The sequence below is a fragment of the Nocardia sp. NPDC087230 genome (genome assembly GCF_044744725.1).
In the GTDB taxonomy this organism is placed as follows: domain Bacteria; phylum Actinomycetota; class Actinomycetes; order Mycobacteriales; family Mycobacteriaceae; genus Nocardia; species Nocardia canadensis.
In genome coordinates, this window is record NZ_JBIUYV010000005.1 from 451,321 (window position 1) to 539,064 (window position 87,744).

The following is an 87,744-nucleotide window of genomic DNA, read 5'->3' on the forward strand; positions in this document are numbered from 1 at the left end:
CGGCTCGAGACGATCCTGCGAGTCGCCGACGACCACCAGGTCGCGCGGCTGTGCCTGGTGACCGGGCTCGATCATCCCGCCGCGGACTTCGACCGCTGCGTCCGCACGATCGCGGGCACCCACGGAGCGGTGCCGTTGACGCTGCAGATCCCCCACGGCATCGGCGCCGGGTTCGCCGGCGTCATCGATCTGGTCCGGATGGGGGACCTGGCACCGATGGGCGCCGAGTTCTACGGCAGCCATTGGCAGGTCGCCGAACAGTGGTATCGCAGGCTCGTGACGGCGGTGACCGACCACCGGGACAACGACCCCGGCCCGCCGGAGGTCTCCCCCGAACAGGTCTCCGACCGCGTCCGGCGCCTCACCCATGTCGGCGACGCCGCGCCGGTCCTGTGCGATCCGGCGCCGTGGAGCGATGTCGCCCCGCTCCTGGACGCCGTGATCCGCTACCTGCCGTCCCCCCTGCACGTCTGCCAGCCGGAACACGTCCTCGACTGGTGACCGGCGACCTCCGGCGTGCTGCCGGGTCGTGGACTATCCGACGAGCTTGCCGAGGATGCCCCGCAACGTGGCACGTTCGTCGTCGGTGAGCCCGGCGAAGAAGTCGTCGGATTCCTTCGTCCGAGCCTCCGACAGGGTGCCGAGTGTCCGCGCCCCCAGGGCCGTCACCGCCACGAGAGTCGCGCGACGGTCCGTCGGATCGGGCGCGCGGGTGACCAGACCGGCCTGCTCGAGCACGTCCACCACCTCTGTCGCCGATCGGGGGCTGATCCGCAACGCCTCGGCGAGAGCCGAGAGCCGCAGTCCTTCGTGCTCGCCCGCCACCCGCAGCGCGCGGGCCTGATGCGGGGTCAGTCCCATCGGCGCGTACGCCGCGGCCCAGCGTCGGCGCAGCGTCCTGGCGACCTGCATCAGGAGCTCGCTGTCGTTGTCGGGCATAAATCCGGCCTCTCCAGTTGTTTACACTGCCAGATAGTGAGGGAACCTCAGCATACGTCCATTCCCCCGAAGGGGGTTGCCTGTGAAAGACCAAGACTCTTCCCGCGGCGGCCGCACCCGCCGCCCCGACCCGGCCGACCGCGCACAGCTGCGCGAGTCCCCCGTGTCCGTGCGCCGGATCGCCGCGCTCTTCGCGCCCTACCGGCTTCGGCTCACCGTGCTGATCGTCCTGATCGTGGCGGGCTCGACGATCAGCCTCGTCTCGCCGTTCCTGCTGCGCCTGGTGATCGACGACGCGCTCCCCCAGCAGAACATCTCGCTGCTGCTGTGGGCGGTGGGCGGCATGCTCGCCGTCACCGTCCTCACCGCCGTGCTCGGCGTCGGCCAGACACTCATCTCCACCACCGTCGGGCAGCAGGTCATGCACACGCTGCGCACCGACGTGTTCCGCCATCTACAGCGCCAATCGCTGGGATTCTTCACCCGCACCCGCGGCGGCGAGGTCCAGTCGCGCCTGATCAACGATGTCGGCGGCATGCAGTCCGTGGTCACCAGCACCGCGACCGCGATCGCGGGCAATGTCACCACCGTGGTCGGCACCTCGATCGCGATGGCGGTGCTGTCGTGGCGGCTGTCACTGCTGTCGCTGGTGGTGCTGCCCCCGGCGATCTGGCTGACCCGCCGCGTCGCCCTGCTGCGCCGCGACATCACCGCCCGGCGTCAACGCCACCTCGCCGACCTGCACGGTCAGGTCGAGGAAGGACTCTCGGTGAGCGGTGTACTGCTGGGCAAGACGCTCGGCACCGGGCCCGTGGCCTCCGCGCATTTCGAACAGACCTCCCACGACCTGGTCGACCTCGAAGTGCGTTCCCAGCTCGCCGGCCGCTGGCGGATGGCCACGATGAACATCGTCTTCGCGGCGATCCCTGCCGTCCTCTACCTCGCCGCCGGTTTCCCCGCGACCAGCGGCGCCATGACGATCGGCACCCTGGTCGCCTTCACCACCTTGCAGTCCGCGCTCTTCCGCCCCCTGATGAGCCTGCTCAACGTGGGTGTCGAAGTCACCAGCTCGATGGCGTTGTTCAGCCGGATCTTCGGCTACCTCGATCTTCCGGTCGAGATCGACGAGCCCGCTCGGCCGATCGACCTGGACCCGCGCGATGTCGTGGGCGAGGTCCGGTTCGACGACGTCAGCTTCCGCTACGACGCCCACGGCCCCGAGGTGCTCGACGGTGTCTCGCTCGTCGTGCCGCCCGGGTCGACGCTCGCCCTGGTCGGCGAGACCGGTTCCGGCAAGACCACGCTCGCCTCGCTCGTCGCCCGCCTGCACGACGCGACCGGCGGCCGGGTGAGCATCGACGGCGTCGACGTGCGCCAACTCGAATTGGGCACCCTCGCCCGCATCGTCGGCGTCGTCTCGCAGGAGTCCTACCTGCTGCACACGACCATCCGCGAGAACCTCCGCTACGCCGCGCCCGAGGCCACCGACGCCGAGATCGAGCGCGCCGCCCGCGCCGCTCAGATCCACGAGCTGATCACCTCGCTTCCCGAGGGTTACGACACCGTGGTCGGCGCGCGCGGGCACCGGTTCTCCGGTGGTGAGAAGCAGCGCATCGCCCTGGCCCGCACCCTGTTGCGCGACCCGCGCGTGCTGGTGCTCGACGAGGCCACCAGCGCCCTGGACAACGAGACCGAGCGCGCGGTGCAGGCCGCCATCGATGTGGTGGCCCAGGGCCGCACGGTCATCACGATCGCGCACCGGCTCAGTACGATCCGCGACGCCGACCAGATCGCCGTCCTCGATCACGGCCGGGTCGTCGAGCTCGGCGACCACACGACGCTGCTCGACGACGCGGGACGCTACGCCCGGCTCAACGGCGCCGCCGAGGCCGCGGCGGCCTGAAGTCCGCGGCGGCCGATCGGCAGATCGGCAACGCAGCGCGCCCGACGTCGGGCAGATTCCAACGCCCCGGCCGCCGGGCGCTCGCACTGTCAGCATGCGACCGTGCGCATCCGGGTGTTTTCCGACGGTCGTGATGGCGATGCTGGGTGCGTTGCTCGCCACGATGTATCACCGCGCTACGTCGGTGTGCTCGCGACGTTCGAACCGATGCATCAGGTGTACACGGCGGTGCGAGCGATCCCGTTCTTCGACGCCGACCTGGGCGCGGGACCGGCGCACGGCTTCTGGATGACCCTGCTCGGCCTCGCCGTCGGGCTGACGCTCGGCGCGCTGGTCAGCCGGCTCTACGACCGCGCCGGCCTGCACCGCAAGCCTCCCGGCACACTCCCGATTCCCCGCCCTGTGAGCCCTCACAGCGGCGATTGCACAAGATCGTGAGCACCCCAGGCAGCGTGACTGGACTCTGAGCCAGCGCTCGCGCGCTGGCTATGTTGCCATTCACACAGGACACGATGGAGTGAACGCGATGACTTCTTCCGCTATCGATCGGGCGCCCGATCCGATCACCACCACCGACGGCCGTGCTGTGTCGAGCTTCTTGGGCAACGTCGACGATCTGGTCTCGCAGCTGGTCACCTACTTCGCCGAGAACGTCATGCCCTGTCAGGCCCTGCCGAGTGAAGCGATGCGCAGCGACGTCACCGAGTTCACCCGACGCTGCCTGATGCTGGCGATGGAGATGCTCGACAAGCGCACGACGCCCTCCGAGGCGCAGCTGGTGGCGCTGCGCGCGGCCTCCGCCCAGCACGCGCGCGAAGGGGTGCCCGTCGAGACCCTGTTGCGGGCCTACGCCGAGGGTTTCCGCATCGGCTTCGAGTTGGTCATCGGCAATGTCACCGCCGCCGATCTCGCCGAGGTCATCGCGGGCACCCGACTGCTTCTGCAGACGCTGGAGGTGATCAACGCGACGGTGACCGGCGCCTACCTCGACGAGCAGCGCCAGGTGGCCAAGGAGCATCAGACCGGGGCCCAGACGATGGTGTCGGCGCTGCTGAGCGGGCACGGTGTCGGCGCCCTGACCCGGCAGACCGGCATCCGGGTGGCCGCGTCGTATCAGGTGGTGGCGCTGATGATTCCGGTGATCGCGGACGAGCTCGATCCCCGGGTCGACGCCCAGGTCGTCGCCCGGCGCAAGCTGCGCCGGGTACAGGCGGCGTTGGCCGATGCCTTCGCCTCGCGCTCGCTGGCGCTGCTGAGCACCTACGGCGGCACCCTGCTGATCCCGAACGACCAACCCGACGAGCCGGTGATGACCGAGGCCGTCCTCACCGAGATCAGCAAGCTGGCCGGGGTCGGGCTCACCGCGACGCTGGTGCCCGCGCCGACCCACCTGATCCCGACGGCGGCCGAGCAGGCGCACGAACTGCTGGATCTGGTGCGTGGCATCGCCAAACCCGCAGGGCTGTATCAGCTGTCGGATGTGGCGATCGAGTATCAGCTCACCCGGCCGGGGCCCGCGCGGCATCATCTCGCCGCGGTGATCGCCCCGCTCGCCGACCATCCGGATCTGCTGGAAACGCTGCGGACCTACATGGACACCGGACTCAATCGCAAAGCGACCGGCAGCCGGCTGCACGTCCACCCCAATACGGTCGACTACCGGCTGCGGCGGGTGGGTGGTCTGACCGATCTCGATCTCACCACGGCGGAAGGCATCCTGCGTGCCCGGATCGCCTTGCTCGCCGACGATCTGGAGAACACCACCGGCGCCGCGTGACGCGGGCGGTCGTCGAGCACGACACCGACGACCGCACCGCATCGGCGCTACCGCGTGATCGCGCGCGCCGCGGCGATGCCGGACCGGAAGCACGCTTCGAGCTGCGCGCCCAGCAGATAGTCCCCGGCGAGTTCCAGTCCGGCCAGGGCATCGGACTGTTCGCGCACCTTCCCCAGGAACGCGGCGTGATCGGGCAGATACGCGCAGTGCGCCGCGGCCCAGCTGCGCGATTCGGTGCGAACGCGGGCCGGCATGAACCCGCCGAGGTGGCCGCGCACCGTCGCTTCGGCTTCGTCGATCCAGCGGCTCAGCTGCACGGTGTCGGGTCGTGGGCGGGCCGCGCGGCCGCTGAAGGTGTAGCGGACGATGTCGCGGTCGTGCACGCCGTAGACGCCGGCGGCGCTGCACGGACCCGAGTCGAACGCGATCGAGCGAACAGTGCTGCCGAAGAACGGCTTCGCGTACTGCACCACCGCCACCGTGGACGGGTGATAGGTCACCTCGCCCAGCAGCTTGGCCAGCGCGGGTGCCACCGGCTCCAGCAGGACCGCGGCCGCGTGCGCCGGAATCGCGAGCACCACCCCGTCGTAGCCGGTGGAGCTCGCCGCGCCGCCGCTGTCGGACACGTCCAGTCCGGTGATCCGCCCGTCGCGGACGACGAGGCGATCCACCCGGGTGTTCAGCCGCACCCGCACCTGCCCGGCGAACCAGTCCAGGACGGGCTGCATTCCGTCGACGAGCTGGTCGTAGCGATCCTGCACCATGCCCAGGCTCACCCCGAACGCGCCGAGGAAGACCTCGTCCGGCTCGGCGGCGTTGAGCCGAACGGTCAACGGCCGCAACACGGTGCGCGCGAAGTCCGGGCCGAAGTGCGCGCTCAGCGCGGCGGCGTCGTTGCGGGCGCCCACGGCACCGAAGAAGTCCGAGCCCAGGTACCGATGGCGCTCGTCGAAACGCACCCGCGCGCCGTAGTAGAGCATCCGCGCCGCGTCCACCGGCGATCCGGTGCGCAGGAGATGACGCAGGAATCCGGCGATGCCGGGGTTGTCGAGGGTCACCATCTCGCCGTCGACGATCTGCGAGCTGTTGATGCCGAACGGCTCGTAGGCCCGGTCTCCCGACGCGGCGATGAACCGGCGCAGCTCGTGATATCGCCGTCCGATGTTCTTGCCGCCCATCATGATCGGGCGGCCGCCGAGCGTGTCGAAGCCGCAGCGGCCGCCGAGCACGGCGTCTTGTTCGAGCACCTCGACGTCGTGTCCGGCCTGATGGAGCTGGTAGGCGGCGCCGATACCGGACAGACCGCCGCCGATGACGGCGAACCGCTTGCCCGATCCTGTCGCTGGGGTGGTCATGATCCGGTGTGCTCCTGTCGTTCCCGGGACGCGGGATAGTGCGCCAGCTCGAGGCGAGCGACGGCGATGGTGTTGCCGAACTGGTGCAGGTCGACCTGGACGGCGATCTCGCCCATCGCGAGGTCGCCCACGATCGTGGTGGCGCAGGTGATCTCGCTGTCGAGTTCGGCGAAGTCGCTGAACCGGGCCGTCACGTCCAACACCGCCGCGACCGGCGAGTCGAGCGCACCGGCCTCGGTCGCGGCGAGGACCGCCGCCTGCCGGAACGCCTCGAGCAGCAGCGGGCCGGGGACATGGTCGTACTGGTGGTCGAAGAAGCTCGGGTGGCCGCGATCCACGACCAGGACCAGCCTGCCCGCGGCATCGCGGGCGAGCACGACATTGCGTGGGTCGCGCCGTCCGACCAGGGCGGGATCCAGCGGTCGGGGTGCGTCGGCGCCGCTCGGGGCGCGCGCGGATCGACCGCGCCGCTGGAGTTCGCGGAATTCGTCGTAGGCCTCGCGCGGGAACGCGATCCCGCTGCCGCGCACCGACAACGCCGACGCGCCGTGCACGGTCAGCACGGCCTCGAAGGAGACATCCTGGTAGTAGCCGCGGCCTGATCCCGCTGCCCCCGGGCGGAGTCGCACGATCCCCTCGAAGGGTTCGCGTTCGGTGTCGCGGAAGGTGCTGAGGTCTTCGACCTGGAACGACATCGTCTGCAGGCTCGCCGGCGCGTCGGCGGGCACCCCGAGGTGCCGCTGGCCGACGACCAGCAGCGACTGTCGTACGGCCTCCAGCGCGGCGAAGGGATCGTGATAGGCGACCAGCCGGTCGAACCACAGCGAGTGCGCTCGCGGAACCTGTACCGCGACAAGGAATTCGCTCTCACCCACGACGGCGGTGTCGGCGACGTAGACCTCGGCCAGACCGCGCCGGTGCGCCAGGACGGCCGGTACCAGCTGCTCGAAGGCGACGGTGCCGCGAGGCACGGAGGACAGCGTCATGCGGGCACCGCCTCGGGGGTCGTCGTGTCGGCCCAGATCCGAGCGACGAGCAGATCCGCGAGCGCTCGGGGCGTCGGATGGGTGAACAGATCCTCGAGCGAGACGTGGGTACCCGCGGCTCTGGTGATCCGGCCGCGCAGTTCCAGCGCGCTGAGCGAGGTCAGCCCGATCTGCAGGAGGGTGGCGTCGAGGTCGATGTCGTCGTCGGTGCGGTCGATGAGGATTTCCCGGATCTGGGCCAGCACCAAGCGCGTCGCGACCTCGGCACGCTGCTCGTCCGGGATCTCCGCCAGGTCCGCTCGCTCGCGGGCCTGCGCCGGTTCCCGCAGCGTCGACGGTCCGGCGGACGGCGTCACCTCGCCGACGATGCCGTTGCCCGCCGCGCCGATCAGGTTCTCGACCACGGCGCTGTCGGTGTGTACCCAGTAGCGCCTGCGCTGGAACGGGTAGGTCGGCAGGTCGACGAGCCCGGGCGCCCGGTCGCCGTGGAGCGCCCGCCAGTCCACCTCGGCGCCGCCGACCCATGCGCTCGCCAGGGCCTGCACCGCCGACATCGCCTCGTCGACACCGGGTCGCAGCAGCGGGACGGTGACGCTGCCGCTGGCGGCGAGCGTCTCGTAGACCAGGGCGGAGAGCGTGTCGCCCGCGCCGAGCTCGAGATAGGTACCCACCTCGGCTTCGTGCATCCAGCGCACGCTGTCGTGGAAGAGCACCGGTTCACGGGCCTGGCGAACCCAGTGGCCGACCGAGGTCAGCAGGCCCGGGGTCGCTTCGGCGCCGGTCAGTGTGGACACGACCGGGAGCCGGGGCTCGTCGAGCCGGATCGACGCCAGGACCCCGCGCAACTCCTCGACGATCGCCGCCACGTGGGGGGAGTGGAAGGCGCGATCGACACCGAGCCGCGTGACCCGGCGCCCGCGGCCCCGCCAGTACCGGGCGATCTCACCGATCGCGGTGGGATCGCCCGCGATCACCGTGGCGTTCGGGCCGTTGACCGCGGCCACCGAGACCGTCGGGCGCCCCGCGATCGAGGCGAGCGCCTCGTCGGCGCCTGCCCGCACCGCGATCATCGCGCCCTGTTCCATGCGCTGCATCAACCGGCCGCGGGCGGCCACCACCGCGATCGCGTCGGGGAGCGAGAACACCCCGGCCACATACGCGGCGGTGAGTTCACCGAGGGAATGCCCGACCAGGTAATCCGGTGTCACTCCACAGGATTCGAGCAGTCGGTACAGCGCCACCTGGAGGGCGAATACGGCGGGTTGGGCGTAGTCGGTCCGCGCGAGCAGCTCGGTGTCGGCGTCGAACACCGCCCCGCGCAGCGAGTGCTCGAGGTGGGCGTCGAAGCCGGCGGCGGTCTCGTCGAAGGCCCGCGCGAAGACCGGGTAGGCGTCGTAGAGTCCGCGGCCGATACCGGCGAGCTGCCCGCCCTGACCGGGAAACATCATCGCCAGCTTGCCGCCGCGAGGCGACGCCACGGCCGAGGGTGCGCCGAGCGCGGCGAGCCCGTCGAGGAGTTCGGCGCCGGTCCGGCCCACGACGACCGCACGGTGGTCGAATCGCGTGCGCGTGGTGGCCAGCGAATACCCGATCCCGGCGGGGTCGTCGGCGGAGTCCGCCACCGCGGCGTACAGCCGAGCCGCCTGGGCGCGCAGACCGGCGGCATCGCGCGCCGACAGCGGCCACGCGACGGGCGCCGTGGGGCGCCGATCCGGCTCTGTCACCAGGCTTTCGGGCTCCGGCGCCTGCTCCACGATCACATGCGCGTTGGTTCCGCTGATGCCGAACGACGACACCCCGGCCCGGCGCGGGTGCTCGGTTTCCGGCCAGACCTGGGGACGCCGCGCGAGCCGGATCCGGTCGGCGGACCAGTCGGCGTGCGGGGTCGGTGCGTCGACGTGCAGGGTCGGCGGGACCATCGCGCGCCGGAGCGACTCGACGACCTTGATGACGCCGGCGACCCCGGCGGCCGACTGGGTATGTCCCATATTGGATTTGACCGAGCCGAGCACCAGCGGCGGCGCACCGTCGCGCTGCCCATAGGTGGCCAGCAAGGCCTGCGCCTCCACCGGGTCACCGAGCACGGTGCCGGTGCCGTGGCCTTCCACCACGTCCACCTCGCCGGCCCGCAGCCCGGCGTTGGCCAGGGCCGACTGGATCACCCGCTGCTGGGCGATGCCGCGCGGCGCGGTGAGCCCGTTCGACGCGCCGTCACTGTTCACCGCGGACCCGCGCACGACCGCGAGCACCCGGTGCCCGTGCCGCCGGGCATCCGAGAGACGCTCCAGCAGCAGCATTCCGGCGCCCTCACCCCAGGCCGTGCCGTCGGCGCCGGCGGCGTAGGACTTGCACCGCCCGTCCGCCGCCAGCGCGCGCTGGCGGGAGAACAGGGCGAACGGCATCGGGGTCGACATCACGGTGACACCCCCGGCCAGGGCCGTCGTGCACTCCCCCAGCCGCAGCGACTGCACGGCCTGGTGGATCGCGACCAGCGAGGACGAGCACGCGGTGTCGACGGTCACCGCGGGCCCCTCCAACCCCAGCAGATAGGCGACGCGACCGGCCGCCATGGAGGCGTGGTTACCGGTGAAGTAGTAGGTCTCGGCGCCGTCCCAGGACCGGGTGGCGCCGAAGCCGTAGCCCTGATCGCTGAAGCCGACGAACACCCCGGTCGCGCTGCCGCGCAGGGCCGTCGGGTCCAGCCGGGCGTGCTCGACCGATTCCCAGGCGATCTCGAGCAGCAACCGCTGCTGCGGGTCCATCGCCTCGGCTTCGAGCGGGCTGATGCCGAAGAAGCCGGCGTCGAACTCGCCCGCGTTGTCGAGGAAACCTCCTTCGCGCACATACGATTTGGCGAACTTGTCGGGGTCGGGGTCGTAGAACCCGTCGATGTCCCAGCCGCGATCGGCGGGGAATTCGGTGATCAGGTCGCGCCCGTCGATCAGGGCCTGCCACAGCTCGTCGGGAGTGGTGATCGCGCCGGGGAAACGGCACGACATGCCGATGATCGCGATCGGTTCCCTGGCGCGTTCCTGCTCCTCGCTCAGGCGCTGCCTGGTTTCCTGCAACTGTCGGGTGGCGCGCTTGAGATAGGCGCGCAGTTCGGCTTCGTCGGCCATTCGAGTCTCGCTTTCTGGTCGGCTCAGACCGAACGGACCTGGTCGATCAGGTCGAAGAGCGCGTCGTCGTCGGCGACGTCGATGTTGTCGACGAAGTCCTCGGCCCCGCCGCCGCGCAGGGCGCGCGCGAGGTCGTTGATCCGGCCGAGCAGCTCCTCGATCCGTTCCGGCGGCAGGTCCACCCCGGCGCACCCGGCGGCGAGCGCGTCGAGCTGGGCGGCGATGCGCGCCGCGGGATCGTCGACCGGGGCGATCTCGGTGCGCAGGTACTGGGCCAGCGCGGCGGCGTTGGGGTAGTCGAACACGATGGTGGTGCGCAGCTTGGCCCCCGTGGCGGCTTCGAGCCGATTGCGGAATTCCACCGCGCCCAGCGAGTCGAAGCCCAGGTCGGTGAAGGCGGTCTCGGCGGGCACCGCCTCGGCGGAGGCATGCCCGAGTACCGCCGCCGCGTGCGACCGGATCACGCCCAGGATGATCCGCTCCTGCTCGGCGGGCTCGACGCCGGCCAGCGCGGCCAGCAGCTTCGCCGATTCGTCGGAGCCGCCACCGGCGACCCGGCGCGGACCGCGCAGCAGCGACCGCAGAATCGCGGGCATCTCGTCCACGTCGCCGAGTGACTGCAACGCGGTGAGATCGAGTCGGGCGGGGACCGCCAGCGACCTGCCGGTCGACAGCGCGGTGTCGAACAGGGCCATGCCGTCCGCGTCGCCGAGCGGGATGAGACCTTCGCGGCGCATCCGCTGCCGGTCACGCTCGGTGAGATGACCGGTGATGCCGGTGCCGCGCTCCCACAGCCCCCAGGCCAGGGCGGTCGCGGGCAGGCCGTGCTGCCTGCGGTGCTGGGCCAGTGCGTCGAGGAAGCCGTTGGCCGCGGCATAGTTCGCCTGACCGGGATTGCCGAGCAGACCCGCGATCGAGGAGTACAGGACGAACTGGGCCCGCGGGTGGTGGCGTGTCGCCTCGTGCAGGTGCCAGGCGGCTTCGGCCTTGGCGTGGAATACCTTCGCGACGTGGTCGGGGGTGTGCTCGGCGAACAGCGCGTCCGCGACCAGGCCCGCGGTGTGCACCACCGCGGTGAGCGGGCGCTCGGGTGGGATCGCGGCGACCAGCGCGGTCACCGCGTCCCGGTCACCGACATCGCAGGCGGCAATGTCGACCCGAGCGCCGAGCGCGGCCAGTTCGGCGGCGAGCTCGGCGGCGCCGTCGGCAGCGGGTCCGCGCCGGCTGGCCAGCAGCAGATGCCGCACGCCGTGGGCGGTGACCAGGTGCCGGGCGGCGAGCGCGCCCAGGCCGCCGGTGCCGCCGGTCACCAGGACGGTGCCGTCGGGGTCCAGCGGGGCCGGGACCGTCAGCACGTACTTGCCGACGTGGTGGGCCTGACTCAGCTGCCGGAACGCCTCCGGCGCCCGACGCACATCCCAGCGCGTCACCGGAAGGGGGCGCAGGACACCGGATTCGAACAGGCCGCGCAGGTCGGTCAGGATCTCGTGCAACCGGTCGGGGCCCGCCTCCATCAGCAGGAAGTTCTGGTAGCCGACCCCCGGGTACCGCGCCGCGATCTCGTCGGGGTCGCGCAGATCGGTCAGGCCCATCTCGATGAAGCGGCCCCCGCGCGGCAGCAGGCGCAGCGACGCGTCGACCTTCTCGCCCGCCAGCGAGTCGAGCACGATGTCGACACCGCGGCCCCCGGTGACCGCCAGGAACTTGCCCTCGAACTCGGTGGTGCGGGTGTTGCCGATACGCTCGTCGCCGAAACCGTTCGCCCGCAGCGCATCCCATTTCCCGGGGCTGGCCGTGACGAACAGGTCGAGCCCGAGATGACGGGCCAGCTGCACCGCGGCCATCCCGACACCGCCGGTCGCGGCGTGGATGAGCAGCGACTCCCCTGCCCGCGCCCCGGCCAGGTCGACCAGAGCGTAGTAGGCGGTGGCGAACACGATCGGCGCGGCGGCGGCGTCCTCGAACGACCAGCCCGTCGGGATCGGGATCACCGTCCGCCGGTCGGCCACCACCGTGGCGCTCACGCCGGTGAAGATGCCCATCACGCGGTCGCCGGGCGCGAAGTCCACCACGTCGGGTGCGACCTCGATGACGACACCGGCGCCTTCGCCGCCGATGGCGGTGTTCGGGATCGGGTACATCCCGAGCACGATCAGGACGTCACGGAAGTTCACGCCCGCCGCGCGGACCGCGATGCGGACCTGCCCCGGTGCCAGCGGTGTGGGCGCGGACTGTTCGGCGAGGAACATGTTGTCCCCGTTGAGGGTGCCGCGACCGCGATCGACGAGCTGCCAGTCGCCGCCGTCGAGCGCGTCGGCCGATCCGACCGTATCCGCGCCGGCGCGAACCAGGCGGGGCGCGTGGGATTCGCCGTGCCGGATCGCCAGCTGGGGTTCGGTGGTGAGCGCCACGGCGGCACGGACCGCCTCGCGATAGTCGGTCCGCCCGTCGAGATCGAGCAGGGTGATCCGGCCGGGGTGCTCGTTCTGCGCGGTCCGCAGCAGACCCCACACCGCCGCGCCCGCGAGATCGCCGATGTCCTCGGCGCTGTGCACGGCGACCGCGCCGGTGCTCACGAACACGATCCGGGCCCGGGTGAACCGATCATCGGCGAGCAGGTCCTGGACGACGGCCTGGACCGCGATCACCTGCTCGTGCGCGGTCGCCGGGTCGGGGGCGGCACCGGGCACCCGCACGACGACGAGGTCGCCCGCGCCGCGTGCGCACTGCTCCACCACGACCGCGCCCTCGGCGAGGGTGTGCCATTCGCCGTCGTCGCCGATCCCGTCGGGTGCGGGGACTGTCACCCAGTTCAGTTCGAACAGGCCGCCGTCGGTCGCCGACGGCCGCTGTTCCAGGAGGTCGAGCGAGATCTCGCGCAGCGCCAGCGATTCCGCGCGGGCGACCGGCCTGCCCGTCGTATCGGTCAGTTCGAGCGCGATCCGGTCCGTTCCGGCGGGGGTCAGCCGGACCCGGAGTTCGGCCGCGCCTACCGCGAACAGCGACACGCCTTCCCAGGCGAACGGGAGCCGCACCGTGCCGGACTCGGTCGGTCCGACGGTGCCGGTCGCGATCATCGCGTGCAGCGCCGCGTCCAGCAGCGCGGGGTGCAGACCGAACTGTCCGGCCGCGCCGGCGTCGGCCTCGGGCAGGGCCACCTCGGCCAGCACCTCGGCACCGTGACGCCAGATCCGGCCGAGCCCGCGGAAGGCGGAGCCGTAGTCGTATCCCGCCGCCGCCATCGCCTCGTACGGGTCACCGAGAGCCACCGCGACGGCTCCCGGCGGCGGCCACGCACCGGTGACGGCCGCGGCCGGATCGGTCGCGGCCCGCACGGTGCCCGTGGCGTGACAGGTCCACGGCAGGTCGGACCCGGTCGATGTCTGCGGGCGGGAGTACACCCCCAGGGTGCGCTCCCCCGACTCCCGCGCCGCGCCGACGAGCACCTGGATCTCCACCGCGCCCGGCTCGGGCAGCACCAGCGGCGCTTCGAGCACGAGTTCACCGACCTCGGGGCAGTCCACCCGTTGTCCCGCGTGCCAGGCGAGTTCGACGAAGGCCGTCCCGGGCAGCAGAATCGCGCCGCCGATCCGGTGACCCGCCAGCCAGGGGTGGGTGTGCGGCGACAGCCGCCCGGTCAGCAGCAGCCCGCCGTCCTGGGCGAGATCGACCTTGGCGCCGAGCAGCGGATGGTCCGCGGCGGCGAGTCCGGCGCCGCGCACATTGCTGCCCTCGGTCACCTCGAGCCAGTACCGGTCGCGCTGAAAGGCGTAGGTGGGCAAGTCGATCCGGCGGGCCCCGGAACCGTCGAACACCGAGACCGGATCCAGCGACGTCCCTGCCGAATACAACGCCGACAGTCCCAGGGCGAACGCGAGGTCACCGGCCAGGCCGGGCCGTTGCAGCGCGACGGCGGTCACTGCCTCACCATCGTCGACGATCTCGTGCACCATCGCCGTCAGGGCGGCGCCCGGCCCCATTTCCGCGAAGCAGTCGACACCGCCCTGCTCGCGCGCCCACCGCACCGCGTCCAGGTAGCGGACCGGTTCGCGCAGATGGTTGACCCAGTAGTCCGGGGAGCACAGTTCGGTCACCTCGGCGACCTTGCCGGTGAGCGCCGAGATCACCGGCACCGTCGGCGGATGATAGGTCAGGCCGCGACATACCTGGTCGAATTCCGCGAGGACCGCGTCCATGTGGGCCGAATGGAACGCGTGACTCACCAGCAGCCGGGTGGTGCGCACGTCCTCGGCCGTCAGCTGACCGGCGAGCGCGTCGATCGACGCGCTCGCGCCCGACAGGACCACCGACGCGGGCCCGTTGACGGCGGCGATGCTCACGTCGTCGTATTCGCGGACCAGCTCGGCGGCGGTCGCGGCGTCCGTGGCGACCGCGATCATCGCCCCGCCCGCCGGTCCGGACTGCATGAGCCGTCCTCGGGCCGCCACCAGCGCGCACGCGTCCGGCAGCGACCAGACGCCGGCCACCTGCGCCGCGACGATCTCCCCGATCGAATGGCCCAGCACGAATGCCGGTCGCAGGCCCCAGGATTCGGCCAGCCGGTAGATCGCCACCTCGGTGGCGAAGAGCGCGACCTGGGTGATCTCGGTGCGGTCCAGCAGGGCGGCCCGCTCGGTGCCCGGCGCGGCGAAGACCACGTCGAGCAACGAGAGCTCGAGGTGCTTGTCCAGCTCCTCGCAGACCTCGTCGAAGGCCGTCCGGTACACGGGATAGCTGTCGTAGAGCTCGCGCCCCATGCCGACGCGCTGCGCGCCCTGCCCGGGGAACATCGCCGCCGTCACCGCCGCACCGGCCGTGCCGCGCACGACGTTGTGCGCGGACCGATCCTCGGCGACCGATCGCAGTCCCGCGGCCAACTCGTCGAGATCGTGTCCCACGATCACGGCGCGATGGTCGAACCGCGCCCGGGTATCCAGCAGCGAGAAGCCGATGTCGACGGCGTCGGTGGCGACGCCGGACTCGACCGCGCCGAGCAACGCCGCCGCCTGCGCCACGACGCCGTCGGCCGAGCGGGCGCTCAGCACCCACGGAATCACCGGCGGCACAAGGGCATCGGCGGGCCGGGCCACGTCCTGCTCGAGGTCGCCGCGCTCGACGATCACATGCGCGTTGGTGCCGCTGATACCGAAGGACGACACCGCCGCACGCGGCGGACGACCGGTCGCGGGCCACGCCTGGGTCTCGGTCGCCAGCCGCACCGCGCCCGCGGACCAATCCACGTGCGGCGTCGGCTCGTCGACATTGATCGTCGGCGGCACGAGCCCGTGCCGCATCGCCATGACCATCTTGATCAACCCGCCGACACCGGCCGCGGCCTGGGTATGGCCCATGTTCGATTTGAGCGACCCGAGCAACAGCGGCTCCGCCCCGTCGCGCTCGGCGCCGTAGGTCGCCAGCAGCGCCTCGGCCTCGATGGGATCGCCCAGCCGGGTCCCGGTGCCGTGCGCCTCGACGACGTCGACCTCGTGCGAGGCCAGCCCCGCGTCGGCCAGCGCCGAGCGGATCACCCGCTGCTGGGATCGTCCGTTCGGCGCGGTCAGGCCGTTGGACGCGCCGTCGGAGTTCACCGCCGTGCCGCGCACCAGGCCCAGGATTCGATGGCCGTTACGCCGGGCCTCGGAGACCCGCTCGAGCAACAGCATGCCGACGCCCTCACCCCACGCGGTACCGTCGGCGCCCGCGGCGAAGGACTTGCACCGGCCGTCGGCGGCGAGGGCGCGCTGGGTGGAGAACGCGACGAACGCGGCGGGTGTCGCCATCACCGTGACACCGCCGGCCAGCGCCAGCGTCGACTCGCCGGAACGCAGCGATCGCACCGCCTGGTGGATCGCGACCAGCGACGACGAGCAGGCGGTGTCCACGGTGACCGAGGGCCCCTCCAGCCCGAGCACATAGGACACCCGGCCGGAAGCGATGCTGGAGGCCTGCCCGGTCATCAGGAAGTGCTCGATCGTCTCGCGCACCCGTTCGTCGATATCGCGCGAGGACGGGCCCTGCATATCCGGCATCAGGCCGACGAACACACCGGTGGCGCTGCCGCGCACCGTGGTCGGATCGATCCCGGCCCGCTCGAACGTCTCCCACGCGGTCTCGAGCACCAGCCGCTGCTGCGGGTCCATCGCCAGGGCCTCGCGCGGACTGATGCCGAAGAAGTTCGCGTCGAACGCGGTGGCGCCGTCGAGGAAGCCGCCCGTGCGGACGTACGACTTGCCTGGCAGCCCGGGTTCGGGATCGAACAGTCCCTCGACGTCCCAGCCCCGATCGGCGGGCCACTCCCCCACCAGGCTGCGCCCCTCGACGGCCGCCTGCCACAGCTGCTCCGGCGAGGTGACCCCGCCCGGGTAACGGCACGCCATTCCGACGATGGCGATCGGCTCGGTGGCTCGCGCTTCCACGTCGTCGAGACGCTGCCGGGTGACCTGCAATTCCCGGACGGCCTTCTTCATATACGTGCGTAGTTCGTCTTCGCGAGCCATACGGCAAACATCTCCTAGCTAATCGACAGCTGCTCGGGCACTGACGGCGTCACGCTATGTCAGCCGATGACCGAATTCCGGACGCGCAGGCCGTCTTTGGGAAACGACCAGCCCGCGCCGCGCCGCGTTTGACGTTTTCCAAACGCATTGCCATCGGGATTCCGCAATTCGTAATGTCGGGCGCCATGGCAAGGACTCCCGATCCGATACCGGATCAGCACGGCCGGCGATTCGTCATCACCGGGGCCAACGGTGGCCTCGGCGCGGAGGTGACCCGCGTTCTCGTCGCCCACGGCGCCTCGGTGGTCATGGCCTGCCGTGATCCGCGGCGCGGCAGCGATATCGCGGCACGCGTGGGGGGCGATGTCACGGTGGCCGAACTGGATCTGGCCGACCTGACCGCCGTCGCGCGATTCGCCCGGCAATGCGGCGAATTCGACGTGCTGATCAACAACGCGGGCCTGATGAATGTGCCGTTCGCGCGCACGGCCGATGGTTTCGAGACCCAATTCGGGGTCAATCATCTCGGCCATTTCGCCTTGACCGGGCTCCTGCTGGACCGAGTCCGCGACCGGGTCGTCTCGCTGTCGAGCATTTCGCACGGTTGGACGCGTTCCCTGCCGCTCGACGACCTGCGTTTCGAACGCCGCCGGTACTCGCGCTCGACGGCCTACGCCGAATCGAAACTGTCCACGTTGATGTTCGGCCGGGAACTGCAGCGCAGGCTCGACGAGCACGGGTCGCGTCTGCGGTCGTATGTGGTGCATCCGGGCGTCTCCCCGACCGGCCTCGTCGCCCACACCGAGACCCCGCTCGACTACGTCGCCGAGCCGTTCATCCGCCTCGTCGGTCAATCACGCGCCGCCGCGGCACAATCCATTCTGTACGCCGCGACCTCGCCCGACGCGGACCCGCACACCTATTGGGGGCCGACCAAGCTGTTCAACACGCGGGGCGCGATCGGCGCGTGCCCGTCGAGCGCGCTCTCGCGCGAGCGCTCCCGCTGGCAGCAGCTGTGGGAGGTCTCCGAGCGGGCCACCGGTATCGGTTTCCGGATTCCCGCGCCGGGGGTGAGCCATGAGGATCGCTGACGCCCGCGCACTGGCCTGCGCCGTCTTGGCCGGCCTGCTCGTCGCCGGCGCTCAGCCCGCGACCGCCGCGGTGCCGCTGTATCCGACGCCGGACCCCGACCCGTTCTATTCCGCGCCCGCCGACCTCGCGAGCCGGGATCCCGGGGCGGTCCTCGCGGTCCGCACGCAAGATCCGCTGCCGTATTTCCCCACGGCCACGGTCACGCTGATCAAGTTCCGGTCCACCGATTCCCAGGGCAGGCCGATCGCGGCGACCACCACGATCCTCACCCCGAACGACCACCGCCCCGGCGGGCCGCTGCTGTCCTACCAGCACATCATCAACGGTCTCGGCACGCAGTGCGCGGTCTCGCGCGCCCTCTACGCCTACGACCCGAACCTGCTCTACCGGGCCGTTCCGCTGCTGAACACGATGCTGCTGCGAGGCTGGAGCATCGCGCTGCCCGATCACCTCGGACCGAACGCCGCCTACGGCGCGGCCCGGCTCGGCGGCCAGATCACCCTCGACGGCATCCGCGCCGCGCTCCGGGTGCCCGAACTCGGCCTCGCCGACAGCCCGGCGGCCATGCTCGGCTATTCCGGCGGCGGAATGGCGACCGGCTGGGCCGCGGCCCTCGCGCCCCGGTACGCCCCGGAACTCCGGCTGGTCGGGGCCGCGCAGGGTGGTGTGCCGATGAACATCACCACGATGGCCCGCGCCCTGGGCTTGGCTCCGCACCCCATGTTCGGGCTGGCCATGGCCGCGGCGCTCGGGCTGGAACGCGAATACCCGGACCGGCTGCCGATCAGCGGACAGCTCAACGACACCGGCCTGGCGGTGCGCGAGGCGATGTCCAACGGCTGCACGGTCGAACTCATCGCCGCGGGCGCCATGCACAGCGCGAGCGACCTGGCCTCGACCGTGTCCCTGATCGACGACCCGAGGGCGTGGGCGGTAGGCGACGAGAACAGCCTCGAACTCTTCGACGGGGTGCCGACGATGCCGATCTTCGAATGGCACACCCCGGTCGATCCGCTGATCCCCGTCGACGCGGTCGTGCACACCAACCAGCGCTACTGCCGGGCCGGAACCCCGGTCCTGTCCGAGCTCTACCCCAGTCCCGACCACCTCGCCACCGCGGTCATGGGATTCCCCTCCGCCGTGGCGTGGCTCGACGCGCGGTTCCGCGGCGAACCCGCGCCGACCAACTGCTGACCACCCGCCCGCTCCACCGATGACAAGGATCCACCATGCGCCGGATCTGGACGGCCGCCCTGACGGTGCTGTTCTGCGCTCTGACCGCCGGACTGTTCGCCCCCGCGGCGACCGCCGAACCCCTCTATCCCACACCGAACCCGGACCCGTTCTTCACGGCACCCGACACCCTCGGCGACCTCGCCCCCGGTGACGTGGTCCGTACGCGCAAGCTCGACACCGGGCTCTACGCGGGCACCGACATCTGGCACGTCGCCTTCCGCTCCACCAATTCCGCGGGCCACCCCATCATGGGCGTGACCACCGTGCTGATCCCGGTCGGCGTCCACAACCCACCGCTGGTGTCCTACCAGGCCCTGATCAACTCCCTCGGCACCAAGTGCAACCCCTCGTACTCGTTGCTCAACGAGGAAACCCTCGACGCCTTCGGCGCGGTGCTGCCGCTGAGCCGGGGCTGGGCGGTCGCGCTGCCGGACTACCTCGGCCCGACCGTCGCCTACGGCGCCGCCAAGCTCAGTGGCATGGTCACCCTCGACAGCGTGCAAGCCCTGCAACGCGCGACCGAACTCGGCCTGGGTCAGTCACCGATCGCACTGGCCGGGTACTCCGGTGGTGGCATGGCCACGGCGTGGGCCGCCGCTCTGCAACCCACCTACGCGCCCGATCTGACACTCGCCGGCGTCGCCGCGGGCGGTATTCCGGCCGACCTCGAACAGATGGCCCTGGGCATCGGCTTCGGCCCGCACCCCGGGTTCGGTCTCGCGTGGGCGGCCGCCATGGGCCTGGAACGCGAATACCCCGAGCGACTGCCGATCTCGGACCAGCTCAACGCCGAGGGCCTGTGGTTCCGGGACTTCACCCACGACGAATGTCGCCGCTTCCTGCTCCTGCACGGCGCACTGCGCAACGCCGAACAGCTCGCCGCCACCAAGAGCCTGATGGACAATCCCGACGCCCGCGCCGTGCTGCGCGAGAACAGCTTGCGCGACTACCCCGGCATCCCCGAAACCCCCACCTTCTTCTGGCAAGGAGTCTTCGACGAACTGACCCCGTTCGACGCCGTCGCCGACGTCGCGGACCGGTACTGCCGCGCGGGGGCATCGATCACCTTCTCCCGCTACGAGATAGCCGAACACATGACCACCGCCGTCGCGGGCCTGCCCGAAGCCTGGAACTTTCTGGAGGCGCGCTTCCGGAACGAACCCGCGCCCGCGCGCTGCTGAGCGCGACATGGCCGACGTAATCCATTGTGTTCGACCGGACAGTGACGGGAAGACGACATGACGACCGACTGTGAACTGTCCCTGAGACTCGGCGCTTCGAGCCCGAGCGCCCCGAATCCGCCTAACGTCTGCGCCAGCACAGTAGTAGCTGAAAGGTGGCGGTAGGCGTGGCGAGTACGCAGGCGAAGCTCGAGCAACTGGTCGACATCCTGGCGATCGCGGCAGAGCCCGCCGGCGAGGCCGGCGTCGCCAAGCGCGCGAAGAAGGGCATTCCCAGCGTCCGCGAGCGTCTGCGCATGCTCCTGGACCCGGGCACCTTCGTCGAGATCGGCGCGTTCGCCCGCCAGCCCGACCAGCCCGACGCCCTCTACGGCGACGGCCTGGTCACCGGTCGGGGACTCATCCACGGGCGGCCGGTCGTGGTGATCGCCCACGACCAGACCGTCTACGGCGGGTCGGTCGGCGTCACCGCGGCGCGCAAGTTCATGCGCGCGTTGAAAATCGCCTTCGACAATGCCTGCCCGGTGGTCACGATCAACGACTCCGGCGGAGCGCGGATCCAGGACGCGGTCGGCTCGATCGCCTCCTTCGGCGACATCTCCCGCGTGCTGGAAAAACTGTCCGGCTATGTGCCGCAGGTGTCGATCATCCTCGGCAAGTGCGCGGCGGGGTCGGTCTACGGGCCGATCAACACCGATGTGCTCATCGGCACCAAGGATTCCTACATGTTCGTCACCGGGCCGGAGGTGATCAAGGCGGTCAACGGTGAGGACATCTCCGCCGAGGACCTCGGTGGCGCCGAGGTCCAGGCCAAGCGCGGCACCCTGCATCACATCGCCGACACCGAGCAGCAGGCTTACGACTGGGCCCGCAACTACCTGAGCTACATGCCGACGAGCTGCCTCGAACAGCCACCGATCGTCAATCCCGGGCTGGAGTCGGAGATCACCGCCCACGACCTGGAACTCGACGCGATCATCCCGGATTCCGACCGCGCAGGCTACGACATGCACGACATCTTGCTGCGCATCTTCGACGACGGTGAATTCCACGAGATCCGGGCCCTGTTCGCCCCGAACCTGATCACCGGCTTCGCCCGGGTCGACGGCCACCCGGTGGGGGTGATCGCCAATCAGCCACTGGTGCTGGGCGGTTCGATCGATGCCGCCTGCTCGGACAAGTCCACCTACTTCATCCGGCTCTGCGACGCGTTCAACATCCCGCTGGTCTTCGTCGTCGACACCCCCGGCGTGCTGCCCGGCCTCGAACAGGAAGCCGCCGGTGTGATCATCCGCGGCGGTCGGGTCCCCCGCGCGATCATCGAGGCGACGGTGCCGATCATCAATCTGGTGGTGCGCAAGTCCTATGGTGGCGCCTACGGCATGATGGCCGCCCGGCAGGTCGGCGCCGACATCAGCTTCGCGTGGCCGACCGCCCGGATCGCGGTGATCGGCGCCGAGAGCGCTGTCGACCTCATCGGCAAGCGCCAGCTGGCCGCCGTGCCCGAGGAACATCGCGCCGCCGCCCGCGATTTCATGATCAACCAGTACAACGAGACGGTCGCCACCCCGTGGATCGCGGCCGAACGCGGCTACATCGACGCCGTCATCGAGCCGTCCCGCACCCGCCTCGAGATCCGCCACGCCCTGCGCCTGCTGCGCGACAAACCTCCGGTCACCCCCGAATTCAACCCGCGCAAGCACGGGATCTACCCGATGTGAGCCCGCCGTCCCCCGGTCGCGGAGGAAGCGCTGTCCACCGCCGACATCGGCGGTCGGGCTAGCTGTCGCGGACGTCGACCGAGGGCCGGGCGGAGTCCAGGGCTCTGGTGGTCGTCACCATCGCGGCGGCCAGCCCGATCGAGCCGGCGAACGCGAGCGGCAGCGAGGACGTCAGTGTCACCAGCCCGAAGAGGAAGAACACGCAGGTGGCCAACATGATGATGGTGCTGGTCAGATCCATGCTCGGCGTACTCGTTGTCCGATTACGTGAGTTGGTCATACACCCAGGGTTGACCACGGCGCCCGTTGCCAAACCGTGATCATCGAATCGACAACTACCCGGCTCGAATTCACGACGGCTCCGACGCGTCCTTCCATCTCGTCCAGGCGGCGGTTCCGCACATGCGGCCGGGGTCGTCGATCATCGGCAGTTCGTCGGTGAATTCCGACATGCCCAATCCGACGCCGGCACCGTATGCCGCGACCGAAGCCGCGATCGCGAATCTGTCCGCGAGCCTGGCGCAATTGCTGGGCGACAAGGGCATCCGGGTGAACAGTGTGGCGCCCGGCCCGATCTGGATGCCGCTGATTCCGTCCACCATGCCACCGGAGAAGGTCGCGAAGTTCGGGGACGACACCCCGCTGGGCAGGGCGGGACAGCCCGCCGAGCTCGCGCCCGCCTATGTCCTGCTCGCCGCCGACGACGGTAGCTACCTCTCCGGCGCCAGGCTCGCGGTCACCGGCGGCCGTCCGATCCTTTGATTCGCGGCGCGTTCCCGTTTCGCGCGGCGGGACGCGGGCATCGCGGGGACATGGCGATCATCCGCCGTTCACCACCGTCGAGGAGGCGATCATGACCCCGGTCGAACCGACCCCCCAACCCCCGCCGCCGGCCCCCTTCCCGCCCGGTCCCGCGCCGGACCCCATCCCGCCCACTCCCGGCGACCCGGTGCCGCCCCTACCTCGTCCGGGCGAACCGATTCCCCGATCCCCACTCCGGAGCCCACCCTCCCCGATCCGTCCGCGCGGCGGTAGACGCGGGTACTCCGAGGGCCGCCATCACGACCGTTGCACCGCATCGACCTCACCGGCGATTCGGTCGACCGGATCCGGCACGGCGACCCGCACGACGGATAACGCACGCGCGGGGCCGATTCAACCCCGGCAGGCTCGGCCCCGCGCCGACGATCGGGTCCGGCGGGTGTCGACGTGAATCTCTGCGGCTGTCACGTGATGCGGGTCTGGCCGGCCTGAGGGTGGACCACACTCTCCGCGGTCGCGTTCGCTGGGTCGCGATCGAACGGCCAAGCGGATCGCCGGTCGCCAGCGGCGCCCGCGCATCGGTCGCCGCACCGGCAAGGGGAGAAATGCTCGTTGTCGCCCGGGCAGCTGACGGGCCGGTCACACCCCGGCGACCCCACTCAGCACGGGTTCGGGGTCCCCAGTTCCGCCCAGACCGTCTTGCCGGCCTCCCGATACTCGACGCCCCAGCGGGCGGACAGCTGGGTGACCAGCCGTAACCCGGTGCCGCCGGTGCCGTCCGGGCGGCGGATGCGGGGTCGGGTGGCCGAACTGTCGTCGACTTCCACCCGGAATCGGGCCGGACCTGCCACGATCAACCGGCAGGATCGCTCCGGCGCGCTGTGGCGAACAGCATTGCTGGCCAACTCGTCACACACCTGCACCGCGTCCTCGACTCCGACGCCGGCACACTGCGTCAGCAGCCGGCGAACCGTATGGCGGACCTGACCCAGCGACACGGTCTCGAGGTCGAGCTCCACCGTCGTCGTCCTCGCGCGGTGTTCGGCGCGTGTTCGGTTCGGTGTCACATCGTTCACCGGAATCCTCCTCGCGCTCATCATGCTGTCCGACCGGACATACCCGGAGCCGCTCGGCGGAAACGGCAGCGGCGGAGATGGCGCGAGCGGCCGGGAGCGCCTCAGGCGCGGGTGCGCGCCCGCTCGAACACCACGGTGACCGAACGTCCGCCGGTGTCGGGGTCGAGCGGACCCGTCTCCACGGCGAGGCGATCGGTGCTCGCCTCGAGCACCTGCCAGCCCAGGCCGGTCTCGTCGATGGGGTCGGCCACCATCGACACCGCGCCCACCTCCATACGCATGCCGCGCTTATCGGCGGAGAACTCACACCGGATCCGGGTTTCGGGCACGGCGTGCACCATCAGGCAAGTGGCGATCTCGTCCAACGCCACACGCAGGTCGGTGATCTCATCGATCAGGAATCCGGCGACCATGGCGGCGGTCTCGGCGACGGCGCGCAGCATCAGCAACTGGCTGATCTCGGCCTGCACATCCCATCCGAGCCGCGTGTTCCGGACCTGCCGTTCGGCCAGCGCTCTGTCGAGCGGGTTCGTCATCGTGGCTCCCCTCGTGGCGTTGACGTGGCCCGAGCGGGGCCGCCACGGGCCACAGGGTACGCGGGCCTCCGACAGCTCGGGCAGCCGGGCGAACGCCGGCCGAACCCGGCTGTCCCGCTTCGCATCCCTGCCCGGCGCATCGACCGGCTCGCCGGGACCGACGATCGGCAACGAGGTTTGGGAACGACACGAAACGGTAACTCTTCGATCAACAAGGTCCATACCTTCCGACTTGCCAGCCTGCCAGTCGACCGGTACTCACAGTTGAAGGCCAGGAGCTGACCCGATGAGCCAGACCGTCACCTACGACAAGCCAGAACCGCTGTTCGTCCAGTTGTCGCTGACCGACCCACGTTCAGCCGAGCACGAAGCGCTGCGGGATCGGATCATCGATACCTGCCTGCCGTTGGCCGAGAACATCGCCCGCCGGTTCGCCGGTCGCGGCGAGACCTTCGAGGACCTGCTGCAGACCGCGCGGGTCGGGTTGGTGATCGCGGTCGATCGCTACGACGTCACCCACGGCGCGCCGTTCCTCGGCTTCGCGGTTCCGACGGTGATGGGCGAGGTCCGGCGGCATTTCCGCGACCGCACCTGGGCGCTGCACGTGCCGCGCCGCGACAAGGAGCTCTACGGGCGGCTCCGGCCCGCCACCGAGAAGCTCACCCGTGAGCTCGACCGGTCCCCCACCGCCTACGAGCTGGCCGACGAACTGGGCGTCGACATCACCGATGTCACCCGAGCGATGACCGCCTCCGAGGCCCACCACACCCGCAGTCTCGATCTCCCGGTGCCCGACGCCGACGGCGGCCCCGGCATGTCCATCGCCGACAGCATCGGTGACGAGGACCCGTTCTACGCGCTCACCGAGGACGCGCTCACGGTGGGACCGCTGCTGGCGCAGCTGTCGGACGAGGACAGGCAGCTGCTGTCGTGGCGCTACTACGACTCGCTGACCCAGTCCGACATCGCCGAACGAGTCGGCCTGTCGCAGATGAGCGTCTCGCGCAAACTCACCAGGATCCTGACTCGACTGCGTGCCCAGGCAGGCGATATCGAGGCGGCCTGACCGGCCCATATCGCCTGTTGGGCGACCCGCCAGCGGAATGTGTGGTGCAATGGGAGGTCCTCCCGACCTTCAACATGCAGGGTGTGGGCGGGCGGCCGTAGGCCGCTGGTGCCGACGAATCGAGCACACCGATGTCTCTGCCCTTCCCCGACCGGCGCCGCGACGGCCCGTTCCCGACCGCCGTCGACAGCCCTTTTCCGGCTTTCCTCGATGAGCCTCGCGATGCCTGCCTACGGCTGAGCGCCGAGTTCGAGCATCGCGGCCGATCGACGCGATTGCGAGCGCGCGGCGAGGTCGACGCCTTCACGATGCCGCGCTGGCGGCGAATGCTCGACCACGGCGCCGACACGGTGGTCCCGGGCGGGCAGTTCGTCGTCGACCTGCGCGGACTGGGTTTCGTCTCGTGCCGGGGCTTCGGGGAACTGGTGCGGACCGCGACCCGGTGTCGCGCGCACGGATCCTCCTTGTTCGTGGTCGAGGACGGTGGGTGGTCGCGGCGCGTCCTCGAGGTGGTCGACCCGGCCGGCGAGCTGGTGACCTATCCGCACCAGGTCCACCACCCGGTGGGGGCGGAGCCGGTCGCCACGGAGGAACCGGCATGACCCAGCGCGAGCGCGGCCGGACGACACCGCCCGACCCGGACGACAACGAGGTCGCCGGCGAAACCATCAGCTGGCCCGAACCGAGCCCATTGCAGTCCTGGTGGGAGTCGATCATGGACCACCTCGACGCCCCCGACGACACCGCGCGCAGAGGACCGGGCCGATTCCGCACGGCGTGACGGCGCGGGCCCGCCGGACCCGGCCGAGCGGGCGGCCGACGATCCCGACGACGGTAGTGTCATGGTGATGTCATCCGATTTTCCCGGTGTGGACGACGCGGTCGACGAGGCACATGCCCCGTCGGCGGTCGGCGCGTTCACGTTCTGGTTCACCACGCAGCGCTGGGAGTGGTCGGCCGAGGTCTACCGCATGCACGGCTACACTCCGGGCCAGGTCGAACCCACCACCGAGCTGCTGCTGTCGCACAAGCATCCCGACGACCGTGACGTCGTCGCCGACCTCATCGCCCGGACCATCGAGCGCGGCGAGCCGTTCTCGAGCAGGCACCGCTTCCTCGATACCGGCGGCCGGACGCACACGGCGATGGTCGTCGCCGACCGCATCCTCGACGACGACGACGTGCCCGTCGGCACCACCGGCTACTACCTGGACCTGACCGAGACGGTCGACGCCGCGACTAAAGCCGCGGTGAACGCCGCGATCTCGAGCGCGGTGGAATCGCGCGCGGTCATCGAGCAGGCCAAGGGCGTGCTCATGCACATGTACGGGATCAGCGCCGAGCAGGCGTTCAAGGTCCTGGTCTGGCGTTCGCAGGAGACCAACACCAAGTTGCGTGACATCGCCACCTGTGTGATCTCGGACCTGAAATCGGTGCCGCGACCGGCGCCACAGGTCGTGAGCGCCTTCGACCATCTGCTGCTGACCTGCCACGAACGGACCGGACGATGCGACACCTGATCCGGTCGAGCCGCCCGTCGCCCGCGGCGGCCGAATACGGCGCGTGGGCGGCGTTTACCGCCGAGCGGATAGGGTAGGTTGCCTACGCGAGAATCGGCTCGCAGGACTCGTCGACCCGGCGAAGCCAGAGGCAAGGGGTACACAGTGGCCAAGCGCAACCAGGGAGACTTCCGGTGACCGTCGAAGACAGATTCCGTGAGCTCGATGTCCAGAGCCGCGCGCAGGACGGATTCGAAATCCTCAGTGTCCGCGGTGAAGTGGACATGGCATCGGCTCCCCAGCTGCAAGCCGCGCTGGAGCAGGCGCGGCAGCGCGGGAAGACCCTCGTCGTGGACATGACCCAGGTCGGGTTCCTCGGCTCGGCGGGGCTCAGCGCACTGCTGATCGTGTCCAAGTCCGCACCCGACCAGCTGCGTGTCGTCGCCTCCCGCGAGGTGGCCCGGCCGATCGAGCTGACCGGGCTGGACAAGCTGCTCGCCGTCTACGACACCCTCGCGTCGGCGATCGCCGACGAACCGCGCAGCTCCGCGGGCTAGGTCCGTACACGCGGCTCCCGCACGCGCGGGAGCCGCACGACCTGCACGAAGAATTCGTCGATCTGCCGGATGGCGGCGATGAACTGATCGAGATCCACCGGCTTGGTGACATAGGCGTTCGCGTGCAGTTTGTAGCTGCGCAGAATGTCTTCCTCGGCCGCGGAGGTGGTGAGCACGACCACCGGGATGTGCGAGAGCTCCGGGTCGGCCTTGATCTTCTCCAGCACCTGCCTGCCGTCGTACTTGGGCAGATTCAGATCGAGCAGAATCAGATCCGGTCGCGGAGCCTCGGCGTAGGCGCCACCACGGTAGAGGAAGTCCAGCGCTTCCTCACCGTCGCGGACCACGTGCAAGGTGTTGCCGATCTTGTTGTCCTCGAACGCTTCCCGTGTCATCAACTCGTCGCCGGGATCGTCCTCGACGAGCAGGATGTCGATCGGCTGGCCGGGATCGGTCATGCGGAGACCTCTTTCTCGATGGGCGGTGCGGTCAGGGCGGGCGCGTCGGCCCGGAGGGTGAAACACAGCCGGGTGCCGTCGCGGTAGTCGGTGTCGATCCAGATCCGGCCGCCGTGGAACTCCACGATCTTCTTGCACACGGCCAGGCCGATACCCGTCCCGCCGTACGCGTCGCGCGGATGCAGGCGCTGGAAGATCACGAAGACCTTCTCGACGAACTCGGGGGCGACGCCGATTCCGTTGTCCGACACCGAGAACTGCCATTCCTGGGGGTCGTCGGCCGCCGGCTCGTAGGAGACGCGGACCACCGGCGTGAGGCCGGCGGTGCGGAATTTGACAGCGTTGCCGATGAGGTTCTGCCACAACATGATCAGCAATGTCGGTTCGCCGACGAGCCGGGGCAACGCCGCCGGGCGCTCGATCACGGCGCCGGATTCCTCGATGATGGCCGACAACGCCGACAGCGCCTCGTCCAGCGTCGCGTCGAGCTCGACCGGCTCGGTGCCCTCCGACACCCGGCCGACCCGGGAGAAGGTGAGCAGGTCGTTGATCAGGATTTGCATGCGCTTGGCGCCGTCGACCGCGAAATCGATGTACTGCTTACCGCGCTCGTCGAGCTGATCGCCGTAGCGCTTGTCGAGCAGCTGGCAGAACGAGGCCACCTTGCGCAGCGGTTCCTGCAGGTCGTGGGAGGCGACGTACGCGAACTGCTCGAGTTCGGCATTGGAGCGGCGCAGTTCCTCGGCCTGGACCCCGAGGTCCTGCTTCTGCTGCTGCAGAGTCGCCTCCTGGACCCGCGAGGAGTCGAGTTCGGCGACGATGTGGTGCCGCATGTTCTCCACCGCCTCGCAGACCAGCGCGATGTCGGACGGTCCGACCGCCTCGATCCGCGAACCGAAGTCCCCCGCCGCCACCCGGCGCGAGGAATCGGTGAGATAGCCCAGCGGCCGCACGACCAGTCGCCGCACCAGCACGACGAGCAGCACGCCGGTCAGGACGAACACCGCGACCACCGCCGACAACACGACATCACGCTGGGTACGCGCGGCGTCCAGCTCGGCGTTGTCGACGGCGACGGCGGCCAGCAGGTTGTCGGTCTGGGTGACGAAGCGAGCGCGCAGTCCGTCGAAGAGGGTCTTGCCGCGCACCGCCGTCGCGGTGTCGATCCCCCGCGTACCCGCGGCGACCGCCGCGGCGAGGGGGTCGGTGTAATCGGTACGCCACCGATCCGCCGCGGCCTCCACCACATCGAGGTCGGCGAGCAGTTCCGGACGCCCGGCGAGCAGCTCGCGCAGGCGCGTCGCGGCGGCCGTCTCCTCCCGCCTGCCCACGTCGTAGGGCTCGAGGAACTGCGGGTCACCGGTGACCGCGTAGCCGCGGATACCGGTCTCCTGGTTCACCAGGGCGCCCTGCAAGCGGTAGACCTCGGCGGTGGCAGGCACGGTCTGCTCCAGCAGGCGATCGGTGACCCGGGTCGTGTTCGCGATGATCTGCGCGCCCACCGCCGCACCGGCGATCACCACCAAGATCATCAGGGCCAGCACCAGCTGGAACCACGCCTGCGCGGTCAGGGTGGAATCGATACGGGGACGCCCGCTGGTTCGCGGCATGGCCAGGCCTGCTCTCTCGTCGGTCGTCACGGCAGGGTCCGCCGCATCGTTGCACGCCACCGCACGTACAGGATGGCCACATCGTCGTCCAAACCGCCTGCCGCCGAGGACAAGTCCTCCACGCGCGCGATCACCGCGTCGACGAAGGCCTCGGGCTGCTCGCCGCGCAGGGCGTGAGCCAACTCCAGCAGGCCGGTCTCGCCGAGCCGCTCGCTCCCGTCGCCGACACGTCCCTCGAACAGTCCGTCGGTGAACAGCATCAGCCCCGCGTCCGCCGACAGCGCGACTTCCTGCGCGGGCCACTGCGCGACGCCCGGGACGAAGCCCAGCGCCGGTCCGCCCGGCACCTCCACCCAGTGCAGGCCGGCCGCGCTGTGCCGGAGCATGCCGGGGTGTCCGGCCCGGCGCACGAGCACGGTCTCGGTCGCGGGATCGAGCACCAGGCTGGTCGCGGTCGCGAAGGTCTGCTGATCGGCGCGCTCGGCGAGCAACACCTCCTCGAGCAGGCCCAGTTGCCGGGCGCCGGTCACCCCGCTGAGCACGAGCGTGCGCCAGGCCAGCCGCAACGCCACCCCGGTGGCGGCGGCGTCGGGACCGTGGCCGGAGACGTCACCGATGATCGCGTGCACGATCCCGTCGGGAGCCTGGACGACGTCGTAGAAGTCGCCGCCGAGCAACGAGTGATCGCGACCGGGCCGGTAGCGCGACACCACATCGACCGCCCGGTCGATGCCGAGCAGCGGGGTGGGCAGCAGGCCACGTTCGAGCCGGGAGTTCTCCTGGGCCCGCATCTGGCTGGCCTGGAGCGCGGCGCTGGTGCGTTCGGCCTGTTTACGCTGAATGGCGTAGCGCACGGCCCGCCCGAACAGTTCCGGGTCGACCCGGCCCTTCACCAAATAGTCCTGCGCGCCGGAGGCCAGCGCGTCCAGTCCGGTGTGTTCCTGGTCGAGACCGGTCATCACCACCACGGGGACGTGGTCGTTGTGGCCCCTGATCCGGGCCAGTGCCTCGAGCCCGTGCGCGTCGGGCAGATGGAGGTCGAGCAGCACGCAGTCCGGGACATCGGTGCGCAGCCGGTCACCGACCTCGGCGAGGGTGCGGACCCAGTCCAGGCGGGGCCGCGGGGAGAGGTCGGCGACCATCTCCTCCACCAGCAGCGCGTCACCGGGATCGTCCTCGACGAGCAGCAGCGAGACCGGCCGTCGCGGCTGCAACGTGGCCTCCAAGGCCAGCGAATCCATGCTCACCGCGCGACTTCTTCCGGACAGCACAAAATCACGGTGTGCACGCAGCCTCCGATCCCGAGCGCCAGAGCGCAAACTCACTCTGCCGGCCGGTTTCTGGACCGAGAGGGTGCAGTGATGTTATCCGATCCGGCGGGCGGGGATGACCTCGTATGGTTCGGACGCGCGCTACGGGGTATCGCGGGCGCGCACAGAGAAGAATGTCACCTGCACGCCGGGGCGTGGTGGATCGCGTTGCCCACCGCCGCGGCCGAGCCGACGATGCCGATCTCACCGATTCCCTCGGTGGCGCTGCGTGTCGCGGTGCGTGCGCGCCTCAGCGTGACGAAAGTGGCTGTGTCGCGGGTCCTTCCAGCACGGAACCGTCCGGGGCGAAGCGGGATCCGTGGAGCGGGCAATCCCAGGTCCGCTCCGCGTCGTTCCACTCCACGATGCCCCGCAGATGCGGGCAGACCGCGGAGACCGCCGTGGTCTCACCGTCGACCGTGGACACCGCGGTCGGGTGCAGCCCCCGGCGTTCGACCCGGCCGCAACCCTCCCGGGGAACGGGGCCCGCGACGGTCCCGAACAGGTTCAGCCACCCGGTCGACAGGTACCGCGCCACGGCGAGATTGGCCTGCACGCCGGCGGGCAGCGCCGTCACCTCGCCCGGCCGCCAGGCATCGTAGACACCGGCCCAGCGCGGCGATCGTCCGGTGAGCCGCCCCGCCGAGACCAGCGCCGCCGCGACGCCGTTGGTCATGCCCCATTTCGCGAAGCCGGTCGCCACGGACACCTCGTTCATCCCGGGCAGCAGCGGCCCGACATAGGGCAATTCGCCGATCGGGTGGTAATCCTGGGCCGACCAGCGATCGAGCAACCGCGCACCCGGGAACCACCGGTTCACCCAGTCGAGCAGTTCCTCGGCGTGACCGGCCTCGGACCCGGCACGCCCCACCTCGTGGCCGCTGCCACCGACGAGCAGCACTCCGCCGGTCTCCGTCGGATACCGTCGCAGCGACCTGGTCGGTCCCCCGGCGCTGAGATACATCTGCTCGGGTACCGGCCCTGTCAGCTCGAACGCCGCCGCGTAGGACCGCTCGGCGACCAGCCGCGCGAAGTAGCCGCCCCGATCGAAAATCGGGGTGCCGGTCGCGACGACGACGTGCGCCGCCGAGACCTCCGCCTGACCCGTGCCGATCACCACCCCACCGCGACGACGGCGCAACCGCCGCGCCCGCGTCGACTCGAACACCGGCACGCCGTGCGCCTCGACGTCGGCCGCCAGCGCGGCGAGGACCGCGACCGGATCGACCTGTGCCTGCTCCCGCAGGCGCACCGCGCCGTGCGCGGGGAACGGCACCTCGAGGTCGTCGACCAGCTCGGTCGGCAGGCCGGCCGCGCGGGTCGCTTCGTACTCGGCGCGCACCGCGTCACGCTCCTCGGTGTTCTGCGCGTAGGTGAGCGCGGGAACCCGCTGTACGGCGATGTCGTGGGTGGCGCAGAACTCCAGCAACCAGTCGAAGCCCGCCCGATTCGCGGCGAGGTACCGCTCCAGCACGGCGGTCCCGTGCCGATGCGCGATCGTTTGTGCCCTGGTCCCCTGCAGCAGCGAGATCTTCGCGGTCGACGCGCCGGTGGTGCCCGCACCGACCTGCCTGGCTTCGAGCACGGCCACCTCCCGGCCGCTCTCGGCGAGCAGCAGCGCGGTGGTGAGGCCGACGATGCCGGCGCCGAGGACGACCGTGTCGACTTCGAGATCACCGGCCAGCGGCAATCGGGTGGGCAGAACTGCATCGGTCAACCAGAACGACGTCATGTTCGGGGCATACCCACGCCTGCCGAACGAAACGGCCACGGCCGTCAGCGCACGCGCACTTCCGGCCGTTCGGGCTCCTCCGCCGCCGCACCGTCACCGGCGGAGATGATCGAGGCGGGGATCTTGGGCAGGGCGTTCGGGTGGCGCCTGCCGAGCCAGTCCAGCAGTTCCTCCCGCACCGCGCACCGCAGCGTCCACGCGTCGTCGGCGTTCGAGGTCGACATCGCCGCCCGCACCACGATGTTCGTCGGCGTGCTGTCGGTGACCAGCAGATTCCAGCTGCGCCCGTCCCACTCCGGGCAGCCACGCAGGTAGTCGTGCAGGTGCTCCCGCAGCAGCGGCACCGGGGTGCTGTGGTCCAGGTGCAGCAGCACCGTGCCGGTGACCTCGGGCCCGCCTCGCGACCAGTTCTCGTACGGCTTGCTGTTGAAGTAGGAGACCGGCATGGTCAGCCTGCGGTCGTCCCAGATCCGCACCGTCAGGAAGGCCAGGGTGATCTCCTCCACGGTCCCCCATTCACCTTCCACCACCACGGTGTCACCGATCTTCACCGAGTCACCGAAGGCGATCTGCAATCCCGCCATGAGATTGCTCAGCGTCGACTGCGCCGCGACGCCCGCGATGATGCCGATGACCCCGGCCGAGGCCAGCAGCGACGTACCCAGCGTGCGCAGGCTCGGGAACAGCAACAGGATGGCCACTGCCGCGGTCGTCACCACCAGGATCGACGTGACGACCCGGCGCACGAGCCCCAGTTGCGTGCGCAACTGCCGCACCCGCGAGATCTCGCTGGTGCGCGCGGCGTAGCGGCGCAACAGATTCTCCGCGACGGCGTCGGCGACCCGGACCACCAGCCACGTCACGGCCAGGATCGCCGCGGCGGCAAGGATATTGCCGATCACGGCGTCGTGGCGCGAGTCCAGCTCCGCCAAGGGATAGGCGGCGCGCAGGACCACCACGCCGAGCAACACCTGCAGCGGTAGCCGGGTGCGGCGCAGCAGCAGCGGCAGATGGGTGCCGGGCCGGCGACGCGCGCTGTAGCGCAGCAGCCGGTCGATCACCAGCCCCGCCGACACCGTGATCGCCACCGTCACCACGACGACGATCATCGGCCGAACAATGTCCTCCACGAGATCGAACTCCTCTCGATGTCAACGCGATCTGCCGCCCGCATACCCATTCCCCCGCACGGCCGACATGACGATCCCGTTGCCCGAACTGATTGGCGGCGGCGATCGCGGGCATGCGACTCGATGACACAGCTGCCGAGCTGTCGATCGGAGGAAGTCCATGACCCGCCATCGCCGCACCGACCACCGCCCGATCAGCGTCGGAGTGCTCACCGCCCTGGCCGCGGCGAGCCTGCTGGGGTGCGCCACCACGACCGAACCCCGCGGCCCCGGGCAGGATCCCGGCCCCACCGAGGCGCCGATGATCGGGGCGGAGGCGAGCACCCAGTTGTGTGACGCCCTGCGCGCCGATGTCGGGAACTGGCAGTCCGAGGGCACCGCCGTGGCCCGCACGAGCTTCAACGGTGCCGTGCACAACTGGGCGTTGCGCAACGGCGCGATCAACATCTCGCTGGCCCGCCACCGCGAGGTCCTCGACACGGTGACCCTCGAGCAGTGCCCGGACGTGCGCGATCAGGTGATCGACACGCTCGACGTCCCCGACCTCGCCTCCGGTCTCGCCGGATTCTGACCGAGTTCCCCACTCCTGTTTGCCCTTTCGGACCCAGGGTATGGCCCGCACTGTACGAGTCGACGAGCCTGCGACGGCTCGTCGGCAGTGACCGAAGCCGGTCCGTGGCGGTGACGCCGACGAACCGGGGAAGGAGTACCTGTGAGCACGGTAGCCGCGACTGTCGATGTCGATGTCCCGATCCGCACCGCCTACAACCAGTGGACACAGTTCGAGACATTCCCGTATTTCATGGAGGGCGTCGAGCAGGTCAGCCAGCTCGACGACCGGCACACCCACTGGCGCATCCACGTCGGTCCGTCGACGCGCGAATTCGACGCCACCATCACCGAACAGCACCCCGACGAACGCGTCGCGTGGAAATCCGACAGCGGACCCGACCACGCCGGGGTCATCACCTTCCATCGCCTCGACGACACCCACACCCGGATCACCGCGCAGATGGAGGTCGACCCGGAGGGCTTCGTCGAAACCGCCGCCGACAAACTCGGTGTGCTGAAGCATCGCGTGAACGGTGATATGAAGCGCTTCAAGCAGTTCATCGAGAGCGAGGGCCGCGAAACCGGGGCCTGGCGGGGCGACATCCCGCGTCCCGACGCCGGGATCTGAGTCGGCGCCGAACTCCCTCGTCCGAACAACGAACGCCCCGTACTCGTTTCGAGTACGGGGCGTTCCGGCGGCGGGCGGTCACGCCGAAGTGAAGCGCTGCTTTTCGAATCCTCCCGCGCCGACGTTGTCCGGCGCGGCCCTGAGGCATACGCCGAGAGCACGCGAAGCCTGTCAGCGGCCTGCGGCCGAGAGCCGCAGAAGGCTCCGCCGGGCGGTGAGCGCCTTCGACCGATGTGTCGGTGGCGTCGTCTATCGTCGGCGGCGTGTCTGAGACCATCGCCTTCGGTGGCGTAACCATCGACAGCACCGACCCTGCCGAGCTCGCCGCGTTCTGGACGTCGGCCCTCGGTTATTCGGTCCTGGCCGACGCCGGGGACTACATCATGATCGCGCCGCCGGGTGTGGGTTTCGGGGAGGGCCGCTACCTGGCGTTCCAGCTGGTCCCGGAATCGAAAGCGACCAAGAACCGGGTGCACGTCGATTTCCAGACCTCCGCCCGGGAGAGCGAAGTCGATCGGTTGACGGCGCTGGGCGCCACTGTCCTCGGTGAACATTCCCTGCCCGGCTTCGCCTGGACCGTTCTGCAGGACCCCCAGGGCAACGAGTTCTGCGTCGTCTCGGGGACCAGCTGATACCGGGGCTTGTAGCGAAGCCGTCATTTCGCGAGGACACTGTGGCGTAGCGCCCCACTCAGGCAGAGTCGTCCCGCGAGGAGAATATGCGATGGCAAATTTCGGGCCTTTCGATATCGATCCCGAGGAATTCGAACGCGTGCTCCGGGATACCGGCGACGAACTTCGCGACCTGCTCGGCAAAGCCGGTGACTATCTGGGTCGGGTAGATCAGGGCGGGCTCGGCGCGCTGACGTCGCTGTTCGGCCAATTCACGCAACAACCTCGCCCCGCCGCGCCCGAGGGGGCGACGACCGGTGAGACCGGCAGCGGCGTGTGGGCGGCCTACACCATCGACGACGACGGGCAGGCCAGGGTCGACCAGGTCTTTCCGAACGAGCTCGAGGCCCTGCGGGCGCATCGCGACAACACCGACGCACGCCGTCGCGTGCGATTCCTCCCCTATGGAGTTCCGGTGAGCGTGCTGGATATGCCCTGATCCGCGCCTGCGCGGTCCGTCCGGCAGGAATTGCCCTAAGGGAGTGTTAGGAACCGTCCCCACTGCTTCCGCTCGTCCTGTGACAGGCGACACAGTGGTCTCCGACGGCGCAGGGCCGCGCCGATGGAGGAGGGTTCAAGGTGACGACAACACAGGCCGGCGGTGAACGGCGAGTCGTGGCGAACGTGCTGCGTGGCTCGATCGGCAACCTCGTCGAATGGTACGACTGGTACGTCTACGCCGCGTTCAGCGTCTACTTCGCGAAGGCTTTCTTCCCCGACGGGGACCCCACCGCGCAATTGCTCTCCACCGCGGCGGTCTTCGCGGTCGGATTCATCATGCGGCCGATCGGCGGCTGGGCGCTGGGGCGCTACGCCGACCGGTTCGGCCGCCGCGCCGCGCTCACCCTGTCGGTCACGGTGATGGCCGCCGGGTCGCTGATGATCGCGGTGACCCCGGGCTTCGGCACCATCGGCATCGCGGCACCCGTCCTGCTGCTCATGGCCCGGCTGCTGCAGGGTCTCTCGGTCGGCGGCGAGTACGCCACCAGCGCCACCTATCTGTCGGAGGTGGCCTCCCCGGGCCGGCGCGGCTTCTACTCGAGCTTCCAATACGTGACCCTGGTCGCCGGTCAGCTGACCGCCCTCGGCGTCCAGATCATCCTGCAGCAGGTGCTCACCTCCGAGCAGATGCACAGCTGGGGCTGGCGCATCCCGTTCCTGATCGGCGCGGGCGGCGCCATCGTGGTCATGCTGCTGCGCCGCGGCATGGACGAATCCGACTCGTTCAAGGCCGTCGCGGGCTCCGGCGAGACCACGGCGGCGGCGGTCGGCAGTTCGCGCGGATCGCTGCGGGTGCTGCTGCAGTACCCCAGGGAATGCCTGCTGGTGGTGGGCCTGACCATGGGCGGCACCGTCGCGTTCTACACCTACACGACCTACATGCAGAAGTTCATGATCAACACCTCGGGTATCTCCAAGGACACCGTGGCCTGGATCAACTTCGTCGCGCTGCTGGTCTTCGTGGTGCTGCAGCCGATCGCCGGCGGGCTCTCCGACCGGATCGGCCGTCGCAAGCTGCTCATCTTCTTCGGTGTGGCGGGCACACTGTTGACGGTGCCGATCATGTCGGCGCTCGCGCACACCGCCAACCCGTTCGCGGCGTTCGGCCTGATGATGACCGCGCTGGTGATCGTCACCGGCTACACCTCGATCAACTCGATCGTGAAGGCCGAACTGTTCCCCACCAAGATCCGTGCGCTCGGCGTGGGTCTGCCCTACGCGCTCACCGTCGCGGTGTTCGGCGGCACCGCCGAGATGATCGCCCTGGCGTTGAAGAAGGCCGGGATGGAGTCGCTGTACTTCTTCTACGTCGCCGGATGTGTCGCGATCTCGCTGCTCACCTACTACTTCATGCGGGAGACCTCGGCCGAGTCGACCATCGACGCCGAAGCCGCCGTCGAGGCCGACCCGGTCGAGCCGGAGCGGGCGATGGCCACCGTTCGTGGCTGACCGTCCGGCAACCGCGCCGGTCCTGCCCCTGTGGGAGGATCGGCGCGTGCGGCTTGCGGTGGTCGAGGACGACGACGGGGTAGGCGATGCCCTGGTCGAGGCGCTGACCGCGCGCGGCTACCGGGCCGAGCGCCTGCGCCGGGGCGCCGATCTGCTCATCGCCCACCGCGACTACGACGCGGTCCTGCTCGACCTCGGCCTGCCCGACGCCGACGGGCTGCAGGTGCTGCGCCGGCTGCGCGAGGTCAGCGCCGTCCCCGTGCTGATCCTGACCGCCCGCAGCGACGAACGTTCCATCGTGCGCGGCCTGCGTGGCGGCGCGGACGACTACGTGGTCAAACCGCCGCGCATCGCCGAGCTGATGGCGCGGCTCGAGACCGTGCTGCGCCGGGCCGCCGCCGTCGCCCGGCAGGCGAGGACCGAGGTCGTCACCGGGGATGTCCGGGTGGACCTGCGCGCCCGCGTGGTCGAGGTGGCCGGCACCCCGATCCCGCTCACCCAGAAGGAGTTCGAACTGGTCGAGGTGCTGGTGGAACGGCCGGGTGCCGCGGTGAGCAGGCAACAGCTGATGGACCGCATCTGGGGCGACGCCTTCGTCGCGGTCTCGCGCTCGCTCGATGTCCACATGACCGGATTGCGCGCGAAACTGAACCGGCCCGGGCTGATCACCACCATTCGCGGCTACGGATATCGGTGGGGCGAGTGACCTCCCGGGAACGCGCATGCGGCGCCGACTGCTGATCGCGCTCACCGTCTTCGCCGCGCTCGCGGTGCTGGCGTTCGCGGTGCCGTTGTCGCTGACCGCGGCCACCAGCCGAACCCAGCAATTGGTGCTCGGCCGGTCCGGCGACGCCGATCGTTTCGCCACGCTCGCCGACGCGGCCGGGTCGGCGGGCGGGGTGCGGGCACTCGCCGACGAGGTCACCCGCTATCACGAGCTCTACGGGGAGAACGTCCTGGTCGTCGATGCGCGCGGGGCGCCGATCGTCAATGCCGGAGTCGCGGTGGACGATCCGCGGATCCGGGCGGCGGTGGCCGCCGCCCGGCGCAACCAGCGCCCGCAGCAGGTGGACCGGCTGACGCCGTGGAGCGCGCCTGCGATGCTCGTCGCGCGTCCCGTCGGCACCGGCGTACAGGTGAACGGCGCCGTCGTGATCGAGGCGTCGACGGCCGCGGCCCGCTCGGCGATCGCTCGGATGTGGGCGCTGATCGCGGTCGGGGCACTGGGCGCGATGGTCGTGTTCGTGCTGTTGGCGCTCGTCCTGAGCCGCTGGGTGCTGCGCCCGCTGGCCGCCATGTCGAACGCGGTCGCCGAGCTCACCGCGACGCTGCCCAAGCCACGCGGCCGGGCCCCGATCACCCGGCGGTACGGCGGTCCGCCCGAGGTCCGTGCCCTCGCCGAATCCGTTGACGCGATGGCGACGGCCGTCGCCGACTCCGCCGACGCGCAACACCAGCTCGTCGCCGATACCGCCCATGCCATGCGTAATCCGCTCGCCGCCTTGACGATTCGGCTCGACTCGCTGGAATCCGCGGTCCCCGCGAGCGCGGCGGCGACCTTCCGCGGCGCCACCACCGAGGTGGAACGGCTGACCGCGCTCCTCGACGACCTGCTGCAGCTGGCCGTCGCCGAGGCGCCCGCGTCCTTCGGCACCGTGGCCTGCGCCGAGGAACACTGTGATCCGGCCCAGGTCGCCGCCGACCGCGTCGACGCCTGGACCTCGGCGTTCGACGATGCGGGGATCCGGCTGACGGCGACACCCACCGACGACTCCCCCACGGCGACGGTCCGACCTGGCCCCGGCGCCGATCGGGTCGAGGCCGCGATCAGCGCGGCCGCCCTCGCCCAGATCCTCGATGTGGCCCTGAGCAATTCATGCCGCTACGCCGGATCCGGGGCGCACACGATCGTCGGCGTCACGGCCGGTCCGGACGGGGTGACGGTGCGGGTCGCCGATGACGGGCCGGGCGCGGTACCCGACGAGCTCGACCGGCTCACCGCCCGGTTCTTCCGTGGTTCGACAGCCGCCGCCGGCGGGACGGGTCTGGGGTTGTCGATCGCGCAGGCGCTGGCCAAGGCGCGTGGCGGCACGCTGTCCGTCGAGGCGGTGCACCCGCACGGGCTCGCCGTCCTGGTCCGCGTCCCCGCGGTGACCCGATGAGCGGCCCGTCGATCAGCCGTCGCCGGATGCTGGCCCTGGCCGCGCTGGCGTCGGCGAGCGTCGTCGGCTGCGGCACGACCGATCCCGCGACGATACGGCTCGCTTCCGGCGAGGAGGGCGGCTTCTACTACGCCTTCGCCCAGCTGCTGGCCACCGCCGCCGCCGGACATTCCGACGACCTGCGCATCGAGCCGGTGGAAACCGCGGGCTCCCAACAGAATCTGCGGATGGTCGCCACCGGCGAGGTCGACACCGCGCTCGCGCTGGCCGACTCGGCAGACGACTTCGGCGGACGCGTGGTCGCGCTGGGCCGGGTCTACGAGAACTATCTGCAGCTGGCGGTCCGCACCGACGGACCGATCACGCAGGTCGGCGATCTGCGCGGGCGCCGCGTCAACCTCGGCGCCGCAGGGTCCGGAGCCGCGGTCACCGGTGAGCGCGTGCTGAGCGCCGCCGGCCTGGACCCCGCCGAGGTCACCGTCGAACACCGCCCGCTGCGCGAGGCCGCTCAGGCACTGACCGACGGCACCATCGACGCCTTGCTGTGGGCAGGTGGCGTGCCGACCAGCGCGCTCACCGTCCCGGACCCGATGCGGCTGATCGATCTCGGCGCCCTGGCCGCGCCGATGCGGGAGCGGTACGGCCCGGTCTACGACCGCGTCGCCCTCCCCGCCGATGCCTACCCTGGCAGCCCCGCGGTCCATACGATCGGCGTCGCCAACCTCCTGCTCGCCACCGCGACGCTGCCCGACGAGCTCGCCGCCGCCATCGTCGACCTGCTGGTCCGGCACGCGGACTCGCTCGTGCCCGCCGAGGCCGCAGGCGCCCAGTTCCTCGACGGCCGCTTCCTCATCGGCACCGGGACCATCCCCCTGCACCCCGGTGCCGGCGCCGCGTACCGGCGCCGACACGGATGACGCTCGCTGGGTTCACCCGATTCGGGTGAGGCGCGCGCCCTGGCGGCGGCGCACGATGCGCCTATGGGATCAACTCCAGTGCAGGGCCCGGTGCTGTCCTCCGACGCGGCGGGCACGGCGGCGATCTCGACGAGAGGGGACCGACCCGCTTGACCGCACAGCAGTGGTCCGGCGTCCCCGCACGCTCGGGCCGACGACTGTCGGCCGCCACGTCCGGGGCGAGCGGTGCAGCGGCCCCGGATGTTCCCCTGCCGCGCGACGCAGTCGAGCACGACCCACTTTTCCGACATTCACAGACCAGGAGATTCCGGTGAAGCTCACACGCAGCGTCCTTGGGATAGCGTCGATCGCGGCGGTCGTACTGATGACCGCGGCCTGCAACTCCGACGACACGTCGTCGACACCGACGACCACCCCGACCACCCAGGTCGACACCATGCGGAGCAGTATCGCCGCGACGGCGTCCTCGGCGGTGAGTTCGGCACGCGACAGCGTGCAGCAAACAGTGCAGGACGCGATCAACAAGGTCCTGGTCGCTGCCCCGATCACCTTCGACCCGGGCAGTTCCGACCTGGGGACCACGGACACCGTCACGCTCAAAGCCGTGGCGGCCGCCTTGCAGGGCAACGACACCAAGATCGAAGTCTCGACCTACGCCAAGGATTCGAACGTGGCCGATGCCAAGTCTCTGGCCCAAGCGCGCGGTGACAACATCGCGGCCGAACTCGAGGCCGACGGCATCGACAAGTCGCGCATCACGGTGAAGTCCGACGCGAATCCCTCCGATTCGGAGATCAACCCGGATCAGGCCAAGATCACCGTCGTCGGTAGCTGAGACAGGACGTCATCGACGGCACACGTCCACCCGGATCACACGCGAAGCCCGACTCTCGCGGCGAGGATCCGGCGCCGAGACGCCCCGCGCGGGTAGCCTGGCGCCGGTTCCACCGTCGGCGTCGAGACGCCCGGCCGCATGTCCGCCCGCGTGGAGAGGATCCGTTGTGCAGGTACTCGTAGCCGGTTCGACCGGGTTCATCGGGCGGCGCCTCTGCCCGGAACTGCAGGAATCCGGACACACCGTGCGGGCCATGACCAGGCACCCGGAGAGGTATCACGGGGCGGGCACGCCCGTCGGTGCCGACGTCGCCGACCCCGCCTCGCTGCCGGAGGCCATGCAAGATTGCGACAGCGCCTACTATCTGGTGCACTCGCTCGCCGAAGAGGACTTCGAGCGGCGCGACGCGGCGGCGGCCCGGAACTTCGGCCGCGCCGCCGCACAGGCCGGGGTGCAGCGCATCATCTACCTCGGCGGGCTCGGCGACGACACCGATCGTCTCTCGGCGCACCTGCGCAGCCGCAGGCAGGTCGAAACCCTGCTCGGCGAAGCCGGGGTACCCGTCACGACACTGCGCGCCGGGATCATCGTCGGGCACGGCGGCATCTCCTGGGAGATCACCCGGCAGCTGGTCGAGCACCTGCCCGCGATGATCACCCCGCGCTGGGTTCGCACCCGCACCCAGCCGATCGCCGTCGACGACGTGATCCGGTACCTCACCGGTGTGCTCGACGAGCCACGCACCACCGGCCGGACCTATGAGATCGGCGGTCCCGACGTCCTCGCCTACATCGACATGATGCGGCGGGTGGCGCGGATCCAGGGACGGCCGACGCCGATCGTGCCGGTGCCGTTCCTGTCCCCGCGGCTGTCCTCCCGCTGGCTCGCGCTGGTCACCGACGTCGATGTCCCGACCGGCCGGTCGCTGGTCGACTCGATGGTCAACGAGGTCGTCGTGCACGACACCACCATCCGGGACCTGCTGCCGTTCGAGACGATCGGCTACGACGAAGCGGTCCTGCGCGCGCTCGGCGAGCGCGTCCGGATGCGGTACGACGAATGACGGCCCGCTCGTGGTCGCGTGGAGTGCGGCCGAGGCAGGATGGGCAGCGGCCACTGGCGGTCGCGGCCGTGGGTCTGGCAGGCACCGGCCTGCTGGGCGCGTCCCTGGCCGCGCCGCCCGCCAGCAGGCGCTTCTACGGGCTCACCCTCGCCACCGCAACCACACTGACCCTCGGTGGTCTGGTCACCACTCCGGCGCCGATCGAGGACCAGCCCGACCGGCGTGTGCTCGCGCCGGCGACGACCGGCGTCGCGGCGTTCGGGGTGTTCTACGGATGCGCGCTCGTCGCCCGACGAATCCCGTTGCTACGCAGGGCGATCACGAGGCTCCTGCGCTACGCCGACCGGGGCCGGACGCCGGCGGTCCTGCTGACCGCGCTGGCCAACGGCGCCGCCGAGGAAGTGTACTTCCGGGGCGCGGTCTACCACGCGGCCCCGCGTGCGCCCGTCGCCGTCTCCACCGGCGCCTACATCCTCGCCACCACCGCGACGCGTAACCCGGCGCTGGTGCTGGCCGGCGCGGTCATGGGCACACTGTTCGGCATCCAGCGTCAGCACACGGGCGGCATCCAGGCCTCCCTGATCACGCATTTGACCTGGTCCACCCTGATGCTGCACTTCATGCCGCCGCTGTTCCTCGACAACCACCCGTCCTGACGACACCGCGGCGGCACGCGTTGCCGGCGATCGATGGGCACGGCCGACTCCAGTTCCCTAGGATGACCTCATGCCAGTCGCGATGAACAACGTCGGCATCGTCGTCGAAGACCTCACGGCGGCGATCGAGTTCTTCGAAGAACTCGGCCTCGAACTCGAGGGTCGAGCCATGGTGGCGGGCGAGTGGGCCGGGCGCGTGACCGGCCTCGGCGACCAGAGCGTCGAGATCGCCATGATGCGCACACCGGACGGCCACAGCCGACTCGAGCTCTCCCGCTTCCTGGCGCCGCAGGTGATCGCCGCTCCCCAAACCCCGGTCAACACGCTGGGCTACCTTCGCGTCATGTTCACCGTCGACGACATCGACGAGACCCTCACCCGCCTCGGCAAGCACGGCGCGCACCTCGTCAGCAGCGAAGTGGTCCAGTACGAGAACGTCTATCGGCTCTGCTACATCCGTGGCCCCGAAGGCCTGCTCATCGGGCTGGCCGAAGAACTCGGATAAGTACGTCGGGCGGTCAGTCCGCCGCCAGGACCCGTTCCAGGGTCGCGTAGCCCGCCGGTTCCCAGCTCGGTTTGCCACCGGGCAGACCTAGTCTGCCGTTGCGCCCGACCATGATCAGGCCGAGCGCGCGCAGCACTGCCCAGCCCCGAGCTCTCGCGACGGCGGCCGCGTCCGCCCGTGCATAGGCGTTGAAGAACCGGCTCGCCCCGCCTGTCGGCAACAGTATCCAGGCTGCCGACAGATCGGTGGCGGGATCGCCCGCGCACATCTCACCGAAGTCGATCACCCCGGCGAGCGTCCCCGCATCGACGACCACGTTCGCCGGGTGCAGGTCGGCGTGCAGCCACTGCGGCACACTCTGCCACGTCGGGGCATCGACCGCCTTGTCGAAGACTTCCCGTGCGCGCTCGGCGATCGCCGGATCGGCGATGACCTCGAACCAGCGGTCCGAGCCTTCGCGCAGATCGGCCAGCGGGATTCCGCGCGTGGGGTTGTTCGGAGCGCCGGCGGGCGCGTCGCCGTGCAGCACGCGCAGAAATCCTGCCAGGATCTCGGCGGAGTCGAGACTTGTGATGGGCGCGCGATCGGCGGGCTCTCCCTCGACCCATCGCGCGATCGTCCAGGGGTGCGGGAACAAGGACGACGGGTGGCCGACACGCACCGGTGTGGGCGTCGGCAACGGTAGGCGCTCCGCCAGCACAGGCAGCCAGGTCTGCTCGATCCGCAGCAGGGCAGGTGCTCGCTCGGTGCGGGGCAACCGCACCGCCAGTTCCGGTCCGAGGCGCCATTGCCGATTGTCCCAGCCGCCCTCGACATCTCGGAGCTCCAGGTCGGCGAGATCCGGATATTGCTCGCGCAGTAGCGCTTTCACCAAGTCCTGCCCGAACTCGATCGCGGCCATGGCTGAGCATCGTAGCGGCGGTCCATGATCGTTCGATGACGTCGCCTGTCAGGTGCGGTCGTGGAGGGTGATCCGGTAGCCGTCGGGGTCGGCGAAGGTGAAGGTCCGGCCGAAGGGGCCGTCGACGGGTGCGGCGACAATGGTGTGGCCGTCGGCGGCGAGTGCGTCGTGGATGGCCTGGACATCGGTGGCGTGGAGCCAGGTCGAGACGGGGTCGGCATCGACCTGGAGACGTCACTGGGCTACCTGCTCAAAGAAGCGTCGAGCGCCCTGCGCGCCGCCATGGCGGAGGTGCTGCAGACCCTGGAACGAGACGGCTACGTGATGCGGCCCGCGGCGGCGCCGGTCGGAAAGGCACTGCCCGCGCGACTCACCCCTCGCGGCCGACGAAGCCTCGAGAAGGCGAGCGCGGCGGTCCGCGCCGTCGAGGTCGGAATGCTGGCCGGGATGACCGAGGCCGAACAGTCGGCGGCGTTCCGCAGCCTGCGCAGCATGATCCACTCCCTGCGCGAGGGCGACGACGGCGCCCAGGATTCGATCGGTGGGACCGCACCACCATCGGTCCGGTGATGGTCGACGACCGCGCGGACCCGGTTCGTCACCGGGATCGGCTGCGAAATCACCCGGTGGACCGATCATTTCGCCGACCGGCCGGGTGGTGTACGCCCGACACCCGGACAGCACGCAGGTCGGATACGGGGAGTGGGCGGCGGATATTCGCGCACACGTCCTCGGCTGACCACATCGGACTCACGTGCCACTCGACGCGCCGACCGTGACGCCCCGACATTCGGGCGTGGCTTCGCAAGCCTGGCAGGCCGATTCGCCCACGCCGACAGTGCCCGGCACGTACCGTAATCACCGACCACCTTCGCCGGATCCGGCGGCGGTGGCGATGGGTGTCGGAGTCGAAAGTCGGTGAGTCCTATGGTGTCTGAGTCGGAGTTCGAGGAAATGTCTCGCCAGGCCGAAATCGACGGTACCGCACCTCGGGTCGGCGCGATCATCGATCGCGGCGGACAGGTCCTACTACTCGCGCGCCACGACACCGGTCCGATCAAGGCCACTCTGAAGCTTCCCGGAACCACCGTGCTGCCGAGGGAGCCTCTCGCCGAGGCGGTCGTCCGGGGCGTGCACGAGGAAACGGGCCTGGTCGTCACCGGGATTCGGCACCATGTCGGGGATTTCGACTACCTGTCCCCCGACGCCCACCCGGTGCGCCGCCTGCATTTCGCGGTGGATGTCGCGGCGACCGAACCGATCCGGCTCTCCGTCCACGCCCGCTATGTCTGGGCGCCCCTGGACGGTGATCTGCCGGTGACCTCGTCCATTCGCCGCATCCTCGAGACCTACCGCAATCTCGTGCACCCCTGACATCCCCTGTCGGGCCGGGGTCGAGCTCTTCGCAGGGACACCGGTCGATCGCCGATCGGTCAGCTGTCCTTGTCGTGCCGTACTGATGGCCGGCGCCCGCGCCCGCCCGGCGTCGGGGCGCGCGCCCCGGTGCACGGGGCCCCTGGTCGCCGTCGGTCACCTCGGTCACGAGGCGACTGTCGTCCACCTCGGCGCGTCGCAGGCCCGGAGCGGACGACCGCAGCATCGGACACCGACCGCCGACAGCGGACCGCCGCGGCACCACCGTCGTTACCTCACCTGCCCCAGGTGATGCGGCAGCTGTCCAGGATGCGGATCGACTGCTCGTGGGCGCCGCCGGGCAGTCGGTGCCGGGCCAGGCGCCGACGTCGGCGGCTGACCCGTTGTGTAGTGCCCGCGCGTCCGAGCGACCGCAGTAGCCGAGAACGCGGGGTGCGTAGGCGTAGCGGGCACCCAGCGCCAGGGCTCACAGGGCCGCGAGCACCCCGGTCGAGGGCGACGACTTCGATCAGCCCGCGCGGTCCAGGTGTGTCCGATCGGCCCTTCGGTCGGGGACCTACGCCAGCAGTCACCCGACCCCGGTGGTTCGTACGGTCGACCTATTCGTACCGCACGCCGATAGGGGCACCACCATGAGCACGCATCGCACCGAGGAAGCACACGAGCTCGCGACGTCCGCCGTCGTGGTCGGGACCGACGGATCGGCAGCGGCCGACGTCGCTGTCCGCTGGGCCGCGCAGACCGCCGCCGAGCGGGGCCGCCGCCTGCTGATCGTGCACGGACTCGACCTGGCCCGCACCGCCGCTGTCAACCCCTACGCTGTCGTCACACCGGCGGTGATCGACGCGGTGCGCGCCCACGGCACCGCCGTCCTGGCCGACGCCGAGCGCACGGCCCGCGAGGCCGCGCCCGGAGTCGAGGTCAGGACCGAGCTCGTCGCGGGGCACCCGGCGCAGACACTGATCTCGCTGTCGCGCCGTGCTCATCTGGTCGCGCTCGGAGCGACACCGGATGTCGGCGCGCTCGCGCATCTCGGATCGACGCTGCTGGCCGTCACCGCCCACGGTTCGGGCCGGATCGTGGTGGTCGATACCGGCACGGGGCCGGCGCCCCGCCGCACCGGGCCGATCGTCGTCGGTGTCGACGGCAGCCCCACCAGCGAGCAGGCCATCGCCGCGGCGTTCACCGAAGCTTCGGAGCGAACGGCACCCCTCGTCGCCGTACTCGCCGGAAACGACACGTCCTTCGGCGAGTTCGCCGGTGAGTTCAGCGTCGACGATCAGCAGGCCTCCGACCAAGCGCTGCTGGCCGAGCGACTCGCCGGCTGGAACGAGAAGTACCCGGATGTCCCGGTGACGCATCGGGTCTACCCCGCCGATGCGCGTCAACACCTGCAGGAGTGGTCGGACTCGGCACAGATGGTGGTCGTCGGAAGCCACGGGTGGGGTGGGCTGCGCGGTCTCGTCCTCGGTTCGACCAGCAATTGGCTTGTCCAGCACGCCCACTGCCCCGTCATGGTCGCGCATCCCGTCGGCGAGGACCTGCGATGAAGAACACGACAGCCTTCGCCGTCGGTGCCGCGATCTACGCCGCCGGACTCGGACTCGGGTACTCGGTTCTGCTGCGCAAACGGTTCGCGACCTGGGGCGCGACCCGCGACGAGGCGCAGCGGACGATACCCGGCGACGAACTGCTCCCGCACCCCGATATTCGCACGACCAGGGCGATCACCGTCGCGGCCGAACCCGCGGCGATCTGGCCGTGGCTCGTGCAGATCGGCCCCGGGCGCGGCGGCGCGTACACCTACGACTGGATCGAGAACCTGTTCGGCCTCGACATGCACAGCGCCGACGAGATCCTGCCGCGATTCCAGCATCCGGCGCTGGGCGACGTGATCGCCCTCGGCGCGCGCGGACCCCGCCTGCGGATCCGCGTGCTCGAACCCGACCGGTCACTGGTGTTCGCCTCCGAAGACGGCGCCTGGGTCTGGTCGTTCGCCCTCTATCCCGAACCCGCAGGCACCCGGCTGATCAGCCGCAATCTCATCTCGCTGACCGGCGCGTCGCTGGGGACACGGTTGTTCACCCGCCTCGTCGCCGAGCCGGGCAGCTTGGTCATGGAGCGAAAGATGCTCTCGGGCATCCGAACCCGTGCCGAGTCACTCGCCCGGTCGTCGGCGATCTGAAAGGAGTCCTCGATGTTCGCCATGGTCTACGACGGTCCAGGACGTCCACACCGTCGCGAGGTACCCGATCCGACGATCCTCGACAGCACCGACGCCGTCGTCACCGTCGACACGGCCACCATCTGCGGAACCGACCTGCACATTCTCCAGGGTGATGTGCCCGAGGTCGAGCGCGGGCGGATCCTCGGCCACGAGGCCGTCGGCACCGTCACCGCCATCGGTGGCGCAGTGCGCACCGTGCGGGTCGGGGATCGAGTTCTCGTGTCGTGTATCTCCGCGTGTGGAGCGTGCGCATCGTGCCGGGAGGCCCGCTACGGGCAGTGCACCGGCGGCGGTGGATGGCTGCTCGGCCACGAAATCGACGGTACCCATGCGGAATCGGTGCGCGTGCCGTTCGCCGACCTGTCGACCCACCCGATCCCACCCGGCATCAGCGACGAGCAGATGCTCATGCTGGCCGACATCCTGCCCACCAGCTACGAGGTCGGCGTCGGCAACGGCAGGGTGCGGCCGGGCGACACCGTGGTCATCGTCGGCGCGGGGCCGATCGGGTTGGCCGCGGTGATCACCGCGCGGCTCTACAGCCCGAGCCGCATCATCGTCGTCGACCTCGCCGACTCCCGGTTGGCCGCCGCGCACGCACTCGGTGCCGATCCGGTGCTCAACAGCCGACGCGACGAGGTGCGCGCCCGGGTCGCCGAGCTCACCGGTGGCCGAGGCGCCGATGTGGCGATGGAGGCGGTCGGGGTACCCGAGACCTTCGAACTGGCCGTCGATCTCGTGCGTCCGGGCGGTCACGTCGCCAATATCGGGGTGCACGGCGCACCGGCCACGCTGCACCTCGAGAACCTGTGGAGCCGGGATCTGACGATCACCACCGGCCTGGTGGATACGCATTCGACCCCGCGCCTGATCGAACTGATCCGATCCGGGCACCTCGATCCCACCCCGCTGATCACGCACCGTTTCGCAATGGGCGAATTCGTCGACGCCTACGACACTTTCGCGCGCGCCGCGGAGACAGGCGCACTCAAGGTCGCCGTCACCCGGTCGAAGGCGGGATCGTGATGACCACCGCCCTGCGGAACATCGTCCTGCGCGAACCCGGCCCCACCGACCGGGACGCGGTACGCGAACTCCACGCCGGGCTCGACCGGACCGATGGCTACTTCCGGTTCTTCGCCCCACCGCCCAAGGACCTCGACCGGGTGGTCGGCTCGATCGCGTCGCACGACCCCACACACTGCGCGGTCGGCGCGTTCCTCGACGACCGGCTGGTCGGTGTCGCGAATTTCGTCGTCCTCGACGACGGTGTCAGCGCCGAGATCGCTCTGGTCGTGGCCGCCGACGAACAACACCACGGCATCGGCACCGTGCTGTTCCATCGGCTCACCGAGCTCGGTCGCGCGCGCGGCCTCGACCGGTTCATCGCCGAGGTGCTGCCGACGAACTCCAAAGCCATGCGGCTGATCATCGATTCCGACCTGCCGATCTCGGCTCACCGCAGCGACGGTGTCATCCAGATCGCGCTCCATCTGCGCACCCCGAGCCACTCGGCGAACCAGGCGCCACGGCAGTAGTCGAGCCGAGCTCGCGCCGTCGTCGCGGCCGGAACGCGTCCGCGTCCTCGGATCGCTCTCGGTTCTATCGCGCGCGGGCCAGTAGTTCCGCAACACCGTCCTCGATACCGGCGGCGATCAGGTCGATGTCGGGTGTGGAGTCGTAATCCCCGGTGATGCCGAAGACCAGGCGGTCGTCGTAGCTCAGGATCGCGATCGTGGTGCGCAGGCGCATCGCGAGGGGAATGCAGGGCCAGATCTCCGTCACCGCGCGACCGTCCAGGCTCAGCTGTCCACGGGGTCCCGGCACATTGGTGGCCAGCGCGCCGACACTACGCTGCGGGAAGTGACCGGCCAGCCGGAACGCCCACGCCCCGACGGCGAACGGCAGCAGCTGCGCCACCGCCAACATCGACTTCTCGGCCTCGGCTTCGCCCCGCGCACGGTGGCGCGCGACGCGCTCATGGACGGCGCTCAACCGCTCGACCGGATCGGTGAACTCCACCGGGAGATGCGGGATGATCGCCGAAATGCGGTTGTCCAAGGCGAATTCGGCATCGGTGGCACGCATGGACACCGGGACCAGAATCCGAATTCCGCCCGCCGCCGGGTCCTCGCCGCGGTCACGCAGAAGCTGCCGGTAGGCCGCGGTGACGGCGGCCAAGGCCACGTCGTTGACCGATGTGCCGAACGCCGTCTCGATCGTGCGGATGTCGGTCATCGACGCCCGCGCGACGGCATAGCGGCGCTGGCGGCCGAGCGGCCCGTTCAAGGACGACGGGCTGCCCGGAGCCACCGCGGCGGACACCACGGGCACGAGCGCGCGCATCATCGACAGAGCGAAGCGCGGCGCCGTCACCGGCAGCCGAATCGCCCTGCTCACCCATTCCACGACGCCGGTCCCCGAGGTGCCCGAGGTCGGAGTGCTCGCCGGTGCGGCGCGGTCGACGGCGGCATCGCACAGTTGCTCGAACAACGCGATTCCCGACAGGCCGTCGACCATGCTGTGGTGGGCCTTCACGATCAATGCCCATCGGTCGCCGGTCAGCTGCTCGACGACCACGCACTGCCACAGGGGATGGTCCCGGTCGAGCCGTTGCTCCAGTTCGGTGGCGACGAGCTCCCGCAAGGCCGACTCGTCCCGCGGGCCGGGCACAGCGGTCCACCGGATGTGGTGTGCGAGGTCGAAACCGGGGTCGCGCTCCCACACCGGTGCGGACAGGTCCAGCGGCCTTCTGCGCACTCGCCTGCGCAGGATTTCGACGTGGTCGATCCGCTCCCGCAGCCACGCGACGAACTCGGCGCGCGTCGGCGCGGGCCCGGCCACGATCGCGACGGCGCCGATGCCGAGGCTGATGCGGCGATCAGCGTCCTCCAGTTCCATGAATCCCCAGTCCAGGGGGTGTAGCTCTGTCATCTCGACCTCGACGTAGGCGATGTGGTGCCCGGCCCGTTTCTGGTGCGCAGCCGGTGATCTGATCCTCGCCGGGACAGTCGGAAACGGCGAGAGACCATGGTCGACGAACAGCGGCCGAACTGCTCTTCCTCCCCCACGGCCGGCGATCCAGCCGATGCCATTGGTCCCCGTGTTCCGGGCACCACGGCTCTGACCGGCGAAGTGCCCGCGTGCCACGCTGAGGCCATGACCGAGCACAGCGAGAACCCCCACCGCGTCGCCTCGGCGGCGGTCGTCGTCGGAATCGATGGATCGGACGGATCGACCGCCGCCGTGCGCTGGGCCGCCCGCACCGCCGCGGCGCGCGGCCGTGCCCTGCACATCGTGCACTGCACCGACCCGGTCGCCGACCGCACACCCCGCAGCGCCTACGACGCGTTCATCTACACCACGATGCACGACATCCGGTCGGCCGCCGAGCAGGCGCTGGCCACCGCCCGCCAGGACGCGCTCACCGCCGCGCCGTCGGTCACGGTGACCACCGAACTCGCCACCGGCAACCCCGCGCGCACCCTCATCGATGCCTCGGCGCACGCGCATCTGCTGGTGCTCGGCGCGGCGGCTGCGGTCGGTCCGATCGCCCACCTCGGTTCGACGCTGCTGGCGGTGACCGCGCACGCGCACGGCGCGGTCGTCATCGTGCGCGGGTCCGATCCCGAGCGCGACAGCGGTCCTGTCGTCGTGGGTGTCGACGGCAGCAGCGTCGGCGAGCCCGCCATCGGCGCCGCGTTCGCCGAAGCCGCGCTGCGCCACAGTCGACTGGTCGCGGTGCACGCCTGGAGCGATCTGGCCCAGGGCCAGTTCGCCGGCACCAGCTACCTCGAGTTGCCCATCGACGATTTCACGGTCGCCGAGGAAGCGCTGCTGGCCGAACGCCTGGCGGGATGGTCCGAGCAGTTCCCCGAGGTGGACGTGCGCCGCGAGGTCGAGGTGTTCGGTCCACGCGAAAACCTGGCGCGCTGGTCACGAACCGCCCAGCTGCTCGTCGTCGGCAGCCGCGGTCGCGGCGGATTCCGGGGCCTGCTGCTCGGATCGACCAGCCACTGGCTCGTGCAGCACGCCGACTGCCCGGTCATGGTCGTCCACCACGACTGACCCCGTACTGTCCGGCTCCCGAAGGGCCACCGGTACCCTGTCCGCCCACCTGTCACGGCAGGCGGGGCGGACAGGGTGCCGGAGGCGTTCGGGACCGGCTCATCGACGGTCGACGGACCGGAGAACGGACAAGCGGTCCGCGTACTCCTTCGCATCGATCTCGCCGCGCGCGAACCGCTCCGCCAGGACATGTTCCGGACCGGGTGGTGCCGGGTGCCGGTGCTCGCCGTCCATTCGGAACAGGTATCGCAGCGCGAGCGCGAAGCCGACGATCAACAGGGCCCAGAACAAGACCATCCCGACTCCCATCCACGCGTACCCCCAACCGTTGACGTCGTGGTCATACCAGTACATTCTCCGCCTCCTACCGAATCGCGGCCGACCGGCCGACTCCGTCAACCATGTGCCGGCGGGAGCTGCCGGGAGAAGGGTCGACAGGCACCATGAGCGAGTACCAAGGCCCCCGCTGCGGGGTCGAATCAGCGCCCGTCCTCGGCCTGTGCACGCAACAGCCACACCAGGAATCCGCCCGAGACACCGGCCATCACGAACGCCATCAGCAATCCCCCGGCCAGGCCGATCAGGGCGATCTCGACCGGCTGCTGGCCCGGCTGCCACAGGGGGCTGGTGAAGAGCGCGAACGCGACCAGGCCCGCCGCCCACGACAGCGCGGTCGCGCCGATCCACCAGCCTGCCCGTGCCAGATATCGGCGCAGCACGCTCCACTGAGCCACCCCGATAGCCGAAACCACCACGGCGCCGCCCGCGCACAGCACCGGTATCGCCGCCGCTGTCGGCCAGCCACGGAAACCGTCGGTGCCCACCGGCACCATCGCCACGGACCAGGCGATCGCCGCGCCGAGCGCGGTCGCCGCGATCCAGGCGCGGCCGGGAAGTTCGGGAAGCGCGGGGCGTAGTGCCCGCGCCTGGAACCAGCCGAGCACGATGCCCTCGCCCAGGCCTGCCGCCAGTAGGGCCGTCGTCGCCGGCCATCCGCCGCGCTCCCACAGCGCCGTCGCCACGATCGCCGGTAGCGAGAAGCCGAGGAATTCGCCCACGGTGACGAAGGCGATCCAGCGGTGCCACATCGGCTTTCCCGTCTCGATGCGCATCGGGACCTCCTCGACGGTCGGACAATCGGTATTCGTCCCTGTCACCATCGCTTCTCGGGCAGCCCCGGCGGCAGTGCCGTTCGCCCCGTGCGGGTCCCTGCCGACATCACCGATGGACACGACGAAAGGCCCCCCGCGCGGGGTCTCCGGACCCTGCCGGGACAAGCGCCGCCCGGTGCACGCTGAGACCGGCAGAAAGGGGCCGAGATGAACACCGCCGGGTACGCGAAACGGATTGTCCACGCCGACGGCAGAGGTGACAGTTCATGAGCACGCCGACGGTCGACGAGTCGCTCACCACGGACGCGGCGCCGAGATCGGCGCCTGTCTCCACCGTCGCGGAAACGGTGCCGCCGATGGCATCCGACGAACTGGAAGCCATCGCGCAACTGCTCGCCCGCAGATTCCCCGACGTTCCCGGCACGTATGTGCGCTACGTGGTCGAGTCGACCTATCGCGAACTCGCCCGGACGGCACGCATCCATTCCCACCTGATACCGCTGACCCTCAACCTGTCCAGGTCGCGGTTGGCGCAAGACGACGAAATCGGAGAAACACCATGAGCGACACCACGTCCGACGCGGTCTACCACAGCAAGCCGGGCGAGAGCCTCGCCGATCCCTACAACATCCCCGGCATTCTGCTCTTTCTCGCGGGCGTCGTCGGCCTGGCATCGACACTCACCGCCGCCGGCTACGGCTTCGCCGGCTGGGCGTGGCTCGGCGCCATCGCCACCGCGCTGTGCTTCACCGCCGCCGTCGCGGTGTTCGTTCTCGAGCACGAGCGGTTGCGCCGGCTCGCCCGGCGCCGCTGATCCGGTCGCGGGCCGCGGAGTTGTCTCGCCGCCGCGCGCCGATCACCACGGTCTCGTCATGAACGCGACAGTTCTGCCTTTCCTGATCGTTGTCGCCGTGGTGTTCGCGGTGAATCTGCTGCCCGCGTTCGGACCGCCCAATGCGGTGCTGGTGGTGTTCTTCGCGTTGAATTGGCACCTCCATCCGGTCCCGCTCGTCGTCGTCGCCGCGGTCGCGTCCGGCGCGGGTCGCTACCTCCTCGCCACCGCCACCCATCATCTCGGCGACCATCTCGGTGCACGCCGACGAGCCAACCTGCGAACGGCCGGCGACTATCTCACGCGGCGGCGCGGTCGCACCTTCGCGGTGCTGGGGGTCTTCCTCGTCTCCCCCTTGCCGTCGGCGCAGATGTTCGAGGCCGCGGGTCTGATGGGACTTCGCCTGCTTCCGCTCACCGCGGCGCACGTCGCGGGAAGAACGGTCAGCTTCGCCTTCTACGTCGGCGCGACCGGGGTGGCCGAGCGGAGTCTCGGTACCACGCTCGCTTCCTCGCTGACCTCGCCGGCCGGGATCGCCGTTCAGATCGCGCTGCTCGCCGCGGTCGTCGGACTCACCCGAATCGACTGGACCACCTTCCTGCCGGGCGTCAGGCAGCCGCGAGCGTGAGTGCCGGCGCACTAGGCTGACGGGGCGCACCGATACGACTCGATCGTCGAAGGAGATCATGAGCGCAATCGCCCGTCAGCTCGCAGATCTGGCCGAACGGCGGGGCTTGACGGTGGCCGTCGCCGAATCGTTGACCGCAGGCAATGTCGCGGCCGCCCTGGGGGCCGCGCCCGATTCGGCCGTATGGTTCCGCGGTGGCGTCGTCGCCTACGCCACCGAGGTCAAGCAGCGTGTCCTGGGTGTTCCCGATGTTCCGGTGGTCTCCGAGGTCGCGGTCACCGCGATGGCCGAGGGCGTCCGGGCCCTGATGGACGCCGACATCGCCGTCGCCACCACCGGTGTCGGTGGTCCGGGGCCGCAGGACGGGGAACCCGCCGGATCGGTGTGGTTCTGCGTCGTTTCGCGCAGCGCCGCGCGAGCAAGCCATCGGCACTTCGACGGCGATCCGGCGCAGGTGCTCGATCAATCGGTGCGGTACGCGCTCGAGCTGCTGTTGTCGATGGCGACAACGATCGCGACATAACTCTCCGCTTCGTCGTTTCACACCACGCCGAGCGGGCATCCCGGCTGTGTGGAGCCGGTCGACCGGATGCGTACGGCACCGACCGCTCCCTGCGTTTCGCTGGACGGTGTCGACACCGGATAGACCGCGGGAATGAGCCGACGCGCACTACTCGCGACGCCAACGGCGTCGTCGCGGGCGGTGTGCTCGGCTCGCTCCCCGGCCGCCCGACAGCTGCTCGTAGCCGCCGCTACCGGCGTATCGCCGTCCGCACGAGATCGGCGACGGCGCGCGATCTGCTGTGTGACGGCCAGGCGATGACGGTGGTGACGGACGGTGCGTCCGGCACCGGCACGGTGGCGTGGCCGTCGCGGAGCTGCGCCCGCAACGACTCGGGCACCACCGCGCAGGCCCGTCCGAGCGTGATCAGCTGGGTCAGCCCGACGGCGGACCGACCGGCGGATTCTTCGACTTACGCCGGAATCGTGCCCTGGTGACGAGCGCACCGCGCGGATCCTAGAAGGGCACGGCGACGTCGTCGGGTGTCTTGTCGGTCCGGATCCCCCGAAAACTGGGGTGGCGCAGCATTCCGTCGGCGCTGATCTCGCGGTACTCGATGTCGGCGACGAACACCGGCTCGACCCACCAGGCGGCCCGCACCGCCGCGGCAGGCGGCGGGTCGTCGAGCGGGCTGGTGTCGCGGCGGACCTTCTCGAGGGCGGCGTGGAGGCTGCGGCGGGCCTCGGTGGTGAATCCGGTCCCGACCCCGCCGATGCAGCGCAGGTGTCCGTCAGGGGTGTGTCCGGCCAGGATCAGACCGCCGAAAGTGGCGGCGTTGGCGCCGGTTCCGGGGACCGCGCCGACGATGACGGCCTCGGTCGTGGCGCGCAGCACGGTCTTGATCCAGGCCGAGGAGCGGCGACCGGGCTCATAAATCGAGTCGATCCGCTTGCTGACAATGCCCTCCAGACCGGTTTCGGCGGCGGTGCGCAGCAGCCGCTCGGCGTCGACCTCGGCCAACGACCAGTTCGGCGGAACCCGCACGCGCACACCGTCGTCGAGGCGCAGATCGGCCAGCTCGGCCCGTCGCGACGAGTACGGGTCCGCGAGCAGGATGTCGTCGTCGAGGGCGAGCAGGTCGAAACCGAGGTAGTCCACGCGCACCTGCTCGAGCAGCGCGGGCGCGGGCCGCTGGACATGCATTCGCCGCTGCAGGCGGGAGAACGACGGGGCCCCGGCGGCATCGAGGGCGACGAGCTCGCCGTCGATCAGCAGGGTTCGTCCGTCGGTGAGCTCGGTCAGCGCCGCGACGACGTCGGGGTAGGAGGCGGTGATCTCGCGCAGGTTCCGGCTCCACAAGCTCACCCCGTCGCCGGTGCAGCGAGCGATCGCGCGGACGCCGTCCCACTTCATCTCCGCGCACCAGCCACCTGGCGGCCGCGGGGGCCGTCCGGGTGTGGCCAGCATCGGTGCCGGCACCGCCAGACCCACAAGATCGAGAATAGACCCGTCCGAGTGGGTATTCTGCCCTGGTAGGCACGTTTTCCCGGCGAACGAAAGCGAGGCCCGGTCATGGCAGGAAAGTTCGAGATCTTCGCCGACGCGGCGGGTAAGTTCCGGTGGCGGCTCAAGGCGGGCAACAACGAGGTCGTCGCGCAGTCGCAGGCCTATGAGTCCAAGGACGGTGCGAAGAAGGGCATCGCCTCGGTGCAGAACAGCGCCCCCGGCGCCACGATCACCGATCTCACGGTCGCGGCCACCTGACGTCGGTCAGAGCTGGGCGGTTAGGCCGAGTGGATGCAGGCCCTCGGTCCGGCGCAGTGTCTCGGCCGCGGCGCCGACGCGCAGTAGCGACTCGGTCGACAGTCCCGCCGCGGTGACCAGCAGGCCGCGCAGATGGTGATCGTGGAGTGCTGTCACCAGAGCGTGATCGAACTGCGGGTCGGCCTCGTCGGACGGGGTGTCCTCGGGCGTCACGAACTGCATGATGACCTCCTGCTGCGGCCACCCCCGACTGTGGTGGCCTGTATCGACGCGGCTATTCCCACTTGCAGCTCCGTCAATCATGTCCGTTGCGAGTGCGCGCAACGGCGGCAGGAACCACGGCCCGACGATGCCGTCGACGACCACGTCGTAGCCGCCGCGTGAGTACGCCTCGACCGCCGCGACGATCGCCTCGATCACGACCTCGTTCTGGCGATGCGCGGAGGAACGGCAGAACGAACCCCGTACGGATCGAGCGGTAGAACACGTCGGTCTCGAGATGGACCGTGGGGACATCGGCCGTTCCGGCGAGCAACCGGGCGACTGACGTTTTTCCCGCGGCGGGAGGTCCGGTCAGGACGAACACTTCACCACTCAGGTCCACCGACCCCCATCACCCGCGCAGGCGAGAAGCAGTCTTGTCTTGCCCGGCCCGCTGCCCCGAACTCGGTGCCGACACTGCCGAATTGCACGTGATGCAAGGTTCACCGCCGCACGGTCATCGCATCTCGAATACCCTCGCCAGGTCGTCGACGAATTCGGTGTAGGACCGTGCGCGATCGGGTGCTCGCAGGACGGCGGACGGATGGACGGTCACGCCCACCCGGAAGTCGTCGAGTTCGACGGTGTGGCCACGGAGTTCGGTGACCTCGGCCCGCGGGCCGAGGACCGCGTGGGTGGCGATCGCGCCGAGGCAGACCACCAGGTCGGGAGCGACCAGGTCGAGTTCGGTGCGCAGCCAGGGGGCGCAGGCGACGATTTCGGTGCGGCGGGGTTGCTGGTGGATGCGTCGTTTCCCGCGCCGCTCGAAGCGGAAGTGCTTGACCGCGTTGGTGAGATACAGTGCGGCCCGGTCGACGCCGAGGTCGTCGAGGGCGCGGTCGAGCAGTCGGCCGGCCGGACCGACGAAGGGGTGGCCGTCGAGGTCCTCGTCGTTGCCGGGCTGCTCGCCGACCAGGACCGTGCGCGCGTGCGGCGCGCCGGCACCGAAGACGGTCTGCGTGGCGTCGCGATAGAGGTCGCAACCATGACACGTGCCCGCTGCCGCACGGACCGCTTCCAGGTCGTCCGTGTCGGGTACGTACTCGGCGGCACCGGGGTAGACCGTCACGACGCCACCGCCTCGGCCGGGCCGATCGGCATCGCCATCCCCGCCTCCCTCAGACCTCCGCGCGCAGCAGATCGTTCAGTTCGCCCTGGTAGAAATCGAGGAACGCGTCCATGTCGGGTCCGGCGTTCATCAACACCACCCGGTCGTAGCCGGCCTCGACGGCGTCGCGCACCGCGTCGACATAGGGTTTCGGGTCGCTGCCGCACACCATGGCATCGAGCATGTCGTCCAGGCGCACGGTGGTCGTGGCGGCGGCGAAGTTGGCCGGGTTGGGCAGCTCGCTCATCACTTTCCAGCCGCCGACCGACCACCGGTTGGTCGACAGCGCGGCCTGCGCGCCCGCGCGCTCGTCGTCGGCGAAGGCGACGCCCACCTCGAGGTAGCGCGGCCCGTCACCGCCCGCCTGCCGATAGGCCCGTACCAGCTCGGGCTTCGGTTCGGTGGCGAACAGCCCGTCGCCGAGCTCGGCGGCGAGTTCGGCCGCGCGCGGACCTCCGGCGGCCACGGCGATCTCCGGTGGGGTCTCGGGCAGATCGAACACCCGGGCGTCCGACAGCGACAGATATCGCCCGTCGTAGCTGCGATAGCCACCCCGCCACAGCAACCGGATGATCTCGAGCGCCTCGCGCAGCATTCGATGCCGCACCCGCACCGGCGGGAAGTCCCCGCCGACGATGTGCTCGTTGAGCCGTTCGCCCGAACCGATGCCGAGGGTGAACCGCCCGTCGGAGAGCAGCGCGGTCGTCGCGGCGGCCTGGGCGATGATCGCGGGGTGATAGCGGATCATCGGGCAGGTCACGCCGGTGGCCAGGCCGATCCGTTCGGTGCGTGCCGCGATCGTGCCCAGCACGGTCCACGCGAACGGTGAGTGGTTCTGGTTGTCGAGCCACGGATGGAAATGGTCACTCATCTCGACGAAGTCGAAGCCCACCGCTTCGGCCCGAACGGCCTGGCGCACCAGTTCGTTCGGGTCGAAGGCCTCGGCCGCCAGTTTGAATCCGATCTGCATGGCGAACCTTTCGCAGCGGGTCAGGCGCGACCGAGGGCGTGGGCCAGTTCCTGTTTGTTCATCTTCGAGCGGCCGTCGATATTGCGGCGGCGGGCTTCCTCGTAGAGCTGATCGCGGGTCTTCCCACTCCCCTGGGCCCGCTGGCCGCCGCGCTTGGACGACGCCCCCGAGGCGGACTTGCCGCCCGAGCCCTTGGTCTCGCCGTGCCGGGATCGCGTCTTGTTGACCGTCGCCGCGGCGATCTCCTCGGCGCGCTTCTCACTGCGACCACGGTCACGCTCGGACTTCTTGATGTCCTTGTACTGCCGTTCGCGTTTCGCACTCCACGTCTGCTGGGGCATGACATACACCTCCTGGGTCCGGGAACGACGTTCTCTTCCGCGCCTACCCGCGGATCCGCCCGGGAAACCGCCGCTCGTGCACCGGTGCGAGGGCCGGTGACCGCGACACCCCCGGAACTCGTCGGCAGCCGGAGTGAGACGACGATCACTGATAGTTTGCCGTGACGAATTCCTGCGCATCGGTGTCCATCACAGGAGCAGCGGAGGAGGTGCCGGTGTGACCACGACGTCGCCCGCACCCGAGACAGAGCTGGACGACGCGACCCTGGCCGGGCGAGCGCGTGACGGCGATGTCCGGGCATACGAGCAGCTGGTGCTGCGCTACCAGGGACCGATGTTCCGGTTGGCCGCCAAGATGCTGGCCGACCGGGCCGAGGCCGAGGACGTGACCCAGGAGGTGTTCCTCAAAGCCTGGCGCACGATCACCCGACTACAGGACGACGCGGCCTTCGCGGGCTGGCTGTACCGGATGACGACCAACCGGTGCCTCAACGTCCTGCGCGCACGGCGGGTCCCCGCCGATGTCGACCCCGACACGACGGCCTCGACCCGCACCGACACCAGGCCCGAGCACGCCACGGAGGTGAACAGCCAGATGGCCGCGCTCACCGACGCGCTGCAGCAGCTGACGCCGGAGCAGCGCGCGTGCTGGCTGCTGCGCGAGGTCCACGGCCGGTCCTATGACGAGATCGCCGAGATCGTCGGCGCCAACAGCACAGCGGTGCGCGGGCGGATCGCACGTGCCCGAGCCCAACTGGCAGAGGTGATGAAGCCATGGCGGTGACCAACCAGACCGACAACGACTACCTGCTCCCCTGCGGACGCGGCCTGGAGCAGGTCTGGGATCGGCTCGACGCGCCGGACGCCGATCAGCACGAGGCCTCGTGCCCGCACTGCGCCGGGGCCAGGGAGAGCCTGCTCACCCTGCGCAACGCCACCAGGGAGCTCATCGACGAACCCGACCCGCCGCCGCCCGACCTGTTCGGCCGGATCATGTCCGCTGTGCGGGCCGATGTGCGCCGCGGCCGCACCCTGTCCGTCGACACGCCCCACCCCGGCGCCGTCCAGGTCAGCGAGCAGGCCGTGGCCACCGTGCTGCGATTCGCCGCCGACACCGTCGACGGCGTGCGTGCCCGCGGCTGCCGGGTGCGCAGCAGCGAACCCGGACCCGACGGCGAACAGGAGATCACGGTCGAGATGACCATCGCCGTCCGCAACGGCGCCCACGCCATCGACACGCTGGTCGCCGCGGTGCGCGAACGCGCGCGGGCCGCGACCACCGCGCGGGTCGGGGTACGGCTCGGCAGGCTCGACATCACTGTGGTCGACCTCTACGAGGAGGACAGGTGACGGGCCCGGCCCCCGCGACCGAGCTGGTCGTCGGGGACGCGGTGATCGCCGGCGTGGCCGCCCGAGCGGCGGCGCAGGTGCCGGGGGTTGCCAGGCTCGAACCGGGCGTCCTCGGACTGGTCGGGCATCTCGCCCGCTCCGGGCGGCAGTTGTGGATCGGCCGCGAACCGGCCGCGTCGGCCGGAGTCAGGGTGCGCCGCGCCGGTGGCCTGCTCGACATCCAGATCGATCTGGCGCTCTCGGCATCGGGCAACGTCGTCGAGGTCGGCGGCGCCGTGCAGCGGGCCGTGGCCGAGGCCGTCACCGAATCCACCGGCGCCGAGGTCGACTCGGTGCGGGTGTACGTGCTCGACATCGAACCGGGGCGGCCGTGAGCGGCGACGAGGACCTGACCGACCGGATCATCGCGGCGATCGACGCCATCGACGGCGCCCACCCCGCGGTCCCGATGGGTCTGCAGAACAGCCGCTGGCTGCCGTGGAACGCGGGCAGAGCCGCCGTCGACCTGGGCGAGGAGACGGTCGAGATCCGGGTCGTCGCCACCACGCTGCCGCTGGCGCCCCTGCTCGAGAAGCTGGACTCGGCCGTGCGGCCGGTCCTGGCCGGGACCAGATGGGCCGGCGCCGGATTGCGCGTGCACGTCGTGGATCTCGACGTCGACGCCTTCGCCGCCGACAGCGATCCAGATCACTCATCGGGCCCGTGACGATCGCCCGACGGCGGTGTCCTACCTATGACAGTTCGTCAACCCTTGGAACACAAGACAATCGGGAGGCATCATGTCCAGCACGACCACCGAGAACGCCAAGGCCGTGGAGAAGGCCGGGACCGGCCGGGACGGGTCGAACCGCCCGAGCGCCCTGGTGACCGATCAGGGCACCACCACGATCGCCGACGCCGTCGTCCAGAAGATCGCGGGTCTGGCGGCGCGGGAGGTCAGGGGCGTCCACGACCTCGGCGGCGGCACCGCTCGCGCGATCGGCGCACTGCGCGACCGCATTCCGGGCGCGTCCTCGAGCATCGGCCAGGGTGTCTCGGTCGAAGTGGGTGAGAAGCAGGCCGCCGTCGACCTGGAGCTCGTCGTCGAATACGGCGTCGCCATCGCGGAACTGGCGATCGCGGTGCGCCGCAACGTGATCACGGCCATCGAGCAGATGACCGGGCTCGAGGTCGTCGAGGTCAACATCAACGTCAACGATGTCTACATCGAGGACGACTCCGCCGAGCAGCAGGCGCCGAGCCGCGACCGGGTGCAGTGACATGAACGCCACCACGATCTGCCTCGTCATGGGTCTGTCCCTCGGATTCGCCGCCGCCTTCGGTGGCTTGGGCGCGTTCGCTGTCGTGCTGATCTTCGGTGGCCTCGGCCTGCTGATCGGGCGCTGGCTCGACGGCGAGGTCGACCTGTCCGGGCTGTTGCGCTCGGCGCAGGATCAGGGCAGGCGGTGACCAGCGCCGCCGCCCCGCTCCCCGGCACGACCACGATCGGCGAGCGCGCGGTACGCCGCATCGCCGAGCGGGCCGCCGCCGAGGTGACCGGAGTCGGGCCCGAGGTGCAGGTGAGCGCGCAGGTTGTCGGGACCGGCGCGACCCTGCGCGTCCGGCTCCCCATCCGCTATCCGCTGTCGGTGCGCGGCGTGACCGAGCAGTGCCGCGCGCATCTGATCACCAGGACCGAGGAGCTGACCGGGCTCACCGTGCCACGAGTCGACATCGAGGTCTCGGCCATGGTGCCGGAACCGCCCGAGAGGAGAGTCCGATGACACGCCGCCCACGCCGGGTCGTCCCGGCCGTCGTCGCCGCGCTGGCGCTGTGCGCCGTCGCGGTGCTCGTGGTGGTGTCGCTGGTCCAGCGGCTCACCGGGACACGGGAATGGGTCTCCTACGACAGCATCGCCACCCGGCTGCACCAGACGGCGTGGGGTAGCGGATGGGTGCTCGGCGTCGGCATCGTCGTCGCGGTACTCGGCCTGGCCCTGCTGGCGGTAGCGGCGCTGCCGGGCAAGCCGGTGGTGCTGGCGCTCGAAGCCGGGGACGGCATCGACGCCGGCATCGCCCGCCGCAGCCTGCGCAACGCGCTCGCCGACGCCACCGGCGGGGTGGACGGCCTGGACAGATCCCGGGTCCGACTGCGTCGCAAGAAGATCCAGGTGTCGGGCCATACCCACCACACGGCCGAGCAGACCGCCCAGGACGTCGGGGTGGCGGTCGCGGAGCGGCTCGACCGGATCAAGCCGGCCGAGGTCCCCCGCTTGCGCACCAGCCTGCGCACCATCGGCCCCGGGGGTGCGCGATGACCACCGCCAACCGGCCGGCCCGGCTGAACCGCGGTGTGCTCGCACTGCTCGGCATCGTGCTCGCCACGGCGGGCGGACTGCTGATCGCGGCGCACTTCGGTGCCTTCCGGGTCTCCCCCGCGACCCCGCTGGTTCCCGGCACCGAAGAGCCGCCCAGCATCGTCTTCTACCTCGTGATCGCCGGCGCGGTGGTGCTCGCACTGATCTCGCTGCGCTGGCTGGCTGCCCAGTTCACCCGGCTGCCCAAGCGTGCCGTGTGGCAGCTCGGCGACACCGCCGGGCACGGCGGCACGATTCTCGGCTCCGGCACCGCCGCCGACGCGGTGGCCGCCGATGTGGCGACCTACGAGGGAGTCCGTTCCGCGACAGCACGTCTCGCGGGTAGCGCGACGGCCCCCGACCTGCATCTGCTCATCGACACCGATCCCGCCGCCGACCTGCCCGCCCTGCGCAGGCGCATCCTCGGCCACGCCGTGCCGCGCCTGCGCACCGCGCTCGACCTCGCCGCCATCCCGGTCACCGTCGAATTCCGCATCGCGGATCGGGGCCGGACCCGACGCGCGCTGTAGCCGTTGTGGGGCCGCGGCCACGTTCGCCTCAGCCGGGCCGCGGTCCCTCGTCATCGCGGCCGCGCCGGCTGCCGGTATAGGCGCTCTCGCGGATCCGGTTGACCATGTTCGGGACCAACGCCACCTCGGCGGGATGGTTGAGGACGGGGTCGAAGAAGTCCGTGCGGTGCTCCCCCGGTTCGGCGCGGCGCAGGTCCAGCTCACCGATCGTCTCGGCGGGGCCGCCCAGCCCGTCGGCGGTGAGGGTGTAGCGCATCACCTGGCTGTCGAGGTAGTCGCCCACCGCCTGCAACGACGCGGTGTTCGGCAGCGCCTCGGGGTCGAGCGGCTCGGCGAACAACCACGCCGGTGAGGCGTCGGCGAACCGGTACGGCAACAGCGAGCCGAAACAGGCCGTCGACCAGCCGCGCGCCGGTGTGAAGACGAATCGGCCGAGGGTGCCGCGGCCCGTGGTCGCCAGCGCGAAATCCCACGGGTGATCGTCGCGATCGAGCACCCGAAACGCCAACCCGAGCACGTCGGGCACCCCGACCGGACTACCCAGTCCCTTCGACAGTCGGGCGATGACCGCCCGATCACCGGCCCCGAACCACTGTTCGTATTGCTGCGTCGGCCGGAATCGCCCGGCCAGGCGGATTCCCCGCGGGTGGAACACCCGCGCGTGCCGCACCCGCGCCGCGGTCTGGAACGCGGCGGACACGACGGCGTTCGGCAGGTCGGTGAGCCCGCGGAGATCGATCAGCGGTGCCTTCTTGCGCTCGTCGCCGTCCGCCTTCGTCGGCGTGCTCGCGCGAGGCCGCGGCGAAGCAGTGGGGGCGGGGAACGCACGGTTGCGGTAGTCGGATCCGATGTCGCTCTCGGTGTCGTCGCCGGAGAGCGGTTCCGGTTCACGCCAGTCCTCGACCCGTCCCGTGCCTCGGAGAGCCTTGTCCAGTTCGTCGGCCAACTCCGCGTCGTGAGCGGGTCCATGCTTGGTGTTGCCTCGTTCGATATCCAATTCGACCTCCTCTATCGGCCGTCGGCGACGCCGCCGAATCCAGCGGCGTCACCTCGCGCATACCCGACGTCGCGCTTCCGAACCGATCGCGGGGAACTCGACACCCGTGGTGAGCTTCGCCCGGCGTGGCGGCGACGTCGGGACACACTGGATCACCGGATGCTGTCGAGGACTCCGTGGAGGGTACGAGCGAAAGCCTCCGGCTGCCCCGGATAACCGGACTCCGCACCGGTGAAGCCGCCGTGGTGGCTCGGGAAGACGACCGGTCGGCTGCCGAGTCGATCGGCGATCGCCGTCGAGGTGCGCTCGGTGACCGTGCCCGTCGACTCCTCGCCGTAGCCGAGCACGATCCGGGTCGGCGCCGCGGTGAGCGCGGGGAGGTCGGCGCGGAAGTCGAGGACCGGGCGGGATCGCTCCGAGAGCAGCGGGTGGTCGCGGGCGCCGTCGTCTTCGGCCGGCAGGCCGAACAACGTGGGATCCGCGGCGGGCGCGGCGAAGTAGTCGTCGGTGAATTCGCCCTGCCAGGAGGTCATCGCGATGAAAGCCGCCATGCCCGTGCCGAAGCCTTTCGCGGCGTAGGCCTCGCGATACCCCGCCGCGGCCCGCTCGGCCGCGGCGGCATCGGGCAGCGCGGACAGCAACGGCGGTTCGTGTGCGACCAGGGTGGTCACGTCGTCGGGGTGCGCGCTCACCAGCGCGAACGCGACGATGGCCCCGCCGCTGCTGGCGAAGATCTCGACCGGGCCCGCGCCGAGCGCCTCGATGACGGCGTGGACGTCCTCGGCGTGCACGGCGGGGACGTTGTCGACCAGGCCGTCGGTGCGGACACTGCGACCGAGCCCGCGCGGGTCGTAGGTGACGACCGTGCGATCGGGGAAACGCGACGCGAGCGCGGTGAAGCCACTCGCGTCCATCGGGAGGCCGATCATGAGCAGCGGCGGCCGTCCGTCGGTGGTCGGGAGCGGCCCGTGGACGTCGTAGGTGAGCGTTGCGCCGGGAGTAGCGAGCCTGTGTGTCGTCATGCCGATAGTGACGTGTCCGGCGGCGAGAACTCATCGGTGACCCGGTGCGGCGGGCTACCTCGGCGGCCGGAAGCCGCCGATCTTCTGCTCGAGCAGTTCGGCCAGCCGCAACGGGGTGCGGTCTTCGAACATCGGTCCGATGAGTTGCACGCCCACCGGCAGTCCTGCGGTGGACAGACCCGTCGGGATGGCGGTCGCGGGCAGGCCGGGCATCGTGGCCAGACCGGCCCAGACGAGCTGGTCGAAGTACGGGTACGCGCCGCCGTCGATGTCGATCCGGCGTTCCAGCAGATCAGGGTTGTGATCGTGCGGGAACGCGGGAGTCGGCGTGATCGGGCACACCACCGCGTCGAACGCGGCGAACAGCTGACGCCAGCCGTGGCGATGCAGCTCGCGACGGTTGGTCACCGCGAGCCAGTCGCGGTGGGTGAACACCATGGCGCGCAGCCGCGCGGCGTCGAGACTCCGGTCGTCGGCGTGGAGTTCGGCGGCGCGGGTTTGCAGCTGCTCGTAGGCGTCGACGGGAAATCGTGCCACCGAGCCCGAGAACAGCAACTGTGTGTAGAGCGTCCCGGCTTCGGTCAGGTCGGGCAGCAGCGGACTGTGCCGTTCGACGCGGGCGCCGCCGTCGATCAGCGCGTCGGCCACCCGGTTCACCCCCGCCCGCACGGCGGCGCCGGTGGGTATGAGCGGATGGTCCTCGACGACCAGGACCCGGAAGTCGGCCAGCCGCTCGTGACGCGCGGGCGGCAGCGTCACGTCGTAGGCCCGGCCGTGTGTGAGCGGGTCCGGTCCGGCCATGACGTCGAGCAGCAGGCCCAGGTCGCGGGCGGTGCGCGCCATCGGACCGACGACCGCGAGGTCCAGATCGATCGGCAGGGCGGGCGCGTCCGGGGCGACCATGCCGCGCGTCGGCGCCAGCCCGACTGTCGGCTTGTGCGCGTAGACACCGCAGAAATGCGCGGGAGTACGCAGCGAACCGGCCAGGTCGGAACCGAGGGACAGCGCGCCGAACCCACACGCCAGGGCCGCCGCCGAGCCGCCCGAGGATCCACCCGAGGTGCGCTCGTGATCCCACGGGTTGGTGGTGGTGCCGTAGATCTCGTTGAAGCTCTGGATATCTTGCAGGCCCAGCGGCACATTGGACTTGCCGAGCACGACCGCGCCCGCGGCCTCGAGCCGCGCTACCTGGACCGCGTTCTCGGTCGGGACATAGTTCGCGTGCTGCGGCATACCCCAGGTCGTGGGTAGCCCGGCGACGTCGTAGGACTCCTTGACCGTCATCGGGATGCCGAGCAGCGGCCGATCCTCGCCGCGGGCACGCGCCTGATCGGCACGATGTGCGGCGGCCCGCGCGCGGTCGAAGTCCGGTACACAGATCGCGTTGATCGCCCGGTCCTCACGCTCGATACGGGCGATCGCCGCCTCGGTGAGTTCTGCCGAGCTCACCGAACCGGCACGCAGGGCAGTTGAGAACTCTTCGGCCGACTGAAAATTCCACTCCACGTATTCGACGTTATTGCGCCCTGTCAGAAGCCATAAAACCCCGTTTCGCACAACGGGGTGCTTGTCTCAGCGCGAGCGGTCGCCACCACCTTCGCGCCGGCCGAGCGGGATCGGGACCGACGACCTGCGATCCGGGTTGTGCCATCCGCTTCCCCGAATTCGGTGGTCCGGCGTGCGATCCTCGACAGGGAATCGACGCTCGACTGTTCGCTGGAGACCGAAGTTCTTACACGGAGAACGAATCTCAGCAGGAGGTCGCTCGAATGCGTGTCTTTACCGTCCTCGCGACAGCTCTCGGAGCGACCATGACAACGCTGGCGCTGCTGTCCGCGCCGGCCGTGGCCGAAGTCGCCGCCACCGTCGACGCCGAGACGCTGATGTCGTTCGCATTCGGTCCGGGCGGAGCCCGCAGCGAATGTCACAGCGGTAAGCACCTGTGTGAGCCGAACGAATTCACCTGCGACAACGACAGATGCGTTCAGAAACAATGGCTGTGCGACGGTGACGACGACTGTGGCGACGGCTCCGACGAGCGGAACTGTCAGTAGCGGGCGCTCAGTCCGCGGCCACCTCGCTGCGGTCACCGCTCCACAGCGTGTGGAACTTGCCGTCGGCGTCGATGCGCTCGTAGGTGTGGGCGCCGAAGAAGTCGCGCTGGCCCTGGGTCAGGGCGGCCGGAAGACGCTCGGCGCGCAGGGCGTCGTAGTAGGACAGCGAGGACGCGAACGCCGGGACGGGGATTCCGAGCAGGGTGGCGGTGGACACCACGCGCCGCCAGCTGTCGATCGCGGTCTCGATGGCCTCGCGGAAGTAGGGCGCCAGGATCAGGCTCGGCAGGGCGGGGTCCTGCTCGTAGGCGTCCTTGATCCGGTTCAGGAACCGGGCCCGGATGATGCAGCCGCCGCGCCAGATGGTCGCCAGATCACCGGGGTGCAGATCCCAGCCGTATTCGGCGCTGCCCGCGGCGATCTGGTCGAAGCCCTGCGCGTACGCGACGACCTTCGAGGCGTACAGCGCCTGCCGGATGTCTTCGGTGAACTGCTCGACATCGGTGGGCTTGTCGGCCAGGGTGCCCGACGCCAGGCCCACCGCGGCTTTGCGCTGGGCCCGGGAACCGGACAGCGCTCTGGCGAAGACCGCCTCGGCGATGCCGGTCACCGGCACGCCGAGATCGAGCGCGGACTTGACCGTCCAGCGGCCGGTGCCCTTCTGCTCGGCGGCGTCGACGATGACGTCGACCAGCGGCTTGCCGGTCTTGGCGTCGACCTGGGCGAGCACCTCGGCGGTGATCTCGACCAGGTAGCTCTCCAGGTCGCCGGAGTTCCACTGCGTGAACACTTGCGCGATCTGCCCGGCGTCGAAGCCGAGCGCGTCCCGGAACAGGTGGTAGGCCTCGCCGATCAGCTGCATGTCGGCGTATTCGATGCCGTTGTGCACCATCTTGACGAAGTGCCCGGAACCGTCGGGGCCGATGTGGGTGCAGCACGGGGTGCCGTCGACCTGGGCCGCGATCGACTCCAGCAGCGGGCCGAGCGACTCGTAGGACTCCTTCGGTCCGCCCGGCATGATCGCGGGACCGTTGAGCGCGCCTTCCTCGCCGCCCGAGATGCCCGCACCGACGAAGTTCAGGCCCCGCTCGCGCAGGGCGGCCTCGCGGCGGATGGTGTCGGTGTAGAGGGCGTTGCCGCCGTCGATGATGATGTCGCCCGGCTCCATCACGGCGGCCAGTTCCTCGATGACGGTGTCGGTCGCCTCGCCTGCCTTGACCATGATCAGCACCCGCCGCGGCTTCTCCAGCGCCGCGACGAACTCCTCGACGGTCTCGGTGCGGACGAAGTCGCCGTCGTCGCCGTGCTCGGCGAGCAGCGCGTCGGTCTTGGCCACGGAACGGTTGTGCAGCGCGACGGTGTAGCCGTGCTTGGCGAAGTTGCGGGCGATGTTGCTGCCCATCACGGCCAGGCCGGTGACACCGATGTGTGCACGCGCGGTAGAGGTCGACATTGCTCAGCTCTCTTCGTTCGGCGGGTCCGACGGGTGCGGAAGACGGCTTCCTTGGCAGCCAAGTTACTGGGTGCCGATCCGCGGCCGAACACTTACCACCGTGAGCGGGGCTGCGCGCGCACCCGGGCGGCGTCCGCGTGTCGGTGGTCGCTGCTAGTGTCGGTCGAGTTCCGACACGGGGTGTCTCGCGACCGCGAGGCTGAGAACAGACCCGCTGAACCTGTTCAGGTAATGCTGACGAAGGGATGTCACGGTGTTGCGCGCCCACACCACAAATACCGGCTTGTTCACCGATCACCTCTGGGACCGGACCAAGGTCCTGCGCAGCGCGATCGACGAGCTGGAATTCCTGCGCCACCTCGGCGAGGGCACGTTGCCGCTCGAGGTGTTCCGCACCTACATCGAGCAGGATTCGCTGTATCTGACCGGGTATTCGAAGGCGCTGGCGATCCTGGCCGCCAAGTCACCGGACCCGCGGACCGCGGCGTTCTGGGCGACCTCGTCCGCCAACGCGGCCGCGGTCGAGTCGGCCATGCACGATCAGATGCTCACCGGTGGAGCGCTGCCCCCGCGGCAGGGCGACGCGGAGCATTCGCAGACCTGCCTCGCCTACGTGTCCTTCCTGATCGCCGCGGCCGCGACCGAGTCCTACGCCGTCGCCGCGGCGGCCGCGCTGCCCTGCTTCTGGATCTACGCCGACGTGGGCCGCGGCTTGGCCGAGAGCGCCGCGAAGGTGATCGCGACCGATCCCGCCCATCCGTACGCCCAGTGGGTCAGCACCTACGGCGCGGCGGAGTTCCAGCAGTCCGCGGCCACGGCCCGCTCGCTGGTCGACGCCGCCGCCGACTCGGCGAGCGAGCAGGAGCGCGCGGCGATGGAGAAGGCGTTCGTCCTCGCCGTGCGCTACGAGTTGATGTTCTGGGACACCGCCCTGCATCCGCAGCCCTGGCCTGCCGCATGAGCGGGCGTCTTCGCCGCGCGTTCGCGGTCATGGCCACCACCGTCGCGGCGCTGTCGCTGCTGACCGCCTGCGGTTCGGGCGGCGGCTCCGATCAGACGATTCGGTTCGCGCTGGACTGGACGCCCAACACCAACCACGCCGGGCTCTACGTCGCGTTGCAGCGCGGCTATTTCGCCGACGCCGGCCTGGATGTGCAGGTCCTGCCGTACAACAACACCTCGGTCGATACGATGATCGACGCCGGCAACGCGGAATTCGGGATCAGTACCCACAATTCGTCGACCTTCGCCCGCGCGTCGGGCGCGCAGGTCAAGTCGGTGCTCGCCCCGCTGCAGCACTGGGCGACGGGCATCGGGGTGCGCGCCGATCGCGCCGACCTCGCGAGCCCGAAGGATCTCGACGGCAAGACCTACGCCGGCTTCGGCGACCCGGGCGAGCGGGAGGCGCTGCAGCAGGTCATCCGCAACGACGGTGGCCGCGGCGATTTCACCTCGGTGGTGCTGGGTTCGTCGGCCTACGAAGCGGTCTACTCCGGCAAGGCGGACTTCACTGTCTCGTACCTGGCGTGGGAAGGGATCGAGGCCGAACACCACGGCACCCCGATGCGATACTTCCGCTACACCGACTTCGGTTTCCCGGATTCCTACGCGATCGTGATCGATGCCAACGAGGGCTGGCTGGCCCAGAACCCGGACCGCGCCGCGAAATTCGTGCAGGCGCTGCAACGCGGCTACCAGTTCGCCGCGGACAACCCGGACGCGGCGGCGCAGGATCTCATCACCGCCAACCCGGGCGCGTTCACCGACGAGAAGCTGGTCTTCGAGAGCCAGCGCATGCTGGCCGAACAGTTCATGAAGGATGCCCAGGGCACGGTGGGCACCCAGACGGTGGAGCAGTGGTCGGCCAATTCCGGCTTCCTGTACCGGAGCGGCCTGCTGACCGGCCCCGATGGCAAGCCGCTGACCACCGAACCCGACTGGTCGACCTATTTCACCGATGAGTACCTCGCCGACCGGTGAGCTGCCCGTAGCCGCGTCGTCGCCGGCCCCCACCGGCGACGACGGCGGGACGGCGCGCTGGGCCGGGATCCGGTGGGCGATACCGTCGTTCGTCACGGTGGCGGCGCTCGTCGCCGGCTGGCAGGTCTACGTCACCAGCAGCGGTGTCCGACCGCAGGTGCTGCCGTCGCCGCTGCGGGTGGTCCAGCAGGGGTGGGCGCACCGGGACGAGATCCTGTCCCACGCCGCCGCGACGTTGCAGGTGACGTTGGCCGGGTTCGCGGTGTCGCTGACGCTGGCGTGGGTGCTGGCGGTGATCGTCGACTTCTCGCCGTGGCTGCGGCGGGCGCTGGTGCCGCTGTTCGTCGCGTCGCAGACCGTGCCGATCGTGGCGATCGCACCGTTGATGATCATCTGGTTCGGGTTCGGTCTCCTGCCGAAGATCCTGGTGGTCGCGCTGGTCACCTTCTTCCCGATGGCCATCGGCCTGATCGAGGGATTCGCCGCGGCCGACCGCGACGCGGGCGCGCTGCTACGGAGCATGGGCGCCTCCCGGTGGCAGGAGTTCCGGTATGTGCGACTACCGTCCGCCCTGCCACGGTTCTTCACGGCGCTGCGGATCGGGATCACCTATGCCGTCGTCGGCGCGGTGTTCGCCGAGTACGTCGGCGCGAGTGCCGGTCTCGGCATCTATATGAGCCTGCAGAAGAATTCGTTCCGCACCGACCTGGTGCTGGCGGCGGTGCTGGTCACGGCGCTGCTGAGCATCGCGCTCTACCTGTCGACCTTCGCGATCGAACGCCTCGTCGCGCCGTGGTCGCGCGCGCAGAACAGGAGCCGACGTGACTGACGCCGAGCGCGACCGCATCGTCGTCGACAGTCTCACCAAGTCGTTCCCGCAACCCGGTCGGCGCAGCCCGGACCTCGCGGTGCTGGGCGGGGTGTCGTTCACCGTCCGATCGGGCGAGTTCGTCACCGTCATCGGACCGAGCGGGTGCGGCAAGAGCACCGTGTTCAACATGCTGGCCGGACTCGAATCCCCCGACTCCGGCAGCGTCGGCTTCCGCGCGGCCGACGGCGAGGACACCGCGTCGCACTGCGCCTACATGCCGCAGAAGGACCTGCTGTTCCCCTGGCGATCGGTGCTGGACAACACCATCCTCGGTTTACGTGTCCAGGGCGTCCCGAAAGCGGAGGCGCGGCGCCGGGCCCGCGCGCTGTTCCCGGTCTTCGGGCTGTCCGGCTTCGAGGACGCCCGCCCGTCCCAGCTGTCGGGTGGGATGCGGCAGCGGGCCGCGCTGCTGCGGACTGTCGTCCAGGAGCGCGAACTGCTGCTGCTCGACGAACCCTTCGGGGCACTCGACTCCCTGACCCGCACCGAGATGCAGTCGTGGCTGCAGGAGGTCTGGCAGCGCTACCGCTGGATGGTCTTGATGATCACCCACGATGTCCGTGAGGCGGTCTATCTGTCGGACCGCGTGATCGTGCTGTCGGCCCGCCCGGCCACCGTGCGCCACGAACTGCGCATCGACCTGCCGCGCCCGCGCGGACTGTCCATGATCACCGCGCCCGAGTTCGTCGCGCTGGAGGAGGAACTCCTCGCGATCCTGCACGAGGAGTCGCGCCGGGCGCTCACCGAACAGCGCTGACGCGATCGACCGACGGTCTGCCCACCACGGGTGGTCAGTGCTCGAGCGAAGGGTCCCACCGGTTGGCGAGCATCGTGAAGCTCGGGAGGTCCGCCAGCGAGGTCGATGCCTCGTAGATGCGCTCGTAGCGTGTCGAGGCGATCCGCCACGCACCGTCCGGGTCGCGACGATAGGTGTCGGAATAGTATCCGCCGCCGCGGATCTGGACCTTCGCGTCCGGCACCAGGACGGTGTCCTCGAACGCCCAGGAACCCCGCGCGGTATCACCGTCGACGTCGATCTCGGGATGGTTGGCGATGTGGACCGTGACGATCCCGGGCCCGAGGTTCTGCTCCATGAACGCCACGACACGGGCCCGGCTGTCGAAATGCAGCGGCTCGGCCATGGCCTGGGTGCCATAGCGCGCGGAGATGTCCTCGGCGAGACAGTCCGCGAACTCGTCCCACAGTTTCAGGTCGAGTGTGCGGAAGTACCGGTGCTTGAGACGCTTGATCTCCTCGATCGCGACAAGGTCCATGGCCGGAGTGTAGAACGTGTTCTAGATCGGATACGCGGAATGCCCATCACCGCGGTCCGAGCCGGGTGCCGGCAGGCCCGGCCGCAGCCCTCGCGGGCCCGGTGATCGCGTTATGCGGCCGGGGCGATGTTCTGATTGAGATGGAACAGGTTGGCCGGGTCGTAGGCCTTCTTGACCGCCGCCAAACGGTCGTAGTTCGGGCCGTAGTTGGCGCGGATGCGGCTCTGGTCGTCGGAGGCCATGAAGTTGATGTAGCCGCCGTCGGCGGTGTGCGGTTCGAGCGCGGCGTGGTAGTCGCGCACCCACTCGGTATTGGATTCGTTGTCGATCGGGTCCGGCCACATACCGGCGACGACGGGAGCGAAGTTCACGTTTCGGTAGGCGAACGCGGTGGCGTCCACCGCGACGTCGTGCACGGCGCCATCGATCGGGTAGAGGTGCATGGTGGACTGCATGGCGGGGACCCGGGGACCGAAAGCGAGATGGGCGGCGATGGCGCCGTCGGTGAGCTCGGGCTGGAACGCCGCCTTCCAGTAGTGCTGTAGTCCGGCGGGAAGCAGCGCGTCGAAGGCGCTGTTGAGCGCCGGATAGGGCATCCGGCCCACGTGCTCGGCGACCGGCGTCGCGACCGCTCGAAGGTCCGCGAGCAGTGCTTCGCCCTCCTCGTCGCTGCCGTTGAAGCACGAGACCACGAGCATGAAGGGCTCACCGACCCGGTCTTCGGGGATGAAGGGCAGCGGCGGGGCGATCTGGAATGCGGGGAAGGCGCCCATCGCGCGCGGTGCCGCGGCGATCCAGTCACGGTAGGTCCGCAACAGCTTCTCGGCGGCGTCGAGCTCGAAGAACATGGGTCCGCCGTAGATGGTGTCCACGGGATGCAGGTCGAACTCCAATTCCGTCACCACTCCGAAGTTGCCGCCGCCGCCGCGCAGTGCCCAGAACAGGTCGGGGTGCTCGGTCGCGTTCGCCGTCACGAAGGTGCCGTCGGCCAGGACCACGTCGGCGGATCGGAGGTTGTCGATGGACAGACCGTAGGCACGGGCGAGGTACCCGATTCCGCCGCCGAGGGTCAGACCGGCCACGCCGGTGGTCGAGATGATCCCGCCGGTGGTGGCGAGGCCGAAGGTGTGCGCGGCGTGGTCGAAGTCGCCCCAGGTGCAGCCGGCCTGTACCCGGGCGATCCGCCGCTCGGGATCGACGCGGATGCCCTTCATCGCGGAGAGGTCCACGACGATGCCGTCGTCGACGGTGCCGAAACCGGGGACACTGTGGCCGCCGGCGCGAACGGCCAGGTCGAGTCCGCTCTCCCGGGCGGCGTCGACCGTGGTGCGCACGTCGGCGACGTCGACGGCGCCGACGATCGCGAGAGGCGTGCGGTCGATCATCCCGTTGTAGACCGAGCGCGCCCGGTCGTAGCCGGGCGACTGCGCCGTGATCACCTCACCGCGAACCGCTTCGAGCATGGTCAGTGCCGGCGTGCCGTTCATGTCTGCTCCTGGAGGTCGAGTCGAGCCGGTGCGGCGATCAGCCGCGCAGTACGTGGTCGTGGAACTGGCGCATCTGCGCCACCGGGCCGACCTCGAGGAAGACGGCTCCCCCAGCGGAGGTGGCGGTGTGCCCGGCCGGCCAGTAATAGACCTCTCCGGCGTTCGCCGTCTCCACCGTGCCGTCGGCGTGCTCGAGCCGCAACGACCCGGCCAGCACGATTCCCCAGTGCGGGCAGGGGCACCGGTCGTCGGGAAGACCGTGCAGGACGGGGCCGAAATCGGTCCCGGCCGGCACGCTGGCGTGCCGGATCGCCATGTCGCCCCACTCGATGTACCGGGTCACCAACTCGCCCTGGGCGACCTCGATGGGCAGGTCCTCGATCGGCGTTGCCATGGCGTGCTCCTCGGTCGGCGTTACCTGTGACGCTACGGAGCGCCCGCCCGGTGCGCCTGACCTGATCTGATCGAATCGGCGTCGCCGCGAGGGGGTCAGATCGGACTATCTCCGTGGTCGTCGAATCCGGCTATGGTCGAGAAGTGACGGAATCGGCTCCGCCGAGAAGTGGCACGGCCTTCGTCGGCCGCCGCGCGGAAGTCGCGCGGCTCGAGGCCGTCTGGGCCGCGGTCGAGGACGATCGGCGACAGGTCGTCTTCGTAGGCGGCGAGCCCGGCGTCGGCAAGACCCGGCTGGTGAGCGAGGCGGCCGCGGCGCTGCGCGCGCACGGTGCCACGGTGCTGTGGGGTGCGTGTCGGGAAGACCTCGACATTCCGTACCGGCCCTTCGTCGCGATTCTCGAGCAGGCGATCGAACAGACCCCGCCGGAAATCCTGCGGACTATCGCGCCCGCGGCGGCCGCCCCGCTGCTGCGCCTGACCACCAGCGTGTCGCGGTACTGGCCGTCGGCCGAACCGAACCCGGGCGACCGAGACTCCCGGCCCGTGCTGTTCGACGCGCTCCTGCGGGTACTGCTGGCGACCATCGAGCGCCGCCCCCTGGTCATCGTCCTCGAGGATTTGCAGTGGGCTTCGGAACCGACGCTGGCGATGCTGTCTCATCTGGTCGAGTCCACGGCCGGTGAGCGGCTACTCGTGTTGGCGACCCTCCGCACGACCGCCCCGGATCGCACCGACGCGGTCAGCTTCGCGCTGGCCGATCTGCATCGTCTCGACGGTGTCGCCCGGATCGACCTCGTCGGCCTGAGCACCGACGACGTGGCCGAGTATCTCGTTCGCGCCGCCGGGGTGTCCCGCGCGTCGGCGAGATCGGCAGCGCCGGTGCTGCGTGACCACACCGGCGGGAACCCGTTCTTCCTCCAGGAGTACTGGCACGATCTGGCCGGCCGTGGCGGTCTGACCGCGGTCCGTTCCGGCGTCGCCGCCCCACGTTCGGTCCAGGATGCACTCGCTCGCAGGCTGGCGGCCTTCGATGTGCGCCACGCACGCGTGATCGAGCTGGCCGCGGTCGCCGGCGACATCGTCGACCCCGAGGCCCTGTCCGACGGACTCGATTCAACCGAGGTCCTCGCGGGGATCGACTTCGGCGTGCGCGCGGGCCTGCTCGTCGCGGGTGCGGCAGACGGCGACTATCGGTTCGCGCATGCCCTGGCTCGTCAGGCCGTGCTCGACCGGATGTCGGCCGGCGACCTGGCGGCCGCGCACGCGCGGGTCGCCGTGGCCGTCGAGAAGCGGGACCCGACGCGGGTGGCCGCGTTGGCCCATCACTACTTCCGGGCGCGCGCCCTGGGACACGCGGACAAGGCCGTGCACTACTTGGTACTCGCCGCCCGCCAGGCCGAGCGCGGGATCGCCCATCGCGAGGCGGCCGTGCTGTACGAGCGCGCGGCGCAGGTGCGCGTCGCGCGAGGACCGACCCGGGTCGAACTCCTCTCGGCGGCGGCGCGCTGTCACCTGCACGGTGGTGACTTCCCGACCGCCCGTCGGCTCTACGAAGAGCTGGCCACGGATGGGGACCCGCGTGTCCGGCTGACGGCCGCGATCGGACACGAGGACGCGTCGTGGCGGCCCTCCGCGAGCGGGGAGCGCTCGCTGACGCTGCTGAGCGAGGCATTGCATGCCGCGGCGCTGGACCACGACGATCCGCTGTCGGTCCGCGCCCGCGCGAGCATGGGACGGGCCGCGTCGTTCACCGGCGATTTCCGGCGGGCTCGCCGGATCGGCGAGGACGCGTTGACGCGGGCCAGGACCATCGACGACCCGGAGCTGACCGCGCATGCCCTGTGCACGACGCTGTGGCAAGGCCTGCGCCCGGACCTGGCGCCCGAGCTGCTGGCGCGGGCGGTCGAGCTCAACGCGATCGGTGCGCGCCTCGGTGACGACGACTACCGGGGGCCCGCCGCCTTCCACCGCGCGGTGTTCGCCTACCTTCTCGGCGACGAGGCGGCGTGGAGCGGTGCCCAACGCGATCTGACCGAGTTGGCGCTGGCCCGCGGACAGCCGTTCTTCCGGTACGTCGCGGGATGCTCGCGCTGCGCGCACCGGTTCGCCGTCGGGGACTTCGCGGGCACCGAGCGGATCAGCGACTGGCTCGACGACCAGTTCGCCCACGAGTTCGGCGGCGCGACCGAGGGGTCATGGGGCGTGCAACAGTTCATGCTCCGACGGGTCACCGGCGGCCTGGAACAGATTCGTCCGCTCATCTCCGGGCACGAGAGCTTCGACGATCACTGGTTGCCTGGCTTGCTGGCCCTGTACACGGAACTGGAGATGTGGGAGGCGGCCGCGCGCGTGCTGACCTGTCTGTGCGACCGGCTCGGCGATCACCGCTTCGGGGCGCAATGGGCGGGGGTGCTGGCGTTCGCCGCCGAGGCGGCGGTCCGGCTCGACGACACCGCGGTCGCGGCGACGCTGCGCCCGTTGCTGGCCGAGTACGCCGGCGCCAATCTGATGGCGGGCGCGAGCGTCGCGGTTTTCGGCAGCGCTGATCGCTATCTGGGCGAGCTGGACTCCGTGCTCGACGCGCCCGGCGCCGATCGGCACTTCGAGCGGGCGCTCGCGATGGACCGCCGGATGGGCGCGGTGACCCATCAGGCCGAGACCCTGGCTGCCTGGTGCAGGCACCGGCTCCGGCACCCCGGTGCCGTGTCGGGGCCGGCCGCCGTCGACCTCGCCACCGAGGCCCGCGCCCTGGCGCGACGGATCGGGCACCGCCGTATTCTGCGGGATCTGGACGCCGATCCCGCTCCCCGTTCCGAGCACGTCCCGCTCCCGAACGGGCTGACCGACCGCGAGGTGGATGTGCTCCGTCTGGTCGCCGACGGTCTGTCCAATCGCGAGATCGGTGAGCGGTTGTTCATCAGCGCCAACACTGCCGCCAACCATGTGCGCAGCATCCTGATCAAGACGGGCGCGCCGAACCGCACCAGGGCCGCGATCTTCGCCACCGAACACGGACTGCTCTAGCCGGTGACCGGCCCGTCCGCGGTCGACAGCGGCGCGAAGGCGCCGTCGGGTGTGACGGTACCGGACAGTTCCAGGATGGCGTCGGCGGGAATGCCCGCCCGGACCGCGGCGGCGCGGATCGCCTCGACGTTGTCGGCCTCGTAGAGGCAGAAGGTCTTGCGTTTGTCCAGCGACAGGAAGGAACTGAGCCAGCGCACGCCGAACTCGTCGTTGATCCGATTGATCTCCGCGGCGGTCTCCGGGGCCACCTCGAGCTGTTCGGCGAATTGCCGCTCCACGATGAATACCGGCATCGACTGCGCCCCTTGATCGTGCTCGGGCGGCGGCCGCACGGTGCACCGGCCCGAACGGCGGTCCCCGATTCACGGTACCAAGGCCGCCGGGCGCTGTTCAACGTTCCGCGCGGACCGACGGCGCGGGACTTGCCGCCCGCGCCTACCGGAGCCTCCCCGAGCACCCGTCGATCGCCACGACGATGGTGATGCCCGACTCCGCCCCGCCGCCGAAGGACGACGCGGAGCGGCGACCTTCGACCTAGTCCGCGTGCAGATACACCGGAACAGCGGCGTGCCCGTTGGAGATGAAACTGGGCATCGGCGCCAGCTCGGCCGGGCTCGTGGCCAGGCGCATTCCCGGGAATCGATCGAACAGCGCGGGCAAAGCGACGGCCGCTTCGAGCCGGGCCAGTGACGCGCCGATGCAGTGGTGTGCGCCGTGGCCGAAGGCGAGATGCTGGTCGCGGGTGGCCCGGGTCGGGTCGAACTCGGCGGTGGTGGCGCCGTGGACCTTCGGGTCGCGGCTGGCACCCGCGTAGGAGGCCAGGATGGCTTCGCCCTTGCTGATCCGATGCCCGCCGTCGACGTCGATGTCCTCGACCGCGTACCGCAGGGGCAGGTGCGCCACCGGGGCCTGGTAGCGCAGGGTCTCCTCCACCACGTCGGCCCACGACACCCGGCCATCGGCCACCGCGGCGCGCTGCTCGGGATGGGTGAGCAGCGCGACGATCGCCTGATCGAGCAGGTTGACCGTCGTCTCGTGGCCGGCGTTGATGACCAGCATCAACGTGTCGACGAGTTCCTTCTCCGACAGGTGGGAATCGTCGTCGTCGCGCGTGGCGATCAGCACGCTGGTCACGTCGTCACCGGGGTGCTCGCGCCGATAGGCGACGAGTTCGCCGATCAATCCGTACATTTCGAGGTAGTTGGCCTGCGCCTGCTCGGCGGTGAACGAACCGTCGAAGAAGCCGTCCACACACTTGTGCAGCGCGGGTCCCAGCCCGTCCGGTACACCGACCAGTTCGGTGATGACCCGGATGGGGACCGGATAGGCGAAGCCGCTGCGCAGATCGACCGGCTCGCCCGCAGGGACGGCTGCCAGCGCGTCGAGCAGGCTCTCGGTGATCTCGGCGATGCGCGGGCGAAGCGCGGTACTGCGACGGTGGCTGAACGCCGGGGAGACCAACCGGCGCAGCCTGCGGTGATCGGCGCCGTAGGCGGTGAACATGTTGTCCACCGCCACCCACGGCAGCAGCGGCCAGGCCTCGGTGATCTCGCCGTTGATGAACGACATCCAGTGCTGCCTGGGGTCTTTCGATACGCGGGGGTCGGCGAGCAGGCTCCGAAGCACGGCCTGGTCGGTGACCGACCAGGCGGGCACCCCACCGGGCAGCTCGACCAGCGTCACCGGGCCGCGCTGCTGAATGCGCGCCGACTCACCTTGGATATCGGCACCGGTGGTATCCAGCACGATCGGTTCCATGACATTCTCCTTCATATCAGGGACCGCGGCCCGTGATCGATAGTGCCGCAGCCTGTTTCGGCCGCGTGGTGGGCAACTTACCGCGTGGCCGGACCGCTCAGGGGACGAACAGCGGCGCCGACGGCGGGAATTCGATCGGCAGCGTCGTCATCGCGCGGTGGAAAGGTCCCGGCCGCCAGGCGATCTCCGCCACGGGCACGGCCAGGGTCAGGTCGGGCAGCACGTCGAGCAGTTGGTCCAGCGCGTCCTGGGCGATCTGATAGGCGACCGAGCGAGCGGGGCAGGCGTGCGGGCCCGCGCCCCAGGCGAGGTGGGACCGGTTGCCGTTGCGGTCGCCCTGGGTGATCGACGGGTCGTTGTTGCACGCGGACAGGCTGACCACCACCGGCTGGTTGGCGGGCAGCCACACGTCGTCGATCATGACCGGCTGCCGCGGATAGGTGGTGCAGAAGTTCGCCATCGGCGGGTCCAGGAACAACACCTCGTCGAGGGCGTCGCGCGTGGACAGACTGCCCGCGATCACACCGCCGCCGAATCGGGAGTCGGTCAGGATGAGCAGCAGCGCGTTGCTGATGAGGTTCTGCATCGGCTCGATACCCGCGCCGTAGAAACTGATCAGGTTGTAGAGCATCTCCTCGTCGTCGAGACCCGCGCTGTGGTGGGCCAGCCGCGAGGTCAGGTCGTCGCCCGGGTTCGCGCGGCGCAGGGTGATCAGCTCGATCAGCGCCGCCGACAGATGCTCCATGCCCCAGGCCGCGTTCACGGTGTCGAACAGCGCGGCCATGCCGGTGGCCACCCGCTGTCCCAGCTCCGGGGTGCACCCGACCACCCGGTTGAGCGTCTCGAAGACCAGCGGAAACGCGTACTGGGTCAACACATCCGCCGAACCCGCCGCACAGAACGAATTGATCAGTGAGATCGCGATCTGTTCCACGGTCGCGTGCAGGGCGTGGTGGTCGATGGAGTCGATCGCGGCGACGTAGGCCTGCCGATAGCGAGCGTGGACCGGCCCGGAATTGCGCAGCGCGTTCGGGTACCACTGCATCATCGGCCGCACCGGGCAGTCCTCGGGAATGCTGTCCTGCCACGGCCGCGGATCGGCCGGAAAGTTGTCGGGGTCGTTGAGGATTCGCACCGCGGTGCGATACCCGAGCACCAGGTTGGCCGGGACGTCCGGCGACAGCTCGATCGGCGCTATCGCCCCGTACTTTTCGCGCATGGCGCGGTAGTTCCCGTGCGGATCGGCGGCGAACTCGGGCGCGTAGACGTGCCCCTGCACCGGGCAACCAGCGTCCTGCTCGGCGTACGACGACCGCGGCGCGAGCCGACGGGAGACATGGACGTCCTCCACAGACAGTGTTCCTTCCCGAGGGACGGCAGGTGTACCCGAGCTCTGCCATCAACACATCGCGACGACACTGCCACACCGGTGGAACCGCCCGGATCGGCGCGACATACCGGTCGGTAACAGTTCAGGTCCTCGCGCTGTCAGGAAACTTCCTGTCCCCCAACGCTGTTACTTGCGCCGACTCGTCATCGAGCACTCGCTCGCCGGGTCGGTGGGGGCCGCGGAGTGGGACATCATCCGAGGGACATGTCCCGTTTCCCACCGTCCGGCTCGACTGGCAGTGCCGCGGGCGGCGGGTACGGCCTCTATCGGCCACGCAGGCGAGCACGCGCGCCTGCGATGATCGTGACGATCATGACCGTCATCACCTGGAGCGCGGTGAGCGGAGCCGCGGGCGGCGCCTGCATAGGTGCGGCGTAGTCGACCCGGGGCGACGACAGCGCCGGCGGCGGAATCGCCGCGGGGATCGAGGGGATCACCTCGGGCAGTCGCACCGGGACCGGGACGACAGGCGGCGCCACCACCGGGTCCGGCGGAATGGCCAGCGGGATGCCGGGCTCCGGCGCACCCGGGACCGGCAGCAACAGCAGGCAGGTCAGCACGGCGCTGCCGGTCGCGGCGCTGCCGACCGCCGCACTGCCCGCACCGGCCGAGCCCGAGCCGACGAGTCCGCTGGAACCGACGCCGATCAGGCTCGACCCCGTGCCGCTGCCGGTGACGATCGCGGACCCCAGCGCGGCGCTGCCGACCGCCGCGCTGCCGACACAGGCGGGAAGCACGAAGTCGGGGTTGGGGAGCAGCAGACCGCCCAGCGTGCCCGGGCCGGCGACGGCAGTCCTCGGTGCGGGATCGAGCGAGGACTCGGCTGCCCCGGGCACCCCGCTCGAATCGGTCATCGCGTGGTCGCCGCCGGCGCCGCCGGGAAATCCCGGACCGAGACCGAGATCTCGCCCGACCGGCGGATTCGGGAGCATCCCCGCCGCACTGCCGGTCGATGCCGCCGACCAGCCCGGCTCACTCGCGGCGCCGCTGCCGGTGCCGAGCCCCAGCTCCAGCCCACCGGTTGGTCCGTCGCCCGGCGCGGCCTCGGTACCCGGAGCCGCACTGCCGCTGACGATCTCGTCGATGGTCGGGAGTCCCGGGGCAGCCGCACCCGGTGCAGCGTGAACGGCGAGCACAGCCGCGGCCACCGACAACGCCATCGATCCTCGTACCGCTGTTCGCATCCCGCCCACCGTGCCTCCGATCGCCCAGTACTGATCGCCGTGTGCCCCGGTCAACGAGGAATTTCGCCGCCGGCGGGTTGTTCCGCGGCGAGGTCCTGGAAGCGCGCGAGCGCGAGTTCGTAGGCGTCCTTGGCGACGTGATTCCCGCCGGCGAACGGCTGATCCAGTTGGTAGACAGCCAGAATCACCGCACCGATCACCAGGCCGAACAATCCGGTCATGAGGATGCTGCGCTTGGTGACCACGACACCGGAGAAGACGGTGCCGAACAGCAGCATGGCGGTCGCGAACCACAAGGCGAGGTAGAGGAACCCGGGCAACCGGTAGCCGGCGTCGAGGCCACGGTCGAAGCGGGCATCGGTGATCGCCGCGACGGCGGTGGCCGTCTCGTCCTGGACGGCCTTCGCGTCGGCGGTGCCGGCGGGCACGGCGTCCACGGTCTCCCGCAGTTCATCCAGAGTCGCCTGGGTCGACGCGCTCAGCCGGCGCTGTTCGTCCATGACCTGCCACTCCTCGTCGATCACCTGCCGGGTGTAGGCGGTGACCAGGCCCTGGATCTTCTCCCGATCCGGCTCGGGCATGCTGTTCGCGGACTCGTACACGTTCACCAGGGCCTTGCCCTCCGACACCGTGTGCGCGTGCGAGGTGTCGAACTGCTGCCACAGGATCACCACCACGAACGCCACGATGGCGGCGAAGAACATGTTGACCATGTCCAGTGTCATCGACCCGGCACCGGAATCATCGTCGTGCCGCCATGATTCGGGCCGCACCCGATCCCCCAGTACGAAGATCCCCACCGCGACGGCGACGAAGAGCGCCAATACCGCCAGCTGCAACAGAATTCCGAGCATTCCGCGACTCCGTTCCTGCCGGGATGGAAGCGATCACAGGGTATTCGCGGCCGCCGTTCTGCTGGATTGCGTCCGAATCCCTTCCACCACAGCGCTTTACAACCGACCGGTCGCTTTCGGGGCCCATCCCCTGCCCGCATTGATGTCGCGTACCGAGCTGCGGTAGCGGAGGTCGACCACGCTCGGACACGTCCGCCGCGGCCCCACGCCTGGAGCCCGGAAAGCTCCGGACAGCCGACACACCGGCGCACAGGTGGCGCGATGCCGACCCGGACGCACGGGCACTCGATGCCGATCGTCGTTCCCGGCGATTCGGCCGAGTAGGTCACCGGAATCGGTAGCGGCCAGTATGTTGTGCCTGCGGTATCGGTGGTCATGGCGATAGCGCGGCGGTGAGAGGGATTGGGGCGATGGTGAAAGGCCTGGGAACGCTGGAGAACCAGGTGATGGCGGTGCTGTGGGACGTTCCGGACGCGCTGTCGGTGCACGATCTGGTCGACCGGCTCGGCCGGGAGCAACGGACCCCCGCCTACACCACGGTCCTGACGGTGGTGACGCACCTCTGGGAGAAGGGCTGGGTTCGGCGGGAGAAGATCGGTCGGCGCTACCGGTATCGCCCCAGTCGTTCCCGGGCGGAAGCGACCACCGATCTGCTGCGTGAGATCCTCGATGCCAGCCCGGACGCGCCCGGCGCGCTGTTGCACCTGGCCCGCACCGCCAGCGAGCGAGAGATCCAAGCCTTGCGGCAGGGACTGTCCGCCGGCGAGGGCGGTCCATGATCCTGCTCATCGCGCTGGTGGCGGCTGCAACGATGCTGGCGCTGGTCGCGCCGGCGGTGCTGCTCCGTATCGACTTCGGTGCCGCGCCCGTGGTGGGAATCGTGGCCTGGGTGGGTGCGATGTCCGCGACGATCGGGCTCGGCATGCTGGCGTTGGCCGCGCTGGCATGGCCGGGTGACCCGCCGGGAAACTCCCGGGTGGGCGCCCTGGCGCGCAGCCTGGCCGAGGTCGAGCCGATGATCATCACCTGGACCGCGGAACTGATCATGCCCGCCGCGATATGCGGCCTGATCGTGCCGGCCGGACTGGTGGCCCGGGTCGCCGTCGTTCACCGTCGGCACGCGTCGGCGCGGCGCCGACGGCACGCGGAGCTGATCGGGGTGCTCGGCCGCGCCGACCCCGGCGGGGCGGGCGTGGTGTGGCTCGAGCATCCGGTGCCGATGGCGTATAGCGTCGCCGGACACGGCGGGTACGTCGTGGTCACCGACGGGCTCGCGCGGTGCCTGACCCGAGCGCAGTGGCGTGCGGTGCTCGCCCACGAGCACGCGCATCTGCGCGGCCGCCACCATCACATCCTCGGGGTATGCCAGGTGCTCGCCGGCGCCTTTCCTCGGATTCCGTTGTTCGCCGCCGCGCCGTCGGCGCTGACGACACTCGTCGAACTGGCCGCCGATCGAGCCGCCGCGACCCGGACCGATCCGCAGTCGCTGGGTTCCGCGCTGCGTGCCGTGGCCGTTCACGGTGCCCCGATGTCGATGTCGGCGGTGGATCCGACCCACGATTCGTTGGCGATGCGGTTGGCCTGTCTGGGCGCCGCACCGAAGTTCCGTTCGGCGTCCCGGCGCCGGGCGGCCTGGGCACTGGCGGGGACGATGCTGCTGGTGCCGGCGACGGCGGTGCTCGCGGTCGGGCTCGGCTCGGCGGCAGCGTTTTTGGCCATGATCTGAAACCGCCACCAAAAAACTATGCGCCATAGTATTTTGGCGACGGGCGCGCGGCGACGGGCAACCGTCGCCGCCGTGGGCACCGGCTGCGCCTAAAGTGAAACATCACTATTTCAGAAGTGAGAAGTCTTGCGTTCCACCACCATCCGCACGAGGAGGCGGCCGGCGACGATCCTCGCCGCCGCAGCCCTGGTCGCCGCGGGCCTGGCCGGGTCCAGTCCGGGTTCCGCCACCGCGGACCCCGGACAGACCCGCTATTCGCTGGTCAACGGCTGCTTTCGGATCGACACGCCGGCCGGTCCGCTGGTCCCGGCGGCGGGCCCGTATCGAATGCGTGCGACCACGCTCGGCGAGTACCTGCTCTATGGGCGCGATCATGAGGTTCTGGAAGCATCGGCGTCCACGATCCGGCCGGCCCAGGAGCCCTCCGCCGCCGCCGTATGGACGGTGGACGGTTCCGGGGCAAGCGGATTCACGATCAGCAACACCGCCACCGGAACCTCCTCGCCCGCCACCTTCACCCCGGACACCGGCTGCGCGGAATCTCCCGAGGCTCGGTCCGGCGCCACCGGCACGCCGGGGCCCGGCGCCACGAACGGTCCCATCCAGGGCACCATCGACGCGCACGCGCACATCACCGCCTTCGAATTCATGGGCGGCAATTTCCATTGCGGCCGTCCCTGGCACCCCTACGGGGTGGAGTACGCGCTGCCCGACTGCGCTCGGTACCGCACGGGCACCAACGGTCTGATCGCCGACTTCCTCGACCACGGCGAACCGTTCCACGTCTCCGACACCGCCGGGTGGCCCACCTTCCGCGACTGGCCCAAGCCCTCCGTACTCACCACCGAAGGTGCCTACTGGACCAGCATCGAGCGGTCATGGAAGGCGGGGCTGCGCGTGATGACCGTCGACCTCGTGGACAACGAGTCGCTGTGCACGATGATGACCGACCGCCGAAACCCGTGCGACGACATGGCCTCGGTGCGCATCCAGGCGGCGGGGCTGCGCGCCCTGCAGGACTACATCGATGCCCAAGCCGGCGGGCCCGGGCAGGGTTTCTTCCGCATCGCCACCGATCCGGGCGAAGCGCGCCGGATCGCCGAGGCAGGCAAACTCGCCGTGGTCCTCGGCATGGAACTGTCCGATCCGTTGGGGTGCGGAGTCTTTCTCGGTCAGCCGGAATGCACGCGGGCGGACGTGGATCGCTGGTTGGCCGAGCTGCGAAACATCGGCGTCAGCAGCTTCTTCCCGGTGCACAAGTTCGACAATGCGTTCGGCGGCACGAAAATGGATCACGACGTCACCGGCTTGCTGGTCAACGCGGGAAACTTCATGCAGACCGGCACCTTCTGGAATGTGCAGGCCTGCCCCGGCCCCGAACACGACAGCACCCAGCCCTCGATACCGATCGCCGGGCACATCAATCAGTTCCTCGCCAACCTCGCCGGACCGTTGATCGGGGGCGCCCCACTCCCCCTGTATCCGGCGGGACCGCACTGTAATGCGCGCGGTTTGACCGACCTGGGAAGCTATCTGATCAATCGGATGATCGACCACGGATTCCTGATCGAGGTCGATCATCTGAGCGAGGCGACCGCCGACCGGGTCATGTCCATCATCGAACAGCGCGGCTATTCCGGTGTCGTGTCCTCCCACGGCTGGGACTCGGAAAAGACCACGGCGCGGGTCTATGCCGCGGGCGGTTTCGCCGTGCCCTACGCCAGCGAACCCGCGACCTTCGTCCGGGCGTGGCGCGATGCCCGCGCCATGCCCCGCCCGAGCGGCGAGTTCGGCTTCGGCTTCGGTTCCGACATGAACGGCATCGCAGGCCAAGGCGCCGCTCCTGGACCGGGCACGATCCGGTATCCGTTCACCTCGCACGACGGACAGGTCAGTTTCGATCGAGAGCGCTGGGGCGAGCGCACATTCGACTTCAACACCGACGGCACCGCCACCTACGGGTCCTACGCCGACTGGCTCGAGGCGGTCCGGATTCTCGGCGGCCCGGAGGTCATGGCCGATGTCTTCCGCGGCGCGGAGATCTTCCTGCGGATGTGGGACGACGCCCGATGACAGCTCACCGCGTCCACGCATCCAGCCGATGACACCCCCGAATCTTCGACGGAACGGCTGTCTTTCCCGTTCCGGCGAACAGCGGTCCGGCACAGCACGTCACCGTGTCGTGACGGACCAGTCGACAACAATCGTCCCGGCCGACTCGCCGGGGCTTGGAGGAAAATCATGATCCGGACTTCACGTCTCGCCGCCGGCGTCGCCACCACCGCTGTGGTGGTGGCCGGTGTCGGTGTCGCACTCGGTTCCGGCACCGCCGCCGCCGAAGGCAATTGTGCGGTGACCAGTCACGCCGAGAAGCAGGACATCAGCACCTGGGGCGTCACGCACGTCTACGACAAGACCGCCAGCGCCGAGCAGATCGGCGTCGGCACCTCGGTCACCTACAAGGTCGTCGTCGGCACCACAGGGATCGGC

At 70.1% G+C, this 87,744-nt stretch carries 89 protein-coding genes, 3 pseudogenes and 1 riboswitch (1 of these 93 only partly in view); of the genes and pseudogenes, 57 read left to right on the plus strand and 35 right to left on the minus strand.

The genetic code is table 11. The features are described from left to right. Positions 1 to 501 carry the 3' portion of a hypothetical protein gene (locus tag ACIO52_RS20360; RefSeq protein ID WP_402645825.1) on the plus strand. Its footprint begins 264 nt before the window's first position, so the window shows 501 of its 765 coding nt (coding positions 265-765); the start codon falls outside the window, past its left edge; the stop codon is at positions 499 to 501. A 33-nt stretch (positions 502 to 534) separates the two neighbouring features. Here ACIO52_RS20360 and ACIO52_RS20365 read toward each other — a convergent pair whose 3' ends face one another. Then, entirely contained in the window at positions 535 to 939 is a 405-nt protein-coding gene (locus ACIO52_RS20365; protein ID WP_316574951.1) for a MarR family transcriptional regulator, read from the minus strand. Positions 940 to 1,021: 82 nt separating this feature from the next. Here ACIO52_RS20365 and ACIO52_RS20370 point away from each other — a divergent pair, with 82 nt between their 5' ends. The 3 genes from ACIO52_RS20370 (at position 1,022) to ACIO52_RS20380 (ending at position 4,619) form a co-directional block, all read left to right on the plus strand. Further along, positions 1,022 to 2,842 carry an ABC transporter ATP-binding protein gene (locus ACIO52_RS20370; protein WP_402645828.1) on the plus strand — a complete coding sequence of 607 codons (1,821 nt, stop codon included), beginning with the start codon at positions 1,022 to 1,024 and terminating at the stop codon, positions 2,840 to 2,842. Between the two features lie 102 nt (positions 2,843 to 2,944). Further along, positions 2,945 to 3,280 carry a hypothetical protein gene (locus ACIO52_RS20375; protein ID WP_402645831.1) on the plus strand — a complete coding sequence of 112 codons (336 nt, stop codon included), beginning with the start codon at positions 2,945 to 2,947 and terminating at the stop codon, positions 3,278 to 3,280. Positions 3,281 to 3,368: 88 nt separating this feature from the next. Further along, on the plus strand, positions 3,369 to 4,619 hold the full coding sequence (locus ACIO52_RS20380) for a CdaR family transcriptional regulator (protein ID WP_218720521.1): 1,251 nt from the start codon (positions 3,369 to 3,371) through the stop codon (positions 4,617 to 4,619). Positions 4,620 to 4,666: 47 nt separating this feature from the next. Here ACIO52_RS20380 and ACIO52_RS20385 read toward each other — a convergent pair whose 3' ends face one another. The 4 genes from ACIO52_RS20385 to ACIO52_RS20400 are packed head-to-tail and all read right to left on the minus strand — an operon-like array spanning position 4,667 to position 16,576. Beyond that, the gene (locus ACIO52_RS20385; RefSeq protein ID WP_402645834.1) at positions 4,667 to 5,974 is read right to left on the minus strand and encodes a protoporphyrinogen/coproporphyrinogen oxidase; all 1,308 of its coding nucleotides are present in this window, start codon (positions 5,972 to 5,974) and stop codon (positions 4,667 to 4,669) included. Next, a complete protein-coding gene (locus ACIO52_RS20390) occupies positions 5,971 to 6,960 on the minus strand; it encodes an AfsA-related hotdog domain-containing protein (protein WP_218720523.1) in 990 nt (329 codons plus the stop codon). Before ACIO52_RS20390 ends, ACIO52_RS20385 begins: the two co-directional genes overlap by 4 nt. Beyond that, a complete protein-coding gene (locus ACIO52_RS20395; protein WP_402645837.1) occupies positions 6,957 to 10,079 on the minus strand; it encodes a type I polyketide synthase in 3,123 nt (1,040 codons plus the stop codon). The genes ACIO52_RS20390 and ACIO52_RS20395 overlap by 4 nt, the downstream gene beginning before the upstream one ends. Before the next feature lie 23 nt (positions 10,080 to 10,102). After that, positions 10,103 to 16,576, minus strand: coding sequence for a type I polyketide synthase (locus ACIO52_RS20400; protein WP_402645839.1), 6,474 nt, complete (start codon positions 16,574 to 16,576; stop codon positions 10,103 to 10,105). 185 nt (positions 16,577 to 16,761) lie between these two features. On the opposite strand from ACIO52_RS20400, the gene ACIO52_RS20405 reads away from it, so the two are divergent. From ACIO52_RS20405 to ACIO52_RS20420, 4 genes are all read left to right on the plus strand, one after another. Further along, a complete protein-coding gene (locus ACIO52_RS20405; RefSeq protein ID WP_316575384.1) occupies positions 16,762 to 17,667 on the plus strand; it encodes an SDR family NAD(P)-dependent oxidoreductase in 906 nt (301 codons plus the stop codon). Continuing rightward, positions 17,654 to 18,862 carry a lipase family protein gene (locus ACIO52_RS20410; protein WP_218718050.1) on the plus strand — a complete coding sequence of 403 codons (1,209 nt, stop codon included), beginning with the start codon at positions 17,654 to 17,656 and terminating at the stop codon, positions 18,860 to 18,862. Before ACIO52_RS20405 ends, ACIO52_RS20410 begins: the two co-directional genes overlap by 14 nt. Positions 18,863 to 18,897: 35 nt before the next feature. After that, on the plus strand, positions 18,898 to 20,085 hold the full coding sequence (locus ACIO52_RS20415) for a lipase family protein (protein WP_316574957.1): 1,188 nt from the start codon (positions 18,898 to 18,900) through the stop codon (positions 20,083 to 20,085). A 167-nt stretch (positions 20,086 to 20,252) separates the two neighbouring features. Next, positions 20,253 to 21,806 carry an acyl-CoA carboxylase subunit beta gene (locus ACIO52_RS20420; protein ID WP_316574958.1) on the plus strand — a complete coding sequence of 518 codons (1,554 nt, stop codon included), beginning with the start codon at positions 20,253 to 20,255 and terminating at the stop codon, positions 21,804 to 21,806. Positions 21,807 to 21,864: 58 nt separating this feature from the next. On the opposite strand, the gene ACIO52_RS20425 is transcribed toward ACIO52_RS20420, so the two are convergent. Continuing rightward, entirely contained in the window at positions 21,865 to 22,086 is a 222-nt protein-coding gene (locus tag ACIO52_RS20425) for a hypothetical protein (protein ID WP_218718053.1), read from the minus strand. 86 nt (positions 22,087 to 22,172) lie between these two features. Between ACIO52_RS20425 and ACIO52_RS20430 the strand changes: the two are divergent. Beyond that, positions 22,173 to 22,568, plus strand: a pseudogene (locus ACIO52_RS20430) (SDR family oxidoreductase); the annotation flags it as partial. 659 nt (positions 22,569 to 23,227) lie between these two features. On the opposite strand, the gene ACIO52_RS20435 reads toward ACIO52_RS20430, so the two are convergent. Together ACIO52_RS20435 and ACIO52_RS20440 are read right to left on the minus strand one after the other, a co-directional pair. Beyond that, the gene (locus ACIO52_RS20435) at positions 23,228 to 23,644 is read right to left on the minus strand and encodes an ATP-binding protein (RefSeq protein WP_316574959.1); all 417 of its coding nucleotides are present in this window, start codon (positions 23,642 to 23,644) and stop codon (positions 23,228 to 23,230) included. Between the two features lie 101 nt (positions 23,645 to 23,745). Further along, complete coding sequence (locus ACIO52_RS20440; protein WP_218718055.1) at positions 23,746 to 24,180, minus strand: anti-sigma factor; 435 nt, start codon at positions 24,178 to 24,180, stop codon at positions 23,746 to 23,748. Between the two features lie 286 nt (positions 24,181 to 24,466). Between ACIO52_RS20440 and ACIO52_RS20445 the strand changes: the two genes are divergently transcribed. From ACIO52_RS20445 to ACIO52_RS20465, 5 genes are all read left to right on the plus strand, one after another. After that, positions 24,467 to 25,246, plus strand: coding sequence for a SigB/SigF/SigG family RNA polymerase sigma factor (locus tag ACIO52_RS20445; RefSeq protein ID WP_316574960.1), 780 nt, complete (start codon positions 24,467 to 24,469; stop codon positions 25,244 to 25,246). Positions 25,247 to 25,377: 131 nt separating this feature from the next. Beyond that, positions 25,378 to 25,848, plus strand: coding sequence for an STAS domain-containing protein (locus ACIO52_RS20450; RefSeq protein WP_316574961.1), 471 nt, complete (start codon positions 25,378 to 25,380; stop codon positions 25,846 to 25,848). After that, positions 25,845 to 26,027: a hypothetical protein gene (locus ACIO52_RS20455; protein ID WP_218718058.1), complete on the plus strand. Its 183-nt coding sequence runs from the start codon at positions 25,845 to 25,847 to the stop codon at positions 26,025 to 26,027. The genes ACIO52_RS20450 and ACIO52_RS20455 overlap by 4 nt, the downstream gene beginning before the upstream one ends. Positions 26,028 to 26,094: 67 nt before the next feature. Then, positions 26,095 to 26,766 carry a PAS and ANTAR domain-containing protein gene (locus ACIO52_RS20460; RefSeq protein WP_218718059.1) on the plus strand — a complete coding sequence of 224 codons (672 nt, stop codon included), beginning with the start codon at positions 26,095 to 26,097 and terminating at the stop codon, positions 26,764 to 26,766. A gap of 173 nt (positions 26,767 to 26,939) precedes the next feature. Further along, positions 26,940 to 27,302, plus strand: a complete 363-nt coding sequence (locus ACIO52_RS20465) for an STAS domain-containing protein (protein ID WP_402645848.1) — start codon at positions 26,940 to 26,942, stop codon at positions 27,300 to 27,302. Here the strand turns inward: ACIO52_RS20465 and ACIO52_RS20470 are convergent. The 5 genes from ACIO52_RS20470 to ACIO52_RS20490 all read right to left on the minus strand — a co-directional run bounded on the left by ACIO52_RS20470 (position 27,299) and on the right by ACIO52_RS20490 (position 33,542). After that, positions 27,299 to 27,760 (minus strand): response regulator, encoded by a 462-nt coding sequence (locus ACIO52_RS20470; protein ID WP_218718061.1) that lies wholly within the window; start codon positions 27,758 to 27,760, stop codon positions 27,299 to 27,301. The genes ACIO52_RS20465 and ACIO52_RS20470 overlap by 4 nt on opposite strands. Next, positions 27,757 to 29,370: a CHASE3 domain-containing protein gene (locus ACIO52_RS20475; protein ID WP_402645938.1), complete on the minus strand. Its 1,614-nt coding sequence runs from the start codon at positions 29,368 to 29,370 to the stop codon at positions 27,757 to 27,759. The genes ACIO52_RS20470 and ACIO52_RS20475 overlap by 4 nt, the downstream gene beginning before the upstream one ends. 26 nt (positions 29,371 to 29,396) lie before the next feature. Further along, positions 29,397 to 30,611 (minus strand): PP2C family protein-serine/threonine phosphatase, encoded by a 1,215-nt coding sequence (locus ACIO52_RS20480; RefSeq protein WP_402645940.1) that lies wholly within the window; start codon positions 30,609 to 30,611, stop codon positions 29,397 to 29,399. 319 nt (positions 30,612 to 30,930) lie between these two features. After that, complete coding sequence (locus ACIO52_RS20485) at positions 30,931 to 32,397, minus strand: FAD-dependent oxidoreductase (protein WP_402645850.1); 1,467 nt, start codon at positions 32,395 to 32,397, stop codon at positions 30,931 to 30,933. Positions 32,398 to 32,456: 59 nt separating this feature from the next. Further along, positions 32,457 to 33,542, minus strand: a complete 1,086-nt coding sequence (locus ACIO52_RS20490; protein WP_316574965.1) for a mechanosensitive ion channel domain-containing protein — start codon at positions 33,540 to 33,542, stop codon at positions 32,457 to 32,459. A 160-nt stretch (positions 33,543 to 33,702) separates the two neighbouring features. On the opposite strand from ACIO52_RS20490, the gene ACIO52_RS20495 reads away from it, so the two are divergent. The 12 genes from ACIO52_RS20495 to ACIO52_RS20550 all read left to right on the plus strand — a co-directional run bounded on the left by ACIO52_RS20495 (position 33,703) and on the right by ACIO52_RS20550 (position 43,481). Next, positions 33,703 to 34,113: a hypothetical protein gene (locus ACIO52_RS20495; RefSeq protein ID WP_316574966.1), complete on the plus strand. Its 411-nt coding sequence runs from the start codon at positions 33,703 to 33,705 to the stop codon at positions 34,111 to 34,113. A 141-nt stretch (positions 34,114 to 34,254) separates the two neighbouring features. Further along, on the plus strand, positions 34,255 to 34,722 hold the full coding sequence (locus ACIO52_RS20500; protein WP_218718065.1) for an SRPBCC family protein: 468 nt from the start codon (positions 34,255 to 34,257) through the stop codon (positions 34,720 to 34,722). 263 nt (positions 34,723 to 34,985) lie between these two features. Continuing rightward, a complete protein-coding gene (locus tag ACIO52_RS20505) occupies positions 34,986 to 35,354 on the plus strand; it encodes a VOC family protein (RefSeq protein WP_316574967.1) in 369 nt (122 codons plus the stop codon). 91 nt (positions 35,355 to 35,445) lie between these two features. Next, positions 35,446 to 35,832 (plus strand): hypothetical protein, encoded by a 387-nt coding sequence (locus ACIO52_RS20510; protein WP_218718067.1) that lies wholly within the window; start codon positions 35,446 to 35,448, stop codon positions 35,830 to 35,832. A 140-nt stretch (positions 35,833 to 35,972) separates the two neighbouring features. After that, entirely contained in the window at positions 35,973 to 37,343 is a 1,371-nt protein-coding gene (locus ACIO52_RS20515) for an MFS transporter (protein ID WP_316574969.1), read from the plus strand. 46 nt (positions 37,344 to 37,389) lie between these two features. Further along, positions 37,390 to 38,049 carry a response regulator transcription factor gene (locus ACIO52_RS20520; protein ID WP_218718069.1) on the plus strand — a complete coding sequence of 220 codons (660 nt, stop codon included), beginning with the start codon at positions 37,390 to 37,392 and terminating at the stop codon, positions 38,047 to 38,049. 16 nt (positions 38,050 to 38,065) lie between these two features. Next, positions 38,066 to 39,505, plus strand: coding sequence for a HAMP domain-containing sensor histidine kinase (locus tag ACIO52_RS20525; protein WP_218718070.1), 1,440 nt, complete (start codon positions 38,066 to 38,068; stop codon positions 39,503 to 39,505). Then, complete coding sequence (locus tag ACIO52_RS20530) at positions 39,502 to 40,422, plus strand: TAXI family TRAP transporter solute-binding subunit (RefSeq protein ID WP_316574970.1); 921 nt, start codon at positions 39,502 to 39,504, stop codon at positions 40,420 to 40,422. The genes ACIO52_RS20525 and ACIO52_RS20530 overlap by 4 nt, the downstream gene beginning before the upstream one ends. A 310-nt stretch (positions 40,423 to 40,732) precedes the next feature. Further along, a complete protein-coding gene (locus ACIO52_RS20535; RefSeq protein ID WP_316574971.1) occupies positions 40,733 to 41,257 on the plus strand; it encodes an OmpA family protein in 525 nt (174 codons plus the stop codon). Positions 41,258 to 41,423: 166 nt separating this feature from the next. Continuing rightward, entirely contained in the window at positions 41,424 to 42,320 is an 897-nt protein-coding gene (locus ACIO52_RS20540; RefSeq protein WP_402645856.1) for an NAD(P)H-binding protein, read from the plus strand. Next, positions 42,317 to 42,976, plus strand: a complete 660-nt coding sequence (locus ACIO52_RS20545) for a CPBP family intramembrane glutamic endopeptidase (protein WP_402645859.1) — start codon at positions 42,317 to 42,319, stop codon at positions 42,974 to 42,976. Before ACIO52_RS20540 ends, ACIO52_RS20545 begins: the two co-directional genes overlap by 4 nt. Before the next feature lie 70 nt (positions 42,977 to 43,046). Beyond that, positions 43,047 to 43,481: a VOC family protein gene (locus tag ACIO52_RS20550; protein WP_218718075.1), complete on the plus strand. Its 435-nt coding sequence runs from the start codon at positions 43,047 to 43,049 to the stop codon at positions 43,479 to 43,481. 13 nt (positions 43,482 to 43,494) lie between these two features. Here the strand turns inward: ACIO52_RS20550 and ACIO52_RS20555 are convergent, their stop codons facing one another. Then, positions 43,495 to 44,382, minus strand: coding sequence for an aminoglycoside phosphotransferase family protein (locus ACIO52_RS20555; protein WP_402645863.1), 888 nt, complete (start codon positions 44,380 to 44,382; stop codon positions 43,495 to 43,497). A gap of 48 nt (positions 44,383 to 44,430) precedes the next feature. Beyond that, positions 44,431 to 44,583 (minus strand): annotated as a pseudogene (locus tag ACIO52_RS20560) (VOC family protein); the annotation flags it as partial. Here ACIO52_RS20560 and ACIO52_RS20565 point away from each other — a divergent pair. From ACIO52_RS20565 to ACIO52_RS20590, 6 genes are all read left to right on the plus strand, one after another. After that, the gene (locus tag ACIO52_RS20565; RefSeq protein ID WP_316575385.1) at positions 44,575 to 44,952 is read left to right on the plus strand and encodes a MarR family transcriptional regulator; all 378 of its coding nucleotides are present in this window, start codon (positions 44,575 to 44,577) and stop codon (positions 44,950 to 44,952) included. The pseudogene ACIO52_RS20560 and the gene ACIO52_RS20565 overlap by 9 nt on opposite strands. Positions 44,953 to 45,309: 357 nt before the next feature. Continuing rightward, entirely contained in the window at positions 45,310 to 45,756 is a 447-nt protein-coding gene (locus tag ACIO52_RS20570; protein WP_218718079.1) for an NUDIX hydrolase, read from the plus strand. A 632-nt stretch (positions 45,757 to 46,388) separates the two neighbouring features. Continuing rightward, entirely contained in the window at positions 46,389 to 47,306 is a 918-nt protein-coding gene (locus ACIO52_RS20575; RefSeq protein ID WP_316574975.1) for a universal stress protein, read from the plus strand. Next, positions 47,303 to 47,941 carry an SRPBCC family protein gene (locus tag ACIO52_RS20580; protein WP_316574976.1) on the plus strand — a complete coding sequence of 213 codons (639 nt, stop codon included), beginning with the start codon at positions 47,303 to 47,305 and terminating at the stop codon, positions 47,939 to 47,941. The genes ACIO52_RS20575 and ACIO52_RS20580 overlap by 4 nt, the downstream gene beginning before the upstream one ends. 12 nt (positions 47,942 to 47,953) lie before the next feature. Next, the gene (locus ACIO52_RS20585) at positions 47,954 to 49,009 is read left to right on the plus strand and encodes a zinc-dependent alcohol dehydrogenase family protein (protein WP_218718082.1); all 1,056 of its coding nucleotides are present in this window, start codon (positions 47,954 to 47,956) and stop codon (positions 49,007 to 49,009) included. After that, a complete protein-coding gene (locus ACIO52_RS20590) occupies positions 49,009 to 49,521 on the plus strand; it encodes a GNAT family N-acetyltransferase (protein WP_402645868.1) in 513 nt (170 codons plus the stop codon). Before ACIO52_RS20585 ends, ACIO52_RS20590 begins: the two co-directional genes overlap by 1 nt. 64 nt (positions 49,522 to 49,585) lie before the next feature. Here ACIO52_RS20590 and ACIO52_RS20595 read toward each other — a convergent pair whose 3' ends face one another. Then, positions 49,586 to 50,917 (minus strand): wax ester/triacylglycerol synthase family O-acyltransferase, encoded by a 1,332-nt coding sequence (locus ACIO52_RS20595; protein WP_316574978.1) that lies wholly within the window; start codon positions 50,915 to 50,917, stop codon positions 49,586 to 49,588. 225 nt (positions 50,918 to 51,142) lie between these two features. On the opposite strand from ACIO52_RS20595, the gene ACIO52_RS20600 reads away from it, so the two are divergent. Next, the gene (locus ACIO52_RS20600) at positions 51,143 to 52,051 is read left to right on the plus strand and encodes a universal stress protein (protein WP_316574979.1); all 909 of its coding nucleotides are present in this window, start codon (positions 51,143 to 51,145) and stop codon (positions 52,049 to 52,051) included. Between the two features lie 99 nt (positions 52,052 to 52,150). Here the strand turns inward: ACIO52_RS20600 and ACIO52_RS20605 are convergent, their stop codons facing one another. Next, the gene (locus tag ACIO52_RS20605) at positions 52,151 to 52,405 is read right to left on the minus strand and encodes an SHOCT domain-containing protein (RefSeq protein ID WP_218718086.1); all 255 of its coding nucleotides are present in this window, start codon (positions 52,403 to 52,405) and stop codon (positions 52,151 to 52,153) included. A 125-nt stretch (positions 52,406 to 52,530) separates the two neighbouring features. Beyond that, on the minus strand, positions 52,531 to 53,163 hold the full coding sequence (locus tag ACIO52_RS20610) for a hypothetical protein (RefSeq protein WP_402645872.1): 633 nt from the start codon (positions 53,161 to 53,163) through the stop codon (positions 52,531 to 52,533). A 266-nt stretch (positions 53,164 to 53,429) separates the two neighbouring features. On the opposite strand from ACIO52_RS20610, the gene ACIO52_RS20615 reads away from it, so the two are divergent. The 4 genes from ACIO52_RS20615 to ACIO52_RS20630 are packed head-to-tail and all read left to right on the plus strand — an operon-like array spanning position 53,430 to position 55,146. Next, positions 53,430 to 53,726 carry a three-helix bundle dimerization domain-containing protein gene (locus ACIO52_RS20615; RefSeq protein WP_316574981.1) on the plus strand — a complete coding sequence of 99 codons (297 nt, stop codon included), beginning with the start codon at positions 53,430 to 53,432 and terminating at the stop codon, positions 53,724 to 53,726. Continuing rightward, entirely contained in the window at positions 53,723 to 53,977 is a 255-nt protein-coding gene (locus tag ACIO52_RS20620; protein ID WP_218718089.1) for a hypothetical protein, read from the plus strand. Before ACIO52_RS20615 ends, ACIO52_RS20620 begins: the two co-directional genes overlap by 4 nt. Before the next feature lie 58 nt (positions 53,978 to 54,035). Continuing rightward, positions 54,036 to 54,623 carry a hypothetical protein gene (locus ACIO52_RS20625; RefSeq protein ID WP_402645876.1) on the plus strand — a complete coding sequence of 196 codons (588 nt, stop codon included), beginning with the start codon at positions 54,036 to 54,038 and terminating at the stop codon, positions 54,621 to 54,623. 58 nt (positions 54,624 to 54,681) lie between these two features. Further along, complete coding sequence (locus ACIO52_RS20630; protein WP_402645879.1) at positions 54,682 to 55,146, plus strand: CinA family protein; 465 nt, start codon at positions 54,682 to 54,684, stop codon at positions 55,144 to 55,146. Positions 55,147 to 55,641: 495 nt separating this feature from the next. On the opposite strand, the gene ligD is transcribed toward ACIO52_RS20630, so the two are convergent. Next, positions 55,642 to 56,592, minus strand: a complete 951-nt coding sequence (gene ligD / locus ACIO52_RS20635; protein WP_218718124.1) for a non-homologous end-joining DNA ligase — start codon at positions 56,590 to 56,592, stop codon at positions 55,642 to 55,644. A 105-nt stretch (positions 56,593 to 56,697) separates the two neighbouring features. Here ligD and ACIO52_RS20640 point away from each other — a divergent pair, with 105 nt between their 5' ends. Then, a complete protein-coding gene (locus tag ACIO52_RS20640) occupies positions 56,698 to 56,889 on the plus strand; it encodes a DUF1508 domain-containing protein (RefSeq protein ID WP_218718093.1) in 192 nt (63 codons plus the stop codon). A gap of 6 nt (positions 56,890 to 56,895) precedes the next feature. Here the strand turns inward: ACIO52_RS20640 and ACIO52_RS20645 are convergent, their stop codons facing one another. From ACIO52_RS20645 to ACIO52_RS20660, 4 genes are all read right to left on the minus strand, one after another. Continuing rightward, positions 56,896 to 57,309: a hypothetical protein gene (locus tag ACIO52_RS20645; RefSeq protein ID WP_402645882.1), complete on the minus strand. Its 414-nt coding sequence runs from the start codon at positions 57,307 to 57,309 to the stop codon at positions 56,896 to 56,898. A gap of 298 nt (positions 57,310 to 57,607) precedes the next feature. Beyond that, positions 57,608 to 58,219, minus strand: a complete 612-nt coding sequence (locus tag ACIO52_RS20650; protein ID WP_402645885.1) for a UdgX family uracil-DNA binding protein — start codon at positions 58,217 to 58,219, stop codon at positions 57,608 to 57,610. Positions 58,220 to 58,268: 49 nt separating this feature from the next. After that, positions 58,269 to 59,228, minus strand: coding sequence for a TIGR03557 family F420-dependent LLM class oxidoreductase (locus ACIO52_RS20655; RefSeq protein WP_402645888.1), 960 nt, complete (start codon positions 59,226 to 59,228; stop codon positions 58,269 to 58,271). A gap of 20 nt (positions 59,229 to 59,248) precedes the next feature. After that, complete coding sequence (locus ACIO52_RS20660; protein ID WP_218718097.1) at positions 59,249 to 59,569, minus strand: plasmid stabilization protein; 321 nt, start codon at positions 59,567 to 59,569, stop codon at positions 59,249 to 59,251. 217 nt (positions 59,570 to 59,786) lie between these two features. Here ACIO52_RS20660 and ACIO52_RS20665 point away from each other — a divergent pair, with 217 nt between their 5' ends. From ACIO52_RS20665 to ACIO52_RS20705, 9 genes are all read left to right on the plus strand, one after another. Then, positions 59,787 to 60,353 carry an RNA polymerase sigma factor gene (locus tag ACIO52_RS20665; protein WP_218718098.1) on the plus strand — a complete coding sequence of 189 codons (567 nt, stop codon included), beginning with the start codon at positions 59,787 to 59,789 and terminating at the stop codon, positions 60,351 to 60,353. Continuing rightward, entirely contained in the window at positions 60,344 to 60,919 is a 576-nt protein-coding gene (locus ACIO52_RS20670; protein ID WP_316574985.1) for an Asp23/Gls24 family envelope stress response protein, read from the plus strand. The genes ACIO52_RS20665 and ACIO52_RS20670 overlap by 10 nt, the downstream gene beginning before the upstream one ends. Continuing rightward, positions 60,916 to 61,293, plus strand: a complete 378-nt coding sequence (locus ACIO52_RS20675; RefSeq protein WP_218718100.1) for an Asp23/Gls24 family envelope stress response protein — start codon at positions 60,916 to 60,918, stop codon at positions 61,291 to 61,293. Before ACIO52_RS20670 ends, ACIO52_RS20675 begins: the two co-directional genes overlap by 4 nt. Further along, positions 61,290 to 61,625 (plus strand): hypothetical protein, encoded by a 336-nt coding sequence (locus tag ACIO52_RS20680; protein WP_316574986.1) that lies wholly within the window; start codon positions 61,290 to 61,292, stop codon positions 61,623 to 61,625. Before ACIO52_RS20675 ends, ACIO52_RS20680 begins: the two co-directional genes overlap by 4 nt. A 73-nt stretch (positions 61,626 to 61,698) precedes the next feature. Further along, positions 61,699 to 62,178, plus strand: coding sequence for an Asp23/Gls24 family envelope stress response protein (locus ACIO52_RS20685; RefSeq protein WP_316574987.1), 480 nt, complete (start codon positions 61,699 to 61,701; stop codon positions 62,176 to 62,178). A 1-nt stretch (position 62,179) separates the two neighbouring features. Continuing rightward, entirely contained in the window at positions 62,180 to 62,368 is a 189-nt protein-coding gene (locus ACIO52_RS20690; RefSeq protein WP_402645893.1) for a hypothetical protein, read from the plus strand. Continuing rightward, positions 62,365 to 62,682, plus strand: coding sequence for an Asp23/Gls24 family envelope stress response protein (locus ACIO52_RS20695; protein ID WP_402645896.1), 318 nt, complete (start codon positions 62,365 to 62,367; stop codon positions 62,680 to 62,682). Before ACIO52_RS20690 ends, ACIO52_RS20695 begins: the two co-directional genes overlap by 4 nt. Further along, entirely contained in the window at positions 62,679 to 63,215 is a 537-nt protein-coding gene (locus ACIO52_RS20700) for a DUF6286 domain-containing protein (protein WP_218718104.1), read from the plus strand. The genes ACIO52_RS20695 and ACIO52_RS20700 overlap by 4 nt, the downstream gene beginning before the upstream one ends. Then, positions 63,212 to 63,784, plus strand: coding sequence for an alkaline shock response membrane anchor protein AmaP (locus ACIO52_RS20705; RefSeq protein WP_218718105.1), 573 nt, complete (start codon positions 63,212 to 63,214; stop codon positions 63,782 to 63,784). The genes ACIO52_RS20700 and ACIO52_RS20705 overlap by 4 nt, the downstream gene beginning before the upstream one ends. Positions 63,785 to 63,812: 28 nt before the next feature. Here ACIO52_RS20705 and ACIO52_RS20710 read toward each other — a convergent pair whose 3' ends face one another. The 3 genes from ACIO52_RS20710 to ACIO52_RS20720 form a co-directional block, all read right to left on the minus strand. Beyond that, complete coding sequence (locus ACIO52_RS20710; protein WP_255587604.1) at positions 63,813 to 64,781, minus strand: hypothetical protein; 969 nt, start codon at positions 64,779 to 64,781, stop codon at positions 63,813 to 63,815. A gap of 152 nt (positions 64,782 to 64,933) precedes the next feature. Beyond that, positions 64,934 to 65,803, minus strand: coding sequence for an alpha/beta fold hydrolase (locus tag ACIO52_RS20715; protein ID WP_402645900.1), 870 nt, complete (start codon positions 65,801 to 65,803; stop codon positions 64,934 to 64,936). Between the two features lie 54 nt (positions 65,804 to 65,857). Then, positions 65,858 to 67,309, minus strand: a complete 1,452-nt coding sequence (locus ACIO52_RS20720) for an amidase (protein ID WP_402645903.1) — start codon at positions 67,307 to 67,309, stop codon at positions 65,858 to 65,860. A gap of 305 nt (positions 67,310 to 67,614) precedes the next feature. Between ACIO52_RS20720 and ACIO52_RS20725 the strand changes: the two genes are divergently transcribed. Beyond that, on the plus strand, positions 67,615 to 67,857 hold the full coding sequence (locus ACIO52_RS20725) for a hypothetical protein (protein WP_218718108.1): 243 nt from the start codon (positions 67,615 to 67,617) through the stop codon (positions 67,855 to 67,857). Between the two features lie 7 nt (positions 67,858 to 67,864). Here the strand turns inward: ACIO52_RS20725 and gndA are convergent, their stop codons facing one another. Beyond that, positions 67,865 to 69,310 carry an NADP-dependent phosphogluconate dehydrogenase gene (gene gndA, locus ACIO52_RS20730; protein WP_218718109.1) on the minus strand — a complete coding sequence of 482 codons (1,446 nt, stop codon included), beginning with the start codon at positions 69,308 to 69,310 and terminating at the stop codon, positions 67,865 to 67,867. Positions 69,311 to 69,476: 166 nt separating this feature from the next. Further along, positions 69,477 to 69,573: riboswitch (TPP riboswitch) on the plus strand. Between gndA and ACIO52_RS20735 the strand changes: the two genes are divergently transcribed. From ACIO52_RS20735 to ACIO52_RS20750, 4 genes are all read left to right on the plus strand, one after another. Continuing rightward, positions 69,564 to 70,271 carry a TenA family protein gene (locus ACIO52_RS20735; RefSeq protein WP_402645907.1) on the plus strand — a complete coding sequence of 236 codons (708 nt, stop codon included), beginning with the start codon at positions 69,564 to 69,566 and terminating at the stop codon, positions 70,269 to 70,271. It overlaps the preceding riboswitch by 10 nt. Further along, positions 70,268 to 71,290: an ABC transporter substrate-binding protein gene (locus ACIO52_RS20740; protein WP_342800456.1), complete on the plus strand. Its 1,023-nt coding sequence runs from the start codon at positions 70,268 to 70,270 to the stop codon at positions 71,288 to 71,290. The genes ACIO52_RS20735 and ACIO52_RS20740 overlap by 4 nt, the downstream gene beginning before the upstream one ends. Beyond that, positions 71,268 to 72,119, plus strand: coding sequence for an ABC transporter permease (locus tag ACIO52_RS20745; protein ID WP_218718112.1), 852 nt, complete (start codon positions 71,268 to 71,270; stop codon positions 72,117 to 72,119). Before ACIO52_RS20740 ends, ACIO52_RS20745 begins: the two co-directional genes overlap by 23 nt. Further along, complete coding sequence (locus ACIO52_RS20750; protein WP_218718113.1) at positions 72,112 to 72,918, plus strand: ABC transporter ATP-binding protein; 807 nt, start codon at positions 72,112 to 72,114, stop codon at positions 72,916 to 72,918. The genes ACIO52_RS20745 and ACIO52_RS20750 overlap by 8 nt, the downstream gene beginning before the upstream one ends. A 34-nt stretch (positions 72,919 to 72,952) precedes the next feature. Here ACIO52_RS20750 and ACIO52_RS20755 read toward each other — a convergent pair whose 3' ends face one another. The 3 genes from ACIO52_RS20755 to ACIO52_RS20765 form a co-directional block, all read right to left on the minus strand. Then, entirely contained in the window at positions 72,953 to 73,435 is a 483-nt protein-coding gene (locus ACIO52_RS20755) for a nuclear transport factor 2 family protein (protein ID WP_218718114.1), read from the minus strand. 110 nt (positions 73,436 to 73,545) lie between these two features. Continuing rightward, positions 73,546 to 74,922, minus strand: coding sequence for an FAD-binding oxidoreductase (locus ACIO52_RS20760; RefSeq protein ID WP_402645912.1), 1,377 nt, complete (start codon positions 74,920 to 74,922; stop codon positions 73,546 to 73,548). 37 nt (positions 74,923 to 74,959) lie between these two features. Next, positions 74,960 to 75,316 carry a hypothetical protein gene (locus ACIO52_RS20765; RefSeq protein WP_218718115.1) on the minus strand — a complete coding sequence of 119 codons (357 nt, stop codon included), beginning with the start codon at positions 75,314 to 75,316 and terminating at the stop codon, positions 74,960 to 74,962. A 143-nt stretch (positions 75,317 to 75,459) separates the two neighbouring features. On the opposite strand from ACIO52_RS20765, the gene ACIO52_RS20770 reads away from it, so the two are divergent. Continuing rightward, positions 75,460 to 78,342: an ATP-binding protein gene (locus tag ACIO52_RS20770; protein WP_402645915.1), complete on the plus strand. Its 2,883-nt coding sequence runs from the start codon at positions 75,460 to 75,462 to the stop codon at positions 78,340 to 78,342. Here the strand turns inward: ACIO52_RS20770 and ACIO52_RS20775 are convergent. From ACIO52_RS20775 to ACIO52_RS20795, 5 genes are all read right to left on the minus strand, one after another. Beyond that, complete coding sequence (locus ACIO52_RS20775) at positions 78,339 to 78,635, minus strand: DUF4242 domain-containing protein (protein WP_218718117.1); 297 nt, start codon at positions 78,633 to 78,635, stop codon at positions 78,339 to 78,341. The genes ACIO52_RS20770 and ACIO52_RS20775 overlap by 4 nt on opposite strands. Before the next feature lie 241 nt (positions 78,636 to 78,876). Beyond that, the gene (locus ACIO52_RS20780) at positions 78,877 to 80,100 is read right to left on the minus strand and encodes a cytochrome P450 (protein ID WP_402645919.1); all 1,224 of its coding nucleotides are present in this window, start codon (positions 80,098 to 80,100) and stop codon (positions 78,877 to 78,879) included. A 97-nt stretch (positions 80,101 to 80,197) separates the two neighbouring features. Further along, the gene (locus tag ACIO52_RS20785; RefSeq protein WP_402645945.1) at positions 80,198 to 81,379 is read right to left on the minus strand and encodes a cytochrome P450; all 1,182 of its coding nucleotides are present in this window, start codon (positions 81,377 to 81,379) and stop codon (positions 80,198 to 80,200) included. Between the two features lie 374 nt (positions 81,380 to 81,753). After that, positions 81,754 to 82,650 (minus strand): hypothetical protein, encoded by an 897-nt coding sequence (locus ACIO52_RS20790; RefSeq protein WP_402645922.1) that lies wholly within the window; start codon positions 82,648 to 82,650, stop codon positions 81,754 to 81,756. 74 nt (positions 82,651 to 82,724) lie between these two features. Further along, positions 82,725 to 83,528 (minus strand): DUF4239 domain-containing protein, encoded by an 804-nt coding sequence (locus ACIO52_RS20795; protein WP_402645925.1) that lies wholly within the window; start codon positions 83,526 to 83,528, stop codon positions 82,725 to 82,727. 413 nt (positions 83,529 to 83,941) lie between these two features. Between ACIO52_RS20795 and ACIO52_RS20800 the strand changes: the two genes are divergently transcribed. From ACIO52_RS20800 to ACIO52_RS20815, 4 genes and pseudogenes are all read left to right on the plus strand, one after another. Further along, positions 83,942 to 84,307: a BlaI/MecI/CopY family transcriptional regulator gene (locus ACIO52_RS20800; RefSeq protein ID WP_218718129.1), complete on the plus strand. Its 366-nt coding sequence runs from the start codon at positions 83,942 to 83,944 to the stop codon at positions 84,305 to 84,307. Next, entirely contained in the window at positions 84,304 to 85,254 is a 951-nt protein-coding gene (locus ACIO52_RS20805) for a M56 family metallopeptidase (protein WP_402645927.1), read from the plus strand. The genes ACIO52_RS20800 and ACIO52_RS20805 overlap by 4 nt, the downstream gene beginning before the upstream one ends. Before the next feature lie 126 nt (positions 85,255 to 85,380). Continuing rightward, on the plus strand, positions 85,381 to 87,327 hold the full coding sequence (locus tag ACIO52_RS20810) for a peptidase (protein WP_402645930.1): 1,947 nt from the start codon (positions 85,381 to 85,383) through the stop codon (positions 87,325 to 87,327). A 168-nt stretch (positions 87,328 to 87,495) separates the two neighbouring features. Then, positions 87,496 to 87,744, plus strand: a pseudogene (locus tag ACIO52_RS20815) (hypothetical protein); the annotation flags it as partial.

Excerpts from the sequence above, each read along its gene's own strand:
- ACIO52_RS20380 (WP_218720521.1), top strand. The coding sequence starts at position 3,369 with ATGACTTCTTCCGCTATCGATCGGGCGCCCGATCCGATCACCACCACC.
- ACIO52_RS20790 (WP_402645922.1), bottom strand. The coding sequence starts at position 82,650 with ATGGCGTTGTCGGTGGCCGCGGCTGTGCTCGCCGTTCACGCTGCACCG.
- ACIO52_RS20450 (WP_316574961.1), top strand. The coding sequence starts at position 25,378 with ATGTCTCTGCCCTTCCCCGACCGGCGCCGCGACGGCCCGTTCCCGACC.
- ACIO52_RS20605 (WP_218718086.1), bottom strand. The coding sequence starts at position 52,405 with ATGTACTGGTATGACCACGACGTCAACGGTTGGGGGTACGCGTGGATG.
- ACIO52_RS20530 (WP_316574970.1), top strand. The coding sequence starts at position 39,502 with ATGAGCGGCCCGTCGATCAGCCGTCGCCGGATGCTGGCCCTGGCCGCG.
- ACIO52_RS20725 (WP_218718108.1), top strand. The coding sequence starts at position 67,615 with ATGACAACGCTGGCGCTGCTGTCCGCGCCGGCCGTGGCCGAAGTCGCC.
- ACIO52_RS20525 (WP_218718070.1), top strand. The coding sequence starts at position 38,066 with ATGCGGCGCCGACTGCTGATCGCGCTCACCGTCTTCGCCGCGCTCGCG.
- ACIO52_RS20470 (WP_218718061.1), bottom strand. The coding sequence starts at position 27,760 with ATGACCGATCCCGGCCAGCCGATCGACATCCTGCTCGTCGAGGACGAT.
- ACIO52_RS20780 (WP_402645919.1), bottom strand. The coding sequence starts at position 80,100 with ATGGAACCGATCGTGCTGGATACCACCGGTGCCGATATCCAAGGTGAG.
- ACIO52_RS20415 (WP_316574957.1), top strand. The coding sequence starts at position 18,898 with ATGCGCCGGATCTGGACGGCCGCCCTGACGGTGCTGTTCTGCGCTCTG.
- ACIO52_RS20480 (WP_402645940.1), bottom strand. The coding sequence starts at position 30,611 with ATGGATTCGCTGGCCTTGGAGGCCACGTTGCAGCCGCGACGGCCGGTC.
- ACIO52_RS20755 (WP_218718114.1), bottom strand. The coding sequence starts at position 73,435 with ATGGACCTTGTCGCGATCGAGGAGATCAAGCGTCTCAAGCACCGGTAC.
- ACIO52_RS20765 (WP_218718115.1), bottom strand. The coding sequence starts at position 75,316 with ATGGCAACGCCGATCGAGGACCTGCCCATCGAGGTCGCCCAGGGCGAG.
- ACIO52_RS20640 (WP_218718093.1), top strand. The coding sequence starts at position 56,698 with ATGGCAGGAAAGTTCGAGATCTTCGCCGACGCGGCGGGTAAGTTCCGG.
- ACIO52_RS20610 (WP_402645872.1), bottom strand. The coding sequence starts at position 53,163 with ATGCGCATCGAGACGGGAAAGCCGATGTGGCACCGCTGGATCGCCTTC.
- ACIO52_RS20550 (WP_218718075.1), top strand. The coding sequence starts at position 43,047 with ATGCCAGTCGCGATGAACAACGTCGGCATCGTCGTCGAAGACCTCACG.
- ACIO52_RS20570 (WP_218718079.1), top strand. The coding sequence starts at position 45,310 with ATGGTGTCTGAGTCGGAGTTCGAGGAAATGTCTCGCCAGGCCGAAATC.
- ACIO52_RS20595 (WP_316574978.1), bottom strand. The coding sequence starts at position 50,917 with ATGACAGAGCTACACCCCCTGGACTGGGGATTCATGGAACTGGAGGAC.
- ACIO52_RS20580 (WP_316574976.1), top strand. The coding sequence starts at position 47,303 with ATGAAGAACACGACAGCCTTCGCCGTCGGTGCCGCGATCTACGCCGCC.
- ACIO52_RS20700 (WP_218718104.1), top strand. The coding sequence starts at position 62,679 with ATGACACGCCGCCCACGCCGGGTCGTCCCGGCCGTCGTCGCCGCGCTG.
- ACIO52_RS20600 (WP_316574979.1), top strand. The coding sequence starts at position 51,143 with ATGACCGAGCACAGCGAGAACCCCCACCGCGTCGCCTCGGCGGCGGTC.
- ACIO52_RS20590 (WP_402645868.1), top strand. The coding sequence starts at position 49,009 with ATGACCACCGCCCTGCGGAACATCGTCCTGCGCGAACCCGGCCCCACC.
- ACIO52_RS20555 (WP_402645863.1), bottom strand. The coding sequence starts at position 44,382 with ATGGCCGCGATCGAGTTCGGGCAGGACTTGGTGAAAGCGCTACTGCGC.
- ACIO52_RS20655 (WP_402645888.1), bottom strand. The coding sequence starts at position 59,228 with ATGCAGATCGGATTCAAACTGGCGGCCGAGGCCTTCGACCCGAACGAA.
- ACIO52_RS20385 (WP_402645834.1), bottom strand. The coding sequence starts at position 5,974 with ATGACCACCCCAGCGACAGGATCGGGCAAGCGGTTCGCCGTCATCGGC.
- ACIO52_RS20775 (WP_218718117.1), bottom strand. The coding sequence starts at position 78,635 with ATGCCGGTATTCATCGTGGAGCGGCAATTCGCCGAACAGCTCGAGGTG.
- ACIO52_RS20395 (WP_402645837.1), bottom strand. The coding sequence starts at position 10,079 with ATGGCCGACGAAGCCGAACTGCGCGCCTATCTCAAGCGCGCCACCCGA.
- ACIO52_RS20425 (WP_218718053.1), bottom strand. The coding sequence starts at position 22,086 with ATGACCAACTCACGTAATCGGACAACGAGTACGCCGAGCATGGATCTG.
- ACIO52_RS20740 (WP_342800456.1), top strand. The coding sequence starts at position 70,268 with ATGAGCGGGCGTCTTCGCCGCGCGTTCGCGGTCATGGCCACCACCGTC.
- ACIO52_RS20460 (WP_218718059.1), top strand. The coding sequence starts at position 26,095 with ATGTCATCCGATTTTCCCGGTGTGGACGACGCGGTCGACGAGGCACAT.
- ACIO52_RS20365 (WP_316574951.1), bottom strand. The coding sequence starts at position 939 with ATGCCCGACAACGACAGCGAGCTCCTGATGCAGGTCGCCAGGACGCTG.
- ACIO52_RS20495 (WP_316574966.1), top strand. The coding sequence starts at position 33,703 with ATGACCCGCCATCGCCGCACCGACCACCGCCCGATCAGCGTCGGAGTG.
- ACIO52_RS20670 (WP_316574985.1), top strand. The coding sequence starts at position 60,344 with ATGGCGGTGACCAACCAGACCGACAACGACTACCTGCTCCCCTGCGGA.
- ACIO52_RS20745 (WP_218718112.1), top strand. The coding sequence starts at position 71,268 with ATGAGTACCTCGCCGACCGGTGAGCTGCCCGTAGCCGCGTCGTCGCCG.
- ACIO52_RS20715 (WP_402645900.1), bottom strand. The coding sequence starts at position 65,803 with ATGACGACACACAGGCTCGCTACTCCCGGCGCAACGCTCACCTACGAC.
- ligD (WP_218718124.1), bottom strand. The coding sequence starts at position 56,592 with ATGCTGGCCACACCCGGACGGCCCCCGCGGCCGCCAGGTGGCTGGTGC.
- ACIO52_RS20455 (WP_218718058.1), top strand. The coding sequence starts at position 25,845 with ATGACCCAGCGCGAGCGCGGCCGGACGACACCGCCCGACCCGGACGAC.
- ACIO52_RS20625 (WP_402645876.1), top strand. The coding sequence starts at position 54,036 with ATGAACGCGACAGTTCTGCCTTTCCTGATCGTTGTCGCCGTGGTGTTC.
- ACIO52_RS20445 (WP_316574960.1), top strand. The coding sequence starts at position 24,467 with ATGAGCCAGACCGTCACCTACGACAAGCCAGAACCGCTGTTCGTCCAG.
- ACIO52_RS20410 (WP_218718050.1), top strand. The coding sequence starts at position 17,654 with ATGAGGATCGCTGACGCCCGCGCACTGGCCTGCGCCGTCTTGGCCGGC.
- ACIO52_RS20575 (WP_316574975.1), top strand. The coding sequence starts at position 46,389 with ATGAGCACGCATCGCACCGAGGAAGCACACGAGCTCGCGACGTCCGCC.
- ACIO52_RS20440 (WP_218718055.1), bottom strand. The coding sequence starts at position 24,180 with ATGACGAACCCGCTCGACAGAGCGCTGGCCGAACGGCAGGTCCGGAAC.
- ACIO52_RS20685 (WP_316574987.1), top strand. The coding sequence starts at position 61,699 with ATGTCCAGCACGACCACCGAGAACGCCAAGGCCGTGGAGAAGGCCGGG.
- gndA (WP_218718109.1), bottom strand. The coding sequence starts at position 69,310 with ATGTCGACCTCTACCGCGCGTGCACACATCGGTGTCACCGGCCTGGCC.
- ACIO52_RS20545 (WP_402645859.1), top strand. The coding sequence starts at position 42,317 with ATGACGGCCCGCTCGTGGTCGCGTGGAGTGCGGCCGAGGCAGGATGGG.
- ACIO52_RS20390 (WP_218720523.1), bottom strand. The coding sequence starts at position 6,960 with ATGACGCTGTCCTCCGTGCCTCGCGGCACCGTCGCCTTCGAGCAGCTG.
- ACIO52_RS20400 (WP_402645839.1), bottom strand. The coding sequence starts at position 16,576 with ATGGCTCGCGAAGACGAACTACGCACGTATATGAAGAAGGCCGTCCGG.
- ACIO52_RS20660 (WP_218718097.1), bottom strand. The coding sequence starts at position 59,569 with ATGCCCCAGCAGACGTGGAGTGCGAAACGCGAACGGCAGTACAAGGAC.
- ACIO52_RS20805 (WP_402645927.1), top strand. The coding sequence starts at position 84,304 with ATGATCCTGCTCATCGCGCTGGTGGCGGCTGCAACGATGCTGGCGCTG.
- ACIO52_RS20690 (WP_402645893.1), top strand. The coding sequence starts at position 62,180 with ATGAACGCCACCACGATCTGCCTCGTCATGGGTCTGTCCCTCGGATTC.
- ACIO52_RS20760 (WP_402645912.1), bottom strand. The coding sequence starts at position 74,922 with ATGAACGGCACGCCGGCACTGACCATGCTCGAAGCGGTTCGCGGTGAG.
- ACIO52_RS20405 (WP_316575384.1), top strand. The coding sequence starts at position 16,762 with ATGGCAAGGACTCCCGATCCGATACCGGATCAGCACGGCCGGCGATTC.
- ACIO52_RS20585 (WP_218718082.1), top strand. The coding sequence starts at position 47,954 with ATGTTCGCCATGGTCTACGACGGTCCAGGACGTCCACACCGTCGCGAG.
- ACIO52_RS20615 (WP_316574981.1), top strand. The coding sequence starts at position 53,430 with ATGAGCACGCCGACGGTCGACGAGTCGCTCACCACGGACGCGGCGCCG.
- ACIO52_RS20510 (WP_218718067.1), top strand. The coding sequence starts at position 35,446 with ATGGCAAATTTCGGGCCTTTCGATATCGATCCCGAGGAATTCGAACGC.
- ACIO52_RS20620 (WP_218718089.1), top strand. The coding sequence starts at position 53,723 with ATGAGCGACACCACGTCCGACGCGGTCTACCACAGCAAGCCGGGCGAG.
- ACIO52_RS20475 (WP_402645938.1), bottom strand. The coding sequence starts at position 29,370 with ATGCCGCGAACCAGCGGGCGTCCCCGTATCGATTCCACCCTGACCGCG.
- ACIO52_RS20705 (WP_218718105.1), top strand. The coding sequence starts at position 63,212 with ATGACCACCGCCAACCGGCCGGCCCGGCTGAACCGCGGTGTGCTCGCA.
- ACIO52_RS20630 (WP_402645879.1), top strand. The coding sequence starts at position 54,682 with ATGAGCGCAATCGCCCGTCAGCTCGCAGATCTGGCCGAACGGCGGGGC.
- ACIO52_RS20795 (WP_402645925.1), bottom strand. The coding sequence starts at position 83,528 with ATGCTCGGAATTCTGTTGCAGCTGGCGGTATTGGCGCTCTTCGTCGCC.